At 42.2% G+C, this 115,343-nt stretch carries 90 protein-coding genes (2 of these 90 cut by a window edge); 22 read left to right on the plus strand and 68 right to left on the minus strand.

The features are described from left to right. The 5 genes from AR337_RS20085 to AR337_RS20110 form a co-directional block, all read right to left on the minus strand. Nucleotides 1-999 carry the 5' portion of a tripartite tricarboxylate transporter substrate binding protein gene (locus AR337_RS20085; RefSeq protein ID WP_059173826.1) on the minus strand. Its footprint begins 24 nt before the window's first position, so the window shows 999 of its 1,023 coding nt (coding positions 1-999); it begins with the start codon at nucleotides 997-999; its stop codon lies beyond the left edge, outside the window. A 235-nt stretch (nucleotides 1,000-1,234) separates the two neighbouring features. Then, nucleotides 1,235-2,857 (minus strand): ATP-binding protein, encoded by a 1,623-nt coding sequence (locus AR337_RS20095; RefSeq protein WP_059173828.1) that lies wholly within the window; start codon nucleotides 2,855-2,857, stop codon nucleotides 1,235-1,237. Between the two features lie 182 nt (nucleotides 2,858-3,039). Then, nucleotides 3,040-4,839 (minus strand): S9 family peptidase, encoded by a 1,800-nt coding sequence (locus AR337_RS20100; protein ID WP_059173829.1) that lies wholly within the window; start codon nucleotides 4,837-4,839, stop codon nucleotides 3,040-3,042. A 66-nt stretch (nucleotides 4,840-4,905) separates the two neighbouring features. After that, nucleotides 4,906-6,315 carry a M20/M25/M40 family metallo-hydrolase gene (locus AR337_RS20105; RefSeq protein ID WP_059173830.1) on the minus strand — a complete coding sequence of 470 codons (1,410 nt, stop codon included), beginning with the start codon at nucleotides 6,313-6,315 and terminating at the stop codon, nucleotides 4,906-4,908. 365 nt (nucleotides 6,316-6,680) lie between these two features. Continuing rightward, nucleotides 6,681-7,955 (minus strand): M20/M25/M40 family metallo-hydrolase, encoded by a 1,275-nt coding sequence (locus AR337_RS20110; protein ID WP_059173940.1) that lies wholly within the window; start codon nucleotides 7,953-7,955, stop codon nucleotides 6,681-6,683. A gap of 283 nt (nucleotides 7,956-8,238) precedes the next feature. On the opposite strand from AR337_RS20110, the gene AR337_RS20115 reads away from it, so the two are divergent. Genes AR337_RS20115 through AR337_RS20125 form a run of 3 tightly spaced genes read left to right on the plus strand, consistent with a single transcriptional unit; the run spans nucleotide 8,239 to nucleotide 10,921 of the window. After that, nucleotides 8,239-8,700: a hypothetical protein gene (locus AR337_RS20115; protein WP_059173831.1), complete on the plus strand. Its 462-nt coding sequence runs from the start codon at nucleotides 8,239-8,241 to the stop codon at nucleotides 8,698-8,700. A 20-nt stretch (nucleotides 8,701-8,720) separates the two neighbouring features. After that, nucleotides 8,721-9,596, plus strand: coding sequence for a tetratricopeptide repeat protein (locus AR337_RS20120; RefSeq protein WP_059173832.1), 876 nt, complete (start codon nucleotides 8,721-8,723; stop codon nucleotides 9,594-9,596). Next, a complete protein-coding gene (locus AR337_RS20125) occupies nucleotides 9,596-10,921 on the plus strand; it encodes a 26S protease regulatory subunit (protein ID WP_059173833.1) in 1,326 nt (441 codons plus the stop codon). The genes AR337_RS20120 and AR337_RS20125 overlap by 1 nt, the downstream gene beginning before the upstream one ends. A gap of 486 nt (nucleotides 10,922-11,407) precedes the next feature. Here AR337_RS20125 and AR337_RS20130 read toward each other — a convergent pair whose 3' ends face one another. Further along, nucleotides 11,408-12,586: a Xaa-Pro peptidase family protein gene (locus AR337_RS20130; protein ID WP_059173834.1), complete on the minus strand. Its 1,179-nt coding sequence runs from the start codon at nucleotides 12,584-12,586 to the stop codon at nucleotides 11,408-11,410. 421 nt (nucleotides 12,587-13,007) lie between these two features. Between AR337_RS20130 and AR337_RS20135 the strand changes: the two genes are divergently transcribed. Then, entirely contained in the window at nucleotides 13,008-13,643 is a 636-nt protein-coding gene (locus tag AR337_RS20135; protein WP_059173835.1) for a metalloregulator ArsR/SmtB family transcription factor, read from the plus strand. Nucleotides 13,644-13,698: 55 nt separating this feature from the next. Here AR337_RS20135 and AR337_RS20140 read toward each other — a convergent pair whose 3' ends face one another. Then, nucleotides 13,699-14,310, minus strand: a complete 612-nt coding sequence (locus AR337_RS20140) for a superoxide dismutase (protein ID WP_059173836.1) — start codon at nucleotides 14,308-14,310, stop codon at nucleotides 13,699-13,701. A 188-nt stretch (nucleotides 14,311-14,498) separates the two neighbouring features. On the opposite strand from AR337_RS20140, the gene AR337_RS20145 reads away from it, so the two are divergent. Both AR337_RS20145 and AR337_RS20150 read left to right on the plus strand, forming a co-directional pair. Next, nucleotides 14,499-15,245, plus strand: a complete 747-nt coding sequence (locus AR337_RS20145) for a YqcI/YcgG family protein (protein WP_059173837.1) — start codon at nucleotides 14,499-14,501, stop codon at nucleotides 15,243-15,245. 104 nt (nucleotides 15,246-15,349) lie between these two features. Further along, entirely contained in the window at nucleotides 15,350-15,907 is a 558-nt protein-coding gene (locus tag AR337_RS20150; protein WP_059173941.1) for a cysteine hydrolase family protein, read from the plus strand. A 69-nt stretch (nucleotides 15,908-15,976) separates the two neighbouring features. On the opposite strand, the gene AR337_RS20155 is transcribed toward AR337_RS20150, so the two are convergent. Continuing rightward, nucleotides 15,977-16,954: a rhodanese-related sulfurtransferase gene (locus tag AR337_RS20155; RefSeq protein ID WP_059173838.1), complete on the minus strand. Its 978-nt coding sequence runs from the start codon at nucleotides 16,952-16,954 to the stop codon at nucleotides 15,977-15,979. Nucleotides 16,955-17,137: 183 nt separating this feature from the next. Next, a complete protein-coding gene (locus tag AR337_RS20160) occupies nucleotides 17,138-17,383 on the minus strand; it encodes a YuzB family protein (RefSeq protein WP_059173839.1) in 246 nt (81 codons plus the stop codon). 253 nt (nucleotides 17,384-17,636) lie between these two features. Between AR337_RS20160 and AR337_RS20165 the strand changes: the two genes are divergently transcribed. Next, the gene (locus tag AR337_RS20165; RefSeq protein ID WP_059173840.1) at nucleotides 17,637-19,517 is read left to right on the plus strand and encodes a hypothetical protein; all 1,881 of its coding nucleotides are present in this window, start codon (nucleotides 17,637-17,639) and stop codon (nucleotides 19,515-19,517) included. A 113-nt stretch (nucleotides 19,518-19,630) separates the two neighbouring features. Here the strand turns inward: AR337_RS20165 and AR337_RS20170 are convergent, their stop codons facing one another. Both AR337_RS20170 and AR337_RS20175 read right to left on the minus strand, forming a co-directional pair. Then, nucleotides 19,631-20,560, minus strand: coding sequence for an aldo/keto reductase (locus tag AR337_RS20170; RefSeq protein ID WP_059173942.1), 930 nt, complete (start codon nucleotides 20,558-20,560; stop codon nucleotides 19,631-19,633). A 33-nt stretch (nucleotides 20,561-20,593) separates the two neighbouring features. Beyond that, complete coding sequence (locus tag AR337_RS20175; RefSeq protein WP_059173841.1) at nucleotides 20,594-21,223, minus strand: bifunctional 2-polyprenyl-6-hydroxyphenol methylase/3-demethylubiquinol 3-O-methyltransferase UbiG; 630 nt, start codon at nucleotides 21,221-21,223, stop codon at nucleotides 20,594-20,596. Nucleotides 21,224-21,856: 633 nt separating this feature from the next. Here AR337_RS20175 and AR337_RS23660 point away from each other — a divergent pair. The 4 genes from AR337_RS23660 to sstT all read left to right on the plus strand — a co-directional run bounded on the left by AR337_RS23660 (nucleotide 21,857) and on the right by sstT (nucleotide 25,416). Then, entirely contained in the window at nucleotides 21,857-23,107 is a 1,251-nt protein-coding gene (locus AR337_RS23660; RefSeq protein ID WP_253702003.1) for a thermonuclease family protein, read from the plus strand. A 144-nt stretch (nucleotides 23,108-23,251) separates the two neighbouring features. After that, a complete protein-coding gene (locus tag AR337_RS23985; RefSeq protein ID WP_301335735.1) occupies nucleotides 23,252-23,377 on the plus strand; it encodes a hypothetical protein in 126 nt (41 codons plus the stop codon). A gap of 62 nt (nucleotides 23,378-23,439) precedes the next feature. Further along, entirely contained in the window at nucleotides 23,440-23,661 is a 222-nt protein-coding gene (locus AR337_RS20190) for a hypothetical protein (RefSeq protein WP_059173843.1), read from the plus strand. Nucleotides 23,662-24,177: 516 nt separating this feature from the next. Further along, entirely contained in the window at nucleotides 24,178-25,416 is a 1,239-nt protein-coding gene (gene sstT, locus AR337_RS20195; protein WP_059173844.1) for a serine/threonine transporter SstT, read from the plus strand. Between the two features lie 1,225 nt (nucleotides 25,417-26,641). On the opposite strand, the gene AR337_RS20205 is transcribed toward sstT, so the two are convergent. The 14 genes from AR337_RS20205 to AR337_RS20270 all read right to left on the minus strand — a co-directional run bounded on the left by AR337_RS20205 (nucleotide 26,642) and on the right by AR337_RS20270 (nucleotide 43,949). Then, the gene (locus tag AR337_RS20205) at nucleotides 26,642-28,561 is read right to left on the minus strand and encodes an esterase family protein (RefSeq protein ID WP_059173846.1); all 1,920 of its coding nucleotides are present in this window, start codon (nucleotides 28,559-28,561) and stop codon (nucleotides 26,642-26,644) included. Between the two features lie 24 nt (nucleotides 28,562-28,585). Next, nucleotides 28,586-29,680, minus strand: coding sequence for a LacI family DNA-binding transcriptional regulator (locus AR337_RS20210; RefSeq protein ID WP_082687095.1), 1,095 nt, complete (start codon nucleotides 29,678-29,680; stop codon nucleotides 28,586-28,588). An 84-nt stretch (nucleotides 29,681-29,764) separates the two neighbouring features. After that, complete coding sequence (locus AR337_RS20215; protein WP_059173847.1) at nucleotides 29,765-31,864, minus strand: ADP-ribosylglycohydrolase family protein; 2,100 nt, start codon at nucleotides 31,862-31,864, stop codon at nucleotides 29,765-29,767. Between the two features lie 24 nt (nucleotides 31,865-31,888). Beyond that, nucleotides 31,889-33,037 (minus strand): ADP-ribosylglycohydrolase family protein, encoded by a 1,149-nt coding sequence (locus AR337_RS20220; RefSeq protein WP_059173848.1) that lies wholly within the window; start codon nucleotides 33,035-33,037, stop codon nucleotides 31,889-31,891. Between the two features lie 11 nt (nucleotides 33,038-33,048). After that, a complete protein-coding gene (locus tag AR337_RS20225; RefSeq protein WP_059173849.1) occupies nucleotides 33,049-34,515 on the minus strand; it encodes an extracellular solute-binding protein in 1,467 nt (488 codons plus the stop codon). Between the two features lie 72 nt (nucleotides 34,516-34,587). Next, nucleotides 34,588-35,466 carry a carbohydrate ABC transporter permease gene (locus AR337_RS20230; protein ID WP_059173850.1) on the minus strand — a complete coding sequence of 293 codons (879 nt, stop codon included), beginning with the start codon at nucleotides 35,464-35,466 and terminating at the stop codon, nucleotides 34,588-34,590. A 10-nt stretch (nucleotides 35,467-35,476) separates the two neighbouring features. After that, the gene (locus AR337_RS20235; protein ID WP_059173851.1) at nucleotides 35,477-36,370 is read right to left on the minus strand and encodes a sugar ABC transporter permease; all 894 of its coding nucleotides are present in this window, start codon (nucleotides 36,368-36,370) and stop codon (nucleotides 35,477-35,479) included. 3 nt (nucleotides 36,371-36,373) lie between these two features. Then, entirely contained in the window at nucleotides 36,374-37,270 is an 897-nt protein-coding gene (gene rbsK / locus AR337_RS20240; protein WP_059173852.1) for a ribokinase, read from the minus strand. A 9-nt stretch (nucleotides 37,271-37,279) separates the two neighbouring features. Continuing rightward, nucleotides 37,280-37,591 (minus strand): DUF4387 domain-containing protein, encoded by a 312-nt coding sequence (locus AR337_RS20245; RefSeq protein ID WP_059173853.1) that lies wholly within the window; start codon nucleotides 37,589-37,591, stop codon nucleotides 37,280-37,282. Beyond that, the gene (locus tag AR337_RS20250; protein WP_059173854.1) at nucleotides 37,575-38,945 is read right to left on the minus strand and encodes an acyclic terpene utilization AtuA family protein; all 1,371 of its coding nucleotides are present in this window, start codon (nucleotides 38,943-38,945) and stop codon (nucleotides 37,575-37,577) included. Before AR337_RS20250 ends, AR337_RS20245 begins: the two co-directional genes overlap by 17 nt. A 556-nt stretch (nucleotides 38,946-39,501) precedes the next feature. Further along, nucleotides 39,502-40,227 (minus strand): gamma-glutamyl-gamma-aminobutyrate hydrolase family protein, encoded by a 726-nt coding sequence (locus AR337_RS20255; protein WP_059173855.1) that lies wholly within the window; start codon nucleotides 40,225-40,227, stop codon nucleotides 39,502-39,504. Nucleotides 40,228-40,421: 194 nt separating this feature from the next. After that, nucleotides 40,422-40,976 (minus strand): GNAT family N-acetyltransferase, encoded by a 555-nt coding sequence (locus tag AR337_RS20260; protein WP_059173856.1) that lies wholly within the window; start codon nucleotides 40,974-40,976, stop codon nucleotides 40,422-40,424. 78 nt (nucleotides 40,977-41,054) lie between these two features. Then, complete coding sequence (locus tag AR337_RS20265) at nucleotides 41,055-41,363, minus strand: MTH1187 family thiamine-binding protein (RefSeq protein ID WP_059173857.1); 309 nt, start codon at nucleotides 41,361-41,363, stop codon at nucleotides 41,055-41,057. A gap of 393 nt (nucleotides 41,364-41,756) precedes the next feature. Next, nucleotides 41,757-43,949, minus strand: a complete 2,193-nt coding sequence (locus tag AR337_RS20270) for a S8 family serine peptidase (protein ID WP_059173858.1) — start codon at nucleotides 43,947-43,949, stop codon at nucleotides 41,757-41,759. Between the two features lie 898 nt (nucleotides 43,950-44,847). Between AR337_RS20270 and AR337_RS20275 the strand changes: the two genes are divergently transcribed. Beyond that, a complete protein-coding gene (locus AR337_RS20275; RefSeq protein ID WP_059173859.1) occupies nucleotides 44,848-45,213 on the plus strand; it encodes a hypothetical protein in 366 nt (121 codons plus the stop codon). 377 nt (nucleotides 45,214-45,590) lie between these two features. Here the strand turns inward: AR337_RS20275 and AR337_RS20280 are convergent, their stop codons facing one another. Continuing rightward, nucleotides 45,591-47,252 (minus strand): Na/Pi cotransporter family protein, encoded by a 1,662-nt coding sequence (locus AR337_RS20280; protein ID WP_059173944.1) that lies wholly within the window; start codon nucleotides 47,250-47,252, stop codon nucleotides 45,591-45,593. Between the two features lie 229 nt (nucleotides 47,253-47,481). Here AR337_RS20280 and AR337_RS20285 point away from each other — a divergent pair, with 229 nt between their 5' ends. After that, nucleotides 47,482-47,844, plus strand: coding sequence for a YhcN/YlaJ family sporulation lipoprotein (locus AR337_RS20285; protein ID WP_059173860.1), 363 nt, complete (start codon nucleotides 47,482-47,484; stop codon nucleotides 47,842-47,844). A 114-nt stretch (nucleotides 47,845-47,958) separates the two neighbouring features. Here AR337_RS20285 and AR337_RS23380 read toward each other — a convergent pair whose 3' ends face one another. The 15 genes from AR337_RS23380 to AR337_RS20355 all read right to left on the minus strand — a co-directional run bounded on the left by AR337_RS23380 (nucleotide 47,959) and on the right by AR337_RS20355 (nucleotide 67,637). Beyond that, nucleotides 47,959-48,120, minus strand: a complete 162-nt coding sequence (locus AR337_RS23380) for a hypothetical protein (protein ID WP_156424483.1) — start codon at nucleotides 48,118-48,120, stop codon at nucleotides 47,959-47,961. A gap of 107 nt (nucleotides 48,121-48,227) precedes the next feature. Next, nucleotides 48,228-49,079 carry an amidohydrolase family protein gene (locus tag AR337_RS20290; RefSeq protein WP_059173861.1) on the minus strand — a complete coding sequence of 284 codons (852 nt, stop codon included), beginning with the start codon at nucleotides 49,077-49,079 and terminating at the stop codon, nucleotides 48,228-48,230. Next, a complete protein-coding gene (locus AR337_RS20295) occupies nucleotides 49,066-52,146 on the minus strand; it encodes a GNAT family N-acetyltransferase (RefSeq protein ID WP_059173862.1) in 3,081 nt (1,026 codons plus the stop codon). The genes AR337_RS20290 and AR337_RS20295 overlap by 14 nt, the downstream gene beginning before the upstream one ends. A gap of 388 nt (nucleotides 52,147-52,534) precedes the next feature. Next, nucleotides 52,535-53,161, minus strand: coding sequence for an SGNH/GDSL hydrolase family protein (locus AR337_RS20300; protein WP_059173863.1), 627 nt, complete (start codon nucleotides 53,159-53,161; stop codon nucleotides 52,535-52,537). Between the two features lie 35 nt (nucleotides 53,162-53,196). Next, the gene (locus AR337_RS20305; RefSeq protein ID WP_059173864.1) at nucleotides 53,197-54,759 is read right to left on the minus strand and encodes a hypothetical protein; all 1,563 of its coding nucleotides are present in this window, start codon (nucleotides 54,757-54,759) and stop codon (nucleotides 53,197-53,199) included. 30 nt (nucleotides 54,760-54,789) lie between these two features. Then, a complete protein-coding gene (locus AR337_RS20310) occupies nucleotides 54,790-56,631 on the minus strand; it encodes a hypothetical protein (protein ID WP_059173865.1) in 1,842 nt (613 codons plus the stop codon). Nucleotides 56,632-56,646: 15 nt separating this feature from the next. Then, on the minus strand, nucleotides 56,647-58,227 hold the full coding sequence (locus tag AR337_RS20315; protein WP_059173866.1) for an FAD-dependent oxidoreductase: 1,581 nt from the start codon (nucleotides 58,225-58,227) through the stop codon (nucleotides 56,647-56,649). A 41-nt stretch (nucleotides 58,228-58,268) separates the two neighbouring features. Further along, a complete protein-coding gene (locus AR337_RS20320; protein WP_059173867.1) occupies nucleotides 58,269-58,970 on the minus strand; it encodes an N-acetylmannosamine-6-phosphate 2-epimerase in 702 nt (233 codons plus the stop codon). An 81-nt stretch (nucleotides 58,971-59,051) separates the two neighbouring features. Then, nucleotides 59,052-60,026 (minus strand): Gfo/Idh/MocA family protein, encoded by a 975-nt coding sequence (locus AR337_RS20325; protein ID WP_059173868.1) that lies wholly within the window; start codon nucleotides 60,024-60,026, stop codon nucleotides 59,052-59,054. Then, nucleotides 60,023-61,033 (minus strand): Gfo/Idh/MocA family protein, encoded by a 1,011-nt coding sequence (locus AR337_RS20330; protein ID WP_059173869.1) that lies wholly within the window; start codon nucleotides 61,031-61,033, stop codon nucleotides 60,023-60,025. Before AR337_RS20330 ends, AR337_RS20325 begins: the two co-directional genes overlap by 4 nt. 42 nt (nucleotides 61,034-61,075) lie before the next feature. Next, a complete protein-coding gene (locus AR337_RS20335; protein WP_059173870.1) occupies nucleotides 61,076-62,419 on the minus strand; it encodes a GH1 family beta-glucosidase in 1,344 nt (447 codons plus the stop codon). Between the two features lie 42 nt (nucleotides 62,420-62,461). Then, entirely contained in the window at nucleotides 62,462-64,342 is a 1,881-nt protein-coding gene (locus tag AR337_RS20340; RefSeq protein ID WP_059173871.1) for a beta-N-acetylhexosaminidase, read from the minus strand. A gap of 196 nt (nucleotides 64,343-64,538) precedes the next feature. Continuing rightward, entirely contained in the window at nucleotides 64,539-65,543 is a 1,005-nt protein-coding gene (locus AR337_RS20345) for a zinc-binding alcohol dehydrogenase (protein WP_059173872.1), read from the minus strand. Between the two features lie 22 nt (nucleotides 65,544-65,565). Next, nucleotides 65,566-66,621: a dihydrodipicolinate synthase family protein gene (locus AR337_RS20350; RefSeq protein WP_059173873.1), complete on the minus strand. Its 1,056-nt coding sequence runs from the start codon at nucleotides 66,619-66,621 to the stop codon at nucleotides 65,566-65,568. Continuing rightward, the gene (locus tag AR337_RS20355; RefSeq protein ID WP_059173874.1) at nucleotides 66,621-67,637 is read right to left on the minus strand and encodes an NAD(P)-dependent oxidoreductase; all 1,017 of its coding nucleotides are present in this window, start codon (nucleotides 67,635-67,637) and stop codon (nucleotides 66,621-66,623) included. Before AR337_RS20355 ends, AR337_RS20350 begins: the two co-directional genes overlap by 1 nt. Nucleotides 67,638-67,869: 232 nt before the next feature. On the opposite strand from AR337_RS20355, the gene AR337_RS20360 reads away from it, so the two are divergent. Further along, entirely contained in the window at nucleotides 67,870-69,225 is a 1,356-nt protein-coding gene (locus tag AR337_RS20360) for a hypothetical protein (protein WP_059173875.1), read from the plus strand. 80 nt (nucleotides 69,226-69,305) lie between these two features. Here AR337_RS20360 and AR337_RS20365 read toward each other — a convergent pair whose 3' ends face one another. The 5 genes from AR337_RS20365 to AR337_RS20385 form a co-directional block, all read right to left on the minus strand. After that, the gene (locus AR337_RS20365) at nucleotides 69,306-70,205 is read right to left on the minus strand and encodes a Gfo/Idh/MocA family protein (RefSeq protein ID WP_059173876.1); all 900 of its coding nucleotides are present in this window, start codon (nucleotides 70,203-70,205) and stop codon (nucleotides 69,306-69,308) included. Between the two features lie 27 nt (nucleotides 70,206-70,232). Then, a complete protein-coding gene (locus tag AR337_RS20370; protein ID WP_059173945.1) occupies nucleotides 70,233-71,036 on the minus strand; it encodes a carbohydrate ABC transporter permease in 804 nt (267 codons plus the stop codon). A gap of 37 nt (nucleotides 71,037-71,073) precedes the next feature. Next, nucleotides 71,074-72,030 (minus strand): carbohydrate ABC transporter permease, encoded by a 957-nt coding sequence (locus tag AR337_RS20375; RefSeq protein ID WP_253702006.1) that lies wholly within the window; start codon nucleotides 72,028-72,030, stop codon nucleotides 71,074-71,076. Between the two features lie 152 nt (nucleotides 72,031-72,182). Further along, nucleotides 72,183-73,445: a sugar ABC transporter substrate-binding protein gene (locus AR337_RS20380; protein WP_059173947.1), complete on the minus strand. Its 1,263-nt coding sequence runs from the start codon at nucleotides 73,443-73,445 to the stop codon at nucleotides 72,183-72,185. 759 nt (nucleotides 73,446-74,204) lie between these two features. Next, a complete protein-coding gene (locus tag AR337_RS20385) occupies nucleotides 74,205-75,287 on the minus strand; it encodes a GNAT family N-acetyltransferase (RefSeq protein ID WP_059173877.1) in 1,083 nt (360 codons plus the stop codon). 235 nt (nucleotides 75,288-75,522) lie between these two features. Here AR337_RS20385 and AR337_RS20390 point away from each other — a divergent pair, with 235 nt between their 5' ends. Beyond that, nucleotides 75,523-76,110 carry a YesL family protein gene (locus AR337_RS20390; RefSeq protein WP_253702014.1) on the plus strand — a complete coding sequence of 196 codons (588 nt, stop codon included), beginning with the start codon at nucleotides 75,523-75,525 and terminating at the stop codon, nucleotides 76,108-76,110. Between the two features lie 234 nt (nucleotides 76,111-76,344). Beyond that, nucleotides 76,345-77,940: an FAD-dependent oxidoreductase gene (locus AR337_RS20395; RefSeq protein WP_082687096.1), complete on the plus strand. Its 1,596-nt coding sequence runs from the start codon at nucleotides 76,345-76,347 to the stop codon at nucleotides 77,938-77,940. A gap of 117 nt (nucleotides 77,941-78,057) precedes the next feature. Here the strand turns inward: AR337_RS20395 and AR337_RS20400 are convergent, their stop codons facing one another. Both AR337_RS20400 and AR337_RS20405 read right to left on the minus strand, forming a co-directional pair. Continuing rightward, entirely contained in the window at nucleotides 78,058-81,912 is a 3,855-nt protein-coding gene (locus tag AR337_RS20400; RefSeq protein ID WP_059173879.1) for a carbohydrate binding domain-containing protein, read from the minus strand. Between the two features lie 339 nt (nucleotides 81,913-82,251). Beyond that, on the minus strand, nucleotides 82,252-83,103 hold the full coding sequence (locus AR337_RS20405; protein ID WP_059173880.1) for a DegV family protein: 852 nt from the start codon (nucleotides 83,101-83,103) through the stop codon (nucleotides 82,252-82,254). Nucleotides 83,104-83,431: 328 nt separating this feature from the next. Here AR337_RS20405 and AR337_RS20410 point away from each other — a divergent pair, with 328 nt between their 5' ends. After that, nucleotides 83,432-83,821, plus strand: a complete 390-nt coding sequence (locus tag AR337_RS20410; RefSeq protein WP_059173881.1) for a hypothetical protein — start codon at nucleotides 83,432-83,434, stop codon at nucleotides 83,819-83,821. 126 nt (nucleotides 83,822-83,947) lie between these two features. Here the strand turns inward: AR337_RS20410 and AR337_RS20415 are convergent, their stop codons facing one another. The 3 genes from AR337_RS20415 to AR337_RS20425 all read right to left on the minus strand — a co-directional run bounded on the left by AR337_RS20415 (nucleotide 83,948) and on the right by AR337_RS20425 (nucleotide 87,025). Beyond that, a complete protein-coding gene (locus AR337_RS20415; RefSeq protein ID WP_059173882.1) occupies nucleotides 83,948-84,520 on the minus strand; it encodes a hypothetical protein in 573 nt (190 codons plus the stop codon). Nucleotides 84,521-84,708: 188 nt separating this feature from the next. Next, complete coding sequence (locus AR337_RS20420) at nucleotides 84,709-85,368, minus strand: diphthine--ammonia ligase (RefSeq protein ID WP_059173883.1); 660 nt, start codon at nucleotides 85,366-85,368, stop codon at nucleotides 84,709-84,711. A 232-nt stretch (nucleotides 85,369-85,600) separates the two neighbouring features. After that, entirely contained in the window at nucleotides 85,601-87,025 is a 1,425-nt protein-coding gene (locus tag AR337_RS20425) for a cytosine permease (RefSeq protein WP_059173884.1), read from the minus strand. Nucleotides 87,026-87,485: 460 nt separating this feature from the next. On the opposite strand from AR337_RS20425, the gene AR337_RS20430 reads away from it, so the two are divergent. Continuing rightward, nucleotides 87,486-88,265 carry an acetoin reductase gene (locus tag AR337_RS20430; RefSeq protein WP_059173885.1) on the plus strand — a complete coding sequence of 260 codons (780 nt, stop codon included), beginning with the start codon at nucleotides 87,486-87,488 and terminating at the stop codon, nucleotides 88,263-88,265. Nucleotides 88,266-88,458: 193 nt separating this feature from the next. Continuing rightward, nucleotides 88,459-88,599 carry a hypothetical protein gene (locus AR337_RS23385; RefSeq protein ID WP_156424484.1) on the plus strand — a complete coding sequence of 47 codons (141 nt, stop codon included), beginning with the start codon at nucleotides 88,459-88,461 and terminating at the stop codon, nucleotides 88,597-88,599. 438 nt (nucleotides 88,600-89,037) lie between these two features. Here the strand turns inward: AR337_RS23385 and arcC are convergent, their stop codons facing one another. From arcC to AR337_RS20480, 10 genes are all read right to left on the minus strand, one after another. Continuing rightward, a complete protein-coding gene (arcC, locus tag AR337_RS20435; RefSeq protein WP_059173886.1) occupies nucleotides 89,038-89,973 on the minus strand; it encodes a carbamate kinase in 936 nt (311 codons plus the stop codon). A 150-nt stretch (nucleotides 89,974-90,123) separates the two neighbouring features. Beyond that, the gene (locus tag AR337_RS20440) at nucleotides 90,124-91,398 is read right to left on the minus strand and encodes a DUF1116 domain-containing protein (RefSeq protein WP_059173887.1); all 1,275 of its coding nucleotides are present in this window, start codon (nucleotides 91,396-91,398) and stop codon (nucleotides 90,124-90,126) included. A 44-nt stretch (nucleotides 91,399-91,442) separates the two neighbouring features. Continuing rightward, nucleotides 91,443-93,188: an acyl-CoA synthetase FdrA gene (gene fdrA, locus AR337_RS20445; protein ID WP_059173888.1), complete on the minus strand. Its 1,746-nt coding sequence runs from the start codon at nucleotides 93,186-93,188 to the stop codon at nucleotides 91,443-91,445. A gap of 120 nt (nucleotides 93,189-93,308) precedes the next feature. Further along, nucleotides 93,309-94,358, minus strand: a complete 1,050-nt coding sequence (gene allD / locus AR337_RS20450) for an ureidoglycolate dehydrogenase (protein WP_059173889.1) — start codon at nucleotides 94,356-94,358, stop codon at nucleotides 93,309-93,311. A gap of 59 nt (nucleotides 94,359-94,417) precedes the next feature. Next, nucleotides 94,418-95,467 (minus strand): ureidoglycolate dehydrogenase, encoded by a 1,050-nt coding sequence (allD, locus tag AR337_RS20455; protein WP_059173890.1) that lies wholly within the window; start codon nucleotides 95,465-95,467, stop codon nucleotides 94,418-94,420. A 24-nt stretch (nucleotides 95,468-95,491) separates the two neighbouring features. Further along, nucleotides 95,492-96,256 (minus strand): (S)-ureidoglycine aminohydrolase, encoded by a 765-nt coding sequence (allE, locus tag AR337_RS20460; RefSeq protein WP_059173891.1) that lies wholly within the window; start codon nucleotides 96,254-96,256, stop codon nucleotides 95,492-95,494. Between the two features lie 54 nt (nucleotides 96,257-96,310). Next, on the minus strand, nucleotides 96,311-97,573 hold the full coding sequence (gene allC, locus AR337_RS20465) for an allantoate deiminase (protein WP_059173892.1): 1,263 nt from the start codon (nucleotides 97,571-97,573) through the stop codon (nucleotides 96,311-96,313). A 469-nt stretch (nucleotides 97,574-98,042) separates the two neighbouring features. Beyond that, the gene (locus AR337_RS20470; RefSeq protein ID WP_059173893.1) at nucleotides 98,043-98,240 is read right to left on the minus strand and encodes a hypothetical protein; all 198 of its coding nucleotides are present in this window, start codon (nucleotides 98,238-98,240) and stop codon (nucleotides 98,043-98,045) included. Nucleotides 98,241-98,258: 18 nt separating this feature from the next. Beyond that, nucleotides 98,259-99,875 carry an L-lactate permease gene (locus tag AR337_RS20475; protein WP_059173894.1) on the minus strand — a complete coding sequence of 539 codons (1,617 nt, stop codon included), beginning with the start codon at nucleotides 99,873-99,875 and terminating at the stop codon, nucleotides 98,259-98,261. A gap of 633 nt (nucleotides 99,876-100,508) precedes the next feature. After that, the gene (locus AR337_RS20480; protein ID WP_059173949.1) at nucleotides 100,509-102,170 is read right to left on the minus strand and encodes a PucR family transcriptional regulator; all 1,662 of its coding nucleotides are present in this window, start codon (nucleotides 102,168-102,170) and stop codon (nucleotides 100,509-100,511) included. A gap of 418 nt (nucleotides 102,171-102,588) precedes the next feature. Between AR337_RS20480 and AR337_RS20485 the strand changes: the two genes are divergently transcribed. Continuing rightward, the gene (locus AR337_RS20485) at nucleotides 102,589-103,449 is read left to right on the plus strand and encodes an alpha/beta hydrolase (protein WP_059173895.1); all 861 of its coding nucleotides are present in this window, start codon (nucleotides 102,589-102,591) and stop codon (nucleotides 103,447-103,449) included. A 155-nt stretch (nucleotides 103,450-103,604) separates the two neighbouring features. Here the strand turns inward: AR337_RS20485 and AR337_RS20490 are convergent, their stop codons facing one another. After that, nucleotides 103,605-104,543 (minus strand): DUF2877 domain-containing protein, encoded by a 939-nt coding sequence (locus AR337_RS20490; RefSeq protein ID WP_059173896.1) that lies wholly within the window; start codon nucleotides 104,541-104,543, stop codon nucleotides 103,605-103,607. A 188-nt stretch (nucleotides 104,544-104,731) separates the two neighbouring features. On the opposite strand from AR337_RS20490, the gene AR337_RS20495 reads away from it, so the two are divergent. After that, nucleotides 104,732-106,390 (plus strand): PucR family transcriptional regulator, encoded by a 1,659-nt coding sequence (locus AR337_RS20495; RefSeq protein WP_059173897.1) that lies wholly within the window; start codon nucleotides 104,732-104,734, stop codon nucleotides 106,388-106,390. An 83-nt stretch (nucleotides 106,391-106,473) separates the two neighbouring features. Here the strand turns inward: AR337_RS20495 and AR337_RS20500 are convergent, their stop codons facing one another. The 6 genes from AR337_RS20500 to AR337_RS20525 all read right to left on the minus strand — a co-directional run bounded on the left by AR337_RS20500 (nucleotide 106,474) and on the right by AR337_RS20525 (nucleotide 114,484). Continuing rightward, on the minus strand, nucleotides 106,474-107,826 hold the full coding sequence (locus AR337_RS20500) for an allantoinase (protein ID WP_059173898.1): 1,353 nt from the start codon (nucleotides 107,824-107,826) through the stop codon (nucleotides 106,474-106,476). An 88-nt stretch (nucleotides 107,827-107,914) separates the two neighbouring features. Further along, entirely contained in the window at nucleotides 107,915-109,270 is a 1,356-nt protein-coding gene (allB, locus tag AR337_RS20505) for an allantoinase AllB (RefSeq protein ID WP_059173899.1), read from the minus strand. Between the two features lie 80 nt (nucleotides 109,271-109,350). Continuing rightward, a complete protein-coding gene (ncs1, locus tag AR337_RS20510; RefSeq protein WP_059173900.1) occupies nucleotides 109,351-110,817 on the minus strand; it encodes an NCS1 family nucleobase:cation symporter in 1,467 nt (488 codons plus the stop codon). 407 nt (nucleotides 110,818-111,224) lie between these two features. Beyond that, the gene (locus AR337_RS20515) at nucleotides 111,225-112,616 is read right to left on the minus strand and encodes an NCS1 family transporter (protein ID WP_059173901.1); all 1,392 of its coding nucleotides are present in this window, start codon (nucleotides 112,614-112,616) and stop codon (nucleotides 111,225-111,227) included. A gap of 523 nt (nucleotides 112,617-113,139) precedes the next feature. Next, nucleotides 113,140-113,520, minus strand: a complete 381-nt coding sequence (locus tag AR337_RS20520) for a RidA family protein (RefSeq protein ID WP_059173902.1) — start codon at nucleotides 113,518-113,520, stop codon at nucleotides 113,140-113,142. Between the two features lie 301 nt (nucleotides 113,521-113,821). Continuing rightward, the gene (locus AR337_RS20525) at nucleotides 113,822-114,484 is read right to left on the minus strand and encodes a YitT family protein (protein WP_059173903.1); all 663 of its coding nucleotides are present in this window, start codon (nucleotides 114,482-114,484) and stop codon (nucleotides 113,822-113,824) included. 121 nt (nucleotides 114,485-114,605) lie between these two features. Between AR337_RS20525 and AR337_RS20530 the strand changes: the two genes are divergently transcribed. Beyond that, nucleotides 114,606-115,343: the 5' portion of a LysR family transcriptional regulator gene (locus tag AR337_RS20530; protein WP_059173904.1), read on the plus strand. The gene runs 144 nt beyond the window's last position; the window shows 738 of its 882 coding nt (coding positions 1-738); the start codon lies at nucleotides 114,606-114,608; its stop codon lies beyond the right edge, outside the window.

Here is a 115,343-nt window from a genome sequence, read left to right on the forward strand (position 1 = left end):
AAGAAGCTTCTGTACCTGGCCTTCCTGATCCTTCAAAAACTGTTTGAAATCCTCGCTGTTTTTGTATTCCATTTCCCATCCCTGGGATTCAACTTCTGCCTTCCATTCAGGGGTTTCAACGAGTTTGGCGATTGCCTTGTCCCAATATCCCTTTGCTTCATCAGACATTTTCTCAGGTCCAAACACACCGCGCCAAATTGTAAATTCGGCGTTTACCCCCTGTTCCTTCGCGGTTGGAACATCAGCATAGTCCCCCCCGAGGCGGTCAGAAGAAGTGACAGCAAGAACCTTTACCTTTCCGGCCTTCACGAATTCCTTAACGCTCGACGCGTCGGTTCCAATGACATCGGCATTCCCGCCAAGAAGAGCGGTAATGGCTTCGCCTCCGCCATCATAGGAAACATATTTTACCTTAGTAGGGTCAATACCGTATTCAAATGCAGGCAGGATGGAAATCAAATGGTCCATCGAGCCTGGGGCGGAACCTCCTGCGAATGTCAGCTTGGAAGGATCCTTTTTCACCTCATCCAAAACAGATTTCAAATCAGTAAACTTGGAATCAGCCTTGACGACAATCGCTCCGTAATCACGTGTCAATTGGGCCAAAGGAGTCGTGTTTGCATACCCGTATGGGCTGTTTCCTTCTTTTTTAAGGTTGTTGATAATAATCGGCGGTGAATTAACGAACAGCATATCATTGTTGGATGCCTGCTGGGTTGCGTATTCAGCCATGAAGACCGCCCCCCCGCCGCCAGGTTTATTCTCCACCGTCAATGGCTGCTTGACCAATTTTGTTCCACTAAGGATCTTTGTAAACGAACGCGCTGTCAGATCCCAACCCCCACCGGCACCTGAGGGAGCAACTACAGTGATCGATTTTTTAGGATAGCCTGTCCCCTCTTTTTTCTCCCCTGACGTTTCCTTTTCGCTGCAAGCGCCAAGGCTTAACGCAAGTGCCCCCGCCACAGCAAATGCTGTCATTTTCCTTAGAATCTTCATTGATATCCCCCTTGTAAAATAAAATGAAAACGTTTTCTTAATTTTATTAAACATTTAGAAAATTGAAATATTATATTTTTAAACGTCATTAAAAACTTAAACTTAATTTTGTTTATATTGTTCATACTCAAGAAGCTGCCTAAAAGAAAAAGCCCCCTTAGTGGAGGCGTCAAATTTTTTGTTATTGAAAAGCAAACTGCGATTCCATTTTTAAAAAGTAGGGCAGCCCTATTCCTCATTCCGCAAGCGGTATCGTAATAGTGATGAGCGTCCCCTCATCCACGCGGCTCTGGTAAACGATGCTCCCATGATGCTGCTTAATGATTTTATTACAAATCATCAATCCGAGTCCTGTCCCCTTCTCCTTGAGGGTGTAAAAAGGCTCACCGAGGCGCGGGAGAATCTCTTCTGGAATGCCGCAGCCCTGGTCCTGTACGGTAATAACACATTCCTTGGTTTGACCTTTCCGAAGAGTGATTTGGATATCCCCTCCGTCCTCCATCGCTTCCATTGCGTTCTTAAAAATGTTCAGGAACACCTGCTTAATTTGATTCTTCTCACATTTAATAAAAAATGTTGGTTCTTCATATCGGAAACTATATTGAACGTCTTTCAAATGAGCCTCAGGTGAAAGAATATCAATCGTATTTTCAATGATGTCCCTTATATTTGCCCTGACAAGGGTAATAGCCTGGGGCTTGCCAAGCGAAAGCATCTCGCTTGTGATTGTTTCAATCCGGCTCAATTCACTCAAAATTAAGTCATTGAACTTAAACCCCGGATTTTCTGCCTTATAAAGCTGGACAAATCCCTTAATTGTTGTAAGGGGATTACGGATTTCATGGGCTACCCCCGCGGCAAGCTCGCCAACTACCGATAGCTTTTCGGACTGCAAAAGAATTTCCTCCGATTTTTTCCGCTCGGTTATATCCCTGCTCACGATTACAATATTTTCTATTGATTGACCTTCTTTTTTTACAGGCATGCAACGGGATTCAAATTCAATCCAGCGGCCATCTTTATGGTGCAATCTCAGTTCAACAGAAAGGGTTTCTTTATTTTCAAAAATATTTTCAATCTCCCGCCGGCACATGTCCAAATCCTCTGGATGGACGGTATCCCATATCCCCATTGTGTCAAGCTCTTGGCAGCTGTAGCCCAACGCGCTTTCATGGGAAGGGGAGATATAATTGAAGGATTGGTCCTTGCCCATAACGATAATGAGGTCGGAGGTGTTTTCAGCGATAAGCCGGTACTTTCCCTCGCTCTCAATCAAACTCTTCTTCATTGCTTTTTTTTCCGAAATGGTCCTGTGAAGTTTTTCATACGACTCGATAAGGAGAGCGCCTAACAAGACCCCAAAAAGAACAAAAATCAGGTATTGGAGGTGAAAAAGAGGTTCATTCCGAAAGACCCCAAAAACGAACGGAACCATGACGATATAAATTGCTGCATAGAATACGTAAAGGATGACGCATTTAAGCGCTGGCCGCACATGGGCATATTTTCGATGAATTAGCGTAAACGCCGCCATAATCACAAACCAGCCTCCGATTGCCGGCAGCCAGTTCGGGCTTTCCATCAATCTGGCACCAAGGGCAATGCCCCCTGCAAGCAAACCTGGAAGCGGCCCGAGGTAAGCAAAAACAAGGATAAGCACCGCATACCGGATATCGTATGAATATCCGTTCTCGTGAATTGATAGCTGTACGAGTATGGAGGAAACAATACCTGCATACAAACCAGCAAGCACGCGAAAATGTTTAATTGGATTAAGCTTTATGAACGAACGAATAACCAATGGAGTATTTACCATTAATGAAAAAATGGAAAGGTTCAAAACATAATCCAGCAACATTCCAACGCCCCCGGTCACATACAACAAAATGGTATTTCTATTTTCAGTAAACCACATTATTCCCCATATTTATACAATTTTATCAAAAATAAACAAACCCCGCTTTACTGGGCGGGGTTTGTTTTAAGCGGCATGGGGAGATAAGATTCGCTCTCCTTCTTGCCATTATTCTCATGTCTACATTACAATACGGCTGTTGCGGCCTTTCCAATGTGTTCATCAAGGAAGTCAGCGACGCCAGAATAGGCGGTAATGTTATTTTTTAATTTTACGAAGAAATGGCCTTCATCCTCGAAACGGATGTACTGGACCGGATGGTTCCTGGCTTTCAATTCATCGACCATTTGCTCGGTTTCCTCGATTGGCACACGAGGGTCGTTCGCTCCGTGGAGCATCATAACCGGGCATTCGATATCCTTCGTCCGGTGCAGCGGGTCAATTTCATTGAAGAAATCGCCGTCCGCTTCAATGCTCCCATATTCCGCTTCCCTTAGCTTGCGGCGCCAAACACTCGTATTTTCCAGGAAGGTCCGGAAGCTTGAAATCCCGACAATATCGATTGCAGCGGCCCACAGCTTCGGATAGTGGGTGATGGCTGCAAGAACCATGAAGCCTCCATAACTTCGTCCCATGATAGCAATTTTATCAGGATCGGCGTTTCCTTCCTTCTTCAGCCAATCGACAAGCGCCACTAGATCCTTAACCGAATCCATCCTCTGCCTCACATCATCCAGGTGTGTATAGCTCTTCCCATAACCGGTGCTCCCTCTTACATTCGGCGTGCAAACTGCATACCCGCGGCTCAGGAAATATTGCAGGAATGGATTATAGACTGCGCGGATTTGCGACTCAGGCCCGCCGTGGACAAACACAACGACCGGCAGCTTTCCTTCGGCGTCTTTCGGCCTGTAATAAAAAGCCGGGACTTCTAGGCCATCAAACGACGTAAACGTGATTAGCTCCGGTGCAATGAGCTGCTCTTCAACAACCGGCAGGCTCGATACGAAGGTCATTCTTCTTGTATTCTTCGATTCTATATCCAGCTCCCATATGTCAGATGGCTGGGTCGAGCCATTCAGCACATAAGCAAGCTTTTTGCTGTCCGGTGAAAAAGATAATTCCGAAATAACCCCGGCTGGCGTTTCCCAAGTTGCGATTGAGCTGTCTTCAATCTGATAAATCACGCCCTTTGAAATTCCACCGGCATTGACTGAATAGGCAAGAAGACTCTTATCCTTGCTCATCGCCAGGCCCTCAAGATCCCATTCCCTCTCGTCAAGCCATTCCAATTCTTTCGTAGCAGCCGTTATGGCGGCCAAGGCTACGAATTCGCGGTCCTTGTTTGTCAAAACGTAAATGGTCCCGCCATCCTTGCTGAAGTCTGGGCTTTCGAATTTCGCTTCGCCTTCATGGAGGGTCAGCCAGGAAACATCCCCGCTATCAAGATTGAGCAGTCCAAGGTCGTTATCCAGATTGGTATTGACTCTGTCAATCAACAGAGATTGGCCATCAGGGGACCATTTAACCGCATGGTACATGCCATCCCCCTGGTAAACCTTTTTAAACTCAAGCGTTTCTAGGTTTTGAACATAAATATCAAACTGCGCGGCATTCCTCCGGTTGCTCGACCACGCAATCCAGTTTCCATCAGGGGAGCTTCCTCCATATTGATGGATATGGTCAGGGGAATCGGTAAGCGGCACAAGAGTTCCGTCGTCATTCAATAGGAAAAGCTGCTGCTTCTCGTTTACTCCGGCATCCATGCCGATGACCCGTTTGGACGTTCCGGATATGTAGCTTACAAACATAATTCTTTCTTCCGTAAATGAATTTTGCGATGGCCAGCCCCCTTTTAGGCTGAGCTCCCAAACCTGAGGCAGGCCTGTGTAATCGGTGATGAAGCTGATCTTATCGCCATTCGGGTGGTAAATCGGTTTTTTTGCCGTCCGGACGTGCAAAAATGGCTGGATTCCTATTGTCATTGGTTTCTGTCCTTTCTTTTTAGCATGTTGATTTTGGATGTCGATTCCCTTTGTTCACTTATAAAATCAAGCTTCGATTGTCTCAGTGGCTAGCTTCATGGCTTCCGGGAATCCGGCGAGCATATGGGCCATGTGGACAATTCCCTCCTCAAAATCCTGGAGGCGGATTGATTCATTCGGTGCATGCGCCTTCGATTTTACCCACCCCACTCCTGTACTGACGATTGGAAGCTGAAGGGTTTCGCCGAAAATATACATCGGCCCTGTTCCCGCTGAGTTTGGCGCCAATACGCAGCCGGCTTCGTACACTTCATTGGCCGTTGCAATAACGTGCTGAATGAATGGATGGTTGTAATCAGAGCGGTATGCTTTCTGCCCGTTAAGGGAGGTGACCTTCACATCGTGGAATCCATGCTTCTCCAAATGCTTTTCGACGCAATGCAGAATATGGTCAGGATCCTGGCCGGGTACAAGCCTGCAATCAATCTTTGCTTTCGCGCTTTTTGGAAGGACGGTTTTCGCTCCTTCGCCAGTATAGCCGCTGACTATTCCGCAAATCGTCATCGTTGGATGGAACACCATCGCTTCACGCGGGTCTTCCCCTTTAGCCTCGGTGATGAGCGGCCGCGTCAGCCCGTACAAATTGGCGGTGGCTTCTTCATCAAATGGGAGTGCCCTGACCGCCGCCAGTTCCTCTTCCGTTGGCGGAATGATACCATCGTAAAAGCCTTCCACCAAAATTTCGTTTCGTTCGTTCCTCATAGTACCCAGCGCTTGGACAAGCCGCCAAGCCGCATTATCCACATAGGCACCAACGGAAGAGTGCATATCAATATCGGACCCAATGCAGGAAAGCTCGAGATACGCCATCCCCTTTATACCCGCGACCATATTGATTCGCTCTTCACCATCTTTTCCGCCAAATTCCCAAATGCAAGCATCGGCCGCAAACAAATCATTGTACTTCTCCAAATACGGGGCCAAATTCGGACTGCCTATTTCCTCTTCCCCTTCAATGAGGAATTTAATATTGCACGGAAGGCCGCCTTCCGCTTTCTGCAGCACTCTTATGGCGGCAAGCCTGGCTACGAGGTCGCCCTTATTATCCGCTACCCCGCGCGCAAACAGGATACCTTTAACAACGACCGGGTTGAACGGTTCGGAATGCCACTCCTCAAGCGGATCCGGCGGCTGGACATCATAGTGGTTATAGAACAATAACGTCTTTTCAGAATCTCCGCCCTCCCCGGCAGGGAAAAATGCATAAACAACCGGATTCCCGCCAAGGTCATCGAGAACCTGGGCTTCACCGCCAGCATCCTGGACCATATTCACAACAAAAGCAACTGTTTCCGAAATTGCTGTATTCTGGGCAGAAATCGTCGGCAGCCTCAAATACTCTTTCAAAACTTCAACCGCCCCTGGCACCTGCTTCTTTGTATAGTGTTTCAAATCCTCTAACTGCAGCCTGGCCATAAACCTGCCTCCTTTTAAAATACGTCAATAAGTATTTCGTTACCCGAAGTACTAATTCCTTCTATTTTTCTAAATATTCTTTTAAAAAGCGAATTGACGCCTGGCACCCACGGTCGATATTTTCCGTATAAAAGGCATCATTCCATGGTTGGTACCTTCTTACTTAGGTTTGGCTGAATCTTTTACTGGTTTGGCCGAATAACCAAAGGTTTGACGAAATTTCCTACGGATTAGACCGAATTCCTTTCCTCTATTACCGAAAACGCCATTTTTCGTTTTATAAAAAGAACAAAAGCCCACATCCCGTAACACGTAAAATGGACAAAAAAAAGAGAGACAGCGATAAAACTGTCTCCCAACCTATATCAACGCTTCCGCAACAGCGGCTGGGATACTCTATCCATTCCAACGAGTCCGAGGATAGTAAGGAAGATGTTCTGCACTCCCTTGTACGCTCCGGCCGGTTCATAATATTCCTCGAGAGTATGGCATCCGCCAACCCCGCCTCCTCCGCCGAGCGTAACCGCGGGTATGCCCAGGCTGATCGGCACATTGGAATCCGTGCTGATTGGCCCGCCTAATTCAGGTTCAAAACCTAGAGCTGTAGAAGAAGCCATCGCCGCTTGGACTATCATGCTGTCTTTAGGCTGCGAACCCGCCGGCCTGTCCCCGACAAGATTTATTTCCACCCGAATTGCATCCGTGTCCCAACGCTTATTTTCAGCGTCAGCCGCTTCCCTCACAATACCCATAGCCTTTTCCTCAAGCTCTGCAAGGGCATCAGGTGAAACGGAACGCAAATCAAGCAGCATTTCTGCGCTAGCGGAAATCGTATTGACCGATGTCCCTCCTGTAATAGTACCGACCGTGAATGTCGTTTTCGGTTCGGCAGGGGTCTCGAGATCGCCAATTCCCGCAATCGCCCGGCCCAGCGCATGAATGGCGCTTGGTTTTCCGAAATCTCCGAAGCTGTGCCCGCCTGGCCCGATATAAGAAATATGATAGCGTCGGCTTCCTGTTCCAAGATAGGTAATTCGTTCGGGACTGCCCGGTTCGATTGAAATAAAGCCATCAATCTCCTTGTTATTTTCAAACAGCGCTTTGACTCCGTTCAGGTCGCCAAGTCCCTCTTCCCCTACGGTAGCGCCAAACAAAATATCCCCAACCGTTTGTATCCCTGTTTTTTCAAATGCCCGCAGCAATGTCAGGACGGCGGCAAGCCCACGCCCGTCATCAGAGATGCCTGGCGCGTAAATTCTTCCATCCCTTTGCTTCGCTTTCACGTCGGTGCCTTCGGGAAAAACGGTATCAAGATGGGCGCATACCACAAGCTTGGGTCCAGCGCCAGTCCCACGCCGGATTCCAAAAACATTTCCATTGCTGTCTGTTCCGACATTTTGAAGGCCGTACCCGATTAATCTTCTTTTATAATCGAGTCCACGAATCGACTCCGCAAACGTCGGTGCTGAAATTTCGGTTATCGCAATTTGCTCGCTTGTCGTATAATCGTTATCCTCTTCAAGAAAGTTCAGGCCTGCTTGAACCTGCGCCTCTTTTAAAAGCAATTCATACATGTTTTTTGTTTGTTCTGATATCAACTCACTTGTATTTTCCGTGCCTTGCTCCAATTTGTTTGCCATAATTCCATCCTCCTGCATTGTCATTGGCTTTCCACCTACAACTATACTCCGATAATTCAGAAAATTAAACAAGCATCTTTTTTCATATTTAATAAGAGACTGGCTCTGGTACTTTATTTCTATTCGTTTCTCAAAACAAACCTTTTTTCATTTTTGAACTGAATTTTCCGGCGATTGGAGTAAACTTTAAATTGTGGGATTATTTTGTAAATTATAATTGACAGATTCTGTATACCTTTTATGATAGAAAGAGAACGAAGAAATGAGGAGCAGGGGGAACTATATGTCGTCAAATGCGGATTTACTGCGGCCTTCACTTACGAAAGGATGGAAGGTTACTAAAACCTTTGATATCAACCGCCTTTTCCTGGTAGCCTTTTTTGGCGGTGCAATTCCAATGATGATTCTTGGGACCAGAAACGCGAAGTGGCTCAATGTCCCTAAAAACACGATCAATCTTTTACTTGGAGCTGGAATGCTTATCTTTATTGGAGAGTTGGCACTATTTCATTTTTATTTCAGTGATTTTTCCGTTAATGGAGACCGGACACCACGTTACATTATGAGAGCTTTGAATATAATCCTATTCTTTTTTTACAGATTCGCCCTAAAGAAGCCGTTTCAACAGCATCTATTTACAAACAATAACGAGATTCAGCCCCTTCTTAAGCCTGCGATTCTATGGATTCTCATTGGTGGGACCATTGAGTTAGCTTTGTTTGGCGGGATAGCTGTATTATTGTAAAACTATTAGGGGGATAGTGCATGGAGACAGTAAATTATGATAAAAATAAGTCCCTAATCGATCATTACATAACTTTGAATCGTTATGAGGAGGCTGCCCCTCTAATAGAAAACCTTCTTAGGCACGATCCAAATGATGCCTATGCCCTTTTTAACATGGCTGTAGTCGAATATTGCCGGGACAACCATGATGAGTCCATAGCACTTTGCAAAGAAGCACTCCAGAATGGATATGATGAATCAGGCTGCTATTATTTCCTCGGAGTTGTTTATCAAGAAGAGAACAAATTCCAAGAGGCCGAGGAGGCGTTTTTAAATGCCCTTCACCTTGACCCGGAAGACGGGGAAACCTATGCCGCATATGCAGAATTAATGTTCAAGGCTGGGCATGAAGAGAAAGCATTAACCTTATTTAAAAAGGCGAAACAGCTCGACCCGGACAACGAGAAAGTCAATCAATCCATCCTTCATTATTTTTTTGCGAAATCCGATTCAAACAAACAACTGGAATATATTAAAAAAGTAATGGAAACCTCCACTGGTGATATTCAAAACCTTCTCAATACGGCTGCCTATCATTTGCTCCGTGGGGAGGATAAGGAAGCCAGGGAACTCGCCAGGCAGGCTTTCCTTCTCGATCCCACTAACGAGGATATTCTTGAGGTGCTTGCCGAGCTTGATGAAGAGACACACCCGATGTTCTTTCCACAAAGGCTGATAAATAAGGTTGGCGGCCCTGGGGTTCTTTGGCTTGAGTTCATTGTAATAAGCTTCATACTGAAATTTTTCGAGCTAAACGTTCTCCTAGTTGTCTACGTTTCTCTCTATATCCTATTAGTCGTCTATACGTGGATTGCCCCTACCCTCTATAAATGGTTTGTGAAAGGGAAGCTATGATGAATAAAATTGATATTTATCTTTCAATCTTGAACATGGAACAGCACAATCCCCAGGTATGGCTTTTGCTTGGTGAGGAATATCTGATTGAAGGCCAGCTTGGCGAAGCGCTGCATGCGTTCTCCATGTCTGTGAAGCAGGGCGGCCCGACTATGGAAGCACCCGTTTTATCTGTTTTAAAAAAGCATATGGGAAGTTATGTTTTTGAGAATCCCCCAGAAGATAGCATTCTATCAAATGAAGATACTCCTTTTAATGAAAATGAAATTACTGGCTTTGGCGCCGGCCCAACAGATACCCTGGGGAATTCGGATGAACCGCCTTCATCTGTTAATGAACCCCCATTCGGCCGCCAATTAGGCAGTATACACCAATTAGAAGCAGCCGCTACTTCCAATGGGAGGAAGCTGCAGGTCATTGAAGGCACTAAACCAAACAATGTTATCCTCTATGAAGAAAAGAAGCGGGAGAAAGTGACATTTCAGGATGTCGGCGGCCTCGACGCGCTTAAGAAAACCATTGAAATGAAAATTATAAAGCCCTACAGAAACCCAGGCATCTTTGCGAAATTCCGGAAAAAAGCAGGTGGTGGCATCCTGCTATACGGTCCTCCTGGATGCGGAAAGACGTTTATTGCAAAAGCAACGGCTGGCGAATGCGACGCCGACTTCCACCCTGTCCACATTTCGGATATCCTTGACCCTTATGTGGGTGTAAGCGAGCAGAGAATCCACGACGTTTTCGCAACTGCAAGGGCCAATTTGCCGGCTGTCCTTTTCTTTGACGAGCTGGATGCCCTTGGCTTCAGCCGCTCAAAATCTCGCTCGGATGTCATGCGCCCTTTGGTTGATACGTTACTGAACGAGCTCCAAAGCGTTGAAACCAGCAACGATCAATTGTTGGTTATTGGCGCAACGAATATGCCTTGGGATGTGGATGACGCGTTCAAACGGCCCGGCAGATTCGATAAGCTTGTCTTCGTACCGCCACCGGATAAAGGCGCACGGAGAGCCATACTGGAACTTAAACTACGCGGCAAGCCGGTTGAAACTGGCATATTCCTTGATATACTGGCAGAGAAAACCGAGTTCTATTCGGGTGCCGATCTTGAAAATGTCGTTGAGATTGCAACCGAACGGGTCCTGACGGAAATCATGGATGGCGGCCCTGAACGGCTAATAACGATGGATGACTTGCTTGATTCCATCAAGCAAACGAAACCAACCACTACAGAATGGCTGAACACCATTAAAAACTATATCAAGTACGCCAACCAGGGCGGCCTCTACAGCGATGCGGCCGATTATATTAAAAAACATATGTGATGCAGTAAGCATGCTGCCACCTCTTCAGGCTTTGTGTGACAACTACACCGGATTTTTGCCAGCTGTTGTTACATATCCGGGTTTCTGACAACCCAACCCGCTTTTCGCGTTTGGTTGTCACGTATCCGGGGTTATTCTGACAACCCATCCTGATTTTCGCCCTTGGTTGTCACATATCCGGGGTTATTCTGACAACCCAACTCGATTTTCCCCCTTGGTTGTCACATATCCGGGGTTATTCTGACAACCAAACCCGATTTTACCCCTTGGTTGTCACATATCCGGGGTTATTCTGACAACCCATCCTGATTTTCGCCTTTGGTTGTCACATATCCAGGGTTATTCTGACAACCCAACTCGATTTTCCCCCTTGGTTGTCACATATCCAGACTTTGAGTGACACCTAAGCTAGTTTTCTCATAGTTTCTTAGCCAAAAATAAAAAGAGAGAATCCGTCCAGAATTCTCTCCCCCTAAAAATTATAGTTTAGTAGCAAATCATCGAGGCGAAGTCCCTCGGATAATACGTAAGCATTTCCATGCCGTTTTCTGTTACGAGTACGGTGTCGGAATGCCTGAAACCGCCGAGTCCCCTTACATAAATTCCTGGTTCAACGGTAAAAACCATTCCCGGCTGCATAATCGTTTGGTCGCCCAGATCAAAAAACGGCGCCTCGTGGCCCAAAAGGCCAATCGCATGTCCGGTATGGTGCTGGACAAGATGCTCAACCCCGGCTTCCTTCCAGAACCTTTGAACGGCCTGCTCAACAGCAGAACATGGCTCGCCCGGCTTGATTGCCGCAAAAGCAACTTCCTGCGCTTCGTACATGATTTGAAAATAGTTTTCCTGCTCCTTGCTGGCTTCCTGGACAAACATCGTTCTTTCCAATTCGCTGTGATACCCCCACACATCCGCCGCCGCTCCCGTTACCAATGTGTCCCCTTTTTTCAAAATAAGGTTTTGGGTCACGGCATGAGGGAAGGCGGACATCGCCCCTATTTGGCCACGAAAAATCGCATAAGCGGGCTTTCCATGCGGGCGGTAATCTTGCCCGAGCGTTTCAATCATCGCCATTGTGGCTTCAGTGGAAGCTTTGCTCGTAATCTCGATTTCACTCAATCCTGGCTTAGAATATTTCTGCAGTAGGCGGTGAGCGAGATTTCCCCAGCGGCATGATTCCTTGATCAATTCTATTTCCGTCGGAGACTTGATGAACCTCATTTCTTCCACTAACCATTTCAAGGAAACAAATTCCGCATCGAGGAAGTCGCTTACGCTTGGCCCGCGATATCCCATCGATGAGCCGTAGCCGATTGCATCATAGCCAACAGTCTTACCGGAAAAACCCGATTCAGTCAAAGCGTCCATCAAATATTCCATCGGATGCCGAAGCCCCGGATATTCAGGATAAGAGTGGACATGGTTTACATAAGCAAACTCCTCCGCATGTTCATGCTCCAGTGCAGGGACGAACAAATGCGTTTTATGGGACGGGTCCACAAAAAAGCAAATCGGCCTTTCAGTAGGATGAAAGTGGAAGCCCGTCAAATAGAAAATATCCGTAACGCTGAACAATATCGCGCAATCCGCTTTCCTGTTCCCAAGCTGCGAGATAAACTTTTGCTGCCTTTCAAGAATCTCTTTTTTTGGAATGGATAAAAGCATACATTCTCATCTCCCTCGTTTTCTTTTAAAGACTTTCTTTTAAGCTTTTAAAAAGGACCTCGGAATCGTTCAAATTATCCTGTAGTTAAGTCAATTGATGATTTTCAAATAAATTTCCGAATTGCCCCTCTTTTCTGAAAATAGACAAGTGCATGGCGTTTGTCAATACTATTCCATTCCCTTTCCATTATTTATACTTTATTGTATAATTAGTTGATTTTTACGATTGCCGCAAGGGTTTGAGCCGCTTTCTTGATAAAGTGGATCTTCCATCAGTCGGTTTTGTTCATACCACACTGATGGTTAGGTGAACCAATCGGACCAATACGGGCAGTTGCTCCCCACCTATCATCTTCGAAACTTCTGAATGTTTGGTGGCGATCTTTCTGCCCGTTAAGAGTGGGATAAAGGGGTGGTGTAGATGGCGGAGCTTAGGAAACCGACAAAGGAAAGAATACTTGAATTATTAAAGAAGGAATCCAGCATGACAGTCGCTTCCTTTACTAGTCATCTGAATATCACCCATATGGCAATTCGAAAGCATTTGAATGTCCTTGAGACGGATGGGCTGGTACAATCACGCGAGCTAAGGCAGCCAATGGGCCGGCCGCTCCAAATCTATTCGCTGACAGCCAAAGGAGAAGCCCTTTTTCCAAAAAATTATGAAGGGATTACACTCGAATTCCTTCAAGATATCCAGGAGATATACGGAGATGGCGCCGTCAATGAACTTTTCCAAAAAAGGGAGAAGCGCCTCACAGAAGAGTATTCACGGAAAATAGGCGAAAAGCCGAATCCTGAAAAAATAAAAGAAATTGTCAGCCTTCAAAATGAAAAGGGCTATATGGCGACAGCCTCGAAAATTAATGATTACACGTATGAGCTGGTTGAATACAACTGTCCAATCCTTACAATTGCCACCCATTATAAAACAGCGTGCAAGTGCGAAACGCAAATGCTAAAAAATGTCCTGAAAACGGAAAACATCAACCGTGTCAGCTGCAAAGCCGATGAAGACGACCACTGCCGATTTAGAATCGAGTTTAATGTAAATTAAAAAAACACTTTTAGCGGGAAATCAATCCCCGACTAAAAGTGTTTTTTGTTTTCTCTTATTTTGCTGCGGAATAAAGCTTGTTCACTTCATCCCAGTTAATGAGATTGAAGAATGCACCAATGTAATCCGGGCGCTTGTTTTGATACTTCAGGTAATATGCATGCTCCCATACATCAAGCCCAAGGATCGGAGTCTTGCCTTCCATGAGCGGGCTGTCCTGATTTGGAGTGCTGGTAACCACCAATTGGCCGTTATCAACAGCAAGCCATGCCCAACCGGAACCGAAACGAGTTGTAGCTGCTTTTGTAAATTCTTCCTTGAACTTATCATAGCTTCCAAAAGCTTGGTTGATTGCATCTTCAACTTCACCAGTTGGAGCGCCGCCGCCATTAGGAGAGAGAAGTGTCCAGAACAGGCTGTGGTTCGCATGGCCCCCACCATTGTTGCGGACAGCTGTACGGATATTTTCAGGAACCGCATCAAGATTTGCGATCAGCTCTTCAATTGTTTTCCCGGAAAGATCATCATGTCCTTCGAGAGCCGCATTCAGGTTGTTAACATATGTAGCATGGTGGCGATCATGGTGAATTTCCATTGTTTGCGCATCGATATGAGGCTCAAGCGCATCGTTTGCATAAGGCAATGCTGGTAGTTCGTATTTAGCCATTTTTAATATCCCCTTTTATGTAAATTAAGTACGATTTGATTATAAAACTGCCTTGATACTTTTTCAACTAATAAGTATAAAAACCTCATACAACGGCTCTTTTTAAAAAACGCCACCTCCCTCACTATCATTGATTACACACTTGGCAGCCCTCATTGAATACTCTATTGGTGAGAGGGGGACCATGTATGGCTTTATATAAACAGGAGGAAATTGTCCTATCCATAGGGGAAACATGGAAAAGAGATGCCGTTCTGAAATTTGCGGCAAAAATGGAGGATAAAGCAAGGCCATTTCCTTGCATACCGGCCACCATAGGGCATCAGCTGGAACACTTCAGATATGGTTTTCTGCCGCACCCCGCGGCCTCCGATTCGGCGATCAAACTTGCCAGTGCGCTCGATGAATATGCAAAGCATTATCAAGAGTTTGGAAACTATACCTCGCTCGTTCTATTTTATAAAGACACAGACCGCGAAGCATTGAGTGTTGAACAATATGAGCAGCTCTTTTGGTCTCAGTTAAATAAGAGCGCGAAGCTTGATACCGCTCAATGGCCTGATCATATACCTAAGGATGCTGAAAATCCTTTATGGGAATTCTGTTTTAATGGGGAACAGTTCTTTGTATACTGCGGAACACCTGCCCATGAAAAAAGGCTAAGCAGGTATTTCCCTTATCTTATTCTCGCAATCACCCCCAGGTCCGTTCTCGTCGAATTCAATTCATCAAAGGGCCGCGCTTCTAAAGTCAAATCAGATATACGCAAACGGCTTGCCGCATATGATACGGCGCCGATACACCCGGACCTCAATACCTATGGGAATGGAGACAATTATGAGTGGAAGCAATATTTCCTCAGAGATGATGATACGACCCTATCAAGATGTCCTTTTCATCGCTATCTTAAGATGAAAAGTGAAAACGATGTATAAATTTTGGCATGCCGCGCAGGCATGTTTTTTATTAGGATGGAAAGCAGTGGAGGTGGAAACCTAATTAAGGAATGAATTTATAGGAGGGATGATTGTTGGTTGAGATATCGGATAAACCTGCCTTGCTCGTACTGGATGTTCAGAAAGGTTTTGATGACCCTTATTGGGGAGAGCGGAACAACCCCGAGGCAGAGGAGAATATATACCGGCTACTTGCAGAGTGGAGGAAGCAGGAATGGATCATCGTTTACTCACAGCATCTTTCCCTGCTGCCTAACTCGCCGTTGAACTACAAAAATGGTGGTAATATTGAAATTAAAGACCCCCTCCGCCCTCTTGCCGGCGAGAAAGTGTTTACGAAAAACGTCAACAGCGCGTTTATTGGAACCTCCTTGGAGGAATTTTTAAAAGGTCATCAGATTAAAACACTTGTGATTACAGGCTTTTCGACCCAGCATTGCGTCTCTACGACTACAAGGATGGCCGGAAACTTGGGCTACACCAACTTCCTGGTCTCCGACGCAACCGCCGCATTCGAAATCACCGACCATAAAAACGTAAAGCACCCCGCCAATGAAATCCACGAGATAGAGCTGGCGATGCTCCACAAAGAGTTTGCGACCATTGCCACAACGAATGAGATTCTTGAATCGATTAGCTAAACATTCGGCAGTCAGCTTAGCAAAAAATAAAGGGACAAACCATAAATAAGGTTCGTCCCTTTATCTTTTCTATTCACCTGTTTGAACCGGTGCTTCTTCACCAAGCTCCCTTAGCCGCTCAGCAACTTCCTCTTCAGTCAGTCCATGTTCCTTCACATAAAGGTTCCGTGGATCAACACGGCATTCGTGCGTGCATCCTCGCAAATACTTGTGCTCGTTCTCCTCGGAGCAAAGGATCTGCTTGTTGCATTCAGGATTGGCACAGTTTACATAGCGCTCGCAAGGTTCATCTGTAAAATAATCCTTCCCGACAACAACGTGTTCGACCTGGTTGATAGGTACGGAAATCCTTTCATCAAAAACATACATCTTTCCGTCCCAAAGCTGCCCTTTCACCTCAGGGTCTTTCGCATATGTCGCAATCCCGCCATGGAGCTGGCCGACATCTTCGAATCCTTCTTTTACAAGCCATCCGGAAAACTTCTCGCAGCGGATTCCGCCTGTACAATAAGTAAGAACCTTTTTGCCTTCAAACTGTTCCTTATTTTCCCTAATCCATTCTGGAAGCTCGCGGAACGCCTTAATTTCTGGGCGGATGGAGCCTCGGAAATGCCCAAGGTCATACTCATAATCGTTGCGGGCATCAATGACGACCGTATTTGGATCCTGCATTGCTTCAAAGAATTCCTTCGGCTCCAAATAGTTGCCTGTGACTTCATTTGGATTGACATCGTCCTCAAGCCGCAAAGTAACAAGCTCGCTCCGTGGGCGGACATGCATTTTTTTAAAAGCATGCGATTCGGCTTCGTCGATTTTAAAAACCATATCGGCAAAGCGGGAATCTTCTTTCATTGCCTCTATATATGCATCAGTCTGTTCAACCGTTCCAGACACAGTACCGTTAATGCCTTCCTCGGCAACAAGGATACGGCCCTTCAAGCCAAGCTCCTTGCAGAACGCCAGATGCTGGGCTGCAAATTCCTCCGGATTATCAATATGGACATATTTATAATAGAGCAAAACTCTATATGGTTGTTCTGTTATCATTTTTCCTTACCCCATTCTAATTTGTGTATATAAAGCGTGCCTGTTAACCGCACAACTATATTTTTATACCAAAAGGCATAAAAACATTGTATAAAAAAAATCCCTATTTTTCAATACTGCCTTAACAATCATCCTAAAACCGCCAATTTTTCCAGTTGGCTCGGAGTTTAATTGATACGGCCATCATTCAAAAAATGCGAGTTCCTTTTCAATCTGTCTCCTGATTTTATCGAGGCATTCTTCTGGGGTTTTCGCAAAAACCCTCTTCCCATTCACAATCGCAAACGGGCTCCTCGCACACATCCCGCAAAAAGACAGGCATTCATTCCGGAGAACGGACACTTCAGGGTATTCCGATTCAAGGATCGTTTCAATATCAAGCACGTTGATGCTGTTGCTTTGGCATATATCCACGATGACAATCCCCATGTCGATCCCTCCCCTTATGTAAAAAAACAGGCAGGTATAGTATACCCTTGATTTCTTGCGGACATAGGGATTTGGCTTTTGGTAACGGTTTTGGGCAAGGTTCCTTATGTTAACGAATTCAATTACGCCGGATAAAGGTTAAAATGTTCTTTTTTTTAAAAAAAAATTAATTTCCCCTCATACATATTTACCCACATAAAGGAATTTTCCCCACCGTAATGTATGGTAATTTCAGTTAAGGGGGTTTCACATTTTGAAAAAGCCATTTAAGATTGCCATACCTGCCCTTGCTCTTGGATTAGCGTTTTCCACTGTAACCAGCGCATCGGCCATTTCCATCGGACAGAAATCGGAATCTACTCTAAAGGTTTCTGCCTCGGTCTCTAACAAAACAGCCGCCAAGCACAAGGCTGACAAAGAAGCGAAAAAGCGTCTGGCTACGATCAACAAAAATATAGCAAAGGTAGAATCAAGTAACAGGACGCTGGCAAAGGCCATAGTGGACATATATGCGAAAGCGACAGCCGGGACACTTTCGGTAAAAGTCGAGGCGGAATTTCACAAAAGTACTTCTGGTAAATTGAAGGCCAACAGCAACCAGCTGAAAGCCTTGAAGTCACAGGTGGACCAGGTGGCCAAAAAATATGGGAAAACGGAATCGGTTAACGCGGCCTATGCTAAAATTACAGCCCAAACAAATGTAATCTCTCAGGAACAAAAGAAGCTTAACGATTTGCACACCCAGTTCGTGCAGGCACAAAAAGCAAAAGACGCCGCCAAACTGACCGCCTCGATTCAGGAAAGTGTCGTGAAGGCCGAAGCGAAAGTTGCCGCCCTTTCAAAGGCAACAGCCGAGTTCTATACGAAAGCGGTCACAGTTCCTGTAACGGCTAATGCAGAGTTAGATTTCTATAAGAAAACCTCTGCTGACTTAACTTCCGTATCAAGTCAGCTTACAAATGCCAAAAAGCAGCTCGATGGGCTAGTGAAATCCTATGGGAAAACAGATGCGACAACTGCCCTATATGTAAGAGTTGCCACTCAGAATGAGGCAATTGCTGTTGCAAAAAAGAACCTTGATAATTTGCACAGCCAGTTCCTGCAGAAAGACGCCGTGAATCAGGTAGCCGCCATTAATGCAGCGGTGCTGAAGGCGGAAGCGAACCTGGCGGCCACTTCAAAGAATATTGCGGATTTTTATGCAAATGCGGCAACCACTCCTGTTACTGTCAAGGCTGAGTTAGATTTCTATAAGAAAAACTCGGCTGACTTAACTTCCCTGTCAAACGGGCTTGCAAATTCGAAAAAGCAGCTCGACGGGCTAGTGAAATCCTATGGGAAAACAGATGCAACAACAGCCGTCTATGCAAAAATTTCCGCACAGAATGAGGCAATTGCCGTGGCGAAAAAGAACCTGGATAATTTGCACAGCCAGTACCTGCAAAAAGAGGCCGCAAAGCAGGTAGCCGCCATCAATGATGCTGTGCTGAAGGCGGAAGCAAACCTGGCAGCCACTTCAAAAAATGTTACGGATTTTTATGTGAAGGCGGCAACTACTCCTGTAACGGCAAAAGAAGAAGCTGATTTTCACAAAAAAGCTACAGGGGAAATTCACGCGCATGCGGTTCTGTTGCCTTCATTAAAAAAGCAGCTTGACGCTCAAGTCAAATTAACAGGGAAAACCGATGCGGCAGTCGCCATATATGCAAAGATTACAGTTCAAACTGAGGCAAATGCCGCTGCGAAAAAGAAGCTGGATGAATTGCATAGCCAGTTCCTGAAGGCAGAAGTGGCGAAACAAGTGGCTGTTATTTCCGGTGAGGTGGCGAAAGTGGAGGCAAGAGTGGCTGCCGCTGCAAAAGCAACAGTCGAGTTTTACGCAAAAGCAGCAACCGTACCTGTTACAGCAAAAGCTGAGGCGGAGTTTTACGTGAACATGACCGGCGAGCTTGCAGCCAGCTCCGTCCAGCTTTCAGGACTGAAAAAGCAGCTCGACGATTATGTCAAAAAACACGGCAAAACAGAAGCTTCTTTAGCGCTTCACACAAAAATTAACGTTCAAAATCAAGCAATTGCCACAGCAAGCAAAACGTTGGTCGAATTGCACATTAACTTCAAGCCAGCTTCGGCTTAATTTTATCAAGGAAGGCCCCTTCAAGGAGCCTTCCTTCTTTGTTGCTGGAGAATCCACAAATAAAAGGCTTTGATTTCCTGGCTGTAAAAATAGAGATGGATTCGCCTGTTAAACTACTGTTGGAACGCTTGGTCGATGTGCCGTATTTCTTCTTCAGTCAAGTGGACATCAAGCGTTTTTAGATTGTTGAGTACTTGTTCCGCTTGTTTTGCGCCTGGAATGATTGCATCGATGACGTCGCGTGTTAAATACCAGGCTAGAACAACGTGTGCCACGTCCGCACCCTTTTGCTCCGCAATCTCCCTTACTTTTTCTACTTTTTCCAATGCCGCCTCAAAGGTCTCCTTTTGGAAAAACTTCCCGCGCTTGCCTTCGAGGTTTGTTTTCTTGTCATACTTTCCGGTCAGAAGGCCTTTGGCGAGCGGAAAATACGGGATAAATGAAATATTTTTTTCGCGGAAATATGGGAATAATTCCTGTTCGGCACTGCGGTTCAGGAGATTGTACTCGCCCTGGTACACATCGATGTAGCCGTCCTTATTCGCTTCCTTCAGCTGCTCCAGCGAAAAGTTGGAAACACCGATTGCGCGAATTTTCCCTTCATCCTTCAGACGCTTCAGTGCGCCGACCGCCTCATCCTTTGGCGTATCCTTGTCCGGAAAATGAATATAGAACAGATCAATGTAATCAGACTGAAGGCGATTCAGGCTTTCTTCAACGGAACGGGTCAAAAACGCAGGGTCATTGTTGTGGACAACGTCCTGCCCGGCGAATGTATAGGAAGCTTTTGTGGCAATGACCGTTTCCGAACGTTTCCCGGTTTCTTTTACAATCTGTCCGATAATTTCCTCGGACCGCCCCAATCCATAAAAGTAAGCTGTATCAAAAAAATTCAATCCGTTTTCCAAACCTGCACGGATCATTTCAAAGCTTGCGCCTTCATCAATATTCGGATAGATATTATGCCCTCCGACCGCATTTGTTCCCATTCCAATCGGATTCACATACAAATCCGTCCTACCAAGTCGCATCTTCCCGGCCATTTCCAACCAACCTTCCATTATGTAGTAACCCCATCATATCAAACCAGGCTTCTCGCAAAAAATGATTTGCCGCCCGTCCTGTTCATTTTCTTCATAAAAAAGTACCTTCCATCCGCGGAACTCCTTAAGCAGCTCATTCGGCCTTAGCCGGAATTGCTTCGAAACCCGCCCGCGTTCCAATTTCTGCGAATCATAATAGGTCTCCATAAAGAAATGGCCACCTTCTTTTATTACGCCCTTCACATAAGGAAACAACGAACGGTCCAAATAATACGCAATCACAACGAAGTCAAAGGTCCCCTTTTGAAACGGTAAATTTTCCAACTCTGTAAGGTCCATGACCGAGGCATTGATTTTTAATCGCTTTTTTTCAGCCAGCTCCTGCACAAACTCAATGGCTGTTTCCGAAATATCAATAGCCTCCACCTCGTATCCCCGGTCCGCCAAAAACAGGCTGTTCCCGCCAAGCCCGCAGGCGAGATCAAGAGCCTTCCCCCCATTCAGATAAGCGAAAAGGGTATTCAGCCGCTCGCTTGGCAAGGGCTCCGCCATATCTGCCAGCCGTTCTTTGTGCTTGTTGTTCCATTTTGCTTTTGTATGGTTTTCGTTTGAAATTTTTGATTCCCTCCCCTCCTCAGACGTATCATTCATTAAGTTCCACATAAAGCTTCATACACCCTTCCTATTTCAAAAAAATATTCCTTAAAACACCGATTCCATCTGCTGCCTAAAGTTAGCCTTCTATCAGTGGTGGGGGGTGCATCCCCATTAATGGTTAGCCCCTTTATATTGCAGGGTAGTTCACCAATCGGACCTTTACCAGCCATAAATCGGGTGGTGAATGTGTCCAAAATGTGACAGTTTTCGATATCGGCCTTGAAACTTTCGTTATCCTCCTAAAAGTTTTCGATATATCTAAAAAGTTTTCGATAACAGTATGTAAATTTTCGATATATCTCCAAACACGTTAAAAAAAACTCATTTGGACCTTTGGCGATGGGGGATTATCAGCCAAAAACGACTTCTATGAACCCAGTAGTCGGAGTTTATCCATAAAAAATTGCTAAACCCGTTTTCCAAAAAGAAAAGGGGGCCTATTTTTCTAAAAAAAGGAACGCTTTGTGGCCTGGCACCTTCCACATTACAACATACTTTAGGGCGAAGTTGTCCATCCAGATTGGCTGCCCGTTAAGAGTAAGTAAGTCCTTTCCCCAAAAACCAATTAATACCAACATACCCAACTTAAAAATATTGGTATAATTGGTATTGAATGAATTTTCTAGGGGGAAAGAGAAGTTGAAGCTTTTTAAGACTATTATCATGATTTTGCTGCTATTGTTCTTGTTGATTTTATCAACTGCGGCTCCAATTGCCCTGATTGGCGTGGCTTTGTACGGGGCGGGGTTTTGGCTGAGCCACCAAAAGTCCAAAGGCAGGGTTTATTTTAAAAAACCGTGGCTGCTCTTAACTGCGGGAGTCCTTTCGACTTTCATCCTGGTCGGAACGTTTGCCGAGGCGACTGAAGGCCAGGCCTCATCAAAACCTGAAGTAAAAATCGATAAGCAGGCCAGCGATAAAAAAGCCGCTAAAGAAAAAGATAAAGCGGACGAAAAGGCCAAAGCAGCACTTTTAGCAAAAAATGCCGCTGAAGAAAAGGCGAAGGCCGAGGAAGCAGAGAAAGCGAAAGCCGAAGCCGAAGCAAAGAAGCAGGCCGAGGAAAAAGCAAACGCGGAAGCCGAAGCGAAAAAACAGGCGGAGGCCAAACAAAAGGCCGAAGCCGAAGCGAGAAAACAGGCGGAGGCCAAACAAAGGGCCGAAGCCGAGGCGAAAGCCAAGCAGGCAGCAAATACAAATGCGTTAGTTGCCGCCCTTGCACTTGAAAAGGTCACCGTTGGCCGCGTAGTCGATGGAGATACGATCGAGACATCAGACGGGAGAAAAATCCGTTTTATCGGTGTGAACACGCCCGAATCTACGACAAGGCATGAAAAGTATGGCAAAGAAGCAAGCAATTACACGAAATCAAAATTGGACGGTAAACAAATCTGGATCCAAAAAGACGTGAGCAATACCGACCGGTACGGGCGCTTGCTGCGCATCATCTGGCTTGCCGTCCCAACGGATGACATGAACGAAAAGGAAATTCGCGCAAAGATGTTCAATGCCGAGCTCGTCTTGAACGGATATGCGGAACCATCCACCTACACACCTGACGTAAAATATAGCGAGTTCTTTGTAAAATTCGCTCGGGAGGCGCGTCAAAACAATAAAGGTCTTTGGGCATATGGGCCGAATGGGACAACGAAGGGCGACCTTGATCCAAAAACATCAACCCAAAGTTCTTCACAACCGAAGCCTGCCGCGTCTCAGCCTGCAAAAACGACTGTGAAACCAGCAGCGCCAGCACCTTCAACCAGCACGCAAACTGAAATATTTGCAAACTGTACGGAGCTAAGGCAAAAGTATCCGAACGGCGTCCCATCAACACACCCGGCCTATCAGGCAAAAATGGACCGCGACAAAGACAACTATGCCTGTGAAAGATAACAAGTGAAGCCACTGCGGCTTCACTTTTTTATTGGGCAACATTTTTTCAAGAGGATTGCCACGCTTGAATATTCACTCACCATTCAAACAAAACAGTCGCCTGTTAAATACCTTGTAAAAATCATTGTCATGGCGGTGTCTTGAATGGGGTATTCCAAGCCAACAAAACAAAAAGAAATGAACGTTCAGGAAAAAGAAATTGAGGATCTTAAATTAACACTTGAAAAACAAATCGCAATATCCATTTGTATTCAGGCTATTAGGCAATAATGGAAGTCTTTCTCGTACTAAAATTACTATCAATAAGCGAGAGAACAGAGGGAGAGCAAACGTTGGCGAAAGGCGTCCTGATTCAAATGTTTGGCCAAATAACAGAATCAATAGGTGTGACCAAAGAAATAACACGACAGGCACCAGGTATTCTACCAGAAGCGCAAAGTATTGCCATCACTGGTGACTGGCTGCAGTCATTGGGCGCAGCTATCGAGGCGATGGGTGGAGAAATGGTACTTACAGAAGAAAAGCAAAGCGGACGGCCCAAATTTGTACCTTAAAAGGCGAGAAAGTGAAGCAGAGAAAATCTCCTGCTTCACTTTAGTCAAAAAATTGTATATAAACGAAAACAATAAATAAAATGGAGAACGAATGAAGCACTAGATACGTCCCCTGCTTCATGTTGGCATCATGGTCGGGGATATTGATCAATCGTTTTCCAACGGTGATTGCAATGAGGCAGGAGAACCATTCCCTGCCTCATTATGCTTTTTTAAGAGATTAATACCATTATCTTCTATATTAGGATAATATAAATTCTAAAGATTTTCTAAATTTAGAACCTTCAAAAATCACCTGGAACTTTACTAATTTATGAACTTTTTATGGATTTTTATCAAAAAAATGGGATTTAAGGCATTTTTATTTTTAACAAAGTTATTTGCGTCATTGTAATATATCTAAATTTTCAATATAATACTTTTATATTTACTGTTATTGGTGGATAGCATTTTAATAGCTGCCGCAAAGTTATACTATAAGCACAGAAAGTCAATTTGCACAAGCGGGGGGAGAAAATGAAAGGTCTATTTAAGAAGTGGAATCAGTTGAGCCTGGTCAAGCAAATCATCATTGGTTTGGTGGTTGGTATCATACTGGCTGTTGCGATTCCCAGTGTAGCAAAGCCTCTAGTTATTTTTGGTTCTTTATTTGTTGGTGCTTTAAAGGGGATTGCGCCAATCCTGGTCTTGTTCCTTGTCATGTCTGCCATCGCACAGCATAAGAGCGGCCGCCAAACGAATATGAAATCCATCATATTCCTGTATCTTTTAGGAACCTTTTTAGCCGGATTAATCGCGGTAATCGTCAGCTTTATATTCCCGGTAAGCCTGACGCTTGTGAAAGGCGCTGAAGGCGTAGCGGCTCCCGGGGGAATTGTCGAAGTTCTTAAAACCTTGCTTCTGAATGTAGTCGACAATCCGGTGAAAGCGATTTACAATGCGAATTACATTGGTATCCTTGCATGGGCGGTTGTCCTGGGTATTGTCCTGCGCAATGCACCGGATACAACCAAAACAATGATTTCAAATTTTTCAGATGCGATAGCCAAAATTGTGACATGGGTTATCAAGCTAGCACCACTTGGCATCATGGGACTTGTCATTGAGTCAATCACTACAAACGGCCTTGAGTCGCTGCTGAGCTATGGCAAACTGTTGGCCGTATTGATTGGCTGCATGCTCTTTGTCGCTTTTATTGTCAATCCGGCAATCGTTTATTTCACGATCCGCCAAAACCCATACCCACTCGTATTGAGATGTTTAAGGGAAAGCGGAATTACAGCATTCTTTACCCGTAGCTCTGCTGCCAACATTCCGGTAAACATGAAGCTTTGTGAAAAACTTGGATTGGACAAGGATACCTATTCCGTCTCCATCCCACTTGGTGCCACCATCAATATGGCTGGTGCCGCAGTAACAATCTCAGTACTGACATTGGCAGCGGTTAATACACTTGGAATTGAAGTAGACATACCGACAGCTATTATACTAAGCGTACTTTCAGCTATTTGCGCTTGTGGTGCATCCGGGGTGGCCGGCGGCTCACTATTACTGATTCCACTTGCAGCAAGCTTGTTCGGAATTCCAAACGATGTGGCAATGCAGATCGTTGGCGTTGGCTTTATCATCGGCGTTCTCCAAGACTCCTTTGAAACAGCCCTTAACTCTTCAACGGACGTCCTGTTCACAGCTGCTGCTGAGTACAGAAACCGCCGCAAAGAAGGAAAAAGCATAAATATGAAACAAGCAATTTAATGTGAAGCAGGGGACGTTTCCTCTGCTTCATTTTTTTACCGATGTGATGGGGCATTTCCATCCAATGAAGCCTGCCGGCTGTTGCGGCAAGGAATCTCGAGGAAAGAACAAGATGCGCAAGAGCCTTCGCGACAGGCAAAGACCGCCTGTCCCTGCGATGTTTATTCTCGGAAGCTTTCCTTAGTGGTCAGCCCCGACCAGATTAAGACGGGGCCCGCAGGACACTGAATGGCATCCCTGAATTCGCCCACGCACGAAGGAAATGCGAGCATTTCCGAGGATGGGCCTGCCCTCCGGAGGGAACCGGCTTAAGACCTCGAGGGGCTAGGCGCTCCTCGAAAAAGCTAACGCTTTTTCTTCGTGCGAAGCTTATGCTTCCGAAGCTTATCCTGGTGGAGCTGGATTACTAAAACCTTTTTCGAGTTATCCACCATGTTGGATTTTAAAATTTCTTAGACAATCAAAAAGCAGTCCAATTCACAAAAAATTGGGCTGCCTTTTACAAAAGAACTACTGATTATATTTTGCGGGAATTTTGATTAACATGTAAACCCCTGTCCACTTCTGTGTCGTGACAATGAGTGTTTCTCCTTGCTTTTAAAAAAACAGCCCGCTTCCATCATCGTGGATGAATTCCCAGCCGAACCGATAATCAGCAATCCTGTCAGCATTAATTTCAAATGATTCTCTTTAGCCATTTGCTGTTATCGGTTTTCAAATTAATGCTTCCACATCGAAAACAAACCTTGGACGAGTTGGTAAGCAGCTTCTTGCAATTGATGCACCTTTTCATTTTCTCCTTCATCCCTGGTCCCCTCCCAGCGAGTTAGTGTGGAGCAGTTGAAGCATGTGCCAATGAACTAAACTAAACCTACCATTAAAAACAATATTTCCCGCGACCGATAATATCCAATTATTTTTAAGCATATTTACTTAATTTAATTGATTCATATTCTGGTGAAAAGGTTACATGACTGGATAGAGTTTTCTTAAAATCGTCAATATAACTATTCGACTATCCATTTGGAAAATCCTTCATAAAGTCTTGGTGATTAAGAAAAACTGCCAGGCGCATTTCCTCCGGGCAGTTAATGACCTCAACTCTTTTATCTTCAGTCCATGCAAGGTAGTCAGTGTAATTCACTTTTTTCTATGGGGCTGTTGCTTACTTATGCAAGCCGCCTCCTTATTTCACCCTAAGTGGAGCATATTTTAGGGAAAAACCTTATTTATCCTTGGCAGAACTCAATCCGTTCTGGAACATGTATTGTAGCCCTTCCTCAAAACCTTTCCCCCAAACATGTGAGCTATGTCCTCCATTTACTATTCTAAGCTCAGCAGGACTTCCTGGGACTTTTCCCCACTTTTCAAAGTCCTCGTTAAAGATGTTTGACCTGTGGAGATTCTGGTACAAAGAAACGGACTGGACCTCCATATTGTATTTGTTTGCATCAGGTGGAAGATCTTCTTTTTCGCTCAAATGATTCCAGTCATCGTCACCGGCATAAATAAACATAGGAACTTTGTATTGTTGCTTACTATAAGCCTTAAGGGCTGTTGGATAATTTAGTTTATCCCAGATTTGCGGGTCAAATGGTTCCCCAAATGAGCCCCGCTCAACCGCTCCAGAGGTCGCGGGAGCCTCACCATCCTGAATTGCAGGGCTTAATAGCACCGTTGCCGCGAATTTTTCCGGGTAGATTAATGAGTATCGTAATGCACCATATCCCCCCATCGAATAGCCTACAAGCCCTCTTCCTTCTCTCGAAGTGATAGAATTAAAGTTTGTATCAATTTCCCTGACCAAATCATTCACGACAGCAGTTTCCACGGCATCGTACTTGGCTGAATCGACCCAATAGCTGTTTCCTGTTATTGGAGCGACGGCGATTACAGGGCTAATCCTTTTATCATCAATCATTTTATCAAGGATTGGCCAGTACCTGTCCCAGCTGCTTGCTGAACCTCCGCTACCATGGAGAAGATAGATTACCGGGTATTTCTTCCCATCCGCTGTATTGTAGCCTTTTGGTAAATAGATGTTATAGGACAGCATGTTTTCAGATTGATTGGACCCGTTACCCAGTGATTCGGAAACAAAGGTACGAAGCTGGACAGTGCCTTTATTTGGTGTTTCATAATTGGCCGCTTGATAGGTAGGAGAAAAATCCTTTTTTTCTTGTTTGCCGAACAAGTATTTCAGCCCTTCTTCAAAGCCCTGGAGCCAAACATCCATCCCATGCCCTCCGTTAATAATCCTGAGTTCGGCCGAATTGGAAGGAACATCTTCCCACTTGTCAAAATCCTTGTTAAAAAGGTTTTTCCGATGGAGTTCTTGATAAAGTTCTACAGCCTGGACTTCCATATTGTACTTATAAGCATCGGGTGAAAGATCCTCTCTTTCACTAAGGTGATTCCAGTCATCGTCACCAGTTACAATATAGAAAGGGACACGGAAAGGCTGCTTTACATAAGATTCCAATGCGGCAGGATAGTTCAATTGCTCCCAACGATTGGGATCGAAGGGGGTTCCAAAGCTTCCCCTTTCAACAGCCCCGGAAGTTACAGGCGGCTGTCCTTTTTGAATTGCTGGGCTTAATAGAATCGTACCGGAAAACAGTTCCGGATATACAAGCGAGTATCGTAAGGCTCCGTATCCACCCATTGAAAATCCGGAAATATACCTGCTCTTACGCTCGGGTTTTGTGTTGTACTTTTTATCGATATGAGGAATGAGGTCTTTTATGATAGATTTTTCATAATGACCAAACTTTTCAGAGTCAACCCAATAGCTGTTTCCTGTGGAAGGGACGACTGCAATAACTGGTTCAAGAATTCCTTCTTCAATGAGGTTGTCGAGTTTGGCCCAGAATCCATCCCAGCTATTTTCATTTCCCGAACTGCCATGCAAAAGGTAGATGACAGGATATCCTTCCTCCCGTTTGGAATCATATCCTTTTGGAAGGTAGATTTTGTAGGTCAGCTTATTTTGTTTAGGGGTATGGTCATGAACCAACGCTTGTGACGTGATAGATTCAACAATTTTAGTGCTGGAATCCCTCACCTTTTCTTTTGCTGTTACAATCGAATTTGATAGAGATGCAAGAAGAAAAACAACCATGGCAAAACTAATAAGTCTTTTCAATACCTCAACCTCCGATACATTGTATTAGGTAAGATTTATTTCACATAACTCATCCAAGTTTAGGTGGCAATCCTCTTTATGCAAATCTGCACTTCTATTCATGTTTTTTTTTTTAAAACCCAGCGTTGATTCTCTCTTCACCAAGCAGACATCCAATTGGAAATCCCCATCGAGAGTATGATTATTTTCAATCATGTTGATTAGCCTGGAGGTTGCTAAGACCCCGATATCATAAATCGGCTGCTCAATCGTACTGATTTCCGGGTCTACCATTTCGGCTAGTTTTATACCATCAAAGCCAATAATGGCGATTTCCTCGGGCACGTTCTTCCCAAGCTGCTTTAAAATTTTTAATGAACCGATTGCCATCATATCATTTGCCAGGAAGATGCCATCGATATCCGGATGTTCAGATAATAGCTTCTCCGTCAAGGCTTTTCCGCTTTCTAGTGAAAAGTCACCTTCTAAAATGACTGGCACGTAGTTGACGCCCTTTTCGGCAAGCTCATCCTTATATCCCTTGAGCCTTTCCAGTGATGGCTGGAAAGTCGGCGGGCCACTTATATGGGCAATATTCTTGCAGCCAATTTCAATCAAATGGCTGACAGCTAGCCTTGCCCCCTTATAATTATCAATTCCAATTGAATCGGCTGAACTTATATCTGCAGCTCTGTCAATTCGGACATAAGGAATATTCATTCCGTTCAATTCTTTCAAAACCGAATCGTTAAACTGAAACGAAGCAAGAATCAGCCCGTCGGTATAACGGCTTTCAAGGCTTCTCCAGAATATACTTGAAAGGATGCTCTCTTCATCAGAATTAATTAATATGAGGCGGTACCCTTTTTCCTTGGCCACTTTTTCAATGGAGACAACCAGCTCTGGGAAGAATGGATTCGTAATATCCGGAATAACCAGTGCGATTGTATTTGTTCTTTTCCTGGCCAGACCCCGGGCTATTTCATTTGGGTGATAATTAAGCTCTTCCATTACTTGTTTAACTTTTTTTAATGTACTTTCACTTACATAGCCATTTTTATTAATATATCTTGAAACAGTCGCTACAGATACACCTGCCTCCCTGGCGACATCTCGAATTGTTGCTGTGTCTTTTTTCAAAATAAAAATCCTTCCTGCAAAGTGCTATTTTGACTAAAAAGCCCGAAAAAGATTCAACAAGTTAAATCCATTTCGGGCTGATCTTCAGATGTTTTCTTTAACCAATAAAGAATGGTAGAGTGTTTCGCCAGGAGTAATTGAACCAAATCCAATCATCCCATAAGTGATTGTTTCATCATCATGAACCAAAACTTCATTTTCATCAATGAAGAAACGAAGGACGTTATCCGTAAACTCTACTTTCATTCTATATTTTTGTTCATACTCCCATGGAAAACTTACAGTTTTAATACGAGTGAAGCCAAAATTGTTCAGGATCAGTGAAACCTGGCCGGCGCCATCCAGCCCGATAAAATATCCTCGCTCAGCACCCTGCGCACGGAATGCAATGCAATGGCTCTCGCCAATAACAGGCTCAATGACAGTTTCAACAATTCCATCACGCATAAAATAATTTCCTGTATAGGAAGCACAGTTTTCACTTGCTCTGCATCGGATAGTGTCCCCTTCAATCTCCCAATCTCCTCTGTTATGTGAGAAAGGCATAAGGCTAAGGAACTCTTTTTTGAGCAGGGAAAAGTCAATGCTATATTGTGCTTTCCCATACACATGGAAGTTTTTGAAGTACAATGAGCCAAACGCCCGGTTGGTCAGTGTGGACGGGCTCTCAATCAAGTAGCCGACTTCATCAAAAATATCTCCCCCTGAAGGCGGAAGTGTGAATTCAATCTCTGTCCACTCACCATGCTTAAGAATCTTTTTTTCTAAAAAGGCATCCTGCTTCGAGAATGTCTTCCTCACAAATGGTGCAACTGTAATTTCAGAACCCCTCCACTGGTCAAGGAAAACATCAACTTTCACAGTTTGGCCGCTTAAAGCCTGCGGGGAGAATACGGGCTTATACTTTTCATCATTGAAATCATCCCGGCGATAAAATGGCTTATAGAATACTTTGCTTTTGTCCCCCTCAACCATCCGGTCGATTACTACCTGAAGAGAGCCGTCACCTATCACAGCGTTATGCCTGATGACCGGAGTTTTGAAAGTGTTGCTCACTCTTAAACCGTGGGTTGATCCAGGGAAACTAAAATCAAAGTACAATTCTCCCCTTTTAATAGAATCTTCCAGCCCGGAAGGCGGCTCCACTCCATTCAATTGATAGCCAAGGAGGGCAACTTCTTTTGAAAACGTAGGCATATCTACCATATTTAAATATCCAGAAATACTTGAAGTGATTACGTTATCATTCATAGGTTGCCTGTAATGTTCAGGAATTCCATCAAGCCCCGCCATTACGCCTACAATTGTTCCAACATTCCCTGCATTGCAATCCGTATCCCAGCCGCACATTGTCGCGATTTCAATCGTTCTCGCAAAATCGCCATTCCCATAAAGAAGTGAAAGGATGCAAACTCCCGCGTTTGGGATGATGTGGCATATCCCCGGATATTTATCATATCCCCAATCTCTATGAAGGAAATCAAGACAATCCCTAAAATTATCAGGGTTATTTCCATGGAAATTTATCACTGCCTTAGTAACCTGGGCATAGGTGGAATCATCAGGAATAAGCATTAGCCCTTGATCAATGATTTCACGGATATCTTCCGAAACGAAGGCTTGGGCGATGCAGCCAGCAATGAACCTTGCTCCATAAAGCCCGTTTTTATCGTGGGATACACTTGCGGCAACCTCAGCAAAATGGGCTGCCTGTTCCGGCTTGCCTGGATACATCAATCCCCACGTATCGATGAATATCTGGCCGCCAATTTGTTCAGCCTGGACAATCCCATTTTGCTCGGCTGAACCTGAACGGGGCGCTTCAATCCCTTTTTTCAAGTTGTTAAAGGCTTTATGCTCGGTACTCGCATCCTCGCCGCCCCACCAAATCATGCCAATGCCCTCGCGGCAATAGTTAAGCCAGGCCCTTCCCACATCTTGCGGCTGCAGGTCCCTGTCCCTTGCATCATCGTAATGGGCCCTGATAAAAAAGACCGGACCGTTCACATCATCATCAGCGGAAAAAGTCTTGTAATCTTTCACATAGCCTTTTATATCGCCATATACAGAAAGAATCTTTTCAGCCGTCCACTCTGTCGGCTCTACCGGGGCCCCAAGACGGATTCCTGCGTTCATCCCAAGAAAGCCGGCGTATACTTTCTGGATATAGTCATTGGAAAACATAGAATTCACATCCATTCATTGCAGTTAAAACAACATTTTCCTGTCTTCATTTAACCTTAAATCAGCTTCGATGATTTCTTGGGCCGTTTTTGCAAAGCCATCCGCTGTTTGAAGAAGGTTCATTTTATTCGTTGATTCAAGAAGATCGATGTCAGCTCTATTAATGGCCTGGATTCCATACATGCTCCCAAGGATTGCCCCAATCATGACACCGATTGAATCGGTGTCCCGCCCTGAATTGATTCCATCATAGATCGACTTGTAATACTCCCCTTCATTCAGGACAATGAAGGCTAGGGCAAGCGGAAGCTCCTCTATCGAGAATAATCGGCTCGGAGTATAGTGATTCGATGGAATGCCTACCTTTTCCATCTGGCGGTGGACATCATCTTTCATCGGAGAATACTTTGCGATTACAGAATGCAGTGTTTCCACCACTTTATCCATATCGCAGTTCTTCTCCCGTAGTTCATTGGCGGCCGAAGTTATATCAATGATGGCATTTCGTGTCCCATCTTTCGAAAGGGAAATAGCCGTGTTGACAATGTCATTGATAGTAACACCGGGAGTGAAAGCCCTGGCTATACAAGCTGCCAGGACTCCCGCAGCCTCAAGTCCATAACTGCTTTGGTGGCCCATGGCGAAAAGGATCGCTTCATCATAAGCCGCTTTCGGGTTTCCAGCATTAACAATCCCGATTGGCGCAATATACATGGCCGCGCCACAATTGATCATGTTGCCAATACCGCCTTCACGCGGTTCACAATTGGCAAGGACATGCCTGACGAAAATATACTTTTCAGGATAGAACAGGCGGTCGATGATTAGAGCTTCTTTTTTGAATTCAGGAATATAGGTTTTTCGGAAGGCAATTTCCTTTATAAATTCATTCCCCATGTCGTAGGAATCAAGATGCCGTTTTTCCTTCAGATACACATTAATGAGCGCTTTTGTCATCAAGGTATCATCGGTTACGATTCCGTTCCCGCGGTGCCTTCCCAGATTAACCTCGGGTGGAGCATCCTCCTTGTACCATTTCGTCCGGAGGCTTTCCACCCGGCCGTACTTATCCTTGATTTCCTGGTAGCTTAGCTTTTCAATCGGCGCGCCCAGTGCATCACCAAGTGCAACTGAGAGGACAGCCCCTCTTACTTTATCCTGAAAAGATATCATGGCTAAACTCCTTACTTAATGTTTTTGTTTGCGTATTCCGTAAGTTCTTTTCCTCCGGCTTTTTCCCATTCAGTTACGAACTTATCGAACTCGCTAATTGGCTTTTTGCCGGTAATTATGTCTGTTGCATACTCCTTATAAAGGTTTTCCATTGCATCCCAATTGGCTGCATATTCCTCAGGGATGATGAAGGCATTATCCTCTTTGTAAAATTCGTTGGCCAAATCCCTGGACTTCTGGGCCGGCACGCTCAATAACGGAGTATTTAGCGGTTTTTCCGTCTTAAACTCGCTAGGCTCCCAGAAACGGGCATACCATTCAGCGTAATATTTGTCAGTCAGCTCAATGCCGCTGTCGGTAACATTGTAGTGCTCCCCTTCAAAACCGATACGGTCGAGCAACTGGCCTTTTTCACTGGCAAGGTAATCAAGTACTGCGAATACAGTATCCTTATGTTTAGACTGCGAGCTTATCGCGACTCCCCGTGATTCTTTTGTAATATCAGTAGAAGTGAAGCCCTGGTCTTCACCTTTTGCTGGAGGAAGCACAACGACCTCAGACTGTTCACCATTTACCTGTGTCATCTTGCCATTATAAATATCAATTATTTTTCCATTTGTTCCGACAATGACCCCTGCTTCACCATCATAGAAAGCTTTTTCTTTTGTATCCCACTGCTTAGTCAGGTATTGCGGGTCAAGCAGGCCATCTTTATAAAGCTTCTGATAGAATTCAAGCTTTGTCTTTTCATTATCCGAAGCCTTGCCATAAACATATTTACCGTCTTTTTCAAGCCAAGTTTGGTTCAAGCCGAATGCCCTCTTGAAGATAAAATCAATTTCAACAATGTCCCCTGCGGCAGTAAGCGCATAGGTTGGCTTTTTGCTTCCTCCCGGAGGATTGGACACCAATTCTTTGAAAAATGCATAATAATTGTCGACTGTCGGCTCATCCAGTAACGCTTGGGAGGTTGATAGCTTTTCGAACCAGTCTTTTCTCATGACAGGAACTTTTGAGTCAAGCGGTTTAATCCAAAGGAGATAAGGATAATTTTCGAGTCTTTTTTTGTTATGAGGCTCCAAAATATTTTTGATATTCTTTGATTTTTCTATATAAGGTGTCAAGTCTTCAAGGAGCCCCTGCTGAGAAATCTGCAAGTCTCCACCCTGGAAATAAATCATATCGGGAATGTCCCCGGAGAGAAGAAGCAGGTTCAATTTTTCCGCGTAATTTCCTTGTGGCATTTCAACAAGTTCAAATGTTACATCCAGGTTTTCATCTTCTTTTAACGCTTTGGAAAGGCTTTCAAAATATTGCTTAGCTACCGGGTTTGATGGGCCTTCATCTTTATAAACAACTTTCAGCGTAACAGGGCCCTCTTTTTTATTGTCTTTTTCATCGGTAGAAGTCTTCTTATCAGAACACGCGGTAGTCAACACTAATAAAATGGCGAAAAGTACAATCAGCAACTTTTTCATCAAAATTCCTCCCAGAAGGGTTTTTTTATTTCTGCTAAAGATAAAAATTAAATAGAATTGAAACCTGTAAGATTAGTCTTTAACCCCCCCTTCAAGAGCTCCCTTGGCATAATACTTGAGGATTAAAGGATAGAAGAGCAGGAGCGGTACGATGGATATAATGATAGTGCCTGCCTGCAACGATGAATAATCAAGGCTGGCAATCTGATCATACGAGAGTACATTTTGCGCCCCAAGAAGCGAGGTGTTGTCCCTTTCCACAACAAATTGCCTCAATACTACCTGAAGCGGCCATTTATTGGGATCTGTTAAGTAGATGGTGGCACGAAAATATTCATTCCAATGGAACACTCCATAAAACAATCCAAGTGTCGCCAAAGCTGGTTTAGAAAGCGGCAGCATGATGCTTGTGAATATTTTAAAATGGCCCGCGCCATCAATCCTTGCGGCCTCAAGAATACTATCAGGAACATCCTCAAAAAATCTCATCATAATAAATAGATAGAATACGTTGATTGCCTTATAAAGGATCAAGGACCAATATGTATTTAATAAACCAAGGTTCTTAACTAACAGATATTCCGGGATGAGTCCCGGCTCAAATACCATGATGACAATCAACAGCAGGATAACAAGCCTTTTACCAACAAAATCCGTCCTTGCAAGCACGTAGGCGGCCATTGCTGTTAAAAAAAGATTTATAGCAGTCCCAATAACTGTGATAAAAATACTGTTGAAGATGCTCTTCACAATTAAAGGATTTGAAAACAAAACTTTATAATTGATGAAGGAAAATCCTTTAGGGAAAATATCCAGCCCTTTTAATTCATGGACCTTTAAGGGATCGGATAAGGACATGGCCAATAGGTTCAGGATTGGTATTAGAACTGTTATGGACGAAAGAAATAGAATCGTATATATAATCAAAACAGGGAAGTTTAATTTTCGCATACCATACCTCCTACCAGACTCCCTTTCCACTAACTCTTTTTGCAATAAAATGAGTGGAAAGAATCAATATGACACCGATAACCCCTTTGAACAAACTGGCAGCTGTCGCATAAGCATACTGGCCGTTTAAAATACCTATCCTGTAGACATAAGTATCCAATATATCAATGGCAGAAATAACCGAATGATTGATCATATTGAAAACCTGGTCGAAACCTGCATTCATGAAAAAGCCGAGATTCAAGATAAATACAGTGATAATCGTCCCCTTCAATTCCGGTAGGGTGATGTACCTCATTTGCTGAAAATGGGACGCCCCGTCTATCTTTGCTGCTTCATATAGAGATGGGCTGATTTTCATGATGGCCGCTAGATAAATGATTGAATCCCAGCCGGCGCTGCGCCACATTTCCTGAAAGACAAGCACCCAACGGATATGGTCCTTGCTTGTCATGAAATCAAGGGACGGCAGATTGAAAAAATTCCTTATAACATTTATTCCGCCATCACCGGGGTTCAGAAAGCTTATCCAAATCCCCGCTATGACTACCCATGATAAAAAGTGCGGCAAATAAATAACAGACTGCACATATTTTCGAAAAGGGCCATTCCTGACTTCATTAATGATGATTGAAAGTATGATTGGCACCGGGAAAAAGAATACCATTTTCATTGTTGAAATGATGACAGTATTTTTTAAGACATCCATGAAGACCGGTGAGCTAAACAGAATCTTAAAATGTTTCAATCCCACCCATACGTTATCTCCGATTATCCGATAATCCTGGAATGCAAGTTTCATCCCGATCAGAGGAATGACATTGAATATTCCAAAATACAGAAGCGCAGGCAGCAGCATCACATATAAAACCCAATCTTTTCTTACTCGCTTCAATATTCCCATTTCCTATACAAGCTCCTCTTTAATGAAATGGTCTATTTCCTTCCTCGTTGGCATCCCTGTCTGCGCGCCTTTTTTCCTTACTGAAAGCCCTGCAGCGATCGTGCCAAATTTTATGCTCTCTTCAAGTGCCTTTCCTTCCGAAAGTGCTAGAGTAAATGCGCCAGAAAAAGTATCTCCCGCACCAGTTGTATCTACAGCTTCTACCTTAATAGCCGGGACCTTGACCACTCCTCTGCCATCATGGAAGTATACTCCTCGTGATCCACATGTCACAATTACTTTGTTAGGATACTTTTCAAGGGTTTCCTCAAGCCCAGCCACCTCACTAAGGACCAATGGATACTCATGCTCATTTGGCGTAAGAAAAGTGACATTCGCAATCAATTCACTACTCAGCTGGCAGGCTGGCGCAGGATTTAGGATGATTATCTTTCCTTCTTTTGCTAGGATTGGGATTATATGCTCTATCATCGGGAGCGGCGTCTCTAGCTGAAAGAGGATAATATCATGCTCCAACAGTCTGTTCTGGATTCTATTAATATATTGAATATCAGTATGCTCATTGGCCCCAGAACTAACGATAATTCGGTTTTCCGACTTACAAATTTCTATGAATGCAACTCCAGTATTACTGCCCTCTACGAGGTTAAGGTGACTGATATCCACCCCTTCATTTTCAATCTTTCCTATTAAGAGATTGCCATTATCATCATTTCCCACTGAGCCAAACATGGAGACATTCCCTCCAAGGCGTGCTGCGGCAACAGCCTGATTCGCTCCCTTTCCCCCAACTGACATGAAAAATTCTTTTCCCATAATTGTTTCCCCTGCAGAGGGGAAAATATCGGTCTCCATGAAGTAATCAATATTCAGGCTGCCAACCACAGCGATTTTTTTCATGTTCATCACCTAGTCTATTAATATATTCATCAAAGGGGCGTGCTGCTGTGCTCCATATACGTCCCGGTCCCCAATGGTACCGGAGGGCACTTCCCTTAAGATGGTAATTTTAATTCCTAACGCCTGGTCGAAAAACACCAGATGCCGAATCGATTCAATTTCGATACAATATAGTTCGCTTACCGTTTCAGGTGTTAATTTACCGGAGTTTTTCACACGTTCATATTTTTCTTTATCGTCAAAAAGGATATCGAGGGTAAGCTCGAATGGTCCGGAATTTTTGCTTCGAAGTACTTTCGCCAATTCATATAGTTTTTCCATTACAGTCCCTCCTTTTGTATTCAATATCAAAAGGGTTTTCTGTAATTTCCATCAGGTGATAGACAGAAAATTCATAGACCGGGCCGAATTCAATGTCACTCGGGGCAAATGGGAAGGCCAGATTACCTGCGGTGGACTTCCTTTTTTCATGTCCAAAATGGAGAAAAGTAGAACGTACAGTAGCGCAAATTGAATTTGCCAACTCCTGTGTCTTTGCATTAACCTCAATCAGGACCCCGATTTCATGACCAGTGAATACTTCCGTTTCCCTGTGTCCCAAGACAGCATTTATACCGTAATTGTTAAATTGAATGTTATACTCCCCCTGCGGGACTTCTTGAAAATATTCTCTAACCTGTTCCTCCACTCTTTGCTCGATATTATCAATGTTAGCCAGCAATATTGGATCTCTAATCCCTGCAAACACAATAGTCCGGTAAGCAACTTTTCTTGCTCCTTCAAGCTTTATTAAATGCTTGTCTGCCTCAATGTATTGGCTATTCGCTACTTCTACGGCCCCATTGCCAATATCATTGAACGTACATTTGCTCAGGTCGAGAGTAAATCCAGGACCATAGAGAATATAAGGATGCTCTTTTTCATAAAAAGTATGTGCAGCTACAGATAATGGAGTGCACTTTCTCACGGGATTGAGTGATTTAACTGTAAAGGATAAATCTTTTATAGTGCCAAGAATAGAATCCTTAGTTGTCCCTGGCTCTGCACAAAGTGCTCCACATTCCAATATTTTTCCAAGGTGATATGATAGGCCGGGGTCTTTACCATGGAAAATTCCAACTGCTGCAAAAGGAGAAGGGTCATATGCACGGCCGCAGATGATAATATCGGCCTCACTTTGAAGTGCTTCAAGTATTGGGGTATGGCCCATTTGAGCAACTATACCGTTTGTTTCTTCTATTACATTAAGATCCAACACAGGAACGTTTGGACTTAAAGGTGTCACTTTCCCTTTTTCTAAAGCTGAAACGACCATTTCCTTTTCTATGTCTGCCCAGATAATGGCCATCGAAGCAGTTAGGTTTTTTTCATTGAGAATTTCATTAATGATTTCAATCGTTGATTCTACATGAACTTTTGCACCAGCTCCACCAGCGGATCCTATAATAATAGGAATCTTCTTTTCTAAACCGTTTGTTAAAATAATCTGTAAATCCTTTTTTAATGCTCTTCGGCTGACAATTGATACTCCTGCCCCTAATTTATGAGGTCCTGCATCAGTTGAGCCCGCATCCACAACTATTGCATGAGGATTCTCATCCATGCCCTTTAAAAAGGAATTTTCCGGAAAACCATAACCCAGCATCCCACATGGCGCCAGTATTCTGATATCCATCCTTGTTCACCTCTTTACAATTTTTACTATCCTCGAAATATGTAACCGGTCACTTATTAAACAGTTCCATTTATGTAACCGGTCACTTATTGAATGTTATTTATCGGACAATATCAAAAAAACATTTGAAAGCGTTTACACTTTCAAATTCAATAATATGTAAACGGTTACTTATCATATTACTTTTCAACCTAAGAGGTTGTCAATAGAAATTGCAAAAATATTCTAACTTTTCCATTTGTGAACCTTTTTAGAAAATAAAATAAAAACGTAATTCTCCTACCCCTTATTGTTGTATTTCTGAATTAAGTGATTTAGACATTTTTTTTATATTTCAACAACCCTTGTCCCGATGAGCTTGTCTGTCAGCGTTCTTTCCCCATTGTTTTGTTACAAGCTAAGACAAATTTAATCCCAACTCAAAGTAAAATGTTGGTGTTCTCCGTAAAACTAGCGTTAAGACCCAGTGAAACAGAAGATACGTCCCCTGCTTCATTTTATCCGCAAAAAAGAAAAACAGGAAACGGTTATACCGTCTCCTGTGATTGCGTCTATTTTATAAAACGGGGACCTTCACGCTGGTTGCGATAAATTCCTTGAAAAGGCGGTTCATGGCTTCATCCGTTGGAGCCAGTGATTCAGGGTGCCACTGGACGCCGACCGTGAATCGGGAAGGTTTAGCATATTCAACCGCTTCTACAATCCCATCCGCTGACCGTGCAACAACGCGCAAGTCGTCGGCTACTTTGTCCAACGCTTGATGGTGAATGCTGTTTACCCGAACCCGGTCAGAGCCAAAGATTTGAAACAGTCTGCTGTCCGGTGACACTGTAATCCAATGGGAGTCCTTGTTCCTCGCAACCTTTTGCCCATGCTGGATTGATTCCGGAAACTGGCTCGGAATGTCCTGAATCAGCGTCCCTCCGAGCGCGACATTCATAATTTGGCTGCCTCTGCAGATGCCAAGCAACGGAATATCATGTTCAATCGCATACCTCGCGATGGCAATCTCGGCCAAATCCCGTTCAAGGATCGTAGGGCCCAAATTGGGGTGAGGATCCTGGCCATAAAAATCCGGGTCGACATCCTCCCCGCCGCTAAGGATAATCGCATCAACTAAAGGAAGCATTTCCAGCGCAATCTCTGGAATATATGGAAGAATAATTGGAATTCCTCCATTTGCAGCCACTACCTTGTGATAATCGTGATGGACATATACACCTTCCATAATTTCATTGTGTTTAACATAGGCAGAAGTAATCCCAATAACCGGTTTTCTCATCCCTGTTCCCCCAAAACTGTATTTTACTTTGTATATCCAAAATATAACACAAAAACATTGGGAAACCAGTGAGAAAAATGTCTTTTAAAACAAATGCACAGGCCCTCGTTCACTTGCCAAGAAAAGCTCCGAAAGCCTGGACAACGAAAAAGGCTGTCTCGGCAGACAACCCCCATCTAAAAGTTAACATTGTATTAAGCTTGCTCATCCGGATTGATAATCCCGTATAAATCAAGATCCTCAAAGGACCCGTTCTTAAAAACATGGTCTTTGAGTGTGCCTTCGTACACCATCCCGCACTTTTTCATGATTCTTCCCGAGGCTGGATTGGATGTAAAATAGCGTGCATAAACACGATGATAGCCCTTTTCTTTAAAAACAAATTCGATCACAGCATTAGCAGCTTCCGTTCCATATCCTTTACCCCAATGTTCCTCGCCAATCCAGTACGCAATTTCACCGTTTTTGTGTTGTTTCTGATTTGATATCCCAATTGCCCCGTATAATTGCCCGCTATCTTTATCTGTTACAGCAAATTCATACATACGGTCCGAATCGAAATTCTCCTCATGGTTGGCAATCCAGGAAACCGCACATTCCAAAGGATACGGAAAGGGCAGCGTCAACGTGCTTTTGTAAATATTAAAATTATTGCACATTTTGCTGACTTCTGTTGCATCTCCTTCGTTAAATAGGCGCAAAAACAGCCGATCCGTTTCAATTGTTCTCTCTGTTTTGTTGTAAATCATTCCTTCTCCCCCTGCCCTCTTATTTTAAATGAAACACTGGATACGCCCCCTGCTTCACTGCTTCACTTCTTCACCTAGTCAATCCGCCTGTTTGTCGTGAACGGCTTTTAGTTTTCCCTCCATCGTGCTTTCCCTGTCGCGCCGGTCGTCAATCCGTATATTCGTGGCAACCCTCTGAATTCCCTTTTGAAAAGGAACCTCATGAATTTCCCGTACTACATCAAGCAATTCCTTCAAGTCGCCTTCAATCAATGTACTCATTGGGGTCAATTGGAACTTAATTTTTCCATCATACTTTTTAAGGACTTTATGTATTTCCGCTACATAATCACTCACGCTTGGTGTTTCAGTTCCGATGGGAATAACAGTAATATCAATGATTGCCATGTTCATTCCTCCAATATTAGGGTGTTTTTTCTATGATAGCATAATATTGTACTTGTAAAGAACACGCACCTTATAGGAAAATAACACAGAATTAAGAGTGTACACGAAAAAAGCTTGACTGATTTAAAACATCAACCAAGCTTTTTAAATTGGCGAGTTGGCTGTCAGGTCTGGGGCTTCGGACCTGAAGAGGCTGTGTCCCGATTCCTAACTTATCGGGACTGATCTTGCTAGAATCAGAGAGCTTGTGTCCCGATTCCTCGCTAATCAGGACAGCTTGAAAGACAGATTCTCAGTCCAACTCCACCTTGCCCCTTGCCATAAAAAAATGAAATTCAAAAGCAAAAAAAATCCCCTACCGGCCCAAAAGACAGCAGAGGATTTCTTAAAATATCAACGATTATAATCAATTACGTACATGTATGGAATTCGGATATTGCCATCACCAGATTTTACAGTAATATATCCGCTAACGAACTCTCCGGCTCCATTTTTACCACCGGAATGGGTTCCCCTGTTCAAAACATCAACTTTGATTTGAGCCTTGCCATTCGCAGCAATCGATACACCTGCTGCGCTAAGCTTCAGATTCTCATCGTCAGAAAAAGTGTACTCCAACATGTCGTCAGTTGGATTCACCAATGTGATGGTCATTTGATAAGATTGTTTTCCAGTCGGGCGGACGAGTCCAAAGCTTAATGAAGACGGGAATGCCATGGCCGGCGCATTCATTGCCCTTCCCAGGTTAATAATGCCCGCTCCTACCTTAAGTGGATCTGCAACTTCAATATCCGGAAGGACGCTTCCTTCAACAATCCCTGCAGTTCCCATAAGAGCCGCTTTGACTTCCGCAGGACCCCAACCAAGGTTTTTTAATCTGCTATTAGCCAGCAGGACAGCTGCAGCACCCGCAACGTGCGGCGACGCCATGGACGTACCTTGATATAATTCATAGCCACCGCCAACAACAGACGAATATATATTCACACCAGGCGCTGCAACATCAGGCTTCAGCGTGTAATTTGGCGTTGGTCCCCAGGAGCTAAAATCAGAAATCTTATTCGGGTCAGTTCCAGTTTCGGCGGGAGGGTAGGAGATTGTAACTTTCCTGTCCCCTGTCCAGCTAACAAGCTTTTCGCCAGCTTCGTGGCTAATCATTACTGCAGGTAAGAGCGCACCATCAGATGACATTGGAATAGGTTCAGCAACATCTTTCTGATATATAATGACTCCTTTCGCCCCGGCAGCGGCTGCGTTATTAATTTTTTCAGTAAATGTACACGTGCCGCGCTGAATCACTGCAATTTTCCCATCCAACGGCTTTCCATTTACCGATGTACAAGCAAGTTTATCCCCGCCTGATACTTCGGTCCAAAGCACATATTCCCCTTCAATCTGTTCTTTCACCTCGCCGCCTTGTGTTCCTGTTGTGGCTACGGTCTGGCCGCCTTCAAATGCAGCTGATTTTAACCACATTGCAAATGTCCGGCTATTTGTAGTCGCGGCTACTGTGATTACTTTATCTGCTGTTCCTGGTGAGCCGACAGTGTAATTTTCTGGACCTTCATTCCCAGCCGAAATCGCAACGACAACGCCAGCATCAACCGCGGCATTGACTGCCATATCCAGCAGGTCGGCGCCTTTATGAGGGGTCCCGCCCAGGCTCAGGTTCAGGACATCCATTCCATCTTCGACTGCTTCTTCAACTGCTTTCGCTATGAACAAGCTTTTCGCATCAGCCACATCTCCCGGGAAAACATTATAGTTTCCTAGATAGGCTCCCGGCGCGACACCACTAAGCGGCTTGTCTCCAAGAGTCGGGAGTGTTTCCGCTTTTCCGGCAATCGTGCCGGCGACATGCGTCCCGTGGCTGTCAATCGCTTCTGCACTGAGCTTTGGATTCTGGTTGAAGACTTTTGCGACAATGACTTTATTGCTTGTAAATCTAATATCACCTTTAGGGAATCCTTCAGGCGCTTGCATTTCCGCATTCGGCTGAAGGAATGCATGGTTATGGTCGACCCCGGAGTCGATTACGCCGACTTTCATTCCACTACCTGCATTCGCCTGTCCACCAAGCTCATTCCAAATCTGGCCGGCATTGATTAAGGCGGTACTGTCACTCATCGTCTTCCGGTATGTACCGCTAGCACCTGCATTCACAACACCCGGTCCGCGGCTAATGTCCTTTAACGATGCACCATTAAGCTTAAGGCCCAGGCCGTTGTACGTTGTATCATATTCAGTAACAACTTCCACTTTTGGAAGCTGCTTTGCAAGCCACTTTTTGTAATTCTCCCGTTGTGCTTCAAGCCTTTTGCCGTATTTCTTTGCAGCAGGCAAGTCTATATTCACTTTTTTCCCTTTCGCAGGCATAGTCTTTTCATACCCTGATATTGATCCATCGTAAGAAGCAATTGGTGCATCAGCGAATTGTACAAACACATACTCCTGATTATCCCCCTTAGCATTCAGTGGGCTATCGTCATTTTTGACAATCGCCTCGGCGGGAAGCCCTGCGTTCAAAATCAGCAGCAGAATCAACGAAAGCCCCAACAAGCTCCTGAACTTCTTAATCAACTTCATTCGTTTCCCCTCCTTATGTACTCCGATGAAAGGTATCCTTTCACCTAGACAAGTTTAACAACACAATTTTACTATATTCTCAATTAAATTTTTGTAATATTAGGAAAACTTTTTTGTCAAAAAATAAGAGAATAAAAAATATGCTGTCGGGTTGTTCATTCTGCAAATTTAGAATTAGGCGAGAACCCTCGTGACTTCAGTCATGAGATGAATCGCCTTCGGATACGGTCTAGTGCTAATAAATGGTGAGATATTGTACTGGATTAAGTATCCGACACGTAAGCCGAAATTTCGTATCGCTCAATATAGATGCTATGATATTACTAGAATTTGTTCTTTGAAAACTGAACATATAGGGTTGATGCAGGAAAAGCTCTGCATCGTAAAATGTTCAAGCAACACGAACAAAAACCGTTACATGTAGCGATAGCCAAGCACATGTAATAGATTAAACGGGGTTTGCTTGGTTCCTCGTCAAACAGTTCACCTCTTAAAGAAGGTGATTAATTCGGTATGCCAACGGGCGTATATTGGGCTGTTGATACCAGAAGGCGATTTTTGCCTTCACAAGCTCGTGACTTCAGTCATGAGTTGTTGACAAAACGGTCAAACTCTCTTATTTTCGAAATCCTTGTAATGGAAGAAGAGTCCTAACCAAATTTTAAAAGTGCACCGAAAACCGTTTTTCAGTTTTCGCTCATTCGCTTTTTAAATCCCAGGATCGACTTTACTTCTTCTCAATTTCCAGAGGCTTTCGAAGCAATATAATCCCGTTGTTAATGGTATAATTAGTTAGTAACCATTTGAACCGAAACAACACTTATATTTGTTTCCCTTTTGAACCAATGGGTGAACTTGATCCTTTTTGGGAATAGAATGATGGAGGTGAATTAGGAAAATGAGCACAGTCCTTACATATTTGGTTTCCTTAATTGTGATAATGATGTCTGTCATGATCACACTTTATTTTAAGTCAGAACTGGAGCGCATGTTTCGTGAAAAAAAAGAGATTTTTGCGTTTCATGTATGTAATGTGCTGATTATCTTAATGGCTTCTTTTGCGGTGCATGCAGTAGCAGATTTTATGCTTCAGAATAAAATCAACTATTTACTGCAAATGGCCATTCTTTTGATTATGATCATACCAATCTATATTATCGGGCACTTTGCCTTTGAAAAGTATAAATTCATAAATCGGAAATACCTCAAATCCGAAAACGGAAAAGTGTTGGTCATTAACGAAAAGTACTTAAGACGGAGATAAGGGAAGTTTCGTAAAAAAATCAGTGAAGTATGGGACGTATTCATCGTCCAGTTTCCAAACACAAAAAAATCACTCAGGTTTAATGAGTGATTTTTTGTGGTTACCTCTTACCTAAAATGGCATGGCCATCACAAGAATAACGTGCATCATCTATTAAAAATAGATACAAACTAAGCAAGTCCAAAAATTGCGGGTGGTGAGTTTATGGCTAGGAAAAAGGATAAGGAAAGTAAGAAGGCTATGCCTAAGTCAGATGTGGAGTTTGCGGATAATGGGCTTGAAAGGATTGCGTTAAAGGCTTAAAAGACAAAGCAAAATAAGTAGCAGGAAACTCAATTTCACCAAATCCGTCAAACTAATAAAAAACCCGGGATGAATTAATCCCGGGTTGTTACGTTATGATGTTCATGTTTGTGGATTCCAAGGACTGTACCTGCAATGTTAACGGAATGGTCGCCCATTCTTTCAAGATTGGATACAATGTCCACAAAGACAATCCCTGACTGAGCCGTGCAAATCCCTTCATTCAAGCGCAAAATATGCTTCTTGCGGAATTTTCGTTCCATCGTATCGATTAAGACTTCTCTTTCAACTACAGAATAAGCAATCGCTTTATCATTTTTTTCAAGGGCCAAAATCGCCTGTAATACGGTTTCCATTGTAAGCTCAAACATTTCATTCAAGTCTGCCATTGCCTCTTCTGTCAAGATGACTTTGTTGGCCAATTGATAGTCTACAAGCTCGAGGATATTTTCGCAGTGATCCCCAATTCGCTCTATATCACGAATTGTATCAATTAGAAATGAGTGGCTCTCGGATTCCTGTGCAGATAGTGAAGACCTTGACATTTTAACAAGATATTCTGTGATTTTATTATCCAGATTATTAATGGCATCCTCTATTTGATAAGCAGTGTCAGAGTTCTTTTTGTTTTTCGTCTGCAGGTAGTTGTATGACTCCTGTATTCCCTGTACAGCAAAGTGGCCCATCCGGACGACTTCTTCTTTAGCAGCCCCAAGCGCGATCGATGGAGACTGTTCAATTAATTGAGGGTCGAGATGCTTCGGCTTAAATTCAATTTCAACATCTTCCCCCGCGACTATTTTTGTCACAATCAATGCTAGAAGCGCGATGAACGGGAACTGGATCAATGTATTCGACACATTGAATGTTCCATGTGCGAAAGCAATCTGCATCGCGGGATTCAAATTAAGAAGCTGATCGAGCCACGAGATAAAAGTTGTAAATGGAATGAGAATTATCATAAAGATAATTGTTCCAATCACGTTAAACATTACATGGACCACAGCTGCGCGCCTTGCTGCAACGGATGCACCAATCGACGCAAGGACTGCCGTGATGGTTGTCCCGATATTATCTCCAAACAGGACCGGAAGTGCCGCATTCAAATCGACAAGACCTTCAGAGTACAAGCCTTGAAGAATCCCAATTGTTGCACTCGAGCTTTGTACGATGATTGTGAAAACCGTACCAACGAGGACGCCAAGGAATGCGTTGTCACTCATGCTTTGGGTAAGGTCTATAAAGGATTGCAGTTCACGGAGCGGCTTCATACCCTCACCCATCAATTCAAGCCCATAGAACAATGCACCGAAACCAAAGACAACCTGGCCAAAGTTATTAATTCTGTTATTTTTGAAAAAGAATAAAAGGAAAGCCCCCACCGCTAAAATTGGCAGTGAATATTCGCCTATATCAATTCCTATTATAAAAGCCGTCACAGTGGTCCCAATGTTGGCACCCATAATAACGCCAATCGCCTGGCGCAGCGTCATAAACCCGGCGCTAACAAGCCCGATGACAATGACCGTTGTACCAGAACTCGATTGAATGGCAACCGTTACAAATATTCCCGCAAGGACACCCATGAAAGGGTTCGTTGTTAAACGATCAAGAATGGACCTTAACCTGTCTCCCGCAGATTTTTGAAGGCCGTCTCCCATCGACTTTATCCCATAAAGAAAAATCCCGAGTCCCCCAATGAACATAAAGAGAATTTCCTGCCAATTAATCTCCATTTCCCCACCCCTGTTCGCAAAATCCGACAATCTTTTTAACTCCACAACAATTATTAAGTTAATGTAAACCAAAGTATAGCTGCCGGGCGGAAACTTTACGAAATCTTTACAGTAGATTTACATTCAACCCAGCACCAGATCGAGAGAAACCTACGAAAATGGCAATCGAAATGAAAATACCGGTACTTCCGGAAATCCTGGTTACCGCGGCCATGGAAATGGGACTCAAATGGGCGAATACAGCGGCACAGGAATCGGCGGGGGCAGTATTGCCGGATTGGGACTGGATACACAGGGCGAAACAGGAAGGAGCTTTGGCACAGGAAACGGCTCTGACGGCAACCTACATTCAGAAGCCGACCAGCCTGAAATCGTTATGGACTCATCCTATCCTGGTATTTCCGCTTCTTTTAAACAACGGATAGCGGACCAGATTAGAAATACCGAGAGGAATATTAAAAGGGTTTTTATTTCATTTAACCCTGACTTTTATAGGCGGATGAACCGATTGGCGGATGATATCAACAATGGACAGAACGGCGTAAATGGCGATTTTAGAAGAACCGTAACTGAGATTTTCGAAAACCGTTAAATCAACTGCTCTCTTAAAAGGTGATTTGGTACCGTTCTTGAGCAGCAAAAAGAAAGGAAGCCCGTAGATTGCGGGCTTCCTTTACCGAATTAATTCAGAGAGGTGTTAGTCATTTCAGCTGCAATTGCAAACGCTCAGCTGATTAATAACCGGCAATTTGCAATAGAATGGTTCTTTTCTCGCCAGTTCGGAATCACGTCGGACGAACTCCATTTTTCGGAATTCGTGTTCCCGATACTCCATTGTTTTTTCAATCATATAAATATCGCTATACATAAGTTCCATCTCCCTTGTTCTTGTTATCTCTATCTTATATGGCCTCCATTTTTTACACATTGGCCTTAATAATGGAAATAACTAAGACTTTGGGAGTAGACAATTAACTATAAAAATCCCTTAATTTTCGGAAACACCTTAAGTGCTGTGTTGTAAAAAACCGCATCGTGGTGCTCCTTTGGGATGATGTCGGCGATGAATTCAATGTATGGCTTGATTGGCGTGAGCGGCCAGTCCGTCCCGAACAGAAACTTTTCATAATTGTTCGTGAAGGTGAGAGCATGGAGAAGATGGTCAAAAAACCTCGTCTGCTGCAGCTTCCTGATGTCCCCGTCCTCCCCGACAACAAGGCCCGATAGGTCGGCATACACGTTGCTATTCTTATAAACAAGCTCCGCACCGTCCAGCACCCACGGATCGCCAAAGTGCGCCATCATGATGGTCATGTCCCTGTTTTTCACGGCGACTTCATCAATCGCAAGCGGATGCGAGAACCGAAGCCTGCCCCGCTCGGAATACGTATCCCCAGTATGATAGACAACCGGAACCCCATACTCCTTCGCGATCCTGTAAACAGGTTCGTACACCTCGTCATAGGCGTAAAACGGGTAATAACCAAGATAGATTTTGATGCCGACGCATTCAGGTTTCTGCACATCCTGTTCAAGCCGGGCAAGCGCCTCCCTGTCTAGCCTGAACGGATTGATGCCTGCGCAATACACAATATTCTTCGGAATTTCAGGAGTTAGGTCGATGCCCATCGGCGTTTCGGAAGCCGAGTCGGGAAAACCCTCCCCGGCTGTTTCCGTCACACCCATCGCAATCCCAAGGACGACTCCGTTGTCGGCAAACTCCTTCTGGATTCCTTCATATGAATAGTCAACCTTCGAAATGTTCCGGGCCGTCTCATGAAAGCTCCCAATCTCGGAGTAATGGATATGTGCATCAATGATTTTCATTGCTTACCTCTTTAAAAGTCAGTTTCTGCAGCACCTTCACTTCATCTTTGCTAAGAACCCTGTCCCCCGTGACAATGAATGCCGGAGCGGATAGCCATTCGGATCCATGGGCAAGGTCGATTTCACGGTCCATCCCTACAAGCATGACTTCTTTGTTCATATATGTGTCCATTGCCGTCGATTCCCGGTCGGCAATCACCTGGAGAAACTCGGCGCATTCGTCCGAACCGATGAGCGCATGGCCAAGGAGGTGCGCCATGATTTCCGACTTCCCTGCTGTATACTTCCTCGTTCCACCAGCGTTTTTCACCCAGGCTTTTTTGAAAAACAGCTGGCTGAACCAGTTCTTATTATGGAAATACGTCCCGCTATGCTGGCTGATTTTCGTAACGTTGACAAGCACCGGAACGCCCGGCAGCATGCAAAAATACTGATGGATGCAAAGCCCTTTCCACATCTCGTTCTTTTCAAAAACGGTCGAAATCCTCAGGCCCTGCCACTCCCGGCCTTCATCGTCGAATAGTGTTGCTGAGCCTATACTCGTTTCTTCCTTTGCGAACGACTTTGTATTGATGCCTTCAATGCCGGTGACCAACCCGCCGCTCCACGGATTCCACCACGCTTTCGGTTCAAGCGCTGGGAACGATGAATCAAGCCACTCTCGGCCCGATGCTTCAAGCGAGAACAGCGACGGGTAAAAACCTTCTGACGCAGCAATTGACAGCACACCATTCCCCGCCGTCAAAACCGATAAGCCGCCCCGCTCCTCTTCACGGAATGCAACCGCCCCTTCCGTTGGGTTTAGGACGAGCACATCCAGCCTGTCGCTAATCCCGTTGATTTCGTATTCAGCCGACACCATCGATAGCGGCTCCACGGCTATTTCAGCAAAAGCCGATGCTTCACGCCTTCTTTCCTCAAGGGCGATTTTTGTTGTATAAAACCCTTGTTTTTCCCGCTCAAAGCTTACTTCTCCATCAATATAGCTCGTTTTCCGGTCGGACAGGATAATTTCTTCAGATCCGTCTTCCCGCTTCGCCACCTGCACCTCAATCGGGCTGCCAGCAAAATCCTTCCGGTGCTTCTTTCTCGTCGCAAACTCCCGGAATTCCTCCCAGCTTTGATATGCTCCGAAAGAAAGCGCGACCGGCATCGTCCTCATCTCGCCCCCTGCCGGAATATGGCCAAGCTCATGTTCCACATACATATACCATGACTCGAAATTCACGGCCGCCCCTGCAGGCCATGCGACACCGTGCGCATACGGTTCATGGCGCGAAAACAACCAGTTTTCCGAAAGACGTTTGCTGTCCCAAAGACCATATTCCGCTTCCGCCTTGTCATCGAACGCTACGATCTCCCCATCCATCGCAAAAACAGGCCTGTTCAGTTCATGGTAAACCGGCTGGGAAACGCTGATTGGCGAGTCCGTCTCCGATTCGCCCGTATTCTTGATAATGTACGATTGCTCAAGCAAGCCTTCCCCGTAAAGCTTCGACTCGCCCACAAGTACAAGTCCCTCGAAATCGGACGATTCATAAACAACCGACATCACAATCGCCGCGCCCTCTTCCCTAAACTCGACTCGAACCGGCTTCCGTTTCGAAAACTCGCCCGAATACGGCTTCCCGATTTTCGGGTACATGCACATCGTTTTCTGCGCGCCCTTCGTCAGCCTGCCCGGAACAACCCAGTTGTTGAACTTCCGCAAATACGTATGGGACAACCCATTGTAAATATGCCAATAATCATCGCACTCGCCGCTGAAACGTGCCCCAAGCCCTTTAAAGCCAAGCCCGAGATTTTTGGTAAAAGTCGTCGCAATACCACTTTTAGTGGCGGCATCAATTTTAAGCTCCGGTGCGAAGAATCCATAGGCATTCAAAGCATATGGAATCGCAATTGACGTTTTTCCTCTCGCATCCAGTTCAACCCTGAACGTTTTTTGGCTAAGCTGGACCATATCATTTTCTGGAAACTGAATGGTGAACGCTGCCGGTTCGCTGAAGCTGTTTTCCACGTCAAGATAGAAAACCGCTTCTTCATGAAGATAGCATTGCGAACCAGGCACCTTCCCGGCCACTTTAGCCGGCTGCTTCGACAGGACGCCGACTGTAAACTTCGCGGCCCTCCCATTGATCAATGCGTTAGTGACAACGGAAGGATGGGTGCGCCAGTTGCTTTGCTCCTCCTCCAGCTCACCGAGCGTGAATTTCGCTTCGACAGTTGTTTCATCTTCTACTGCTACGCTTGTTTTAAAATCAAATCCGACAAGTTTGTGGTCTTCGCCTTCCAGTTCGACCAGGAGCGGTTTTCCGGACTTATTTTTAATATGGTAAGTGACCGTGTACTCAGATCCGCAAACGAGCTTGAAATCCTCCACATTCACGGAAACAAGATAGTCATCCGTTTCAATCAACCGCAACCCGCGGCCGGTCCGTTCAAACTCCATCCTTAGGCTTCCATTTTCCGACTTCCAACTATACTCGTAATAGGAGAAGTCGTTGTCCTTTCTACCATCTGGCGTCACATCGATGGCTCTCGTGCTCTCACTATACCAATTGATATCCGTAAAATAGCCACGGACCGCTTCAGTGTTCAGGACCGTCGGCATGAAATTCATCAGATGGGTCGTATCATCCCGGTCTTCCCAGAAAAATCCGCATTTCTTGTAAAGCGGGACAGCCTTCGTGTTGCTCGGCCAGGTGTACAGGTCAAGCCGCGGCCAACCCAGTTCGACCGTCCGTTCTAGCGCCCTCAGGACGAGCAGCTTGCCAATCTTCTTTCCATGGTAATCGGTGCGTACATTAAGGAGCGGGATATACAGCGCCCCTTCATCCTCCCGGTACTCGCAAAGACCGCAATAGCCAACGACCTGATCGCCGTCCATTGCCAAAAAAAGATTCAGGTTGCCGGAATTCGCTTCCTGGACCCGGACCTTTTCGGCATTCGTAACCTGCGCATCGCCTCCCCAGCCCTCGCGGCTAAGGTTCCACATCTCCGCCACACCCGCGGCAAGCCCTTCATGGTATTCTACAATTTTAATTTTTTCCTTAGTCAGTTCCATAAAAAAATCCTCCGTTCCTAATCCCAGCCCCGCTAGGTTTCCAGTTTCCTATTTTCTTCGATACCCTTTCCCGCACAAACTGTCTCCTTCATCAACATTCCGCTCTCCTCCTTAGAAATATTTGGTTTTTTCAACCACCTTCTACTATAAAGGAGGCCGAACAGGATAGTAAAGGAATTTTCTGAAATTACAAACAATCTTTACAAAAAAACTCCGTGGGGAACTCAACCCCATGGAGTCGTCGATAATCATGCCAATGTTTTTCACTACGGCTCTTGCTTTGGTTTTTTACACTGGATAGTTCTTTACTGCCATGAGCATTGAAGTGATAGTAGCAGGCAATTTTCTTAGGCTGCTACATATTTCCTTTTTGCATTGCCAAAAGTCTCTACTTCCCTAGTTTGAACAATCGTTCCGTTGCTTGTATCCACGTCTTTGCCATTAGCATATTCCCCATGCTGTTCATATGGACACCATCCAATGTAAGAGGCTGACTATTGCCATAGTTTATATATTTCATAAATTCCTGATGGGTCGGTACAATGGTTGCGCCATAACTACCTGCCAGTTTATGGACAATCTCAACATAAGGGACAAGCTTCTGATTCCCTTCACTCTGGATATCTTCCTCAATAACCGTAGGTTCCATTAATACGACGGTTGCATTTGTATTTTCTTTCAGATTACTAAGGAGTGATTCATAAACTTCTTCATAGCAATCAGGGTAAATTTGATCAATTTCAGGTGAATCAATTTGCCGCCACACATCATTAATTCCAATTGAAATTGACACAAAATCAGGCTGATGGGAAATTACATCGCGCTCCCAACGTTCGGCCAAGTCTATCACTCGGTTTCCACTGATGCCTTTATTTAAAATTTCCATATTCCGGTCCGGATAGGTTACCTTTAAATAATCATGAAGTAAACGCACATAGCCAGTACCTATGTTATCGCTTTCATTCATTCCCCAGTGTGTAATACTATCACCAATAAATACAATTCGTTGTTTCATGTTCTACCTCCAAATCAAAAATCGCTAAAAACACTTTACTTTTGTTCCCACTTACGTAAATATTCCTCTAACTTTTCCCCTATAAAATGAACATAAAATGAAATCATACTGAATGGTTCGCCAGCACCGTTTATTGCTCTTTTTTTCATTTGGTCAATATCGTTTTTCCACTCTTTTAAATCCTTAATAATCAACTCCACGCCATCGAAGGTTTCCACCTTTTCGGGATCAATTAACCGGCTAGGGAATAGTGGAACATTCCATTTTGATACTTCCGAAAGGATAATTTCCATTTTCTGAAGAACTCGTTTAACTTCATTATGGTACTCTCCAAATATCGAGTAAAAATCCTGTTCAATGTCTTCAAATGAATCTCCCCAGCTTATTCTTGCAAAAAAGTAACTATTCATCAACTGAATCGATTTCCACGGATATACCATATCCTCTTTCCTTGCGTTATCTTTTGGAATGAATGGAACAATCAAATTTACGACCTGTTCAATACCCATCTTGGCATACAAATCGATATCTTCCTGAATTCTATTAAACAAGGGCGGAAACAAATCCCCTAACATAAAATGGTCACTATAGTATTCAAAAATCGTTAACTCTTTATGGTTCGCTTTCGTTGAACGACACCATTTTCGGAAAGCTTCAAATGCCCTTTCTTCCTTCGTGAAGCATTGCTGATAATTTCTGCCCCAATATGCAAATAATGTTTGAACAGATTTAGAGCTATCTACTCCATCTGGCAGTTCCAACATCCCCCACGATAAACCCGCATTATAGGCAATATGTTCCACCTGAATATCAGGAAGCTGCTTTTGGAGTTGTTCAGTAAACTCAATATAATGAGCCAAAAAGCGTTGATTGTCCTCTATCCCTACATCCGCCGGCCATAAGGATACCCGTTCTATGGATCGAGTATCATTACAATACCCCTTAATTTTGTTGATAACCAAGCTCTTCCAGCTTCCATCCGAAAAGTCGATTTGTTTCTTCTCCGAAGCAGCTATTTCCCTAAGTAAATAATGCATACTATGTCCGCCTAAGGTGATTGTTAGCCCTCGCTTCTCAATCTCTTTTGCCACTCTATCTTTTACCTTGTCCCAAAGCATAAAGGTAAAGAAAAGTTCATTTATATACTGTTTAGCTGACCAGTCAATTAGCTGTATTAGAAAATCAACGTCATCGTAGTTTTCAAGAACCAAGCCCCTTCGTTTCATTTTTCCACGATGAATCTTAGGAGTGCAAAAATCATGTTCATTGAATTTAGTTGTTTCTTTTGAAGAGAAGCTAACCCACTTATACCCGAACAGTTTTTTACAAGCATGATAAACACCAAATAGCACGGAGCGCGGATTCGATCCTATTATATATATCGTGCTTTCTCTTTCTGCCAGCTGAAAGGCATCGATTGACGAATCAGCATGAATGAGTGGTTCTATGATGCCTCTTTGATGAAAATCATGATGAACCCCTAATACAAAGGAAATAGGGATGGACAGATGTACCTGTTCTGCATATTTAAGCAACTCTTCTTTCGCAAACTTTATCACTTCGTCTTCATTTAAAATGGTACATTGGATGCTGGACAAAAAGACACCTCCTCAGAATTCCTTTTTATCTTAATCGATCAGGGATTGATTCAATTCGTTTAAAAGAAACCCTGATAAGATAACTGCATTTGTCCAACCACTTTCGATTACATATGCACCCCAGCCGGTATCACCGTTATTGCCAAAATACTCTCCTCGTTCCATGTGGAAGGATCGCATCCATCCTCCATCAAACTCCTTTTTTTGCGAAGAGATTTGAATACCGGATAGAAACCGGGCGAGGTTCTCGTATAATTCCTTTATTGCCTCGTCACCAGTTGCTTTCCAAGCCTCCCAAGCGTTCATAAGCAAAAAGTTATTCGTATACAACTGATCGGCAATCCCTTCATTATTCATACGGAAAACACCCGTATCCTCCGTACCGTAGCGCTCCGGGTCAGGGTTATCACTTTCCTCAATTCCGCCTTGCTCATTTTGGTTAGCAGATAGATAATCGATAACTTCATAGAGGCCTTGGCGAATCGTCTCATCCCTTGTAATGGCATACATTTGCGATAACGATAAGAGGAATCTGCTGTATCCCGCAGTCTTGCTGTACATAAACTTTAAATTTTCCTTATTCTCAAGCAAAGTCAAAGTGCCTTGATATGCAGCCTGTATAAACCTTTCATCATTTGAAACATAATACGCTTGAATAAATGCAGCATGGACGATTGATTCGAAGTGCGGGTTCATGCTTGCAGCACTGGAGTTCTTGAAGTGGGAAATCCCCTTCTCTTCCAGTTCTTGTTCACGGATACATTCCGGACGCAGTCCATTCCTATTTTGCGTGTTTAATAGAGCATAAGCCGTCAACAGGCCCCGTTCTTTGTACTCTTCAATTCCGGTTTTACGGTAAAGGTATAACAAAACCAGTGCTACCCAACTATTATCATCTGAAAATAGTTGATCCGGCTTTCTCTTGGGGCTCTGGAACCATTTCCAAAAGCCATAGGTGGCTGAATTGGGGTCGGTATCCTGATAGCCTGTTTCGAACAAATAGCTCAGTAAGTTAGCAGAAACCTCGGTCCATTTCTGTTCCTTCGTATATTCTCCATATAAGTAAAACAGCAGGGCGGTATGGGCGTTGCAGTCCGGCCGATAATCCTTACTAATATCACTTCGGATTGAATGAACATTCTCATATACTCCTAAACTACCGTCACCCATCGGTAAAATACCCGAAGTTAAAAACCAGCTCATCCCCTTTTCGATCGTCTTTTCAATATCGGCATTCATGGAAGCTTGAATGGTTGGCTGTATCACCTGAATCGGCAATTGAAATTCCGCCTGCAGTAAATTTACAAAATCCTTCCAGAGCCAGTTTGGCCGTAATGTCCAAGATTGCTCATTACCTAAAAAAGAAAAGGCAGAAAAGATGGCTTTCCCCTTACCATGTTTTTTCACTACAAATGCTGGATATGTCCCCGCCATTTCAGTGCGATGTGTTTCTTTAAAATGGCCAATATCCAACAGCCTTTCCGTATCGAAGGTAAAACCGGTTAAAAAGGGGCCTTGCCACTCGAGCAGCTGACCTTTTTTACAATGGCTGCTATCCGCCGGTATGACTAACTTTTCAAGGCGCCGATTCGTCACAGCAAAGTCCTGCTTGAATCCAAAAAGCCGCGAAGCCGGAAAATCCTCACAATTGATTAATTCTCCATATAAAGTCCCGCCTTGCTCTACATAATCCCATAATTTTTCTAGCATTTTATAGGACAGCTTCAGAGGCTTTCCATTGTCATTCCCATTGATAAAAATAAATTTATATTGGAGTAAATCCTCTTCAATCATTTGATCTATATCCGAAAAGTAATCGGTGAAGTTTATATGATTGTTCATTTTTTTACTGTTATCCACTAGAGCTATCACTGCTTTACACTCCATTCACACATTGTGGATTTTCGGCCACTCAAGTTCAATGCCCGCCCTCATTAACCGCGCCTGAAAATCCTTCAATCGATGCTTGTCATTTCTTACTTCTCGTGGACTTAAGCAATGATCCATACAATAAGCTGCCAGGTGTCCAGCCGCTTCCCCGATATTCCATTCCACCGGGTGAAGCCGGTAACATCCATTTGTAAGATGGGTCGTTCCGATATTTTTACTGGAAGGCAATAAGTTTTCGACTCGGATTGGGATTAAACTTCCTAGTGGAATCTGAAATGGATGGGATGAAATATCAATATATGTATTCATTCCAGTGCTTGGATGAAGGTCCAAGCGATAACATCCAATCCCTACACTATCTTCAAAGTATGTGGCGGAATTCTTCCCATCGATTTCCCCGCTAATATGCTGTTCTTTCACAGTGAATTCAGCTTTTATTCTTCTTGATTCTCGTATGTAAGGATACATGGCCAATCCATCCTCTGTACCTAAACTATCTTTCCTTAACCGCAATCCTGGATACCCATGGCCTCCGTCTGGCCGGGGTGCTTCCGTTTGCATCCAATATAATAAGGATAAGCTTAATTGTTTGGCATTAAATAGATGTTTTTCTTTCTCTTCTTCTGTTACATCAATGATTGGGCCCAGCCAATAGTCATTTTGCGGCCAATTGACGATGGTCATATCACTTAAAAATGTCCCTGGTTCAAAATTCGTCCTGTCAATGATTCTGCGATAATTCCATAACGAAAAACGGCCTGGCTCGTAAAAAAGGGAGTACTCAATAGGTTCCAATGTATGAGGCACAAGCCCCCACCAGCTCAATTGTTTGGAAGGCCAAAATTCAGCCTGATAGTGTTTCCAAAATTCATATTGGGCAGGCTTTTCGATTGTATGGTCCTCTCCCTCTATATAATCCATCGCAAAACAGTATGTAAAAGCCTGCATGTTGGATGGCTCGGCCTCTCCGCTTGGTGCGTGGGCTTCTCCTGTTTCCGACTGTGATTCAGCTCCAATGACATATTCTACATCGGCTAAAGGCAATACGTCTCCCATTTCGGTCGCATCCAAAAAATACTTTCCCTTTAATAGGATGGTATTTCCCGTTACAGTATGCGATACAGCAACAGCGAGTACATGGTCCCCTTCTGTTTCGGCTTCACTGACTTTATACTCCGTTAACAAAGTGAGCTTCCCGCTATGCAGGAAAGGAGCTAACATATCATATAGCACACGTAATGCTACTCTTGGTTCATGGCTGATTTTACTAACGAGTGCATTGCCTGGATTAAATTGCTCGTTCACTCTCTGGCTATTTTTCACTGGAAAATGCTGAAAATAATACTCTCTTATTTTTTTCCGGAATTTCCGGTAGTTCCGCGTTGCACCGAAACTTTCAATCCATGGATGTTCATCTGGCGGTACACCTTGGCTGGTAATTTGGCCGCCAATCCATTTTGTTTCTTCTGTTACAATAACCGTTTTTCCGGATTGCAGAGCAGACAGTGCAGCGGCGCAGCCGCCAAGCCCCCCGCCAATAATAACAAGATCTGCATGTAATTCTTGAGAGACTGCCAAATTATACACCTCTTCATAAAAGTTCAATAAAAATGACTTTTCTATAATCGGCCATTTGTTAAATTAAGGATTTCATTAGCAAATCGTTTTGTTATCTCCTGTGGCCTTGTAATAGCAGACCCAACGACAACCGCAAATGCCCCCAAATGAATGCATTCTGCCGCAAGTTGAGGGGTATCTACCCTTCCCTCCGCAATGATGGGGACATCTGTTTCCTGAATTAAACGAACTAAGAGCTCTTGGTTAAACGAGTTGTGTTCAGTCGTATATGGGGTATAGCCGCAAAGGGTTGTTGAAATGAAATCTAATCCTAATTCTGCTGCATAAATCCCCTCTTCAACTGTTGCGATATCTCCCATTAACAAATGATTGGGATATTCCCTCTTTACTTCTTCCACAAGTTCTTTAAGGGATTGGCCGTTTGGCCGGCTTCTTTTCGTTGCATCAAAAGCGATGATTTCCGCACCGGCTTCAACAACCTCACCCACTTCACGCAGTGTGGGGGTAATATATATTTCGCTATCTTTATAGTCTCTTTTTACTAACCCGATCACTGGCAATTCCACTGCTTTTTTAATTTCGAGAATATCTTCCCGAGTGTTGGCCCTGATTCCTACAGCACCGCCTTCCATTGCCGCCCGCGCCATTTTCCCCATCGTTTCGGAACCAAAGAGCGGTTCATGTTCAAGTGCCTGACAGGAGACGATTAAGCCTCCTCTTAGCTTCGATAAAATGGAATCCATATAAGCAACCTCCTACCGCTTATCCTCGTATTGCTCTGATAAAGTTTTCAAAGAATCAAGTGTTCCATTGACTTCTATTTTTCAACACAGTTTAACAGGGCTCTTTTTGTCAAAAGATTGATAGGCTGCGAGGGCAACTTCTACGGCCTTCAATCCTGCATGTCCTGTCGCAAGCGGAGGCTTTCCTTCTTTAATGCTCTTAACAAAATCTTCTATCAGGCCTGTGTCCATGTCATCTCCCCATCCAATCCATTTAACCCCTTCGGAATTGGAATATAAGTCGACCTTTTGGGAAAAAGCATCTACTTTTGCGTTCCCTTTTGATCCGATGATTTCCAATGTTACATCGCCCCATGTAGGATAGCTGCTATTCCTTGACCAGCTGCAATCTAATGTAGCGAACATTCCATTCGTAAATTCCATCGTAATGATCCCGCAATCATCAATTGGATGATCTGAATACACATTGCCTATTTCAGCGTAAACTTCTTCAATTTCCGCACCAGTGAACCATCTCATAATATCGACAACATGGACCGTATGGTCAAGAACAGCTCCGCCACCTGATTTTTCTTTATCAATGAACCAGCCCCCCGGATTCGTTCCCCGATTCGTTCCTTTAATCGCGAGAATTTCTCCTAGAACTCCCTGTTCGATCATCCTTTTAGCTTCTTGAATAGGAGTATTAAATCGGACTGGAAAAGCTGTTCCTAAAAAAACTTCATTTTCTTCACATACACGAATCATTTCATTGCCATCTTCTATAGTCGTAGCTAATGGCTTTTCACATAGCACGTGTTTACCTGCCTTTGCTGCAGCAACAACGTGCTGGTGATGGAAGCTGTTCTCAGATGTCACAATGACTGCATCTATATCGGAATCAAGCAGTTCGTGATAGTTTTTATAATAGGCCGTGTTAAATAACTCCGAATATTCTTTGCCTCTTTCTTCATTGTCATCGGCTATTCCCGCGAGAGTAACACCCTTCATGCCATTTATTACGGAGGCATAACTAGTTGCGTGCATATGTGCAAAGCTGATTATTCCAATCTTCATTCCTGTTCTCCCCCTTTAGTATCCAGGGTTACAGGTAAACCGGTTTTTAATGATTGAAGAGCGGCTGTTGATATTTCCATCGCTTTATAAGCATCTTCCGCAGTTACAATTGGAGGTTCATTCGTCTTTAAACAGTGCAGGAAATGTTCAAGCTCCACTTGATAAGGTGATTTTTTCAAAGGGCTTTGAGGAACGGATACGCCGCCTTTTTCTTCTTGTGATTGTCTAATAGACAGGAGAACGGGCTCTTCTTTTAAACTATCATATTCGAGAATGCCGCTTTTTCCGGCAAATTCAAATTGTGAAGAAAATGTTTGATGGGCCCACGTACCTTCCACATGAGCAATGACCCCTGACTTAAAAGCAAGAGTTACCAAAGCATAATCTAGGTGGTCCAAGTTTCTTCCAGTAAGGCCTTTGGCAAACACTCTTTCAACTTCCCCAAAGGTCCAACGCAGGAAATCAAAATCATGGATGATTAAATCGAGGATTACACCACCGCTTTTGGTTTCATCAGCATACCAATCGCTCCATCCAGCAGGAAAATTCCCCCCTCTTCTTGTTCGGACGACACCAATTTCTCCAATCGTTCCATTCACTGCAAGCTCACGTACTTTTGCATATTGAGGAAAGAAACGGACAACATGGCCAACAAATAATTTCACATTTTTCGCAACGCAATAATCAATCATTTCTCTCGCATCTTGAAGTGTATAAGCTAAAGGTTTCTCGCAGATTACATCGATCCCTAAATCGGCTGCTTTCATTACATATTCTTTATGAAGGAAAGTAGGAACACATATATCAATCACATCGATATGGCCGAGATTTTCTACCGCCTCTTCCAATGTCTCAAAAATTTTAGTATTATGGCTGCCGACAACGTGTGCCGCTTGCTCTTTTCGAAAATCAACGATTCCCGCTAGATGTACATTATCCATTGAGTAATAGGAAGCAGCATGTTCCGTCCCCATTGTTCCAGCACCTATCAATAGTACATTTTGCATACAATCACTACCTCTTTCGGATTTCTGGTTAATTCCTTCCAGCTAAATTTCCATCCACCCATTGGCAATTACTTTTTTATACCAGTAATAGCTATCTTTTTTGATTCGTTCCAATGTAAGAAAGTCTACATACACAAGGCCAAATCGTTTTCCATAGCCCTCCGCCCATTCAAAATTATCCAGTAACGACCAGGCCAGATACCCCATAATATTGATACCCGACTCAATCGCCCTGCTGACTGCTGTTAAATGCTGTTTGTAATATTTGATTCTATCTTTGTCTTCCACTTTCCCGTTAACCATTTCATCAATGCAACATGCCCCGTTTTCGGTAATGAAAAGCGGAATATTACCATATCGGTCTTCAAGATAATGAAAAACTTTATAAAGGCCGTCTGCATAAATAGGCCAGTTAATATAGGTTTGTTCATAATCGATTTCAATATTTTCAATATCCAATAAGCCGGCATTTTCTTTATATCGGGCGATATTGCCTGAATAATAGTTTACTCCGATGAAATCGATTGGCTGGTGAATGGCTTCCATGTCCCCTTCCCCAATATGAAGTTCCGCGCCTTTTTTCTTAAACCATTCCACCAGATATTGGGGATATTGCCCCTTCAAGATAGGATCGAGAAACCAGTCGATATTATGGCCGATTTCTCTCCTGCAAGCTTCAATATCTTCTATTTTATTGCTGAATGGCTCTCTCCAGGTTGTATTGGTTGCTGTTCCAATTTTTCCTTCTATCCCCAAATTTCTAAATAGCTGGACCGCTCTTCCATGCGCTAAAACCAAGTGATGGGAAATATCGACTGCTAATTGCAAGTCTTGATACCCTGGCGCATGAACCCCTCGATAATTGGATAAAAATGCTGCACATAAAGGTTCATTAATCGTTTGCCAATACTTTACTTTTCCATTAAACTCCTTAAAAACAGTTTCAGCATATTGGCTAAAGGCTTCAACGGTTTCTCGATTAGCCCATCCACCGAGATCCTGCAAGGCTTGTGGCAGATCCCAGTGATAAAGGGTCAGCATTGGTTCAATCCCTTTTTCCACTAATTTATTGATAAGGTTATGGTAATAGTCCAGCCCTTTAGGATTGAGATCTCCCTTTCCGTTTGGATAAATCCTTGGCCAGGAAACAGAAAAGCGATACACATTTGCACCCAACTGCGCCAATAATTCGATATCCTCTTCATAACGGTGATAGCTATCACAGGCGATATCACCATTATCCCCATTTTTCACCTTACCCGGAGTATGGGAAAAGGTATCCCATATCGATAACCCCCTCCCATCCTCAAATGCTGCCCCTTCAACCTGGTAGGCAGCTGTCGCAGTTCCCCACTTCATTCCTTTTGGAAACTGGATTATTGGCATGTTTCCACCTCCTTAGGCAAGGTATTTTTCTTCTTTTTTCATTTAAATGATATTACCCGCTGTAGCAATCCGGTGATAAAAATGATTGCCTAATGAACCTTCAGGAATACCAAGTGGGCCATCATGAATTAGCCTCTTTTCTTCCAACTCTTCAATCCTGTCGATTTTATTTTCCAGCCACTGTTGAATGCGAAATTGTGCCGTTTCCATCCGGGCTGTCAGTCCGCCATAGCGAAGCTCAATGATTTCCCAACCAAATGGTTTATATAAAGAAAACCAAACTTCCCTATGTTTGCGATGAAGATTCCCTATCTGCATCGTCAACCCTTTAATCTCTTCTAATAGAATCTTCATTTCTTTCTTATCCATCTGGTCATATGCCGTCTTTAACTGGATGCCCATTTCCGCCTTTACGCTTAACACCTTCGTTAATTGTTCATAGAACTCAAATAAAAGAGATGCGCGAGGGTTTCGTTCCAAAGCAGCCTTAAATTGGGGAAGAAGGCTTTGATAATGCCTGTTCATGTCCAACCCACGGATGTTTTCATCAAATAATCCGATCAGTACATCCTGCCACAATAAAAACTTTGAAGCATTCGATGAACGCAAGTTATTTTTCATAACGCCGGGGGTTTCATCCAATTGGTTTAAAAGAAGAAAATCTTCTAAATGATTTCCAGTACAAAAGTGGAAACGTTCCGCCAACTGTTCATTGCCAACTGTTTCCTGGTAGGTATGTTCAGCAAACAGCTGCATGACTGGTTCGGCCGTTATTAGTGGGGTTTCTGCTCCGTTGTCTCCCCATAATGTTGTAAATACTTCTTGAATGCCATCCTTTTTACATGCTGTTAAAGCGGCTTCCGTTGTGGCGAACGCTCTTCCGTAATTCGGTGAAATCCCGTTCCAAGTCCATGCCCCGCCAGCAAAAACTGTATCCCTCCCTAACTCTTTATGTTTTTGGATATACGTGCGGTAAAAAGCTTCATCTTCATGATAGTAATCCCAATAAACAAGCTGCAGATTTTCTGGAATCGAATCAATTGCTTCCTTTGGAATGTGTAAATCCTCATCATAATATTCACCTTTTTTGGAGCCTAAGCGGAAATACATATCACTCCAAATCATGGGCTTCAATCCATAACGCTCCGCAATGGAAACAACTTGATTTAAGTGTTTATTCATTATCTCGAATCGATTATCATATCCATTCACATCTAAATATCGGCCAAGCCCAAGCTGAAAAGCTTCATCCATGCCGATATGAATCCGCTTTGTTCTGAATGGTCTTGCAGCTGCCTCGATCATGCTTTCAATAAACTGATACGTTTTCGGCTCACCAACCAATAAAATATCTGCCGTGTCTCTTATTTCTGAAGCATACCCCCATTTTAATGCCATTGTTAAATGGGCAAGAGTTTGGATGCATGGAATCATTTCAATCCCGAATGAATCTGCATAGTCATCACAAATCCTTAGCTCTGTCTCTGTATATCTTCCGCGCATATAGCCAAAATACGGATAATCCGGGACTTCATATGTATCTTCTGTATAAAGCATGACGACATTTAATCCCATTCTCCCCATTTTTCTCAGAAGCCCTTTTACTTCTTCTACTTTTAAAACAGCATTCCTGGAAGCATCAAGCATCACGCCGCTCGTTTGAAATTGGGGCTGTTCAGTCCGTTCAAATTCCCCATTTTTATTGTAGAGTTCCAGCCATAATCCAATGGCACGGAAAAAATGAATTTTTTCCTGATAGAAGATTTCTCCCCTTCCGCCTTTATTGCTAATGTTTATAGGACCGACCCTTTGTGTAATGGTGATTGGATAACCATCTGGATTTAATTGGATGTTCAACTCATCCGATATAAGCTGTAATCCTGGCAAAATGGAATTTATTTCGCCCGTTAGGTTGATTTTCATAGTAGATACCTCTTTTCTTTTAGCACTATTTTCCGTGGTACGCCCGATTCGTTCTTTTTTAGCTATTTAACCCAACAAAAGGAAGGTTTCACCATCTTCAGGGGGAACCCCCTTGATGTAGACAAAAAACTTGCCACACCAGGATGGGAGCCCATCTTGAATGAAATAAAAACCTTCCCGGAATGAATCCTGAACATTATTTAAAGTGAATGAGTTTTGTAAGGGTGGCAGATTCCTTTTCAAACAATTTTTCAAATTCTTGCGGCGCATCCTCCAGTTCTACGAGTTCTGTAATAAATGGGCGAACATCAATCCTTTTTTCGCTTATAAGCCGAATATATTCCGCGACATTCCTGCCTTCCGTCCAGCGTACATACTCATATGGATAATCGATGGCTTCTTTTTCATACACCTTGTCATATCGGCCAGGTCCGCCTGCCCGGGAAATAAGGATTTCTGCTTCTTTGGCAAACATTAAATCCCTTGGAAAGTCGGGTTCAATATCTCCAACAATAACCGCCTTTCCTTTCGTCCGGATCCACTTCAAACATTCTTGGGTAAGCGGGGAGCGTTTCCCGCCTGTGCATAATAGAACAGCATCCGCTCCACGGGAGTTGGTACCGATACGGATTGCCTCTTCCATCTCCTCAACCGTCGCAAAGGATTTAAACTTTTCTTCCTTTAACATTTCGACCCTGCTTTTGCTAAGATCATAAGCGATGACATTGTAGGCGGCGGCATTTGCGATTTTGGCGATTAATTGCCCTAAAACGCCCAATCCTACGATTACTGCAGTTTCACCAAATTGCAGGTTCGCGATGCGAAGTGCATGAATGGCAATCGCCCCAAGTCCGCCCAGAGCAGCCTCCTTTGGATCAACAGATTCAGGAACCTTGGTATACAAGGTTTTGGGAACCAGCAAAAATTCATCGTGATGCACATATGGAGCACCATAACAAGCTACTAAATCACCTTTTTTAACATCTGTAATCTCACTTCCGCATTCCACTACTTCCCCCATCGCGCTGTAGCCGAGATGTACTTGCTTATTTTCACTGTTTGAAAGGATCGTCAGTTCGGTTCCTGGTGAAATAACCGAATACATCGTTTTGATTAATACATATGATGGTTTCCCATCCAAAGCCGGCATCTCATCCTCTATGATTTCAATCTTCTTGTTATGTGCCACGATTCGTTTCATAATAAGATCCTTCTTCCGTCTATTAATTAGCGAACCACTTCGATAAATTTGCTTTCACAAATTCATCATCCTGTAAGTGTGGATAGCTGGCATAAACCCGGTCCAATTCTTCTGCCTGCCCTGGACTTAATGTTTCACGGTCAAGCAGGCACCAATTGCCTTTTAACAGGCCCTGTCTTGTTAATATCTCATTAATCCCTGCAATGCTCCCTTTAAAGGCATTGCGTGAATCAAAAATCGCTGCATTGGCATCCGTAATTTCTTGGCCAAGGGTAAGCAGGTGGGCAGGAATAGAATCTTGATTTTGCAGCTTTTTCATTTCATCAAACGTTTCAACTACTTTTTTAGTCCAAACTGACCAATGTCCAAGAAGGCCGCCTACAATTCTCTTTTCGACCTTTTTGTCTCCAACATTGAATTGGTAGGCCGTAATTAAATCATTAATGATGTTATCGTCATTACCTGTGTATAGAGCAATCTCTTCATTGCGAGAGGAATTGCAGACAGCGCGAACGACGTCAATCGTACAGTACCGGTCAAATGGCGCAATTTTAATGGCGTAAACATTTTGAATGGACGCAAAGCGGTGCCAAAAATCATAAGAGAAAATTCTCCCGCCTACTGCTGGCTGCAAATAAAACCCAAAGAGCGGGATGATTTCAGCTACCTTTTCAGCGCGGTCTATGACCTCATCCTCAGACAGATGGTTTAACCCGCCCATACTCAACAGCCCTAAATCATAGCCAAGGCTATAACTGAATTTTGCTTCCTCAATTGCCTGTTCTGTCGGTCCGCAAATCCCTGCCACCTTGATAAAATCATCTGGAACATTCGCCCGTTTTGTTTCTTCTATCGCAAGGGCTAGCACCTTTTTGTATAGGTTGAATTCGGGATCGCGAATTTCAAACTGAGTGGTATGAACCCCAACAGCAATTCCGCCTACTCCGGCATCAATATAATAACGTGTTAATGCCCGCTGGCCTGTTTCATCAAGCTTTCTCCCTTCTGTTAATGCAAGGGGATGAGCTGGAATCACTGTACCAGAATGAAGCTTTTTCTTAACAGCCTCTTTAAGCATTAAAAAGCACCTTCTCTCTCCTGGAAATGCGTTGGCTTATTAATGGTGTGTCCGTCACTGATCACCCAGTCAGCAATCATATCGACCATTTGTTCAACCGTCACCCTTGGATAGCCAAACAATTTATGCGCATGGGAAGAATTATTAAGTAATGCAGTAGGACTTTCTGTATTCACAAACAATGGTTCCTTTTTCATTCTTTTTCCGAATTCTTTTGCCAGCCATCTTATTGATAACGTTTCAGGCCCGGTAACATTGAGGGGTTTTGGAGGATAACTTGCATGCAGCAAGGAACGGATCGCATACTCATTCGCGTCGCCCTGCCAAATTACATTGGCATTTCCCATTGTTAAATCAATTGGCTTTTCCTGGTGTACTTGTTTTGCAATTTCCAGCAGGACTCCATAGCGCAGGTCAATCGCATAATTTAATCGAAAAAGTACCATTGGCGTTTCGTTTTTATAGGAAAAATAAGTGAAAATCCGTTCCCTGCCTAAGCATGATTGAGCATATTCACCAATAGGATTTGGAACAACATCTTCGGTGCAATCATTGCTTGTAACAGCCGTAAATGGATAAACATTCCCTGTTGAAAAAGCAACAATCCGCGAGTCTTTGAACTTTTCCGCCACTCGGCCTGGAAGGTAGGCGTTCATAGCCCATGTATTATGTTCATTGCCGACTGTTCCAAATTTAGTCCCTGCCATATAAATAACATTCTTCACTTGCGGTAGGCCTCGAAGATCATCTTCTTTTAAAAGGTCAGCTTGGATGGTTTCAATTCCACATCTCTCTAACTCTTCAATTAAGCTCTGATCCGAAAATCTGGCTACTCCAATTACTCGTTTAGGGACACCAGCCTGATCAACCGCTCTTTTCACCATTTTCGCTAAAGTAGGTCCCATTTTCCCGCTAACACCCAAAATCATAATATCTCCATTAAGCTGCTGGATGTCCTGAATTAATGCTTCGCTTGGTGATGACATAAACTCTTCTAATTCTGCAATCGTTTTCATTTATATCCTCCTAAGACTTCATTGTTTATTCATTAAGCTATTAAATATTTTTAATTTTCAACTTTATTTTATAATTCGCATTTTTAAAAGACAAGTCACTTTAAGGTCTTTTAATAACCACGCGTTTGTTTAGGGAAAAATTCTGTTTGACAATTCAGTTAGTTCTCCTTAATCTTGATATAGGATTATATAAAGACATTTCTTTAATGTGTCTTTAACAGGAGCTGAAAAGATGAAAACAAGCCCATACTCAGTCAATCGAATTGAAATTGCAATTGGCATTGTCAGTCCAAAAGCTTTAGAAAAGGAAGTAATGAAAGCGCTTGAGGCATTTCCGAATTTACGTCCTGTATTTATCAATGCAACTCCATCTTCCATAGATTCAGAGATTACCGCTGACCGTTTCAAACAATTGGAAGTTATTTTATTTACTGAATTCCAAACCTACCTAAAAGCAAAGCACCAATTTGATTTTTCAGTACCAGTCCACTATGTCCCTTCAATGGGAACCGGACTTTACCGATCTTTATTTTTAATAAAAAACCAATATGATTATACCTATTTCTCGATTGATACCGTTGAAGAAAAATACATACAACAGGTTCTTTATGATTTAGGCGAAAATAACTATGAATTTACATTCTTTCCCCATAACAATCACCACAGCTCCATTCAATCGATTGTTCACTTTCACCAAGACAACTATCTGCAGAATGGTTCAATTGCCATTACCGGCATTCAGGAGGTCTCACTTAACTTATCAGAAATGAGCATTCCAAATGAATGGGTAACGCCAACCTACCAGGATTTAATCGTTTCCCTTGAACGTGCATTGCTCGCAACGGAAGCTAGGAAAAATAAAGAATCTCAAATCGTCTTTGGGATTATCGATATTGATAAATTTAAGAAAGCAACTGAAAAATATTCGACCGAACATGAGGTACAAGTACTCAAACTGAAATTTCAGCAAATGATGTTGAACTATACAAAACTGCTAGATGGCCATTTGATTAATTCAGGCGGAGAAGAATTTTCATTTATAACCACGCGCGGTATTTTTGAAAGAGAAACACGCGGGTATAAATTTATTCCATTATTAAATTCCGCTAAAAGTGAGCTCGGTGTAACGATTAGCATTGGGGTCGGCTTTGGCCGCTCAGCAGCGGAAGCAGGCAGCCACGCAAGGCTTGCACTGCGCCAATCAAAAGAATTAGGCGGCAATGTTTGTTACATTGTCCGTGAAGACCAAAGTGTAATCGGACCGGTTGACATTATCACAGATACGCAATATGAAAAATACGATTTATCCATCACGGATGCAGAACTGCTCGAAAAAGCGGAAAAGGCCGGAATGTCCGCGGCTTATATGACAAAACTAATGGCAAGAGTGGCCCGCCATAAAAAGTATGATTATACGGCACAAGAACTCGCTTCAACTTTGGATATTACAACTAGAAGCGCCCATCGGATTCTATTAAAATGGATGGATGCGAATTTGGTGGATATTGTTGGTGAAGAAAAAATCACTTATAAAGGTAGGCCCCGACGAATTTATCGGCTCAGTTTTATCCTTGGTGATAACGATTAGAAAAGAAATTCACTTGGAATAGTTGAAACGGCGGGACTAGTTAGCGGCCCGCTGTTTCATTTCCCTTCTCCTTTTCCCCCTCAGATACACACCATTTTTTCCGTTTCCCTGCTCTCATTAGCCGCTTCAATAAAACGGATGATTTCCCGTGTTTCCTCCATTGGGACTATTGGTTTACCGGTTTGAAAGAAAAGCAGAATTTGTTCCAATAAACTGGCATAAAAGGGTTTGGATGAAGAATCAATCAACACAAATTCATTTCCTTTTTCAAAATGAATAACTGCCCCAAAGTTATAATTGCCTTTTCTATTTCCTCTGGCCGTACCGATTCTACCGTCTTTCCACTGGGCAACAATCAAATCAGAAGCATGTTGGGAGTTAGCCTTTACATGCCGCACACCGTTTCCTAATATTGCATAAAGCATTTCAATCGTATGTATCCCATACCAAAAATAGCCTGGCTGCGTTTCAACCATTTCCATTGGGCCAAAGCAGTCCGCACCAATGATCTGCCCTTTATCCTGTATAGATAGAGCCTGCCTTAAAGGTTCAGCGAAACGCAAGGCAGATGAACTCATTATGGGAACATGATATTGCTCCGATAGTTCGGCCATTTTGGCTGCTTCGGCTGAAGATAAGCAAAATGGCTTATCAATGAATAGCGGCTTTTTGAATCTAACTAATTTTCTTACTTGCTCCAGATGCACTCTTCCATCTACGGACTCTACTAGGATAGAATCACATTGCTCTGCCACTTCTTCGATTGTATCCACAATTTGCACTCCATGGGTCTCAACTTCTTTTGAAATCCCGCCAATCCGCGAATAACTTAACTCAAAATCATATGATCCTGCTGGGAATGCCATTACAACCTTTCCGCCGTTAACGTGGAAGGGATGAGTCGGATCATTTAGCAATTTTGTAAAAGCAACCGCGTGCGAGGTATCAAGCCCAACAATCCCAATTTTTAAATTCCCCATAGATTCTCTCCCAAATTATGATGAGAATTATTTCAAACCTGACAGCTGGATGCCTTCTGTAAAGTACTTCTGGAAAAACAAAAAGATTAAAAAGGTCGGGATGAATGAAAGTGTAGCCCCTGCCATTTCAATTCCAAAATTCCCTTCCTTATTTAAAGTGGAAGCTAATCCAACTGTAATAGGAAACATTTTTTCATTCGTCATAAAAATTAACGGCTGAAATAAATCATTCCAGTTACCTACAAATGAAAACGTACCGACTGTTGCAATGGATGGAAAAGCCAAAGGCATATAAATTTTACGAAAAACGTGAAAATCTCCAGCGCCATCAATTCGGGCTGCCTCATCTAATTCCATTGGTATGCCTTGCATAAATTGGCGAACTAAAAATACCCCCATAATCCCCCAAAGTTCAGGAACGATTAATGCTTCGTATTCGTTAATCCAACCGAATTTTGAAAACATGATGAATTTAGGAATGATCAGTAATTGGGATGGAATCATGATGACCGCCATGAAGGTCCAAAAAATGAATTCCCGTCCGTAAAACTGTTTTCTCGCAAAAATATAACCAAGCAGCCCCGCGAAAAACATTTGAGAAAATACGGGGATAACCGTAATGACAACAGAGTTAAAAATCCAGCGCAGAAAATTGTCATTTCTAAACAGATAAATAAAATTATTCAAGGAAGGGTCCGTGGGAAGCCAGAACAAAGGACTCAATGATGCAAAGGTCGTTTCTTTAAGTGACCCAAACACCATGATTAAAAACGGAAGGAGAAAGCAAAAACCCAGGAAGAACATCACAAAATACTTTCCTAATTTTTTCAACAAGATCGTTCATCTCCCTTACACTCACGCTGACTCATTAATAAATACCTTGATCTTTCCCCACTAATTTTCTCTGTATAAGGGAAATTATTAAGATGATCGCGAATAACACGTAGGAAAGAACAGCAGCATAGCTAAAGTTCAAATTGGTAAAGCCAATCGAATACAGATAATAAACAATCGTACTGGTTGAGAAGTTCGGTCCTCCGCCAGTCAATAAAAATGCCGAATCAAAGATCTGGAAAGATCCTATCGTCGTGATGATCAAGACATAGAAATGAATCGGTTTTAATAATGGGAAAGTAATCATCCAAAAGGATTTAATAGGCGATGCGCCATCAATCTTCGCTGCTTCATACATATCCTTTGGAATGGACTGGAGCCCGGCGAAGTAATAAATCATCGTGCTTCCGGAAACTTTGAAAATACTTAAACCCGCCAATACCATTAGCGCTTGTGAAGAGTCAGATAGGAATAATTGAGTTTCAACGCCTAAAAAGCTTAACAAGTAGTTAATAAAACCAGATTTCGTTCCCGAAAAAAGCCATTCCCAAATGCCGGCAATAACAACAAACGAAGTAACAACAGGAAGGAAAAATACCCCTTTAAAAAACTTCGTCATGTGGATGCCTGATTTCAAAATAAGGGCGAGAATCAGTCCGAGCGCCATTGTCGGGATGATGTAGTAAATGGAAAATAAGACGGTGTTCCAGATGGATTTCCAGGCAATTTTGTCATTTAACAGTTGTTGCCAGTTTCTTAAACCGACGAATTCCGATGTACCGATGACACGGTAATGCATGAATGTCAAAACGAAACTGTATACAAAGGGGATAATTTGAAAGATAAGAAAATGGATTAGTATCGGGACAAGGATAATATAGACGAGCGCGTTCTTTTTCCATTCATCCTTTATCCTTTTCACCAATGGCCGTTTAAGCTGTTTTTTATCCAAAGGCAACTTGTTATCATTTACAGCCATGACCTTTTCCAAGCAATCACCTTATTTCATTTTTTGATCGGCTTTGAAATGCAAGCCGTATGTATTCCGCTGGCAGCCACTAACAATTTCCATCCGCTATTCTTAAGTAACAGAGAGCTTTATTCACAATGGAATAAAACTCTCTCATCAAAAAAGTTATTCGTTTACGGCTTTGCAAGCTCCGTTTCAATTGCTTCAGCCGCTGCATCTGCTGCTTCTTGAGGAGTTTTTTCCCCTGCCATCATCGATTGTACCTGAGCTTGGATAAATGGCATGATCGCACGGCCTTTTGGATGAATAACTCCAGGCAGGGCGTATTGGGTATATGATGCCAACTGGCTCAAATATTTATTTGAATCGAAGATATCCTTGGCAGCTTCCTGAGTTGGGATATATTGCGTCACTGTGCTAAAGATACGTTGGTTGTCCGTGTTGGTAATCGCTTTTACAAATTCAGCCGCTGCATCCGGGTTATCGCTGTTGGAAGGAACAACAAACATACCAGTCGTACCGTATGTTACTAGTTCTTTATTTTTTAATGGCGGTGCAAATGCAAATTCAAATTTCCCTTCTTTTTGCAGCATGGTTACGTCGATTCCAGAGCCAAGAACCGCTAACATTTTTCCGCCCATCCAAAGCTCATTATGGTTCGTTGCGGTAATGGAGTCTTCCGGAATGTACTTGTTTTGATACATCTTGTTAATCATTTCGAACGCTTTGACACTATCTTCGCTATTGATTAATACTTCATTTTCAGCTGTGACAACATCTCCGCCAGCCTGCCAAATCCAAGGGTAAATCGTTCCGTTCATGGAACCTCCGCCCGCATAGGACAAAGCATAGAAATCTTTTTCTTTTGCTTTTGCCGCCCAAGCTTCAAATTCTTCCCACGTGGCTGGCAGTTTCGCTGGATCTTCACCAATTGCCTTAACAACATCCAGATTGTAGAAGAATGTATAAGCTTCCTGTAAAATCGGCAATCCATATTTCTTGCCTTTCCAAGTAGTCGCTACCAATGAACTGTCAACAAATCCTTCCAGATCCTTATCATCTAAATAAGGATCCAGCTCAAGCAGCATCCCGACATCGGCATATTGCGGCATTTGGTCAGGAATGGCATAGAATATGTCCGGGCCATTGTTTGCGGCTAATGCAGTTAGTACTTTCTGGTCGCGGTTAGACCAAGGAATCGTTTCAATATTTACTTTAACGTCAGGAAAATCTTTATTATAATTTGCAATAATTTCTTTCCACATTTCTTCTTCCTTTGTAGCATCACCAGTATAAGGATGGACCCATATCGTTATTTCGCCACCAACCTTGCCGTCTTCTTTTGGTTTCGTTCCAGCCTTCTCTTTGCTGCAAGCAGCGAGCACTAAGCTAAATACAAGCATGAGCACCATGAACCATAAACTTTTCTTTTTCATGTAATTTTTCCCCCAGTTAAAATTAATAATAAAATCCAAGATTTCCTTATTTAAAAATTTTTAATATCCCCTCCTTAAAACCACTAAACTAGTTAACTGAAAAAACCGTAAATTGAAAGCGTTAACAAAAAGGATTAAAAAAAATTCAACAACTACCCTTATTTTAGTTTTTTTGAAATATTGTGACAAGTCTATAAAGTGTCTTTAAATAGATTATGGAAATTATTTAGTAAGAGCTAAAGAAAATTTCTTCACCCTAAAAAAGTGGTTTTAACGAATGTGTTGATTTATGCTACGGGCACACGCTTTCCGCGGGGCGTCAAAGCAACTTCCTGGAATTCACTCCATGAATAAGCTTCTCGAAAAACATCAAGGGCTTTGCGACGAGCTGAAGAGAGCTTCCTCGAATATTCTTTGGCGCAGGAGCAGTAAGGAGCCTCCTCGGCGCTAGCGCCTGTTTGTCCAGCTACAGCGCCTAGCCCCTCGAGGTCGCTTCGATCCTTCAGGTAAAGTCAAAGAGCGACTTTTCCTTCAGGCCCTCCAGCGCTTGTCAGGGCTGACCAAGGCACTTTCGCTTTTCGTGGGTCTCCACCTTGCCGCTGCATCCCGCAGGACTCTGAATGGCTTCCCCGAATTCACCCACGCACGAAGAAAATGCGTAGCATTTTCGAGGAGTCGGTGCCCTCCGCTCCAATCAACATAAAAGTTAGGCATTTTTATCATTAACCAGCACTTATGGTGAAGAACCTAGAAAAATAATTAAACATAATTCAATCCTTGCGGGAACGGAAAAGGAATCGGAAAAACATCCTTTAAGGACAGATCGCTGTCTTCATTTCCTTTTAAGATCACCTCTCCTAATTCTTGACAGCCCATTATTACAGAACTCTGGTTAAACTGAAGTTCTTTATGATTTTCATCAACATTTGAGATGGTCAGCTTGTTTTCAAAATACGGACCAAGCTGAGCCAGCAGTAAATCAAGATTCATAATTTTAATGGTTCCTGGAAACGGCAGTTCTTCTTTTGGCAGGGTTTCGAGGTGCTGGTTAAGGCCTAAATCAAAGGTTGGAACATTGGCCAACAAGGAATTTAAATTGTATGTAAATGCTGCTGAGAGCAGGCTTCGGACGGCCCGAGGGTCTCCTCCCCATTCTATTACTCTAGAATCTACCTTTTCCTGGTGGCCATGGTAAGGCATCCCGAATACTAAAAATGCTTTTACCTCTTGATTCACTTCAGCCACCAAGACTTTATGGTTCATCTTAAAAATGCTGGCAAAACCAGCCGCTTCATTGAGCAGAGCTAGATCATAAATACTTTGTTCATACCTAACCGGACGGTTCTGGCTTAGTTTCCTTAGTTGAAACCAATCGTAAGGCCCAAGCTCTCGAATGGTAAAGTCCTCTTCCGCTGGCAGGTCACCTTGGTGCATTTTATATTGATTCATCTTTCCGTAATAAGTACATCCCTGTTTAAGGTAGATTGGTAAATCACCGGAAATAAATAAAACTGACGCACTAGATTTATTGATGTGTTCAAAAACCATTTGTAATAGGGTATTGGCCAGTCCTTTTTTTCGATAATCAGGATCCGTACAGACGGCACCAATTGAATACGCCTGGACTTCAGCTCCTTCGATATGAAGTACGGATGGAACTAATCCGATAAAACTAACTAGCTGTCCATCCATAAATGCCCCATATGATTGATTTAATGCGGGTGAGAATACTTGCGGAAACGCTATTCCCATAGACACATGGCCTTCTTTGCGAAAAACTTTGTCTGCCAAATCACTTGCTTGTTTAAAATCTCCCTCATGTAATAATCGAAATTCTGTCATTCCCCTACATCCCTCCTTAATTTCCCAAAAATGGTATAGCCACTATTTTGAATTATGTTATAATACAATCAATTTATTATCTCTATTCTATTTTTAATTAAATTAAGTGACAAGTCTATTAAATGTCTTTAAATAGGTTCTTTCCATTATTACGCAGCTTTTGAAGGGACATTATTTCTGATAATGGGGTGTTGAATTGGGTGGTTGGGAGAAGTTTAATAGCTTAGCAACTTGGATGGTAAAGATAGCTTATTTAAATATACTTTGGATTTTTTTCACATTTGCAGGACTGGGGCTATTTGGCCTCTTCCCTTCTACGGGCGCTATGTTTACAATCGTTCAAAAGTGGCTCCGAAAAGAACCAGTTGAAAAAATCTTTCAGTCCTTTTGGAAAACCTATAGAAAAGACTTCGTTTCCCTAAATCTATTCGGCTTATTCTTCATCGTAATTGGTTACATTATCGTTTACGACTTCATGTTTTTACAAATGAACGGCGAGAAACTTCAATTATTGTACCCTGTAATTGGATTTATAGCGATTTCGTATATCCTAACTTTATTGTACTTCTTCCCTGTATACACACAATTTGAAATGAAATTCTTTCAATATATCAAACAATCATTCTTATTAGGTGCATCTTCGATTTTAGAAACAATGCTCATTCTTACTTCATGCATGCTTCTATCAATCATTATAAGATTCCTCCCTGGGATCATCCCTTTATTCACTGGAAGTGTCTTAGCTATCGTAATAACATATTGCAGCAACCGAGCCTTGCATAGAATCAACAGCCGAAGAAAAGTGATAGATATAAACCTTTAATCAAGTTGGAGGGTGTCCCATCGTTGGACCCCCTCTTTATATTATGCCAGCCGATTTCTACTCCAGCGAATTCAATTAATGTTAATTTAATTTATTTCAGATAATGCTGAAACTTTCCGCCCATTCTTTGTTAGCTATTTAAAGACCGTTTAAAGTCTTGATTAATAACATCATTGCCATAAACTTTAAGATAAGTTCGAAATGCCGTTTTGATCCCATCTAGGAGGTATTTATATGGATTTCAGTCAGTTGCATTATTATGTAACTACCCCGAAAGCTAGTGACCCAAAGATAATTGAAAGAGATTTAATTGTATATGGTGCCACTCCAGCCGGTATTACAGCGGCAATTCAAGCAAAACAAATGGGATTAACTGTAGCCATTGCGGAGTTTGGCAAACATATTGGCGGGATTTCAGCAAGTGGTTTAGGTGCCTCAGATAGTGGTGCCAAAGAAGCTATCGGAGGCTTATCGCGAGAGTTTTTCCTGGCATTAGGAACGTATTACGGTACAGAAGAACAATGGACCTTTGAACCGAAGGCAGCCAGGCAGGTTTTCGAAAAATGGCTAAAAGAATATGGCATTGAGGTGTTTTTCAACCAACATTTAGAAGAAGCAAAAACAGAGAATCGAAAAATTAAAGAAATAATAATGGAAAATGGAACTGTATATAAAGGAGACATTTTCATTGATACAAGCTATGAAGGGGACCTAATGGCTAAAGCTGGTGTTTCTTACTTTGTAGGCAGGGAATCGAATGCCACCTACAAAGAGACTTATAATGGGATTCAGTTCGGGCATCCCCACCATCAATTTGAAAAATGGATCTCCCCTTTTTATCACGAAGATGACCCTGCAAGCGGTGTTTTGCCTGGAATTACAGAAACCAGCCATGACACGCTTGGATACCAGGGACAAGGAGATCATCGGATTCAAGCTTATAATTTCCGGATTTGCTTAACAAAGAACCCTGTCAATCGAGTCCCTTTTCCTAAACCTCCTTCATATGATCCGGAACGGTATGCATTACTATTGCGTAATATCAATGCCGGTGTTTGGGATGCAATGAACCTTCATACCATGTTGCCTAACGGAAAGACGGACTTAAATAATTATGGAGGATTTTCGACTGACTATATCGGGATGAATTATGAATGGCCGGAAGGGAATTATGAAACCCGTGAAAGGATTTTCCGAGACCATTTTACATATAATCTCGGCATGCTCTACTTTTTAGCCTATGACGAGCAAGTACCTCAAGCAATTCGAGACGAAGTATCCGCGTGGGGATTGGCTCGTGATGAATTCGAAGAAACTGGCCATTGGCCGCATCAGCTCTATATTCGGGAAGCAAGGAGAATGATATCTGACTACGTAATGACAGATCGAAATTGTTTAGGTGACGTTTCAGTTGAAGATTCAATCGGGCTGGCTTCCTATCAAATGGATTCCCACCATTGTAGAAGATTAATTATAGACGGAAGGGTTTATAATGAAGGCGATGTTGAAATACCCATCTCACCATACCCAATTTCTTATCGTTCAATTCGCCCCAAATCTGCGGAATGTACGAATTTACTCGTTCCAATATGTTTATCCAGTTCACATATAGCCTATGGTTCGATTCGAATGGAGCCGGTATTTATGATTTTGGGCCAATCTGCAGGAGCTGCTGCCGCGTTGGCCCATCAAGATAACACGACAGTTCAAGCGGTTGATTACGAACAATTGAAAAGAGTGTTACTCGATTACGGTCAGGTACTGGCATGGGATCCTTCCATTGAAGATAATCCCGTCTTAAGGATGAAATCGACATTTGGGAAAAAATAAACGAACAGCTTAAAGGACTGCATTTCTTTCCCTAATAGGGAGATGCAGTCCTTTTTCTTTTCAAACAATATCGTTTGTTGTAAAAAGCTTTATTTTCAAATTGTTGAGGTCTACCTGTTACTCAGGTTTACCAGGATTGGTTGGTTTACCCGGCTTACCTGGCATACATGGTTTATGGTGGTTGCCTGGATTTTCTGGCTTGCCAGGATTTTCTGGTTTGCCAGGTTTGTCTGGTTTGCCCGGCCTGCATAGTTGCTCTGTCCATGTAATTGTGTAGATTAACGTTGAAATGCCATCTGTTCCTGTTACATTGATAACTGTTTTCTCGGATCCATGTACGATTTCAACATGAGCATCAGGTTGATTCGACTCTGCAAGAATGTTTTCAGTTGGGCTAGCATAAATGGTATAGTCTAATTTTCCTGGTTGGAAGGCTTCCATTGCTTCACCATCAATGCTAATTGATGTTAAGGTTGCATCTGTTTCAGGTACAGGGATTTTATAGAGCTCACTTCCAAGCGCATAATAAATGCTCCCATCCACTCCGACTGTCATGCTGTTCATGAAATCCTCTACAAGCACTTTGTAATCTAATGTTTCTGGATCAATTACAATCAATTTACGAGATAATGTTGTATAAAGCATGCCATCCGGCCCCCATTTAAGGCGGTATGGAAACCATTTACTGCTGTTATATAAACTTGGCCGTATGACTTTACTATCCACCACTTCAAAGGTTATGGGATCCATTTTAAAGATTGTTCCCTCAACGGCACCCCATAAAAATCCATCCGGTCCGAATGACAAATCACCAATCATTCGAGGTGCTGCATCGATTCCCGGGATTTTCGGTGTGAAATCTGTAATTTTTTCACCCTTTTCAACATCCCAAACAAAGATTTTCGCTTCTTCTGCTTTAGGGTTTATTCCTAGTCCACCCCATACTGAGGTTCCTCCAAATAACTTGCCATCGCGGTAGGCCAAGCTAATAATACTTTGATCCTGAACAACATTTCGCTGCTGTGACCATTCATTTGTTTCAGAATCATAGATAGCCAGGGCCCCACCTAAAACCCCGTAATCAGGGATTGTTCCAACAAATAGCTTATTCTCACCCGATGTGATGGCAAATGGGCGGTCTTGCTCGTCTTTAATATCATATTCTATTTTTGGATTGCTATTTAAATCTACTGGCTGTGTTGGATCATAGCTGTACATAATAGCCCCTACATATGTTCCAAAATAAACGGTATCGTTCATGAATCCGATTCCTTCTGGCTGGGCAAACGAAGAAACATTTACTTCGATTTCATTGGTGAATGGATTATATACACTCATGCCGCGCTGATATCCGCCCATATAAAGCTTTCCGCCTGGACCGGATTCAAGCGATTGAATGGCTACAGCAGTTGCAGCCAGGTCTAGCATGACGAACGACAATTCATTTGTTTCTGGATGATAGAGCATGTATTCGCCATACTGTGTCACCATCGCCAATACTGTTTTGCCAGTAGATAATGTAATCCAAGCCATATCCTTTACCCGTGGAGTATCCGGAAGAATTGGAAGTTCTTGAATCAACGTTTCTTCGTTTGAATCGAGATCATATTTATAAAATTGTGTCCCCTTTTTGTAATAAATCATATTGGGCTGATTCGGATCAGGTTCAGAAATCATATTGCTAAACTCGAACGAGCCTTCAACTTCCATTGTCTCTGGATCGATGACAAGCATATTGATGGTTGAAACGGCCACGAGAAGCTTCCCGTTCACAACCCAAACATCTTGAATAAAACCATTTTCACCAGAGTGCCCTTCGATGATAAGCTCCTCTTTTTCACGTGTATGGCGATTAATTTTATACAGATGCTTTGTTGTTCCAATTCCCACATAAATATAATCCCCATCAACGGCTAATCCCCGTGCGTAATCCTGGTTCGTGACACTTCCAAAGTCTTTGAATTCACCTGTGTTGATATTATATTCGAAAACGCCAGCGCCTGGGTATGTTGCACCATAAATTTTGCCATCTTCTGTCGCTTCTATATCCCAAACCCAGGCTGCAGAAGGATTGGCTCCGAGGTATTCGACAACTTTTCGTTCCGGTACATAACGATATAATTTTCCATCAGAAGTTCCCGCAAAGTACACATTTTTATCAGGGCCAATGGTTATGGCCCATACAGCTTCTGTATTATCAATGACTTTAGAAAATTTAAGTTTCCCCGTTTCTGCGTCCAATACCGAGAATGTTCCTGGATGGCCATTCGAATGATAGTATACTTCATTCTCACCTAAACTATTTTTTTGAATTACCCCTGCTTGTCCCAATTGAACATGGACCATTTCTCCAAGGTTAATAGGTTCGGCATATTCACGGTCTAAGTGGGAATCATCTGTTACCTTTTTGAATGTAACATCGTCAAAATAGACTTCTGTGAAACTAATACCTCCAGAATAGAATGCAAGTCTTGCATATGCCGCATTCTCTGGAACAACACTGAATACCTTTAAATCTATCCACTCATTTTTCTGCAAGTTGCCGTTAAGTTCTCTATGGTCAGTAATTTTCTTATTGTCTTTATCAAAATACCGAACTTCTGTCACGACATTATGTGTCTGGCTAACGACATTGGAAAAGACGGTTAATAAGTAAGAGGTACCAGGCTCAACGGCGATTTTATCGCTTAAAACACTCACACCCGCCTTGTCAGTTGTATCGTGTAAGTGTAAGCTTTGTACTCCTGTACGCGCCCGTTCTGAACTAACTTGAATGCCTGGACCTTCAAACTCTGATTTCCAACCTAAAATGTTGCCAGCCGTTACTTTCTCTTCAAAGCCTGGATTCACCACTTCATTGTAAATGTCCTCTGTTGGAGGTTCTTCTATGGTTGTACCTTCAATTGTTACATCGTCAAAATACGCTTCCGTAATGGAAGGGTGACCTGAGTTAAAGCGTAGTTCGACTTTGGCGGCACCATCTGGAACCACAAATGGAACTTGAATTTCAGTCCATTTGTCCGTTCCTAAAACAGCAGAGCCGAAGTTAATAAATGTTGCTGTTCCTACCCTTTGATTTTCATTGTTGAAATAATGGACCTCAAAACCAATACTATGTGATTGTCTGACAACATTTACAAATGCTTTCGCGATATAAGACTCTCCTGATGTAACAGAAACCTTTTCACTCGTTACCTGTAAATTCCCACCCGGATTATTGCTATTCTCATCTAAAAAATATAAGCTTTTATTTCCGGTGCGGGCCTTTTCTCCGCTGAATGTGATACTTGTGGATGGATTTTTGGTTACGAGGCTCCAGCCAGGATATACGACTTCCAATTCAAAAGATGCGTTTACCGGCAGTGTTTCTGTAGAATCCGAATCCTTCACAATTTTCACATCATCAAAGTAAGCTTCCGTTTTAGAAGGATGCCCGGAATTGAACCGAAGCTCAACCTTTGTTGCCCCATCCGGAGCTGTGAATGGCACACTGATTTCGGTCCATTGGTTTGTTCCTAAGTCTGCTGCCCGGTAGTTAATAAATGTTGCTGATCCTACCCTTGTATTTTCATCGTTAAAATAATGAACCTCATACCCAATACTATGAGTTTGACTAACAACGTTTACAAATGCTTTCGCTGTATAAGAATGCCCCGAACTAATTGGTACTTTTTCACTTGTGATTTGCAAATTACCACCGGTAGTACTGCTATTTAAATCTTTAAACAGTAAGCTTTTACTCCCTGTATGAGCCCTATCTTCACTGACAGCTATACTTGTTAATGAATTATTCGTAACAAGGCTCCAACCAGGAATTACGGCCTCTTCAAAACCACCGTTCAAAACCACTCCAGGCATAGTACTGTTATTTATTGTTTGTGAGTTTGATACTGTATAAGGAGCAAATAAACTGAAGACAAGTGTAAAACAGAAATAGAGTATAAACCGTCTTTTAAAAATTTGATTCTTCATTACTAGCCTCCCCATTTTAATAGTATTGAATCGAATGTCAGATCAACTCCTCTCTTATTTATTTTCAAAACAGCGGGCTAAGTCCTCAACAAATATAGACCATCCAGTTCCTAGCCTTTTCCTACTATCTTTCTACTCAATGATCATTATTCCTGTTCATGCTTATTGACGAGAATATGACCATAAATAATTTGGGTAATAAGGACCAGTGATGATTATTTAGGTTTTCACCATCCGTGCGAACATAATAAAAAGCCTCCCCATCTAAAGTAATGGGAAGGCTAATAAAGTTTGCCTGTTTATTTAGATAGCAGGCCAGGGTAGATTTTCACAGCCAAACTATACTTCCAGCCCCGCAATTCCGAACCCGCCAGGCCCGGCGTGAGTCGAAATCATCGCACCGGCTTGGATCCATCTTACATTTTTAAAACCAGCCTCTTTTGCTAATTCATCCATCCGTTGCTTTATACTATCATCAAGCCCGATCGAGTAAAGTAAATAAAGCTGCTCTCTATCAATGTTGTATTCACTCAAATATTCACTCATGAGCTTTTCAGCGACCACACTCATTTTCCCGCGATATTTTTTAGTAGAGACAAGCTTACCCTCTATCAATTCGATCACTGGCTTTATTTTTAACAAAGCCCCGCCTAGATAGGCAACATTGCTTACCCGTCCACCCGCTCTTAAAAAATCCAGGCTGCCGGGAATGAAAGCCAGCCTCGATTTAGGAACCACTGCTTCAATTTGTTCGATTAATCGTTCAGGTTCAATGGAAGGTTCCTGCTCCAGTAACTTTACAGCATACATGACAATTGCCGCCAACCCGCCTGTTACATTTAATGCGTCAATGAGAAACAAATCTTCAAAATCCTCAGATGCAATCACCGCACTTTGAAAGGAAGCGGAGGCCTTTGACGTATAACCAATGTGGACAATGGCGCAACCAGGAAAATCCGCTTTTATTTTCGCAAAAAACTCCTGGTACTCATGCACATTCGTTGCAGAAGTAGACGGGATTTTTTTCGTCCGCTCATAATAGTTATAAATGTCCTCTACAGGCAAAGAACCATCCAAATAATCCTGCTCATCCATTATGACATGCATCGGAACCACCTGCACAGCATGTTTCTCAGCTAAATCCCCGGGTAAATCCGCGCCACTCTCTGTCGTTAAAATAATTCGTCTCATAGTTTGTCCCCTTCCATGCAACTCTGCCCAAATTGTTCGGGATTCCTTGTTATAACTTACTCTAACTATACAACAGAAGGGAAAATCATACAGCTAAATTTATTATTTCATATTTAGTGAAGGCCTTACTTCGTTCTTATTTGTTTGATCGTCCTAGCAATGAAACTACAAAACACAATATTAACTAGTTTTGTGACACCATTTGCAAGTGAAGCTAAAGTAACTTATGACAGTTTACGCATGTCCAAATTCAATGTATAGTTTTTGTTGAACGAACGAATTTGATTAATGCCAGAAATTATATTGAAACAAGGAGATGGTAAGTTCTTTGAAAAAAATATCTTTCGCAATCATTTTTTTGGTAATCATATTATTTGGATGCCAATCAAATGATAATGACTTAACATTTGATGGCGAGAGTGAAATTTGGTCAGCCAGAGTAACTGTAAATCAGAGTAATGGAGAAGAAAAATACCAAATTCAACTTAATTACAAAGGAAATAACATAGAAGGAATAGATACTTTTCATTACCAGGTTGAATCAAATAATAACGGAAATATAGATTTTGGTGCAGATAATGCCAAATTAAACAAAGAAGGCATATATTTTAACAAATCATTAGGTTCAAACAGTCCTACTGCCAGTTCCGATGATGAATTAGTAATTAAAATAGAATGGAACGATACTAGCGATAGCTTTACTTTAGTAACCAAGTAATAAGCTTTAAGAGTGAGGAAACCCTTAGCCTTAATAAAACAAAACTATGTCCTTTCAATAGAGTATAGCGACGAAAAAGCCCCAATCCCAAAACGAGGATTGAGGCTGAATAAGACTATCCTTATTTTACTTGTTGCCGTATATCGCTGTTTTGTTGTACTTCTCTTTCCAGATTGAGTGTCCCAACCAAAGGATAGCGATGCCGGCAAGGGGCTGGGCGACATAGGTTCCATATGGGATGAAATCCAATATCGGGACGAGGACCATCATGATTCCAGCCCCTTTCGGAAGAACCCCTTTTAGAGCAAGTAATATACCCAATAAGATCAGGCCGATAAAAAATGGATAAAGAGATAACGATACCCCCGTCATTAATAAAGGAGGAACCTTTTCTAACACCGCGGGGGCGCTTTCCTCAAGGACTGGAACAACGAACGCATTCACCCAGCTGTGCCCTGTCCACATGGCTGCACCGAAAAATGTTAGCAAGAAAACACCAAATCCAACTTTCCCAAAGTGTTTCGCATTGACCAAATAAATCCCGATGAGTGCAAGAAGCAGAAACAGCATGGCAATCAAATCAACATATGAACCGAATCTCTCCATTGAAGTGTTGTACCAGAACAACAACGAAAAAGACAGCACCCCCGTAACCATCCCACACAAGCCGGTGAAACGTATAAAGCTTGAATACGTCATACCACCCACCACCCGTTTTGAAATATGGAAATCTGTTCAACAACCTTGCTGCCCTCCCAAAAAGATGGAGTTACTTAAGGTATATTAACGGGCGAAACATTTATGTATAGTACTAATGAAGTAAATTTAGAGTAAAAAAATAAGGGACCGTGCTCGTCCCTTTTGAAACTTTTCATATAATAGCCCGACTAAAGTAAATCGCAAAAATGGAATCGGCCTTTATCGACCTCCTCACAAATTGTAAAATCAACTTTGCCATTAAAAAGCGGCCCGGCAAAACAAAACGTATGGAATTCCCCGTTTTCACCGCACGGATCAACTGTTGATGGGAGCACATTCAGGAATTCATTGTCTATCACTCTCCCAAGAAACCGATCATCCAGTTTTTCCGTATCTATGCACGTTGTGATCGTTTTGAAACCAAGTGATAAAAACTCTTTTATGAGATCTTCCGTACTCTGTTCCCAAAGCGGAAAAACACCCTTCAGGCCGTGTTCCCTCACCTGATTTTCCCGATATTCCTTCACATCATTCAGAAGGATATCGCCGAACATCACCGCCGTAACGCCGTCTTTTTTTAGCGACTCCAACATCCCGCGCATCCTCTCCTGGTAGACCTCATTGGAACATTCGGCGGGTATGTATAATTTCCTTAAAGGGAAACCGATGCTATCCGCTTGCATCTCCAACAAGCTTTCCCTTACACCATGAATGCTGACCCGGCTGTATTCTTCGGTGATTGTTGTAAAAAGGGAATCGACAATGTACTCATCACTTTGCAAAAGCTTATAAAGAGCGAAACAGCTGTCTTTCCCCCCGCTCCATGATACTGCGATTCGTTCCTTCATTTTCTTCACCCTTAAAAAATTCATTTGAATAGCGATAGAACTTTCAAAATTTAGGCAACCATTTACCAACGCATGGCTACAAAAGCAATCCTTTTATTCTTCATTATACAATCCTAAATTTGGTGTGCTACTTCTTCGGGCTGTGCTGTCCTGAACATTTTTAATAACAACTTAGGGACAGCTCTCGTCTGCCAAATGCAAACGAGAACCGTCCCCGATTTATTACGATTTATTAAATGGTCTTTTCTCTTGGAGTGGTGTACATTTGTCTTTCTTTTTTCTGGCGTACATCCTTTACCTTAGATTCATATTTACTGTAGTATTTACCCTTCGTATAGACGGCCACGAAAATCGTAATGATTGAAGCTAATATTGCAGCAAAGAAAGTCGCGGTATGTTGTAAGAACGTTCCCATGTATCCTAATGCGGCAATTGTCCCAATCACGCTTGAGATAAGTAATGGAACAACCCCAACTGGATTCCATTTATATAATCTTTCCTGTCTTGATTCATATTCTTTCGGGACGATTTTCAACAACTTCTTCACGACTAAAGCATCAGTAACTAAAATAGCGGCCCACGCCATGAGGAGGACTCCCTGGAACGTCATTGCGCTGGCTAAATGATCGAGAATGCCGCCAAGCATCAATGCGATCGAAACGACGGCTGAGATAACAACCCAAAAACGCCGATCGGGTTTGAAATGAAATACATTCTCAAAAAAGTTGGACAATGACAGGGAAGCACTATAAATATTTGTAATGTTAATACGTAATTGCGTTAACATTGTAAATACCACTCCACCTAGTCCAAGAAGTGTGACAATGTAGACACCCGGATTCGATTCACCTAACCGGACACCAAACCAGATTCCTAGTAAACCCATGATACCAAAACAGAAAACCTGTGGTATAAATCCAATCATAATGGACCCAAGTTTAATATCTTTAGGTTTAAGGAAACGCGCATAATCCGACGCGATTAAAGCTGTTAACCCCATAATGCCATGCTGCATTCCTATACATAAAAGTAATGCTGTTCCGCCAATCTGCACACCATCTGGCAGATACGTCCAAAATTGCCCACCGAATTTAGATGGGGTATTGAAGGCGACGATTATTGTGGTAATTAAGAAGATACCGAAGATCGGTAATGACCATTTTTGTAGCTTGTCTAATTGTTTAATACCGAACCAATTAAGCGGGATGACAATTGATCCAAAAACAACAATTAGAAGCCATAAAGGAATTGCGGGGAAATATGCATGTACAGCAGTAACGAGAATCATACCTTCAAATGCACAATACATGATGAAATTGGATGCGTAAATTAAAGAGGTTAACGAAGCACCAATATATCCAAAACCCTGTCTAGACATTAGATTTACGTTCATCCCTGATTTTGCGGATAAATAGGCAATGACTGTACCTAAAACTCCCGCAATCACGATGGCATAAATGGCTGAAATAATGGCGTTCATTGCGCCAAACTGAAGTGCCATAACACTACCTGTTTGAAAATAAAAAATCGCAGTGGCAATACCAAACGTTATGTTGGTTACACTAAACCACCCCATATTCCGTTTTTCTACTGGCACCTTGTCAAATGAATAATCGTCTTTTTCTACTTTGAGATCCATTGTCTGATTCAAACTCATGCAATCATCCTTTCATGATGTTCTACACAGACTGTCTCCTTCCGCCATTTAATTTTCCTACATTCAACTAATCCTCCTTTCAAGATTGAATGCTTGTTTAGAAGGATAACAGAATGTATATTTATTAGATTATTTTTTTTAAGAAAAAACCGCTTTTGCCCCCTTCTTCACAACTAAATTTTTTCACAATAATAATAGTATAACATAAAATCAGTGTGGGATGAGAACTGGAGCCATTTATCGTAGTCAAAAGAACCAATTGTATGGAACATTTCATTCAAATGAAAGAATAAAAGTTCCAGGTTTACAATATTTAATCCTACAAAAAAGTAGTCTAAAAAATATGAGTAGGCATTTTGTTTGAAGAGACAGAAAATTAAGGCTTATACTTAAAATGTATTCTAGAATACTAATTAGCAACCGGTGAACCATTCAAAAAGACAGGGAGGAATACGACACAATGACTACACAACAAGTGGCAGTAATTACAGGTTCAGGCCAAGGAATAGGGAAAGCATTAGCTGAACGCTTAGCAAATGAAGGATTTGCAATCGTATTAAGTGATCTTAATGAAAAAACGGTACAAGAAACTGAGACAGAACTTAAAGACAAAGGATTAAAAGTTACATCATTTGTTGGGAATGTTACAAATCCTGAAGACCAAACAGCACTTGTTCAGCACGCAGTGGATACTTTCGGTAGTGTAGATGTTTTTATCAATAATGCTGGTGTGGAAGGCCAAGTGGCACCTCTAACTAAAGTAGAACCTAAATCGGTAGATTTTACTTTAGATGTAAACGTTAAAGGGGTAATCTATGGTATTCAGGCAGCTGCAAACCAAATGATCAAACAAGGAACTGGTGGTAAAATCATTAACGCTTGTTCTATCGCGGGACAGGAAGGCTTTGAAATGTTAGGAGTATACTCCGCCACTAAATTTGCAGTAAAAGGGTTGACACAAACAGCCGCAAAAGAACTTGCACCCCATAAAATAACCGTTAACTCCTACTGTCCAGGAATAGTAGGAACAAGCATGTGGGAACGACTGGACGAAAAAATGATGGAACATATGGGGACGAAAAAAGGAGAAGCATTTGAAAAATTCACTCAAGGCATTGCGCTTGGCCGCCCTCAAACTCCAGAAGATGTAGCAAATCTGGTATCATTCCTAGCCTCGTCAAACTCTGATTACATCACAGGACAAAATATTCTGACTGATGGAGGTATGGTATTCAATTAATTCACTATATCTATCATGCCTAGAGTGATCTTTAAAAAATATCCATGATACCGTCGAAAAAAAGTTAAAAGCTCCAGCTCTCAGACTTTGACAAACTCGCAGGAGTTCCGGGTTTGTCTATAGTCTTTATTAATTGGAAATATAAATTGAAGCAACAGTGCGTCCAGATTTCCACTCAGGGTGGACGCTTTCCGTGGGCGGGGCCGAGCCGCTTCATACAACGTCCTTTGGGATGCAGCGGCAAGGTGGAGACCGCCTCGAAAAGCGAAAGCGCCTTCGCGACAAGCACAAAACGCTTGTCCCTGCGATGATTATTCCAAGGAGCTTTCCTTAGTGGTCAGCCCCGATATAGGAAGACTAGGTTTTGCTTCAGCAAAACCTAGTCGCCCATAATGCGAGCGTAGCGTAGCCTAGCGCTGGAGGGCCTGAAGGAGAAGTCGCTCTTTGACTTCACCTGAAGGACCGAAGCGACCTCGAGGGGTAGGCGCTCCTCGAAAATCCTCATTATGCTAACGCATAATTTCGTGCGAGGATTATTCTTGGAAGCTTTCCTTGTGCTATCGCTTTTTCTTCGTGCGTTGCGTAAGCAGCCGTAGCCTTCCCTGTGTAGCTGGACAAACAGGCGCGCATTGGACGCTCCACTGACGCCCAACGGAAAGCGAAGTGCCTGTAGCGTAAATCACCGAAACGAAAATCAAAAGCCCGCGGAGAGGATATCCTCTCGCGGGCTTTTGTCGACTCTCCGAAAGGATTGTCTTGTGGCAATTTGCAATTATAAAGTTATACGTGTGCCAGTTTTACCTTCAAGGGCATCTTGAAGCTTATCCATAGATGTAATAATGACGTTTTTACCGCCTTTTTTCAAGAATAGGATAGCAGCTTCGATTTTCGGTCCCATGCTTCCTTTTGGAAAATGGCCTTCTTCCATATATTGCAATGCTTCATCAATGGTCATTTCAAAAAGATTTTTTTGTTCAGGTGTTCCAAAGTGTATCGCAACCTGCTCAACACCAGTCAGGATAAATAAATAATCCGCATTGATTTCAGCAGCCAGAAGCGCACTTGCGAAATCCTTATCAATGACAGCATTCGTTCCCTTTAGCATTCCATTTTCCTCGATAACAGGGATTCCGCCGCCACCAGCTGTGATGACCGTTATTTCTTTATCAAGCAACGCTTGAATTGCGTCTTTTTCAACAATTGTAACTGGCTTTGGAGAAGCAACGACACGTCTGTATCCTCTGCCGCTGTCTTCAATGTATGAAATCTCTTCCGTTTCGAGAATTTTGTCCAACTCTTCTTTTGTATAAAATGGCCCGATTGGTTTAGTCGGGTTAGAGAAAGCTGGGTCCTCTTTAGAAACTACAGCTTGTGTAACAATTGTCGCAACTGTTTTAGCGATATTACGTTCAACCATTTTATTTCTAAATGCCTGCTGAATTAAATAACCCAAATTTCCTTGAGTTTCCGCATCCAAAACATCGAGCGGATAAGCCGGGACCACGGATTCAGCCATTTGGTTTTTAATCAATGAGTTTCCAACTTGCGGCCCATTGCCATGAGTAATAACAACCGTGTTTCCCTGCTCAATCAGTTCAAGAACAGGTTCACAGCTTTCATCAATATTTTTTTGCTGTTCTTCTAATGTACCCTTTTGTCCTTCTTTGATAATTGCATTTCCGCCGATGGCTAAAACAATTTTGCTCATTATGATATCTCTCCTGTTTAAATTTACTTTGTTGCCTCAACTTATTTTGTTCTTAATGGAAGCATTTAAACCGAATTTTCAAAAAAATGATCCTCTTCATAAAAGGAGGAGAGGAATTGTTTTTCGTTTCCCTCTCCAGCAAGAATTTCATTATTGAGCTTCAATTAGGCCAAGCTTTACTGCATACGCATCGATTGCTTTTTCAAAGCAAGCTAATGGCGCACGGACAGTACCTGCACCGATTTGTCCAACTCCAGCTTCTTTATGTGCAATACCAGTGTTGATGATTGGCTCGATACCTAATTCAACTACTTTTCTTGCGTCGATTCCAAGTGCAGACCCTTTGAAATCCCAAGTAGGAATCGAGAAGTTCGAGTTATGGTCAATACAAATTTCCATCATTTCATTACTTGTATTAACTGCATCGTCCATACCGCCAGCACCTACGAAGCGCGTAACACCAGGTGCAGCAATCATTGCAAAGCCGCCTACCCCGAATGTTTCAGTAATGGCACTGTCACCCATGTCAGGGCAAGCCAAACTTTGATCATAACCTGTAAAGAACAAACCTTGCGGCGTATTTACAGGTGCTGTAAACCATTGGTCACCCATACCGGCAATTCGGATACCGAATTCATAACCGTTACGGCACATTGCTGTTACAACTGTTCCATGTTGGATTTTACGTGCTGTGTCCATTACAGCCTTAGTTGTTGCCATCGCAATATTCAAGAAGAACTGGTCTGTATCAGCCAGGAATTGAATAACGTCTTCTTTATCCTTTTCAGATGCATCTGTTTTTAAAATATACGGAGTGATTTCTTTTAGGAAAATTAGCGATCCAGCAATATTACGTTGGTGGAACTCATCACCCATTGTTATTGCTTTTGCCATCATAACGTTAATGTTTAATCCGTCACCTTTAACTTTTAGCGCTTTAGCTAGTGTCGGACCAAGTACATCCCTAAACCATTGCAATCGGTTGATTACTTCATCAGAATACGCACCGAAACGCAGGACCGCACCAATACCTTCATTCATTGTGCAGTATGCTTGATTATCGCCGTCACGATTTTCTACAACAAAAACTGGCATGTTGCCGGATGTAATCCCACCCATTGGACCGACTGCATTTACATGGTGGCATGGGATAAATTCAATTTCATTATTCTCGAATAGTTTAAATGCTTCTTCAGCATTAGCAGCCCATCCTTCGAATAAAGCAGCTCCTACACAAGATCCTTGCATCGGGCTTGTCATGTTTTCCCATTTGATTGGTGGTCCTGCATGAAGCAGAACCTTCCCGGTTAATTCTTGAATGACAGATTTTGCAGGCACTACATCTACTAAGAAAGGTGCACTTGATACAACTTTATCGATTACTGCGCGGTTTGCTTCATCAATTGTTTTAAATTGTCCGTACATTATGCTTCCTCCTGATTTTCACTTTAGTGTAATATGCGATTGGATTAACGAAGAACACTTAGGACTTTACGCATTCTCTCGTTGCCGCCAGCTACTGGACGCCAATCGAATTGAACAGCCCTGCCGCCGTTTTCTGTTATAGCAGAAGTAAATTTCTTCAGGCCAACGTTGACAACATTCGGTTTCTCGTTCAATAATTTCTCGATAGCTGAAGAAACGTTGATTTCTGCTTTTGCAGCCGCTTTGCCAGAAACCAATTCTTTATCCTTCTCTTCAATCCGGACATCAAGGATTGCAAGAGCCGTGCGGATCGCTTGGTTATTGCTGTCTCTTAAAATTACACCTGCTTGTTCAAGCTTCGACTTTTGCTCCTGAATGTTTTGCGGGTCTTGCTCCGTACCGCAAACAGTCGCAACAAAGTAAATGTTTTTGCCGTTTTCACGCGCATTGCTTTGGATCTTTTGAATTCCAGGAATCAACGCGCCAGCCATGTCATCATGTGAACCGTAACCAAGAACAACATCAAATAGAATAATCGCTGTAGACTCATCCTCTGCAGCCTTTTGGAAGAACTTGATTCGTGTATCAGGATCGATCATTGGATGCGGTTTTCCTTGAGTATACATATCGTCACCCAAGTCAGCGACTTCAAAACCGTTTGCTTTTAACAAGTAACCTTCCTCATGAGAGCCATCCTTGCTAAGGCCAAGGCCTCTGCTAATCAGGGTAGCTGCTTCATATCCTAGTGTACCGCCGGAATAAAGGCCTTTAATCGTTTTTTGTTCTGGTTTCAAGTCAACAGCAGGTACTTCACCAACAAGTTTGTTGTAGTTTCCTTTTACAGGATTTCCTTTTGCAAGGTCCACAGCAATTGCTGCTGTTTCTTCAAGGGTATTCGCATAGTAGATGTTACCTTCATGATTATGCGGCTCTTCACCAAGGAAGATAGCGACAACTGGTTTAGATAGGCTTTGAAGCAATTCAACCACCTGGTCGCGCACTTCTTTTGCTGGTGGCTTTGAGACGATCCCAATCACTTCTGTTTGTTTATGTGCTTCAAGTCCTTTTATTGCATCGATCATTGTGATGGCGCCAATCTTATCAGATAGGTCGCGGCCGCCTGTTCCGATGGCATGAGTTACACCGCCGCCAAGCCGGTCGATTTGGACAGTAACTTCCTGAATACCTGTACCGGAAGCACCAACAAGTCCGATATTTCCTTGCTTAACCACATTTGCAAACGCAAGTGGTACGCCGGACAAAATTTCCGTTCCACAGTCAGGTCCCATTACAAGAAGGCCTTTCTCATGGGCTTTCTCTTTGAGGCGACGCTCATCTTCAATTGACACGTTGTCACTGAAGATAAGAACATGCAAATCGTTGTCAAGCGCCTTTTCCGCTTCTTCTGCTGCGTATTGCCCCGGTGTTGAAATCAAAGCGATATTTGCACTTGGCAAAGCTTTAAGTGCCTTATCCCATGTACGTACTGATTCAAATTCCTCTTTACTGCTGCTGATTGCCTGATTGTTTAAATAATTATCAACTTCATCAAGTACTTCCTGAATCTTTTCTTCCAGGTCGGTATCGATAACAAGACACATGTCATTAGCAGCCGCTTTTTCAAGTTCTTCAGTGTAAAGGCCTGAGCTTTTGAATATATCCTTATTGGCGGGAGTTCCCATCATAATTTGGACCTTGTTGATTCCGTCCATTGTCGAGATTTTATTTGTAAGAAGCATTAAGTTTACAGAATCCTGGTAGGAATTCTCTTTTATAATGGTATATAGCATTGGTTCACGCACCTCTTCTTGTAATTTTTCTTGGTGAAAAAAAGCTGCCTAATTGGACTATTTAGGTCCATGTAAGAAGGGTGGCATCTCGCTGGGAGACCACCCTTCCTTTCTCTGCTATCACTTTGCAAAAGGACTTTTATTGTCATACGCATTGTTGTGGACCACGTCGGAATTTAAATACTCGTATATATGGTCAACAATTTCAATGCCGTCCTCTTCATATTTCTTCTCCCTTTCAGCACTTCTTTGGCCAGGATAAGAAACATGTTCAAAGCCAGGAGCGGGCTTAATGTTATTAAGATCCTTCATTGTCGTTGCAATGCCTTCTTGGAATGCATTAAGGTTTGTGAAAAATTCTGGATTAATAACAATATGGAGCTGTCCAAGATTCCGATACTCAGTCAGATCATGATACATTGAGGAAACCTTGTTTCCAAACGGAAGGCCAAGCAATATTCCAGATAAAACATCAACCATCATCATGAGCCCGTAACCCTTTGGACCGGCAATAGGCAATAATGCATTTACTTTAAATGGATCGGTTGTTGACTCTCCGTTGCTATCGACAGCCCATGTATCAGGAATTGATTCATTTTTCGATCTGGCATGAAGAATTTTTCCCCAGGCCTGTACGGTTGTCGCCATATCGAAAGTAATATGCTTCCCGTCCTTGCCAGGTGCGGCAAAAGCAATTGGATTTGTTCCGTAATAAGGCTCCGATCCACCAAAAGGAACAACCATTGGATCGGATTGGCATACAGAAATCCCAATCAAATTCTCATTGACTGCCTGTTGAACAAAATAAGAAAGCGCACCGCTATGGCCGATTCTCCTGACACCTACGACAGCGACTCCATTATCCTTAGCCATTTTTATGGCTTCATCCATAGCAACCTTTGCCGCAACATGCCCTGCTCCATTATCCCCGTCAAAAATTGCTGTACATGGACCAGTTTTTTCAAACGTAAACTCCGGGTTATTATTGATTCCACCCTTAGCGATTCTTTCGGCATAATATTCAACTCGCATTGCGCCGTGAGAGTGAACGCCTCTAGCATCGGCATGAGCAAGCACATCTGCAACAACGGCAGCATGCTCTTCGGTTAATCCAGCCTTCTGGAGCTTTGTCGAGATTAAATTCTTCAATTGCTCTTTAGTCAATCTCATTCCTAGTCACCCCTAACATCGGTAAACCAATTAAGTTATCTTTTATATCAATTTAGCACTTATTTAGCAAACGGGTCTTTATGATCATACTGGTTGTTATGAATGACATCCGAGATTAAATATTCATGAATATCATCTACAATTTCAATCCCGTTTTCCTTATAATCTGCTATGACAATATCGTTATTCTGTCCAGGGAAAAGAACCTTTGAAAAACCTGGGGCAGGTTTGATTTGATTCAAGTCATTCATGGTTTGCGTTATATCTTTCTTGAAGCCAGTTATACCCGTAAAGAATTCCGGATTAATGACAATATGGAGTTGGCCTAACTTCCGGTATTCAGTTAAATCTTCGTACATAGATGAAACTTTATTACCAAACGGGAGTCCTAATAGTATTCCAGATAGTACATCGACCATCATTGCCAGGCCATAGCCTTTAGGGCCTGCAATTGGCAATAATGCGTTGACACTAAACGGATCAGTAGTCGGTTCACCGTTTTTGTCTACAGCCCATGTATCCGGAATCGATTCATTCTTTGATCTGGAATGAAGGATTTTTCCCCAGGCCTGGACAGTTGTTGCCATATCCAAAGTAATCTTACTGCCATCGCTGCTTGGAGCTGCAAAAGCAATAGGGTTTGTACCATAATAAGGCTCAGCACCGCCGAATGGAACAACCATCGGATCGGATTGGCAAACGGATATGCCAATCAAATCTTGGTCAGCTGCCTGGTGAGTAAAATAGGATATCGCTCCGCTATGGGAAATATCTCTCACACCAATAATTGCAACGCCACTTTCTTTTGCCATTTTTATTGCTTCGTCCATAGCAAGCTTTGCAGCGGCATGGCCATTGCCGCCATCACCGTGAAAAATGCCTGTAGCTGGTCCAGTTTTCTCAAATTTAAATTCAGGATTTGTATTAATCCCGCCTTTTGCAATTCTTTCAGCATAGTACTCCACACGCATGGCTCCGTGGGAATGAATTCCTCTTTCATCCGCAAATACAAGGACATCAGCTGCTATTTCAGAGTGGTCCTCGTTAAGGCCTGCATTGTGAAGCTTATTTTTGATTAGACTTTTCAAGTCCTCTCTTTTTAATCTCATGGTGACACCTCTTCGTTGGGAATATTATAATGATGCATCCCGATTACAATCTTTTGAGTAAACATATGTCAGTGGTTCTCTTCCAACTGCATATGCAGCTTGGTGGACATAAGGGCCCATAAAGATGTAATCGCCTTTTTTAACCGGAATCCATTCGTTATCAAGGTTATACATACCTTCTCCAGAAAGGAGATATGCACCATGCTCCTGGACATGTGTTTCAATAAATGGATGGCTTGCTGCAGGATCGAATGAAAGAATGTGGAAATTCATATCAAAATCGAGATCCATCGGCAATAGATCTTTAATATGAACGTTATGCATCTCATCGTAGTCCCTATATTCGATATCATTTGCATGGCCGGAAACAGCCCATGGCTTACGGCCTTCTAATGGCTTATATTTTTGTTTGTAAAGGAATAGACGGGAATCCCCGGATTCGACGTTTTCCAAGTACATTTTCACTCCTGGAGGGCAATATAGATAACCGCTTTCTTGTAAAATATACTCCTTGCCATCAGCTGTTGCCTTCACTTTTCCGCCTAGAACGTAAACAAATGACTCAACATCTTCCTGTCCACAGAAGCCTTCGCTATTCTTGCCGCCTTCGTGCATTGTGATGATATAATCCACAAAGCTCGCACCTAACTTCGGTGATCCTAAAATGGACATTGTGCAATTTTCAAAACCAGGGACAACGTTATTGACTAAGCCCTCTGGTGCAAGTAGAGCATATTTGCCATGTTTAATAATTGACCTGCTTGACAGTAAATCTTTTGGATAACCCATCTTTACATCCACCTTTATTCAACATTTTTTTATAAAAAGGTTCTAAAACCTTTATTATTCTTTATATCCCAATTCATATAGGGCGCCAATCAGTGCTTTAACACCTTCCGCCAGATCGGCCGGCTCTGTAAATTCGGCAGGATTGTGGCTGATACCCTTTAGACTAGGGACAAAAAGCATTGCTGTAGGTACAACCGGCGCAAAAATTTGCGAGTCATGGCCTGCGCCACTGTGCATGAGCTTATAATTGAGGCCATTTTCTTTACATTGCTTTTCGATAAGTTTCACAACGGTTTGATCCATTGGAACTGGATCAGCATCCATCCACATATCGATTGCGGTCTCAACACCATGTTCTTTTGAAATATCATTCATCATTCCAGTCATTTTTTCCGTGAAGGACACAATCGCTTCTTTGTCAGTATGGCGAACATCAATGGTGAAAATCGCCTTTCCTGGCACGACGTTTACAATGTTTGGCTGAACTTCGATTTTACCAACTGTTGCGACAAGCGGATCCCCAGCTTCCCTTGCCATGGTTACAATTTCAACAATCATCTGGCTTGCTGCAAAAACCGCGTCTTTTCTGTAGCCCATTGGCGTTGTCCCTGCATGGTTTGCTTCGCCTGTTATTTCAACAGTGTACCGCCTCTGGCCGACGATACTATGGACAACCCCGACTGATTTCTTTTCGGTTTCGAGGACGTTTCCTTGTTCAACATGGACTTCGACAAAAGCTTTTAAGTCATTGCGCTGCCCTTTTGATTCGTCCCTGAAACCAAACCCGGCGTCAGACATCGCTTTGATAAATGGAACCCCATCAAAATCGGTTATCGTTTCGACATCTTCACGTTTCGCTAACCCAACAATGTTTTTAGATCCCCAGAATGTGTAAGGGAAACGGCTTCCTTCTTCTTCAGCCATTGAAACAACTTCAATGTTGCGCAGTGGTTGGCCGAACTGTTCTTTCAAGTATTTTAGCGCCAATATACCAGCAACAATTCCATATGCTCCATCATATCTGCCGCCATTTTTCACTGTGTCGACATGCGAACCAGTCAGGATGGTTTCGTCAATGTTTTTCCCTTTTAGTGTGCCGAATAGATTTCCGACCTCATCAAAGTGTGCTTCAAGGCCTTCGTTTTCCATCCATTCTTTCAGGGCATTCTGGCCGTCGACCCATTCTTTTGAATAAAGCAGACGTGATACTCCACCTTCGATATCCGCCCCGAAGCTACCTAGCCATTCAAGCTTCTGGGCTGTTTCTTCCGCTAGTGCATCAAGCTGTTTACCGGTTGCTTTTAGTATGTTCCCCAACTTCCATCTACCTTTCCTCATTATGTAAAATAGTTCAATCTAGGAATTGTTTTCAAAACATCTCTCTTATTGTTCCAACTCACGCCGATACTAACCAAACGGATGTAGTTTCATTTCATTCCGTTCCCGGTTTCTTGCCTCCCTATAATTGTAAGCGTATTGAATGGGATAGTCTTTATGATAAACGGATAAAGATTAATCATTATTTTTATCCAAGATGGATAAGCTGGCGTCCGGGAGGTATTTGTCTCCACGCTTTATCTACAATGGATAAAAAGAGTAGGCGCATGAAATTATTAATGCGCCTCTTACTGATCCATTCGTGCGGGTCATTGTTCACGGTTTCTCTGTAACGACCCCGCATGTCGTGATTTTCGTTTTTTACATTGATAGATAGAATTCAGGAATAAAAAGGAAGCTTAACTATCTCTGTCCCGTAGTTTCGAAGATGCTTGCACCTTTGTTTTTCTTATTTGGACTCTTTTTTTGCATGGCTAAACCCTATAGCTGGAACAGCCAACATTCCCCCAAGCATCAAGATGATTCCAATCATCAACACACCGTTATTATGCTGAGTTCCTCCAACATAGAGAAACAGGAAGGAAATTAGCGTTACGAGTGTCGCAATTGTTTGATGTCCAATTTTGGTTGAAAAAAAATCTCTCATTTCTTATCACCACTCACTCTAAATAAACTGTGTAGCAATTGTTAGTATTAACCCCATCAAAATAGCGATGGTGATGACAACAGGCAATATCTTTTTTAAGACAAGACCTTCTTGGCCAAGAATTCCAGCTGTTGTTGTCCCAAGGATGATTTTACTTGGAGATAGAACAGAACCAAGCGCTCCACCCCCTGTATGAGACCCCAATATTGCAGCTTCATTTATATGCAATAACTGGGAAGTCGCTTGTTGGAACCCACCTAATAAAATATTAGAGGACATATTACTTGAAGTCATAAATGATCCAAGAACGCCAATAGCTGGTGCCAACATTACGTAAGTCTGGCCCATAACTCCCGCGGTTCCCATGGCAAGTTCATTTGTTTGACCAGATCCACCCATGATCTTGGACATTATTATCAGTCCGATTACAGCAATCGTAGAAGGTATCGATTTTTCAATTGTTCTCCTGATAGCCCGAACTCCTCCGCCTTTTTCAATTTTCCCTTTACTCTTGAAATAGACAAAACCCATGATTGCGGCAAGAAGCAGGAATAACCCCGAATTCGTTAATGGCATAACAGGTGAATATAGATCATAAGCATGATTCACCACACCATATCCGGTCGATGTTTCAGGATAGCTAAGGCCTAACTGCCACTGATTCAGAAAGTTTTTTAGTGGATTGATCAGTAAAACGAGCAAAGTAATAACGGTTAATACGTAGAAAGGAAAAAAGGCTTGATTCATCGTAAGTAATCCTTCTTCCTTCGTTTCGAATTGCTGCTTATTTTCCTCTTCTTGGCGAAGCATCATTTTACTACCCTGAATGCTCCACGAATTTCTGTACATTTTAAGTTTGCCAATGAAAAGAATAGCAACGAGTGACAGCAATGACGGAATAAATGCTGCTAATGAAGGGTTTGCCTGTGATAAAACCATTTGTCCTCCACCTTGGATGAACGATATGATCACGACTGCCGGCAGACCTTTTTTTACAGCCTCCATGCGGCCATAGGCCCAGCAAATGATAATTCCCGTAGCAATATTGATAATCCAAATGAATAGAGAAGCCCAGATAGCAGCTTCTACTAGAGTGGAGCCCTGAATACCTGTTTGGGCAACTAGCGCATCCCAAGCTACTGCCAGAGTTCCAAACGTATTCCCCCAGGCCTGTCCTAACAAAGCAATGACCACAGCCCATAGTGGCCTTACTCCAAGTCCGACTAATAATGGAGCACAAACTGCGATTGGTACACCAAAACCAGTGATTCCTTGTAAAAAGCTAGCAAATACCCAACCGATAGCGATAATTTGAAGTAGTTCATTTGAAGTAAACTTTTTTAATCCATTCCGGATAGAATCGAATGCGTTAGCCTCAGTGGTTACCTCATATATCAGAATCGCAGGCAAAATAATAGCGATTACTGTTAGAGAAGTCCATATCCCTTTTGCACTTTCCAATCCAATCAACTCAAGATCGGATTTATAAAAAACGATGGAAATGATAAATGCCGTTAATAGTCCAATTGGTGCCGCTTCGGCAGCTCCCCACTGGAATTTAACCATTAGTAATATAAGTACCGCTATAGGTAATACCGCCATTACCCACATCAATATATTCACAGGTAATTCCAATTCCTGCTCTCCTCCTTTTTAATAAAATAAAGTGAATCTTCATTCGGTGGGGGTTTTCTTCACCTCAACCGATGGTTAGAAATTGTTAAAACAATTACTTTTTCAAAATAACTGTTTGTTCACAAATAATAATGTACAACTTTCTCATGTTTCTTTCAATTTACAAAGTGGACAAAAACACCATAAATTTTAGTGCACTATGAACAATATAATAAACAAACAATAACATAATGAAACGATGATACAGCGATGTTCCATAGACTTAAGATGCGAATGGAGCACCAAGTTTATCCACTAGCCTGGAAAATGAAGAACAAAATGCGCAAGCACCTTCGCGACAGGCAAAAATCGCTTGTCCCTTCGATGATTATTCAAAGGAGCTTTCCTTAGTGGTCTGCCCTGACCTGCAAAGATAAGATCCCGAAAAACGGGCCTGCCCTCAGAAGGGAACCACGAAATGCATAAGCGTTAAGATAACTTGATTTAAATTATCCATAATGTTCCATTTTATAATTTCCTGTTGACAAAAAAATAGTAAGCTTTTGCTAGCTTACCATTTAATCTTTCTGTCCATTAAATTGTGTCTTTATAATTCCGAATCAAATCGTTAGGCAGGAACGAGTTGTGGCGAATTCATTCTTTATACATATTTTTTCGTTCAAGGAGATCGATAATTTTAAGTCCTACTTGAACAGATAACATCTCCTCAGAATCATCAAAATTCATTCCAGTTATTTCCTTAATTCTTTCAAGACGATAGACAGCGGTTTTATGGTGTATAAAGAGAACTTGAGATACTTTAGTAGCATTTTGGTTACACTCTAAAAAGATTTTTAATGTTTCCAACAAATCATTTTTATTAGACTGCGGGTAACTCAGTAACTTGTTGAGAGAAGGCGGAATAAATGTATTTAATAGGGCTGGATCTTCAAATTCGCAAAGAAGCCTATATATCCCTAATTCAGAATACGCTGTAATGGCTTCCTTTCCATTTAAAAGCTCGCCAAGTTCCAGCGCTTCTTGAGCCTTTTTATAGCTTTCCCCAACATCCGTTATTCGATTTGCTAAACTCCCCAAGCCTACTTGAACAACGATTTTATTGTTTTGTTTTTTTAGAAATTGTTGAATTTTGGCTGCGGTTTCTTTTATTTTATCCAGCCATAAATAATTATTTTTATCATCCTCATCTATTTTCCAAAGTACCACGACTAAGCCGCTTCTACTGCCAACAATACAATTGGGCATCTGTTGGTGAATAGCCTCATAAAGCAATGTCTCATTTCGATTTGATACGCCACGTATAATCTGTTTCTTGGAAAGCGGTTCATTGTTTTTGCTTATTTTGAACAAAACCGCCGCAAACGAACCTTCAATATCCCAGCCAATTAAATTGGCATTTTGGAAAAAGACCGTTGATCGACTTTTCCCCTCAATTAACTCTTCCAGTAAATCATTTTTAAATCTCTTATCCACCTCTGCTACCGCAAATTGTTTCACTAGTTCAAGTGAGAGCGCGGTTGCAGCATTTTCCACAGCTATAAAATCGAGCTCTTCCAAAGGTTTATTCATTTCACTTATTAATAAGTATGTTTTGGTATTGTTAACCGTTTCAATTGGAACAACTATTTGATAGCCTTTTTGTCCATCCAGTTCTAGATATTTCACAATTTGCCGGTAGTGCGGAAACTTTATTTCCTCCGTTTGATCATAATAAGGGATTTTTTCAACAATCTCGAATCTCATCAGAGATGGTTGGGTTGATGTAATACAATGGAAGTGACGGTCAAATAATGCAACAGAATTCCCAATTAACCCTTCCAATGTCTCAATTATTTTTTCGGGGCCTTTGTCGGCTAAAGATAATGCCGTAAACTGATCATGGATTTTTTTGTAGTATTGGAGCTTCTTTACTTGAGTATTCATTATCTCCCCTATGACTGGGTACATTACATCTATATAGGGCACCTCTTTTGGCAGCTGGATAATCGGCAGTCTACTCTTTTCACCCGCTCTAATAATTATCTCCGGAATCCCGGACACGTTTTTAATCAACAGGGCACTCACTCCCTTATCGGCCAATCGAATAACAAATTGCTCTTGTTGGCTATCATTAAAATCGCGGATGGGGTAAAGACTCGTTAAAATTAATTCCCCGCCATTCAACCAGTCAGCAATATCGGATGTTTCCATAATCGTGGCCCCTGTTATCACTTTATTCAAATTGCTTGTCCCGCTGAGTATCACGGCATCTTTTAAGGATGCAAGCTTCAACAAATCTTTCACTTTAAATTCCATGGGCATTACCCCCCCTTTCTGCAAAATATTAAGTCTGTCTAGCAAAAAAGGACTAAGAGAAAAACTCATAGTCCTTTTTACCACCTGTGGATGACGGATGAACAAGCCCTTTCACCAAATAACCAGTTTCATAAACAGTTTTACAATTTATAATCAAACAGAAACTTTGGCTCTTTCAAAAAAGATGCATATCCACTATATTAACCCATAATTCCACACCTATTTAAAGGACCAATTTCTTTTTTAACAGGAATTTATCCCCATTTCAGAGGGAAGGTTTTTCCCTGTGTGAATATCTCGGCGGGAGGAAGATAAAGTTAGCTTTATTTTAAGCAAAAATAGACATTAGTTAGTAACTATATTTATTTATGATATAGTTATTAACGCAAAAAACTTTATTGGAAAGAATGTGAACATCATGATACCAACAACAATAATTTACAAAAGAGACAAACATTTTGAGATAAAAGGAGATTTTTATCCAGCATCGCAAATGTTAAGTCCTGTCATTATCTTTATCCATGGTGGTGGACTCGTTTGGGGATCGAGAGAAGACATAAAAAACGAACAAATTGAATTTTATCACCGCGCCGGTTTTAATGTATTTTCCATTGATTATCGTCTTGCTCCAGAAACGAAACTACCCGAAATACTATCTGATATTGCCGCTGCTCTTTCTTGGGTTGAGAATGATGGTGTCAAACAATTTAACTATAATCCAGAAAAGGTAGCTGTTATTGGAAGTTCTGCTGGCGCCTATCTTGCCCTGATGACTGGACCATTGAAGAATAAGCCTAAAGCAATCGTTTCTTTTTATGGCTACGGGGATATTACTGGTGATTGGGCGTTAAAACCAAGCCCACACTATCAAGAGATGACAACCGTACCAGGAGAACTCGCAAATATGCTGGTTTCTGATGAAGTAATTACAGTCGGCCCTATTCAAAAACGATATGCAATCTATATGCATGGTCGGCAAACAGGTGTTTGGATTAAGAAAATTACCGGACTCGGAAAGGAAGAACTTTCCCAGTTTTGCCCTATAAATTTCGTAAGTGCGGACTTTCCGCCCACACTTCTTCTCCATGGAACAATGGATGAAGATGTCCCATTTGAACAATCAGTATTAATGGCCGAAGCATTAAACGAGGCTGGAGCGAAAAGCCAATTAATTACAATCCCAAATGGCAAGCATGTCTTTGATGAAGAGTGGCAAAACCCGATTGTCCAAAAAGCGTTTGATGAAGTTATTGCTTTTTTAAATTTACACTTAAATTAAGAACAAAGTGCGCAAGCGCCTTCGCGACAGGCAAAGACTTATTTTGTGATGTCCACAAGGTTCAATTTAATAATTTTTCCTTGACGATGAAAAAGGGCTTGAGAGGATATTCTCAGGCCTTTTCTCGTTTTTGGGTCTAAGATAAAGCAGCTTTTCTAAACAACAGTGGCTTTTATTCCTAACAAAATGCCTATTATAGTATCTGCCCCTGATGTATGGCCTATTTTTCTCATGTCTTCAAGAGCAGCCAAAAACTCTGGCCCACGCGGTTTATCCATGACATAACACATCTGAATAAGATGCGAGTGAAATTTACTTTTGGTTGCATATAAGAGGTATTCTAACGCAATATGCGTTGTCCTCTTCCTGCCGTTTTCCACTAAATAGGATTTCAACTGCTGCTGAAAAGCATCATTTGTTCCATTTAATGCAGAAAGGATGGCACAAATCCCTGTGATGACATCGTCCCCGCTTGGAGTAAGCCCCAGGCCTCTTCCGATCCAATAATTAAATACGTTTTCGGCTATTACCGTTAGATCGCCATGGGCAAGCTTTTTTAGGTTGTCCATTTCCTTTAGAGTCAGATTATCCTTTTGGTCAAACATATTGTCTAGCAAATACTTGATTATCATCCTTTTATCATCGTTGGTTTCCGCCACGCCCGTGCGCCACTCCTCCTGAAGCAGCCTGTCGGCAACAAATAAAAAGTTCTCTTTTAAATGTTGGCGATGGTACAAATGACCATGAAGCGTATGATTTGTCAATTTTGCCTGATCTAACGAAATGGAAGCTCCTTTCGAAAAAACAATGGTATTTGATGACACATCCCATACTACATCCTCGTTATTACTTATCTGCCTGGTAAGCTGTTGCACATCATTACCATTCATGCCAATACCGAATGGGGATAACCCCTTTTCCACGGGACCAACATGGACTAAATATTTTTCAAAAGCTAAGTTAAAACTATTGTTAAAAATACTATGGACACAGCCATTAGGATTACTTTTAATGATTTTATATATTTCATCACTGGAAGCGCGGGCAGACCAGCTGCTTTTATCATGATTTTTCCTTCGCATTGAATAAATCAACCAATTCACCCCTAACTAAAAATAGTCCCTTGAAGAAATTACTATAAATATTTTGTTTACCTTATATATAATTGTAAGATACAATAGGACTACTGTCATTGTTCAAAGTAGCCAAAATTCACTTGCAACTTGTATGTTTATTACATAAAATCACGAATTAATAGGAAGTAAATGAGGGATGAACAGCCATGAAAACAATCAACGATTTATTTATTTTAGAAGGTATGAAAGAAAGTGTCGTTCTGGCTGGCCACAGAGGACTTACTCGAAATGTTCAATTCGTCAATATATCAGATACACCCGATATCATCCGATTTTTAGACAGCAATCATTTACTTCTCACTACCGGGTATGCTTTTAAAGACGATATTCAGCAAATGTGTGAGTTGATTAAACAAATGCATGCGTTAAATTGTTCAGGAATCGTAATTAAAATTAATCGTTTCTTGAAAGAATTACCAACTGAAGTTAAATTGCTTGCCGATGACTTGGCTTTTCCAATTATAGATTTACCGACAAAACATACTTTAGGGGAAGTGTCCCGCCACATTTTGAATTACTTAAATGATGACGAAACTGAGCAACTTTATTATGCCCTCCACGTTCAAAAAGAGTTTTCCAAAATGATGATAAAAGGATACAGCATGAGTGCACTAATCGAACAATTAGGCCATTTTTTGGCCCGACCAACTCTTTTATTAAATCACAGAGGAGAAAAAATCGCCTCTAGCCATGATTTTGGAATGGAATCAATGAAAACAGTCGAACGGGAAATCATTCAAAGGGTAAAAGAAGATTTAGTCTCTGCCCGGCAAGGCATGACATTTACGATCCCACTAAAAGACCATCAATCCATCTCTACATTTCCAGTGCAAACAAAACGGCTATACCCCAGTATGTTGGTTATCTTTGATTCTTTAACCTTGCCCTATCCCTCTTCACAAATGGCCATTGAACAGGCTGGCAACGTTATTTCATTTACAATCATCAAAGAACAGGCTATCGAAGAAAATTCGAGATTATTAAAAAATAATTTCTTTGATGAATTAATTGAAATGAGGATTGGCTCTGAGGAAGAGATTTTAAGCCGTGGGAATTATTACGGATTGAAAGAAAACATGGATAATATTTGCATGATTTGCACCATTGATCAAAGAGGGCAAAATTACGAATCATTACAATTGTATGAAAAAAAGGTTGGAGAATTATACAATAGTATTTACGATCAGCTCGAGGACGAAATCATACACAATAATATAGAAGCAATTTTATTTACAAAAGAAAAATACTTTGTGATGATTCTCCAATTCCCCAAATTTAGCGAATTGGATTTGAATACTTTAACCAGCTTTATAAATAATTGTCAAACCAATTTGCAGGGCGATTATTCCATTTCCTTCGGAGTAAGTAATCCAGTCTTCTCAATTAAGGATATTCGTACTGCCTATCACGAAGCCGTAGAAGCATTAATGGCCGGATATGAAATGAACAAGCTGGGATTCATAAATTTCTATAAGCCGAAGGAGCTTGAAGAATTACTTAGCGCCGTTCCTAAAAAGGATTTAAAAGCACTATACGAAAACACATTAAAGTCTCTTGCTTATCCAAAGACAAAAGAAGAACAGGAGTTAGTTAAAACAATAAAAGTCTACCTTGATTCCCAATGTGAAATATCCGAGACATCAAGGAAATTGTTTATCCATAGAAATACGGTTAAATACCGCATCGAGAAAACGGAAGAAATGCTAAACTGTTCATTTCGTGACCCTGTAGATTCATTGCGCATGCGTGTTGCTCTAATTATAGGCGCCATACTAAAAGAAAACGATAGCAATGAGGAAAAATAAGTGTAAGCCTGCAGGAGATCCTCCAATAGCTAAGCAATAAAAAAACCAAAACCCTTTATACTCTCGGGTTTTGGTTTTTTTACTTATGCTTTAACTTCAGATTTTCCATCAACAATGATTTTTCCGTTATCAAAGACAATTTCACCATTGACAATCGTTGTTTGGACTTTACCTTTAAATGTCATGCCAACGTAAGGTGAATGCTTATGGCGGTAGAACAAATCTTCATTTTTTAGTTCAAAGCTTTCGTTTAGGTTAACAATGGCCAAGTCTGCATCGTAGCCTTCGGAAATTGTTCCTTTCGTTGTCAGCCCGAATAATTTTGCCGGATTTGTTGCAGTCAGTTCAACGATTTTTTCTAATGGAAGATTCCGTTTGAAGTGTCCTTCAGTCAACAGAATATTCAACATGGACTGAGCACCTGAGATTCCGCCCCAGCCCTCAAAATAGTTGTCAGTAATGGTCTTCATGGATGCTGGTGCAGGTGAATGGTCGGAACCGATGACAGTAATTTCACCATTAGCTACAGCCGCCCAAAGATCTTCTACTTCTTCTTCATCCCTTAACGGAGGAGCGCATTTCGCCAATGCTCCTTTTTCTTCTAAATCCTTAACGGTTAAAGATAGATAGTGCGGGCATGTTTCGACTGTTACATCCACGCCCCTTTGCTGAGCTTCCCTTATAACCTGAACGACCTTCCGGCTGCTCGCATGGACGATATGAAGTTTACATCCAGTTGCTTCAGCATAGGAAATCACTCGGCGAACCGCTTCAATCTCAGAAATGATCGGCCTAGATTCAACAAAATCCCTCGCGGTTGTTTTTCCCTGGCTTTGCTTTTCTTTTGCCAGCTGAGCACAAATAACCGTACTTTCCGCATGGACAGCTAATAGAGAGCCAATGGAAGCAATTTCTTTCATGCCCTTGTAGAGTGTTTCATCATCAACATTATCGAAATCAGCTATCCCACTTGGTGACATGAATGCCTTGAATCCAATGACGCCATTTTCGTGAAGTTCCTTAAGATTGGCAATATTTTCTGGCACTAGCCCACCCCAGAAACGCGGATTAACAATCGACTTTTCGGCGGCAGCTGAGCTTTTGAGCTCCAAATTCGCCTTGTTAATTGTCGGAGGTGTACTATTCAACGGCATATCAAAGAATGTTGTGGCACCGCCTGCAGCCAGGCTTCTGCTCCCTGTCTCGAGCCCTTCCCATTCGGTTCTCCCCGGTTCGTTAAAATGGACGTGTGTGTCAATTAAACCAGGAAGGATATGAAGCCCTTCAGCGTTAATTTCTTTATCTGCTGTTGCCTCTAGAGGTTTACCTACAGATACTTCTTTAATCTTGCCATCTTTGATTGCGATATCCCCTTGAACGATTGACTCTGCTGTGACAATATTCCCGTTTCTAATAATCAATTCGTATGTAGCCATGTTTCATACCTCCTGCCATTTAGTAACCCTTAGCCATTGTCAATCGCGGACAATGGCTAAGCGTTAATTGTTTCGTTTTTATAACTGATTATTTTGCAGAAATTAGCTTCCCTATAGGGTTGCCAACAATGCCTTTTTCCAAATCAAAAACAACATTCCCGCGAACGATTGTTTTCGTTACACGGCAGTCGATCTGTCTGCCTTCATACGCACTGTGTTTATTTTTATAGTACAGGTCTTCCCTTTTCACAGTATAAGATTGGTTAGGATCCACCAAAATAATATCCGCATCTTTTGAAACGGCTATTTCACCTTTATGAGGCAAGTTAAAGCGTTCAGCTGGATGTGTTGCAATCAAATCAACGAACTTATTGACCGCGAGTCCGCGTTGTTTCACAGCGAGGTCAAACATAAGGTCGACGTTGTTCTGTGCACCACTGATTCCGCCCCATGCTTCCCAAAGGTTTCCTTGCTTTAAGTCCTCAGTACAAGGCGAATGGTCGGAAGTAATCCAGTCGATCGTGCCATTCATCAGCTCATCCCATAGTTTTGCCTGGATTTTTGCAGGTCTGATTGGCGGCTGGCACTTTGCTCTTGGTCCGATTTCATCCACTTCCTCGGCTGTGAAGGCAAAATAATGCGGGCAGGATTCCACCGTAACATCGACACCTTCCTGCTTGGCCTTTTGAATGACTTGAACAGCCTCTGATGTACTGATGTGCACTAAATGCAATTTACAGCCAGTTTCTTTTGCAAAAAGAATGGCGCGTTGGACGGCATCCACTTCTGTAAAAACAGGGCGGGATTCAGCATATTCTACTCCGGAATTCTTGCCTGCTTTAGCAAATTCTTTAGAAAGCCCAGATGTAACCGAAGGATTTTCCGCATGGATGCATAGCAGCTGATCCAATTCGGCTAATTTCTGCATCCCTTTATACAAGGTATAATCATCGACATTTGTGAAATCTCCAGGGATATCGCTTGTGATATCAGACATGAAGCATTTAATGGCAAGAACACCTGCATCAGCCAATTCTTCCAGCTTGTCCAGATTATCTGGCACAAGTCCGCCATAGAAGGCATAATCAACATAGTTTTGCGTTTTTGCCGCTTCAAGCTTAAGATTCAATGCCTCTTTATTGATTGTTGCCGGGAGTGCGTTCAATGGCATTTCCACATAACTTGTCGTCCCGCCGGCTGCCAATGCTTTCGATCCTGTTTCAAAGCCTTCCCATTCCGTCCGGCCTGGTTCGCTGATGTGGACATGTGTATCTATCATTCCCGGCATGACATATTGTCCACTTGCATTGATTACTTCTTTTGCCTCATCCGTAATTTGTTCCGCTATACAGGAGATTTTTTCATCTTTTATTCCAATATCAACATTATAAACGCCATCCCGTAATACAACATTTCCGCCTTTAATAACCAAATCAAATGCCATGTAAAATACCCCTCTCAGAATCAAGATTTTTTTCATTCAATTAAGAATTTTTTCAATCACTAGTTTTGCCATTTCTTTATTTAACTATTTTCATCATTTAATTTTGGTGTCTTTGCAAATAAAGTTCCTTTAGAATGCCGCCATTCAATCACTGTATAAATAATAAACGCTGAAATGATTCCGACAAACCAGGACATGTCGTAAAGCGGCTTCAGAAATGGAATGAAATTACCACCCAAACAAAGGATGCCGGCGATAATCATTGTTATGATGGCATTCACATTAAAACCATTTATATAATTGTATTTGCCTTTTTTTGCATATAGTTCGTTCAAGTCAATAGTGGTTTTTGAAATGATAAAATACTGGGCTAACATAACTCCAGTTACTGGAGCTAATATCCCGCCAACAATATTTAAGAAGGTGAAAATACTCGTTGAGTTTTCCATCAACTTCCATGGCATAACGAGAATTCCAATAATAGCTGCAATCATTGCGCCGGATTTGAAGGTAATTTTTTTTGGAAATAAGGACGCTAACTGGTAACCTGCAGGAACAATATTACCCGTAACGTTAACAGATAATGTTGTTAAGCAAAGCGTAGTAACGGAAATAGCGATTGCAAATGTTCCCTCGAACCGGGCAACTACATCAAGCACGTTCCATATCGGAGTTCCAAAAGCGATTTCAGATCCGACAATAATCGAAATACTTGCAACCGCAAATAATAAATACCCCACAATAATACCGAGTGATTGTCCGATTGCTTGGTCCTTCGTAGACTTCGCCATCTTTGTGAAATCTGAAACATTTACAAATAGTGTTGCCCAAGCAGCAATAACCGCTGTCACTGAAGCGATGAAGATTATCATTTTATTTCCGGTAACCCCTGAGCCGGTATAAGCTAATATTGGTCCAATACCACCTGCTAAGTTAATGGCCCAAATTGCCATTCCTCCAAAAACTATGTATACAAGCGGTGAAAGGATATTTGAAAATTTCCCTAAGAACCCCATTCCTCCATAAATTAAGGCAACATTCAATAACCAAAAAATTAAAAAGGAAAGTAGTGCAGGCAATGACAATCCTAAAAGGCTCCAATCTCCGCCTAACGTTAAATATGCCGGCCAAAGTTTGCCTATTAAAATGGATAATGCTTGGCTTCCTGCGTAGGTCTGAAAACCGAACCACATAATCGCCGCAATAACTCCTCTTAATACTCCTGGAATCATTGCACCTTTCGTTCCAAAGGACAAACGGAGCAGCATCGCAAATGGCAATCCATACTTTGAGCCCGCATGGCCATTAAGAACGAGCATTGCAGCTATTATTAGCGAGGCAACCATAATGGCGGCAAAAACCTGCCCAACTGACAATCCCAAGGCAAAAAGCCCACCGATTGTAATATAGTTAGGAATGTTATGGACAGCCCCCATCCATACAGTTGAGAAATTTCCAATATTCCATTTCCTATCTTCTTGTTTTGTCGGCAAAATGTCCTCACTATATCCCGCAGCTTTTAATTGCTCTCTATCAAAATGACTCAAATGAATCCCTCCTTGGTAGCTCCACTAACCATCGAAGCTTTTTGTTCAAGTTCATCCTTTACTTGAACTTATGTTTCGCGTACATAATAAAAAAATGCAATGGGGTTCATCGAATCATGTCGAAAAACCTTTCTTTATTTATTACCAGCATTACTATTATACAATAGTATTTGGCTTCACTTCTTTAGGTCCATTAAACAAAACAAATATGTATTTTTATATATTATGCATAAAATTTTTACACTTATATTCATTTCAAACAAACGCAAGTGCAACTTGCACAGTAATAAATGGCGAATTGAGTCAAACTTTTAATTCCTATATACAAGCGATCATGGGGTTGTGTAAATTGTAGGAATCAAAAAAATACTTTGCAGAGCATTCTCTGCAAAGTATTTTTTATGGTTTTACTTCTCAAAAATCGTCCCTTTTTTGAAGCTTGAGCCTTTAAAGGCGAACTTCGATAGAAGATAATAAGCTATACCTGCTACTACTACACCGATTATCCATGCTAGCTCAACCTTTACGAAAGCAGCGCCTGCACCGATAAACATTGCAATCAAGCTTGCTGGATTAAACCCTGCAAAAGGGCCATCTTCCTTGTACAATTCTACAGTATTTACTTTTTGCTTTCTTAAAATATAATAGTCGATTAATAATATCGCAATAACCGGTCCTAAAAATGCGGAGTAGATTAGAATGAACATATTAAGACCCTTAGACGAGGACTCCTGAATAAGCAACCAAGGAAATGCACCTAGTGCAAGCAATCCTGTTACCGTTACAGATGCTTTATACTTTAATTTTGTCAGCAATGAAATGACATAAGTTGGCGGAATGATGTTAGCAACCATATTTGTTGCAATTACCGCAATTACAATAAAGGCAGATACAAAAACTGAAATATAAGGATTATCGATTACAATTGGGAGTGCATGTGCAGGGTTCGTTACCCCAGTTGCAGCAGCGAGCATCGCCCCAATTACAAGAACAAAACCATATGATAAGGTAATTGGCAAAAAGTATAATGCTCCGCGTTTTCCATCACTCAAACCAGTTTTAAGTTCTCTGGAATAGTCTGCAGCACTAACAAAAATACCTGCATAATTCCCTAAAAAGACCATAATGAGTCCGAAGAACGGCAAGCCCCATGAGCCTTTTGCCTGAACCCAGTTTTGGGAAATCTCAGTGCTATATGATGTTAAAAGAATTCCGAAAACATAAACAAGTGCTGCCATAAAAACAACAGATGCAACAGTCTCGACCCATTTAATAGCATGGAAACCGAATAATGAAAGCACAATCTGAAATAATTGCAGCGCTACAAAGCAAACAAATACGTTATCAAAACTTCCACCTGTAACAATTACGGCAATTTCATTTAAAGCAGTTCCGCCGATCCAGCTTTGAATCCCGTACCAAACGATGGCTGGTATCCCACGGAGAAGTGACGATATGACAGTCCCTTTAATCCCAAAGGACATTCTAAGCTGTACAACATATGGAATCCCTAATTTGTAGCCGGGACGATCATTCAATGCAAAAATAGTTGAAATGATCGCAATTGCTATGATTGCTGCTAAAATTGTTTGAAAGATGTTTAATGTGGCAACACCCGCGACAATGACACTAGCCCCCAGCGTCATATTACCTAAATTAACGCCGTCACCAATCCACATGAAAATGTAGTCTTTCGCGCTGACTGTCCTTCCCTTATCGGTTTTAGGATATAATGATTCATCCACTCCCGCGACATGTTTAATCTCGTTTGTATCGTAGCTTTCAATTGTTGTAGCCATATTTCATACCCCTTTTTTATCGTATCCCGTTTTCAAACCCTTTTAATTCGACCATTTAGCAAAAGTTTAACCTAATTACTGTAAAATTATTTTTCTATGGCAAGAGGCTGCTTTGGAATGTCAATTTTCCTCCTTTATAGCCAACAGTACTCTAATCAGTTAAATAATTTTCAGTTTCCTAAAGAAAATTAGGCCAAGCAATTTATCCTCCTTGAACACGTTTCTTTTTTAACAAGACTTATTATACATAGCTTTTTTAGTTAGGTCTTTATGTCGATTGAACAAAATAAACAAACAGCCACTATCTATACTGCATAAATTATTTTAAAATAACACCGATATGAACAACCATTTGTACAATTTGAACAATATGAAATTGATTATTTTTACCTTTTCCTATAAATCACCGAAAATTAAACACATCTGCGGTTTGTATATGTTGAACGATTATTAAATGAATCATTAAAATCACAAAATAAAAAGGAGTGATGTTTTACGTAAACAGTCACTCCTCCTTTTTTATTTATTTTCTTTTTTTGGCAATCATTTCGATTTCAACTTCAGCATCTAACGGCAAAGCTAACACAGCTACACACGTCCGGGCAGGAAACGGGCTTGTGAATTGTGTTTCATATACTTCGTTCATAGCAGCAAAATTATTCATATCCGTTAAATATACATTCACTTTTACCACATCATCAGGTGTAAGGCCAGCTGCTTCTAATACTTCAAATAAATTTTTGAAACACTGCTTTGTTTGTTTTCCAATATCCCCTTTCAGGTTTTCCGCTGAAATTGAGTTCATTGCTGTTTGACCTGAGAAATAAACAAATTCTCCTGCATCTACCGCATGTGAATATGGGCCAGATACTGTTGCACTCTTTGCCTCATAAGCCTTCCTCATTTTAATCATTCTCCTTTTTTAATCAATATAATGCCCATATTACTGAAATGGGATCGCACATTCAATAAAGTTGCTTTTAATAAATGTTGTAATCTTCTCCATGGCATACAGCAGTTACAGCGCTTGTGTTCAAAAAAGAAGACACCACTATAGATTATAGTAAGATGTCTTCTTTTTTAAATAATTTTTATTTTAACGGCTAGTATAGCCAGCATCAACATGTATGGTTGTACCAGTTACATAAGAAGCCCAATGCCTTTTTTATATTCTCTTTATTTTTGTAACCGATCAGAAACCAATTCTATGCTTCAACTTCACTTTCACTTTTATATACCCACTGCCGAAAGATTCGTTGGTAATTTGCAAGCATCCATCCAAGAATTTTTCCGTTGAAATATGCAGCAATCAGTGTACCAATTCCAATAGATCCTAAAGATTGTATAAAAATTAGACATACCAATCCAGCCACAACAACATTTATTAGGTCACTCGTAATTTTTGCTTTGCTGAATTTCATACTGAACCGTTCACTTATCACGTACGTTAACGCATCGTATGGCATCAATGGAAGTTTTGCTTTGAAATAACCTAGCAAGCCGGCCGGTACAACGAATAAACTCACGAGTAAATAGAGTACACGAACAACTATGGTTTCAGGTGTGGGGAGAAGTTGAACGATGGATAGCGTGACATCCATAAAGAAACCGAACAAGAACGCAACAATTAATTGAACTGTATATTCTCTTATTTCTATACGTTTGTTTAAAATAACTTGAACAAAAATAAACAGAACGTTTGCAAGTACTGTTGTAGCACCGACGGAAATGCCAGTCGTAAGAGAAATGGCAACAGGCAGCGAGGATACTGGAGATACGCCCAGCCCTGCTTGAATTGAAAAACTAACTCCTAGCGACAAAAAAAATAAGCCAATGCAGTACAAGGCGAGTCGTTTCGTAATATTCATTTGAGTATTAACATCCTTCTTTTCTAAAATCATAAAAATAAATATAACATTGAATTCAACATATTAATAATATATATTTGATAAACTATTTATATTAAAATTTATATAACGGGGTTGTGAAATGGATATTCGGCATCTATACTACTTTAAGGAAATTGTAATACAGGGCAGTATTTCAAAAGCGGCAGAAGCCCTCCACATGGCGCAGCCGCCGCTGAGCCAGTTGTTGAAAAAGCTTGAAACGGAGCTGGGAACCACGCTAATCCAGCGGTATCGCCAGAAATGGGAACTTACTGAAACGGGGAAAATTTTATATCAATATGCCGAGCAAATGTTGATTCAAATGGAAGATGTGAAACAGCGAATCGAAAATATTGAACATGGTACAGCAGGAACCGTCCGATTAGGTGTTTCGTCTGCATGTTCGAATATGGTAATTGACTATGTCAGCACGTTTAGAGTCCAGTTTCCAAATGTGAAAATCACAATTTTCACAGGCAATTCGGAGGAATTACTAACAAAACTGGAACAAAGGCAAATCGATATTGCGTTGCTGTTACGGTCTGGCAAAAGTGAAAAGTATAGTATAAAAACACTTAAAAAGCAGCCAGCCGCCGTTATTGTTCCATCAAGTTGGTCGGCGTCATTTTCAGAGCGAGCCTCATTGGAGGAAATTTCCCAATACCCATTAATTTTGTTAGGTGCGATGGAAGGACATTCTTTCACAGAAAACATCCTTAACGCTTTTGATGAACGTAGCATTAAGCCAAATGTTATTATCGAGTCGAAAGATATTTCAATGGTTGTCTCTCTTGTAAGCAGAGGCATCGGCTTATCGATTATTCCAAGAATGGATTAT

It is taken from the genome of Bacillus sp. FJAT-27445, from assembly GCF_001510665.1.
Classification (GTDB): domain Bacteria; phylum Bacillota; class Bacilli; order Bacillales; family Cytobacillaceae; genus Bacillus_D.

Coding starts and splice junctions, on each gene's coding strand:
- AR337_RS20365 (WP_059173876.1), bottom strand. CDS start 70,205: ATGGGGAATTTAAAAATTGGGATTGTTGGGCTTGATACCTCGCACGCG.
- arcC (WP_059173886.1), bottom strand. CDS start 89,973: ATGAGCAAAATTGTTTTAGCCATCGGCGGAAATGCAATTATCAAAGAA.
- rbsK (WP_059173852.1), bottom strand. CDS start 37,270: ATGAAAAAAATCGCTGTGGTTGGCAGCCTGAATATTGATTACTTCATG.
- AR337_RS20485 (WP_059173895.1), top strand. CDS start 102,589: ATGATACCAACAACAATAATTTACAAAAGAGACAAACATTTTGAGATA.
- AR337_RS20230 (WP_059173850.1), bottom strand. CDS start 35,466: ATGCGAAAATTAAACTTCCCTGTTTTGATTATATATACGATTCTATTT.
- AR337_RS20115 (WP_059173831.1), top strand. CDS start 8,239: ATGTCGTCAAATGCGGATTTACTGCGGCCTTCACTTACGAAAGGATGG.
- AR337_RS20280 (WP_059173944.1), bottom strand. CDS start 47,252: ATGGAGATTAATTGGCAGGAAATTCTCTTTATGTTCATTGGGGGACTC.
- AR337_RS20125 (WP_059173833.1), top strand. CDS start 9,596: ATGAATAAAATTGATATTTATCTTTCAATCTTGAACATGGAACAGCAC.
- AR337_RS20110 (WP_059173940.1), bottom strand. CDS start 7,955: ATGGCAAACAAATTGGAGCAAGGCACGGAAAATACAAGTGAGTTGATA.
- AR337_RS20245 (WP_059173853.1), bottom strand. CDS start 37,591: ATGGAAAAACTATATGAATTGGCGAAAGTACTTCGAAGCAAAAATTCC.
- AR337_RS20340 (WP_059173871.1), bottom strand. CDS start 64,342: ATGAAAATCAACCTAACGGGCGAAATAAATTCCATTTTGCCAGGATTA.
- AR337_RS20255 (WP_059173855.1), bottom strand. CDS start 40,227: ATGAGAAAACCGGTTATTGGGATTACTTCTGCCTATGTTAAACACAAT.
- allE (WP_059173891.1), bottom strand. CDS start 96,256: ATGGGTTATCCAAAAGATTTACTGTCAAGCAGGTCAATTATTAAACAT.
- AR337_RS20285 (WP_059173860.1), top strand. CDS start 47,482: ATGGGCGAATACAGCGGCACAGGAATCGGCGGGGGCAGTATTGCCGGA.
- AR337_RS20175 (WP_059173841.1), bottom strand. CDS start 21,223: ATGTGGAACTTAATGAATGATACGTCTGAGGAGGGGAGGGAATCAAAA.
- AR337_RS20425 (WP_059173884.1), bottom strand. CDS start 87,025: ATGAGTTTGAATCAGACAATGGATCTCAAAGTAGAAAAAGACGATTAT.
- sstT (WP_059173844.1), top strand. CDS start 24,178: ATGAAAGGTCTATTTAAGAAGTGGAATCAGTTGAGCCTGGTCAAGCAA.
- AR337_RS20135 (WP_059173835.1), top strand. CDS start 13,008: ATGGCGGAGCTTAGGAAACCGACAAAGGAAAGAATACTTGAATTATTA.
- AR337_RS20140 (WP_059173836.1), bottom strand. CDS start 14,310: ATGGCTAAATACGAACTACCAGCATTGCCTTATGCAAACGATGCGCTT.
- AR337_RS20170 (WP_059173942.1), bottom strand. CDS start 20,560: ATGGCCGGGAAGATGCGACTTGGTAGGACGGATTTGTATGTGAATCCG.
- AR337_RS20225 (WP_059173849.1), bottom strand. CDS start 34,515: ATGAAAAAGTTGCTGATTGTACTTTTCGCCATTTTATTAGTGTTGACT.
- AR337_RS20420 (WP_059173883.1), bottom strand. CDS start 85,368: ATGAAGGAACGAATCGCAGTATCATGGAGCGGGGGGAAAGACAGCTGT.
- AR337_RS20380 (WP_059173947.1), bottom strand. CDS start 73,445: ATGAAAAAGAAAAGTTTATGGTTCATGGTGCTCATGCTTGTATTTAGC.
- AR337_RS20345 (WP_059173872.1), bottom strand. CDS start 65,543: ATGAAACGAATCGTGGCACATAACAAGAAGATTGAAATCATAGAGGAT.
- AR337_RS23985 (WP_301335735.1), top strand. CDS start 23,252: ATGGGGTATTCCAAGCCAACAAAACAAAAAGAAATGAACGTTCAGGAA.
- AR337_RS20515 (WP_059173901.1), bottom strand. CDS start 112,616: ATGGCTACAACAATTGAAAGCTACGATACAAACGAGATTAAACATGTC.
- AR337_RS20100 (WP_059173829.1), bottom strand. CDS start 4,839: ATGACAATAGGAATCCAGCCATTTTTGCACGTCCGGACGGCAAAAAAA.
- allB (WP_059173899.1), bottom strand. CDS start 109,270: ATGGCATTTGATTTGGTTATTAAAGGCGGAAATGTTGTATTACGGGAT.
- AR337_RS23380 (WP_156424483.1), bottom strand. CDS start 48,120: ATGTATAGCGATATTTATATGATTGAAAAAACAATGGAGTATCGGGAA.
- AR337_RS20385 (WP_059173877.1), bottom strand. CDS start 75,287: ATGACAGAATTTCGATTATTACATGAGGGAGATTTTAAACAAGCAAGT.
- AR337_RS20290 (WP_059173861.1), bottom strand. CDS start 49,079: ATGAAAATCATTGATGCACATATCCATTACTCCGAGATTGGGAGCTTT.
- AR337_RS20250 (WP_059173854.1), bottom strand. CDS start 38,945: ATGGATATCAGAATACTGGCGCCATGTGGGATGCTGGGTTATGGTTTT.
- AR337_RS20130 (WP_059173834.1), bottom strand. CDS start 12,586: ATGCTTTTATCCATTCCAAAAAAAGAGATTCTTGAAAGGCAGCAAAAG.
- AR337_RS20160 (WP_059173839.1), bottom strand. CDS start 17,383: ATGGGGATTGTCATCGTGGATATATGCCAAAGCAACAGCATCAACGTG.
- AR337_RS20500 (WP_059173898.1), bottom strand. CDS start 107,826: ATGGCTACATACGAATTGATTATTAGAAACGGGAATATTGTCACAGCA.
- AR337_RS20360 (WP_059173875.1), top strand. CDS start 67,870: ATGAAAACAAGCCCATACTCAGTCAATCGAATTGAAATTGCAATTGGC.
- AR337_RS20330 (WP_059173869.1), bottom strand. CDS start 61,033: ATGCAAAATGTACTATTGATAGGTGCTGGAACAATGGGGACGGAACAT.
- AR337_RS20395 (WP_082687096.1), top strand. CDS start 76,345: ATGGATTTCAGTCAGTTGCATTATTATGTAACTACCCCGAAAGCTAGT.
- AR337_RS20470 (WP_059173893.1), bottom strand. CDS start 98,240: ATGAGAGATTTTTTTTCAACCAAAATTGGACATCAAACAATTGCGACA.
- AR337_RS20400 (WP_059173879.1), bottom strand. CDS start 81,912: ATGAAGAATCAAATTTTTAAAAGACGGTTTATACTCTATTTCTGTTTT.
- AR337_RS20145 (WP_059173837.1), top strand. CDS start 14,499: ATGGCTTTATATAAACAGGAGGAAATTGTCCTATCCATAGGGGAAACA.
- AR337_RS20520 (WP_059173902.1), bottom strand. CDS start 113,520: ATGAGGAAGGCTTATGAGGCAAAGAGTGCAACAGTATCTGGCCCATAT.
- AR337_RS20295 (WP_059173862.1), bottom strand. CDS start 52,146: ATGGAACTGACTAAGGAAAAAATTAAAATTGTAGAATACCATGAAGGG.
- AR337_RS20260 (WP_059173856.1), bottom strand. CDS start 40,976: ATGATTTACAACAAAACAGAGAGAACAATTGAAACGGATCGGCTGTTT.
- AR337_RS20350 (WP_059173873.1), bottom strand. CDS start 66,621: ATGCTTAAAGAGGCTGTTAAGAAAAAGCTTCATTCTGGTACAGTGATT.
- AR337_RS20415 (WP_059173882.1), bottom strand. CDS start 84,520: ATGACGTATTCAAGCTTTATACGTTTCACCGGCTTGTGTGGGATGGTT.
- allD (WP_059173889.1), bottom strand. CDS start 94,358: ATGAGATTGACTAAAGAGCAATTGAAGAATTTAATCTCGACAAAGCTC.
- AR337_RS20430 (WP_059173885.1), top strand. CDS start 87,486: ATGACTACACAACAAGTGGCAGTAATTACAGGTTCAGGCCAAGGAATA.
- allD (WP_059173890.1), bottom strand. CDS start 95,467: ATGAGATTAAAAAGAGAGGACTTGAAAAGTCTAATCAAAAATAAGCTT.
- AR337_RS20405 (WP_059173880.1), bottom strand. CDS start 83,103: ATGAGACGAATTATTTTAACGACAGAGAGTGGCGCGGATTTACCCGGG.
- AR337_RS20495 (WP_059173897.1), top strand. CDS start 104,732: ATGAAAACAATCAACGATTTATTTATTTTAGAAGGTATGAAAGAAAGT.
- AR337_RS20480 (WP_059173949.1), bottom strand. CDS start 102,170: ATGGAATTTAAAGTGAAAGATTTGTTGAAGCTTGCATCCTTAAAAGAT.
- AR337_RS20095 (WP_059173828.1), bottom strand. CDS start 2,857: ATGTTGCTGGATTATGTTTTGAACCTTTCCATTTTTTCATTAATGGTA.
- AR337_RS20390 (WP_253702014.1), top strand. CDS start 75,523: ATGGTAAAGATAGCTTATTTAAATATACTTTGGATTTTTTTCACATTT.
- AR337_RS20325 (WP_059173868.1), bottom strand. CDS start 60,026: ATGAAGATTGGAATAATCAGCTTTGCACATATGCACGCAACTAGTTAT.
- AR337_RS20215 (WP_059173847.1), bottom strand. CDS start 31,864: ATGTTTTCCAATGACTATATCCAGAAAGTATACGCCGGCTTTCTTGGG.
- AR337_RS20265 (WP_059173857.1), bottom strand. CDS start 41,363: ATGGCAATCATTGATATTACTGTTATTCCCATCGGAACTGAAACACCA.
- AR337_RS20275 (WP_059173859.1), top strand. CDS start 44,848: ATGAGCACAGTCCTTACATATTTGGTTTCCTTAATTGTGATAATGATG.
- AR337_RS20300 (WP_059173863.1), bottom strand. CDS start 53,161: ATGAAACAACGAATTGTATTTATTGGTGATAGTATTACACACTGGGGA.
- AR337_RS20440 (WP_059173887.1), bottom strand. CDS start 91,398: ATGTACGGACAATTTAAAACAATTGATGAAGCAAACCGCGCAGTAATC.
- AR337_RS20105 (WP_059173830.1), bottom strand. CDS start 6,315: ATGGCCAGGCTGCAGTTAGAGGATTTGAAACACTATACAAAGAAGCAG.
- AR337_RS20155 (WP_059173838.1), bottom strand. CDS start 16,954: ATGATAACAGAACAACCATATAGAGTTTTGCTCTATTATAAATATGTC.
- AR337_RS20220 (WP_059173848.1), bottom strand. CDS start 33,037: ATGATATCTTTTCAGGATAAAGTAAGAGGGGCTGTCCTCTCAGTTGCA.
- AR337_RS20120 (WP_059173832.1), top strand. CDS start 8,721: ATGGAGACAGTAAATTATGATAAAAATAAGTCCCTAATCGATCATTAC.
- AR337_RS20270 (WP_059173858.1), bottom strand. CDS start 43,949: ATGAAGTTGATTAAGAAGTTCAGGAGCTTGTTGGGGCTTTCGTTGATT.
- AR337_RS20335 (WP_059173870.1), bottom strand. CDS start 62,419: ATGCCAATAATCCAGTTTCCAAAAGGAATGAAGTGGGGAACTGCGACA.
- AR337_RS20525 (WP_059173903.1), bottom strand. CDS start 114,484: ATGAATATTACGAAACGACTCGCCTTGTACTGCATTGGCTTATTTTTT.
- fdrA (WP_059173888.1), bottom strand. CDS start 93,188: ATGCTATATACCATTATAAAAGAGAATTCCTACCAGGATTCTGTAAAC.
- AR337_RS20235 (WP_059173851.1), bottom strand. CDS start 36,370: ATGGGAATATTGAAGCGAGTAAGAAAAGATTGGGTTTTATATGTGATG.
- AR337_RS20355 (WP_059173874.1), bottom strand. CDS start 67,637: ATGAAAACGATTGCAGAATTAGAAGAGTTTATGTCATCACCAAGCGAA.
- AR337_RS20320 (WP_059173867.1), bottom strand. CDS start 58,970: ATGGATTCCATTTTATCGAAGCTAAGAGGAGGCTTAATCGTCTCCTGT.